94 protein-coding genes and 1 pseudogene are annotated in these 102110 nt (G+C 70.4%); 58 read left to right on the top strand and 37 right to left on the bottom strand.

Features of this window, described 5'->3' with window-relative positions:
* A partial coding sequence (locus ACZ404_RS12945) for a caspase family protein (protein ID WP_468439014.1) occupies positions 1–826 on the bottom strand: 826 nt, incomplete at its 3' end.
* A gap of 131 nt (positions 827–957) precedes the next feature.
* Between ACZ404_RS12945 and ACZ404_RS12950 the strand changes: the two genes are divergently transcribed.
* From ACZ404_RS12950 to ACZ404_RS12980, 7 genes and pseudogenes are all read left to right on the top strand, one after another.
* Positions 958–1482 (top strand): hypothetical protein, encoded by a 525-nt coding sequence (locus ACZ404_RS12950; protein WP_468439016.1) that lies wholly within the window; start codon positions 958–960, stop codon positions 1480–1482.
* Between the two features lie 63 nt (positions 1483–1545).
* Positions 1546–3630, top strand: coding sequence for a hypothetical protein (locus ACZ404_RS12955; protein WP_468439017.1), 2085 nt, complete (start codon positions 1546–1548; stop codon positions 3628–3630).
* Positions 3627–4094, top strand: coding sequence for a hypothetical protein (locus ACZ404_RS12960; protein WP_468439020.1), 468 nt, complete (start codon positions 3627–3629; stop codon positions 4092–4094). The genes ACZ404_RS12955 and ACZ404_RS12960 overlap by 4 nt, the downstream gene beginning before the upstream one ends.
* Positions 4091–4648 carry a hypothetical protein gene (locus tag ACZ404_RS12965; RefSeq protein ID WP_468439022.1) on the top strand — a complete coding sequence of 186 codons (558 nt, stop codon included), beginning with the start codon at positions 4091–4093 and terminating at the stop codon, positions 4646–4648. The genes ACZ404_RS12960 and ACZ404_RS12965 overlap by 4 nt, the downstream gene beginning before the upstream one ends.
* 75 nt (positions 4649–4723) lie before the next feature.
* A complete protein-coding gene (locus ACZ404_RS12970) occupies positions 4724–6289 on the top strand; it encodes an AAA family ATPase (protein WP_468439024.1) in 1566 nt (521 codons plus the stop codon).
* Positions 6290–6357: 68 nt separating this feature from the next.
* Complete coding sequence (locus ACZ404_RS12975; protein ID WP_468439026.1) at positions 6358–6885, top strand: hypothetical protein; 528 nt, start codon at positions 6358–6360, stop codon at positions 6883–6885.
* A 161-nt stretch (positions 6886–7046) separates the two neighbouring features.
* Positions 7047–7242, top strand: a pseudogene (locus ACZ404_RS12980) (ATP-binding protein); the annotation flags it as partial.
* Positions 7243–7255: 13 nt separating this feature from the next.
* On the opposite strand, the gene ACZ404_RS12985 reads toward ACZ404_RS12980, so the two are convergent.
* The 6 genes from ACZ404_RS12985 to ACZ404_RS13010 all read right to left on the bottom strand — a co-directional run bounded on the left by ACZ404_RS12985 (position 7256) and on the right by ACZ404_RS13010 (position 17327).
* A complete protein-coding gene (locus tag ACZ404_RS12985) occupies positions 7256–8047 on the bottom strand; it encodes a DUF1266 domain-containing protein (RefSeq protein ID WP_468439028.1) in 792 nt (263 codons plus the stop codon).
* Positions 8048–8666: 619 nt separating this feature from the next.
* Positions 8667–8936, bottom strand: coding sequence for a hypothetical protein (locus ACZ404_RS12990; protein WP_468439030.1), 270 nt, complete (start codon positions 8934–8936; stop codon positions 8667–8669).
* Between the two features lie 630 nt (positions 8937–9566).
* Positions 9567–9887, bottom strand: coding sequence for a hypothetical protein (locus ACZ404_RS12995; protein ID WP_468439031.1), 321 nt, complete (start codon positions 9885–9887; stop codon positions 9567–9569).
* Between the two features lie 14 nt (positions 9888–9901).
* Positions 9902–14605, bottom strand: a complete 4704-nt coding sequence (locus tag ACZ404_RS13000) for a putative T7SS-secreted protein (protein ID WP_468439033.1) — start codon at positions 14603–14605, stop codon at positions 9902–9904.
* Positions 14605–15234 (bottom strand): hypothetical protein, encoded by a 630-nt coding sequence (locus ACZ404_RS13005; protein ID WP_468439034.1) that lies wholly within the window; start codon positions 15232–15234, stop codon positions 14605–14607. The genes ACZ404_RS13000 and ACZ404_RS13005 overlap by 1 nt, the downstream gene beginning before the upstream one ends.
* A 377-nt stretch (positions 15235–15611) precedes the next feature.
* Complete coding sequence (locus ACZ404_RS13010; RefSeq protein WP_468439036.1) at positions 15612–17327, bottom strand: chitinase; 1716 nt, start codon at positions 17325–17327, stop codon at positions 15612–15614.
* A gap of 327 nt (positions 17328–17654) precedes the next feature.
* Here ACZ404_RS13010 and ACZ404_RS13015 point away from each other — a divergent pair, with 327 nt between their 5' ends.
* The 14 genes from ACZ404_RS13015 to ACZ404_RS13080 all read left to right on the top strand — a co-directional run bounded on the left by ACZ404_RS13015 (position 17655) and on the right by ACZ404_RS13080 (position 29093).
* Positions 17655–18512, top strand: a complete 858-nt coding sequence (locus ACZ404_RS13015) for a hypothetical protein (RefSeq protein WP_468439037.1) — start codon at positions 17655–17657, stop codon at positions 18510–18512.
* 45 nt (positions 18513–18557) lie between these two features.
* Complete coding sequence (gene cpaB / locus ACZ404_RS13020) at positions 18558–19265, top strand: Flp pilus assembly protein CpaB (RefSeq protein ID WP_468439039.1); 708 nt, start codon at positions 18558–18560, stop codon at positions 19263–19265.
* Positions 19266–19277: 12 nt separating this feature from the next.
* Positions 19278–20513, top strand: coding sequence for an AAA family ATPase (locus ACZ404_RS13025; protein ID WP_468439041.1), 1236 nt, complete (start codon positions 19278–19280; stop codon positions 20511–20513).
* A 3-nt stretch (positions 20514–20516) separates the two neighbouring features.
* Positions 20517–20900: a TadE family protein gene (locus tag ACZ404_RS13030; protein WP_468439043.1), complete on the top strand. Its 384-nt coding sequence runs from the start codon at positions 20517–20519 to the stop codon at positions 20898–20900.
* 1 nt (position 20901) lies between these two features.
* Positions 20902–21252 (top strand): TadE/TadG family type IV pilus assembly protein, encoded by a 351-nt coding sequence (locus ACZ404_RS13035; RefSeq protein ID WP_468439045.1) that lies wholly within the window; start codon positions 20902–20904, stop codon positions 21250–21252.
* A gap of 18 nt (positions 21253–21270) precedes the next feature.
* Complete coding sequence (locus ACZ404_RS13040; protein ID WP_468439047.1) at positions 21271–22608, top strand: CpaF family protein; 1338 nt, start codon at positions 21271–21273, stop codon at positions 22606–22608.
* A gap of 8 nt (positions 22609–22616) precedes the next feature.
* Entirely contained in the window at positions 22617–23561 is a 945-nt protein-coding gene (locus ACZ404_RS13045; protein WP_468439049.1) for a type II secretion system F family protein, read from the top strand.
* Between the two features lie 13 nt (positions 23562–23574).
* Complete coding sequence (locus tag ACZ404_RS13050; RefSeq protein ID WP_468439051.1) at positions 23575–24462, top strand: DUF5936 domain-containing protein; 888 nt, start codon at positions 23575–23577, stop codon at positions 24460–24462.
* Between the two features lie 345 nt (positions 24463–24807).
* Complete coding sequence (locus ACZ404_RS13055; protein ID WP_468439819.1) at positions 24808–26175, top strand: sensor histidine kinase; 1368 nt, start codon at positions 24808–24810, stop codon at positions 26173–26175.
* A gap of 20 nt (positions 26176–26195) precedes the next feature.
* Entirely contained in the window at positions 26196–26948 is a 753-nt protein-coding gene (locus ACZ404_RS13060; protein WP_468439821.1) for a response regulator, read from the top strand.
* Between the two features lie 113 nt (positions 26949–27061).
* A complete protein-coding gene (locus ACZ404_RS13065; RefSeq protein ID WP_468439053.1) occupies positions 27062–27259 on the top strand; it encodes a Flp family type IVb pilin in 198 nt (65 codons plus the stop codon).
* Positions 27256–27846 carry a pilus assembly protein TadG-related protein gene (locus ACZ404_RS13070; RefSeq protein ID WP_468439823.1) on the top strand — a complete coding sequence of 197 codons (591 nt, stop codon included), beginning with the start codon at positions 27256–27258 and terminating at the stop codon, positions 27844–27846. The genes ACZ404_RS13065 and ACZ404_RS13070 overlap by 4 nt, the downstream gene beginning before the upstream one ends.
* Before the next feature lie 34 nt (positions 27847–27880).
* Positions 27881–28462, top strand: a complete 582-nt coding sequence (locus ACZ404_RS13075; RefSeq protein WP_468439055.1) for a hypothetical protein — start codon at positions 27881–27883, stop codon at positions 28460–28462.
* A 7-nt stretch (positions 28463–28469) separates the two neighbouring features.
* Positions 28470–29093 (top strand): OmpA family protein, encoded by a 624-nt coding sequence (locus tag ACZ404_RS13080; protein ID WP_468439057.1) that lies wholly within the window; start codon positions 28470–28472, stop codon positions 29091–29093.
* A 23-nt stretch (positions 29094–29116) separates the two neighbouring features.
* On the opposite strand, the gene ACZ404_RS13085 is transcribed toward ACZ404_RS13080, so the two are convergent.
* The 4 genes from ACZ404_RS13085 to ACZ404_RS13100 all read right to left on the bottom strand — a co-directional run bounded on the left by ACZ404_RS13085 (position 29117) and on the right by ACZ404_RS13100 (position 32041).
* Positions 29117–29638 (bottom strand): hypothetical protein, encoded by a 522-nt coding sequence (locus ACZ404_RS13085; protein WP_468439059.1) that lies wholly within the window; start codon positions 29636–29638, stop codon positions 29117–29119.
* Positions 29635–31065, bottom strand: coding sequence for a hypothetical protein (locus ACZ404_RS13090; protein ID WP_468439061.1), 1431 nt, complete (start codon positions 31063–31065; stop codon positions 29635–29637). The genes ACZ404_RS13085 and ACZ404_RS13090 overlap by 4 nt, the downstream gene beginning before the upstream one ends.
* A gap of 13 nt (positions 31066–31078) precedes the next feature.
* On the bottom strand, positions 31079–31552 hold the full coding sequence (locus ACZ404_RS13095) for a hypothetical protein (RefSeq protein ID WP_468439063.1): 474 nt from the start codon (positions 31550–31552) through the stop codon (positions 31079–31081).
* Between the two features lie 123 nt (positions 31553–31675).
* Positions 31676–32041 (bottom strand): DUF192 domain-containing protein, encoded by a 366-nt coding sequence (locus tag ACZ404_RS13100; RefSeq protein WP_468439064.1) that lies wholly within the window; start codon positions 32039–32041, stop codon positions 31676–31678.
* A 127-nt stretch (positions 32042–32168) separates the two neighbouring features.
* Between ACZ404_RS13100 and ACZ404_RS13105 the strand changes: the two genes are divergently transcribed.
* The 7 genes from ACZ404_RS13105 (at position 32169) to ACZ404_RS13135 (ending at position 40157) form a co-directional block, all read left to right on the top strand.
* Positions 32169–33041, top strand: coding sequence for an LLM class flavin-dependent oxidoreductase (locus tag ACZ404_RS13105; protein WP_468439066.1), 873 nt, complete (start codon positions 32169–32171; stop codon positions 33039–33041).
* A 43-nt stretch (positions 33042–33084) separates the two neighbouring features.
* Positions 33085–33630, top strand: a complete 546-nt coding sequence (locus tag ACZ404_RS13110; RefSeq protein ID WP_468439068.1) for a GNAT family N-acetyltransferase — start codon at positions 33085–33087, stop codon at positions 33628–33630.
* Between the two features lie 24 nt (positions 33631–33654).
* Positions 33655–34455: a methyltransferase domain-containing protein gene (locus tag ACZ404_RS13115; protein ID WP_468439070.1), complete on the top strand. Its 801-nt coding sequence runs from the start codon at positions 33655–33657 to the stop codon at positions 34453–34455.
* Positions 34456–35107: 652 nt separating this feature from the next.
* A complete protein-coding gene (locus tag ACZ404_RS13120) occupies positions 35108–35881 on the top strand; it encodes an isoprenyl transferase (protein WP_468439072.1) in 774 nt (257 codons plus the stop codon).
* Between the two features lie 359 nt (positions 35882–36240).
* Positions 36241–37566: a PhoH family protein gene (locus ACZ404_RS13125; protein WP_468439074.1), complete on the top strand. Its 1326-nt coding sequence runs from the start codon at positions 36241–36243 to the stop codon at positions 37564–37566.
* Positions 37567–37963: 397 nt separating this feature from the next.
* Positions 37964–38659, top strand: coding sequence for an aggregation-promoting factor C-terminal-like domain-containing protein (locus ACZ404_RS13130; RefSeq protein ID WP_468439076.1), 696 nt, complete (start codon positions 37964–37966; stop codon positions 38657–38659).
* 151 nt (positions 38660–38810) lie between these two features.
* Complete coding sequence (locus ACZ404_RS13135; protein ID WP_468439078.1) at positions 38811–40157, top strand: AI-2E family transporter; 1347 nt, start codon at positions 38811–38813, stop codon at positions 40155–40157.
* 25 nt (positions 40158–40182) lie between these two features.
* Here ACZ404_RS13135 and ACZ404_RS13140 read toward each other — a convergent pair whose 3' ends face one another.
* Together ACZ404_RS13140 and ACZ404_RS13145 are read right to left on the bottom strand one after the other, a co-directional pair.
* Positions 40183–40716, bottom strand: a complete 534-nt coding sequence (locus ACZ404_RS13140; protein ID WP_468439080.1) for an alkyl hydroperoxide reductase — start codon at positions 40714–40716, stop codon at positions 40183–40185.
* A 3-nt stretch (positions 40717–40719) separates the two neighbouring features.
* A complete protein-coding gene (locus ACZ404_RS13145) occupies positions 40720–41274 on the bottom strand; it encodes a peroxiredoxin (protein WP_061924628.1) in 555 nt (184 codons plus the stop codon).
* A 134-nt stretch (positions 41275–41408) separates the two neighbouring features.
* On the opposite strand from ACZ404_RS13145, the gene ACZ404_RS13150 reads away from it, so the two are divergent.
* Positions 41409–42461: a LysR substrate-binding domain-containing protein gene (locus ACZ404_RS13150; protein WP_468439082.1), complete on the top strand. Its 1053-nt coding sequence runs from the start codon at positions 41409–41411 to the stop codon at positions 42459–42461.
* Here ACZ404_RS13150 and ACZ404_RS13155 read toward each other — a convergent pair.
* The 5 genes from ACZ404_RS13155 to ACZ404_RS13175 form a co-directional block, all read right to left on the bottom strand.
* Positions 42406–44748, bottom strand: coding sequence for an ABC transporter permease (locus ACZ404_RS13155; protein WP_468439084.1), 2343 nt, complete (start codon positions 44746–44748; stop codon positions 42406–42408). The genes ACZ404_RS13150 and ACZ404_RS13155 overlap by 56 nt on opposite strands.
* Positions 44745–45434, bottom strand: coding sequence for an ABC transporter ATP-binding protein (locus ACZ404_RS13160; protein WP_468439086.1), 690 nt, complete (start codon positions 45432–45434; stop codon positions 44745–44747). The genes ACZ404_RS13155 and ACZ404_RS13160 overlap by 4 nt, the downstream gene beginning before the upstream one ends.
* Positions 45431–45955 carry a PadR family transcriptional regulator gene (locus ACZ404_RS13165; RefSeq protein WP_468439088.1) on the bottom strand — a complete coding sequence of 175 codons (525 nt, stop codon included), beginning with the start codon at positions 45953–45955 and terminating at the stop codon, positions 45431–45433. Before ACZ404_RS13165 ends, ACZ404_RS13160 begins: the two co-directional genes overlap by 4 nt.
* 116 nt (positions 45956–46071) lie before the next feature.
* Entirely contained in the window at positions 46072–46377 is a 306-nt protein-coding gene (locus tag ACZ404_RS13170) for a type II toxin-antitoxin system antitoxin (RefSeq protein WP_468439090.1), read from the bottom strand.
* Positions 46323–47258, bottom strand: a complete 936-nt coding sequence (locus tag ACZ404_RS13175; RefSeq protein ID WP_468439092.1) for an SPFH domain-containing protein — start codon at positions 47256–47258, stop codon at positions 46323–46325. Before ACZ404_RS13175 ends, ACZ404_RS13170 begins: the two co-directional genes overlap by 55 nt.
* A 236-nt stretch (positions 47259–47494) precedes the next feature.
* Between ACZ404_RS13175 and ACZ404_RS13180 the strand changes: the two genes are divergently transcribed.
* Positions 47495–49885, top strand: coding sequence for a transglycosylase domain-containing protein (locus tag ACZ404_RS13180; protein ID WP_468439094.1), 2391 nt, complete (start codon positions 47495–47497; stop codon positions 49883–49885).
* 54 nt (positions 49886–49939) lie between these two features.
* Here the strand turns inward: ACZ404_RS13180 and ACZ404_RS13185 are convergent, their stop codons facing one another.
* The 3 genes from ACZ404_RS13185 to ACZ404_RS13195 form a co-directional block, all read right to left on the bottom strand.
* Positions 49940–52048 carry a SpoIIE family protein phosphatase gene (locus tag ACZ404_RS13185; RefSeq protein WP_468439096.1) on the bottom strand — a complete coding sequence of 703 codons (2109 nt, stop codon included), beginning with the start codon at positions 52046–52048 and terminating at the stop codon, positions 49940–49942.
* A gap of 298 nt (positions 52049–52346) precedes the next feature.
* A complete protein-coding gene (fomD, locus tag ACZ404_RS13190; protein WP_468439098.1) occupies positions 52347–53036 on the bottom strand; it encodes a cytidylyl-2-hydroxypropylphosphonate hydrolase in 690 nt (229 codons plus the stop codon).
* A gap of 72 nt (positions 53037–53108) precedes the next feature.
* Positions 53109–54494, bottom strand: coding sequence for a class II fumarate hydratase (locus tag ACZ404_RS13195; RefSeq protein WP_468439100.1), 1386 nt, complete (start codon positions 54492–54494; stop codon positions 53109–53111).
* Positions 54495–54585: 91 nt separating this feature from the next.
* Between ACZ404_RS13195 and ACZ404_RS13200 the strand changes: the two genes are divergently transcribed.
* Together ACZ404_RS13200 and ACZ404_RS13205 are read left to right on the top strand one after the other, a co-directional pair.
* Positions 54586–55386, top strand: a complete 801-nt coding sequence (locus ACZ404_RS13200; RefSeq protein WP_468439102.1) for a helix-turn-helix domain-containing protein — start codon at positions 54586–54588, stop codon at positions 55384–55386.
* Positions 55379–55609, top strand: coding sequence for a DUF397 domain-containing protein (locus ACZ404_RS13205; RefSeq protein WP_468439104.1), 231 nt, complete (start codon positions 55379–55381; stop codon positions 55607–55609). The genes ACZ404_RS13200 and ACZ404_RS13205 overlap by 8 nt, the downstream gene beginning before the upstream one ends.
* 50 nt (positions 55610–55659) lie before the next feature.
* Here ACZ404_RS13205 and ACZ404_RS13210 read toward each other — a convergent pair whose 3' ends face one another.
* The gene (locus ACZ404_RS13210; RefSeq protein ID WP_468439106.1) at positions 55660–57330 is read right to left on the bottom strand and encodes a fumarate hydratase; all 1671 of its coding nucleotides are present in this window, start codon (positions 57328–57330) and stop codon (positions 55660–55662) included.
* Positions 57331–57498: 168 nt separating this feature from the next.
* On the opposite strand from ACZ404_RS13210, the gene ACZ404_RS13215 reads away from it, so the two are divergent.
* On the top strand, positions 57499–58200 hold the full coding sequence (locus ACZ404_RS13215) for a DUF1707 SHOCT-like domain-containing protein (protein ID WP_468439108.1): 702 nt from the start codon (positions 57499–57501) through the stop codon (positions 58198–58200).
* A gap of 172 nt (positions 58201–58372) precedes the next feature.
* The gene (locus ACZ404_RS13220; protein WP_468439110.1) at positions 58373–58744 is read left to right on the top strand and encodes a WhiB family transcriptional regulator; all 372 of its coding nucleotides are present in this window, start codon (positions 58373–58375) and stop codon (positions 58742–58744) included.
* 82 nt (positions 58745–58826) lie between these two features.
* On the opposite strand, the gene glpX is transcribed toward ACZ404_RS13220, so the two are convergent.
* The gene (gene glpX, locus ACZ404_RS13225) at positions 58827–59861 is read right to left on the bottom strand and encodes a class II fructose-bisphosphatase (protein ID WP_468439112.1); all 1035 of its coding nucleotides are present in this window, start codon (positions 59859–59861) and stop codon (positions 58827–58829) included.
* A 128-nt stretch (positions 59862–59989) separates the two neighbouring features.
* Between glpX and ACZ404_RS13230 the strand changes: the two genes are divergently transcribed.
* Entirely contained in the window at positions 59990–60517 is a 528-nt protein-coding gene (locus ACZ404_RS13230; protein ID WP_468439114.1) for a DUF4245 domain-containing protein, read from the top strand.
* Positions 60518–60605: 88 nt separating this feature from the next.
* On the opposite strand, the gene ACZ404_RS13235 is transcribed toward ACZ404_RS13230, so the two are convergent.
* The 3 genes from ACZ404_RS13235 to xseA form a co-directional block, all read right to left on the bottom strand.
* Positions 60606–61196 carry a malonic semialdehyde reductase gene (locus ACZ404_RS13235; protein ID WP_468439116.1) on the bottom strand — a complete coding sequence of 197 codons (591 nt, stop codon included), beginning with the start codon at positions 61194–61196 and terminating at the stop codon, positions 60606–60608.
* 136 nt (positions 61197–61332) lie between these two features.
* A complete protein-coding gene (locus ACZ404_RS13240) occupies positions 61333–61554 on the bottom strand; it encodes an exodeoxyribonuclease VII small subunit (RefSeq protein ID WP_468439118.1) in 222 nt (73 codons plus the stop codon).
* 16 nt (positions 61555–61570) lie between these two features.
* Complete coding sequence (xseA, locus tag ACZ404_RS13245) at positions 61571–62779, bottom strand: exodeoxyribonuclease VII large subunit (protein WP_468439120.1); 1209 nt, start codon at positions 62777–62779, stop codon at positions 61571–61573.
* A 91-nt stretch (positions 62780–62870) separates the two neighbouring features.
* Between xseA and ACZ404_RS13250 the strand changes: the two genes are divergently transcribed.
* Both ACZ404_RS13250 and ppgK read left to right on the top strand, forming a co-directional pair.
* Complete coding sequence (locus tag ACZ404_RS13250) at positions 62871–63887, top strand: 4-hydroxy-3-methylbut-2-enyl diphosphate reductase (protein ID WP_468439122.1); 1017 nt, start codon at positions 62871–62873, stop codon at positions 63885–63887.
* A gap of 64 nt (positions 63888–63951) precedes the next feature.
* A complete protein-coding gene (gene ppgK / locus ACZ404_RS13255; protein WP_468439124.1) occupies positions 63952–64704 on the top strand; it encodes a polyphosphate--glucose phosphotransferase in 753 nt (250 codons plus the stop codon).
* Between the two features lie 35 nt (positions 64705–64739).
* On the opposite strand, the gene ACZ404_RS13260 is transcribed toward ppgK, so the two are convergent.
* The gene (locus ACZ404_RS13260; protein WP_468439126.1) at positions 64740–65165 is read right to left on the bottom strand and encodes a DUF6542 domain-containing protein; all 426 of its coding nucleotides are present in this window, start codon (positions 65163–65165) and stop codon (positions 64740–64742) included.
* A gap of 312 nt (positions 65166–65477) precedes the next feature.
* Here ACZ404_RS13260 and ychF point away from each other — a divergent pair, with 312 nt between their 5' ends.
* Positions 65478–66566 (top strand): redox-regulated ATPase YchF, encoded by a 1089-nt coding sequence (gene ychF, locus ACZ404_RS13265; RefSeq protein WP_468439128.1) that lies wholly within the window; start codon positions 65478–65480, stop codon positions 66564–66566.
* Between the two features lie 84 nt (positions 66567–66650).
* Here the strand turns inward: ychF and ACZ404_RS13270 are convergent, their stop codons facing one another.
* Together ACZ404_RS13270 and ACZ404_RS13275 are read right to left on the bottom strand one after the other, a co-directional pair.
* Positions 66651–66914, bottom strand: a complete 264-nt coding sequence (locus ACZ404_RS13270) for a type II toxin-antitoxin system RelE family toxin (protein WP_030207783.1) — start codon at positions 66912–66914, stop codon at positions 66651–66653.
* Positions 66907–67176, bottom strand: coding sequence for a type II toxin-antitoxin system Phd/YefM family antitoxin (locus ACZ404_RS13275; protein ID WP_359442567.1), 270 nt, complete (start codon positions 67174–67176; stop codon positions 66907–66909). Before ACZ404_RS13275 ends, ACZ404_RS13270 begins: the two co-directional genes overlap by 8 nt.
* A 111-nt stretch (positions 67177–67287) precedes the next feature.
* Here ACZ404_RS13275 and ACZ404_RS13280 point away from each other — a divergent pair, with 111 nt between their 5' ends.
* On the top strand, positions 67288–69471 hold the full coding sequence (locus ACZ404_RS13280) for a DEAD/DEAH box helicase (protein ID WP_468439131.1): 2184 nt from the start codon (positions 67288–67290) through the stop codon (positions 69469–69471).
* A 181-nt stretch (positions 69472–69652) separates the two neighbouring features.
* On the opposite strand, the gene ACZ404_RS13285 is transcribed toward ACZ404_RS13280, so the two are convergent.
* Positions 69653–70234, bottom strand: a complete 582-nt coding sequence (locus ACZ404_RS13285; protein ID WP_468439133.1) for a Uma2 family endonuclease — start codon at positions 70232–70234, stop codon at positions 69653–69655.
* Positions 70235–70575: 341 nt separating this feature from the next.
* Between ACZ404_RS13285 and ACZ404_RS13290 the strand changes: the two genes are divergently transcribed.
* Positions 70576–71211, top strand: coding sequence for an RraA family protein (locus ACZ404_RS13290; RefSeq protein WP_468439135.1), 636 nt, complete (start codon positions 70576–70578; stop codon positions 71209–71211).
* 28 nt (positions 71212–71239) lie between these two features.
* Here the strand turns inward: ACZ404_RS13290 and ACZ404_RS13295 are convergent, their stop codons facing one another.
* Positions 71240–72448 (bottom strand): serpin family protein, encoded by a 1209-nt coding sequence (locus ACZ404_RS13295; protein WP_468439137.1) that lies wholly within the window; start codon positions 72446–72448, stop codon positions 71240–71242.
* 108 nt (positions 72449–72556) lie between these two features.
* On the opposite strand from ACZ404_RS13295, the gene ACZ404_RS13300 reads away from it, so the two are divergent.
* From ACZ404_RS13300 to ACZ404_RS13325, 6 genes are all read left to right on the top strand, one after another.
* Entirely contained in the window at positions 72557–73813 is a 1257-nt protein-coding gene (locus tag ACZ404_RS13300; RefSeq protein ID WP_468439139.1) for a DUF4190 domain-containing protein, read from the top strand.
* A gap of 159 nt (positions 73814–73972) precedes the next feature.
* A complete protein-coding gene (locus tag ACZ404_RS13305; protein WP_468439141.1) occupies positions 73973–74725 on the top strand; it encodes a GntR family transcriptional regulator in 753 nt (250 codons plus the stop codon).
* Positions 74726–75122: 397 nt separating this feature from the next.
* Positions 75123–75314 carry an SPOR domain-containing protein gene (locus tag ACZ404_RS13310; RefSeq protein ID WP_228625954.1) on the top strand — a complete coding sequence of 64 codons (192 nt, stop codon included), beginning with the start codon at positions 75123–75125 and terminating at the stop codon, positions 75312–75314.
* A gap of 30 nt (positions 75315–75344) precedes the next feature.
* On the top strand, positions 75345–75767 hold the full coding sequence (locus ACZ404_RS13315; RefSeq protein WP_468439144.1) for a (deoxy)nucleoside triphosphate pyrophosphohydrolase: 423 nt from the start codon (positions 75345–75347) through the stop codon (positions 75765–75767).
* A 127-nt stretch (positions 75768–75894) separates the two neighbouring features.
* On the top strand, positions 75895–76302 hold the full coding sequence (locus tag ACZ404_RS13320; RefSeq protein WP_468439146.1) for an ATP-binding protein: 408 nt from the start codon (positions 75895–75897) through the stop codon (positions 76300–76302).
* A gap of 251 nt (positions 76303–76553) precedes the next feature.
* The gene (locus tag ACZ404_RS13325) at positions 76554–79136 is read left to right on the top strand and encodes a SpoIIE family protein phosphatase (RefSeq protein ID WP_468439148.1); all 2583 of its coding nucleotides are present in this window, start codon (positions 76554–76556) and stop codon (positions 79134–79136) included.
* 205 nt (positions 79137–79341) lie between these two features.
* On the opposite strand, the gene ACZ404_RS13330 is transcribed toward ACZ404_RS13325, so the two are convergent.
* Positions 79342–80910, bottom strand: a complete 1569-nt coding sequence (locus ACZ404_RS13330; protein ID WP_468439150.1) for a hypothetical protein — start codon at positions 80908–80910, stop codon at positions 79342–79344.
* 80 nt (positions 80911–80990) lie between these two features.
* On the opposite strand from ACZ404_RS13330, the gene ACZ404_RS13335 reads away from it, so the two are divergent.
* Together ACZ404_RS13335 and ACZ404_RS13340 are read left to right on the top strand one after the other, a co-directional pair.
* The gene (locus ACZ404_RS13335; protein WP_468439152.1) at positions 80991–82220 is read left to right on the top strand and encodes a hypothetical protein; all 1230 of its coding nucleotides are present in this window, start codon (positions 80991–80993) and stop codon (positions 82218–82220) included.
* 41 nt (positions 82221–82261) lie between these two features.
* A complete protein-coding gene (locus ACZ404_RS13340) occupies positions 82262–82570 on the top strand; it encodes a hypothetical protein (RefSeq protein ID WP_468439154.1) in 309 nt (102 codons plus the stop codon).
* Here the strand turns inward: ACZ404_RS13340 and ACZ404_RS13345 are convergent.
* Genes ACZ404_RS13345 through ACZ404_RS13360 form a run of 4 tightly spaced genes read right to left on the bottom strand, consistent with a single transcriptional unit; the run spans position 82551 to position 86457 of the window.
* The gene (locus ACZ404_RS13345; RefSeq protein WP_468439156.1) at positions 82551–83321 is read right to left on the bottom strand and encodes a succinate dehydrogenase/fumarate reductase iron-sulfur subunit; all 771 of its coding nucleotides are present in this window, start codon (positions 83319–83321) and stop codon (positions 82551–82553) included. The two genes, ACZ404_RS13340 and ACZ404_RS13345, sit on opposite strands and share 20 nt — an antisense overlap.
* Entirely contained in the window at positions 83318–85273 is a 1956-nt protein-coding gene (locus ACZ404_RS13350) for a fumarate reductase/succinate dehydrogenase flavoprotein subunit (protein WP_468439158.1), read from the bottom strand. Before ACZ404_RS13350 ends, ACZ404_RS13345 begins: the two co-directional genes overlap by 4 nt.
* Positions 85274–85297: 24 nt before the next feature.
* Positions 85298–86119, bottom strand: a complete 822-nt coding sequence (locus ACZ404_RS13355; RefSeq protein WP_468439160.1) for a hypothetical protein — start codon at positions 86117–86119, stop codon at positions 85298–85300.
* 47 nt (positions 86120–86166) lie between these two features.
* Positions 86167–86457, bottom strand: a complete 291-nt coding sequence (locus ACZ404_RS13360; RefSeq protein WP_468439162.1) for a hypothetical protein — start codon at positions 86455–86457, stop codon at positions 86167–86169.
* Between the two features lie 314 nt (positions 86458–86771).
* Between ACZ404_RS13360 and ACZ404_RS13365 the strand changes: the two genes are divergently transcribed.
* The 7 genes from ACZ404_RS13365 (at position 86772) to ACZ404_RS13395 (ending at position 97667) form a co-directional block, all read left to right on the top strand.
* Complete coding sequence (locus ACZ404_RS13365; protein WP_468439164.1) at positions 86772–88976, top strand: ABC transporter family substrate-binding protein; 2205 nt, start codon at positions 86772–86774, stop codon at positions 88974–88976.
* A 141-nt stretch (positions 88977–89117) separates the two neighbouring features.
* Positions 89118–91025, top strand: coding sequence for a translational GTPase TypA (typA, locus tag ACZ404_RS13370; RefSeq protein ID WP_468439166.1), 1908 nt, complete (start codon positions 89118–89120; stop codon positions 91023–91025).
* 418 nt (positions 91026–91443) lie between these two features.
* Entirely contained in the window at positions 91444–92490 is a 1047-nt protein-coding gene (locus ACZ404_RS13375; protein WP_468439168.1) for an ABC transporter permease, read from the top strand.
* 100 nt (positions 92491–92590) lie between these two features.
* Complete coding sequence (locus ACZ404_RS13380) at positions 92591–94387, top strand: ABC transporter substrate-binding protein (RefSeq protein ID WP_468439170.1); 1797 nt, start codon at positions 92591–92593, stop codon at positions 94385–94387.
* 100 nt (positions 94388–94487) lie between these two features.
* The gene (locus ACZ404_RS13385) at positions 94488–95465 is read left to right on the top strand and encodes an ABC transporter permease (protein ID WP_468439172.1); all 978 of its coding nucleotides are present in this window, start codon (positions 94488–94490) and stop codon (positions 95463–95465) included.
* A 14-nt stretch (positions 95466–95479) separates the two neighbouring features.
* On the top strand, positions 95480–96541 hold the full coding sequence (locus ACZ404_RS13390) for an ABC transporter ATP-binding protein (RefSeq protein ID WP_468439174.1): 1062 nt from the start codon (positions 95480–95482) through the stop codon (positions 96539–96541).
* A 13-nt stretch (positions 96542–96554) separates the two neighbouring features.
* On the top strand, positions 96555–97667 hold the full coding sequence (locus ACZ404_RS13395) for an ABC transporter ATP-binding protein (protein WP_468439176.1): 1113 nt from the start codon (positions 96555–96557) through the stop codon (positions 97665–97667).
* Here ACZ404_RS13395 and ACZ404_RS13400 read toward each other — a convergent pair.
* A complete protein-coding gene (locus tag ACZ404_RS13400) occupies positions 97598–98404 on the bottom strand; it encodes a class I SAM-dependent methyltransferase (protein ID WP_468439178.1) in 807 nt (268 codons plus the stop codon). The two genes, ACZ404_RS13395 and ACZ404_RS13400, sit on opposite strands and share 70 nt — an antisense overlap.
* Positions 98405–98558: 154 nt before the next feature.
* Between ACZ404_RS13400 and ACZ404_RS13405 the strand changes: the two genes are divergently transcribed.
* Genes ACZ404_RS13405 through ACZ404_RS13415 form a run of 3 tightly spaced genes read left to right on the top strand, consistent with a single transcriptional unit; the run spans position 98559 to position 102054 of the window.
* Entirely contained in the window at positions 98559–100181 is a 1623-nt protein-coding gene (locus ACZ404_RS13405; protein WP_468439180.1) for a peptide ABC transporter substrate-binding protein, read from the top strand.
* A gap of 6 nt (positions 100182–100187) precedes the next feature.
* Positions 100188–101111, top strand: coding sequence for an ABC transporter permease (locus tag ACZ404_RS13410; RefSeq protein ID WP_468439182.1), 924 nt, complete (start codon positions 100188–100190; stop codon positions 101109–101111).
* Positions 101104–102054, top strand: a complete 951-nt coding sequence (locus ACZ404_RS13415; protein ID WP_468439184.1) for an ABC transporter permease — start codon at positions 101104–101106, stop codon at positions 102052–102054. The genes ACZ404_RS13410 and ACZ404_RS13415 overlap by 8 nt, the downstream gene beginning before the upstream one ends.
* The last annotated feature ends 56 nt before the right edge of the window (positions 102055–102110 follow it).

The raw sequence follows: 102110 nt of genomic DNA on the forward strand, positions 1-102110 counted from the left end.
CCCCCCCCCCCCCCCCCCCCCCCCCCCCCCCCCCCCCCCCCCCCCCCCCCCCCCCCCCCCCCCCCCCCCCCCCCCCCCCCCCCCCCCCCCCGCCGCCCGGCAGGTCCGGCCACAGCACCGGATGCTGGGTGCTGCCCGCCCGCTGCACCCGTGCCGCCGCCCCCGCCAGCAGCTCCCGGCAGGTGGCACCGGACCCGGCCGCGCGCACCGCGCCGACCAGCGCATGCGTGAACGCCCCGTGCCGGCGCCCGTCGAACCAGCCCTCGTACGACGGCTCGTCCAGCCGGCTCGCCGCCAGCAGCACATGCCGGGCAGGTCCGCCCGGCGCCCGCGCACCGCCCAGCTCCCAGTCCGGCCGGGGCGGCGCATACCGCGGCGTCAGCTCCCCCTCCCGCGTCGCACCCCCGGAATGGCAGCAGTCCAGCACCGCCGTGACCTCGGCGCCGCCCGCCGCCACCCGGTCCAGCAGGGCACCCAGCCGCTTGTCCAGCAGCGGCCCGTCCACGCACACCAGCGCCTGGTTCAGCCCCGTCGCCTCGATCAGCAGATCCCCGCCGGTGGCCACCTCCTGCGTGCCGTGCCCGGAGAACCACAGCAGCGCCACATCCCCGGGCCCCGCCGCGCCCAGATGCCCCAGCACCGCGTCCGTCACCGCGTCCACCGTCGCCTCGGCGTCCACCAGCACCCGCACATCGGCACGCTCACCGGCGAGGTCGGTCAGCAGCCGGTGCGCCTCGGCCACATCGTTGCGGCACCCGCCGAGCGGCTGGGCCACGGAGGCCGGATAGTCGTCGATGCCCACCAGAAGCGCCTTGATCCTCGCCATGCGCGGCAGTCTGCCAAAGCCAAACCTGATGACGAATCGGCGGTAGGAGTCGCACTCTTGACGTGACGTCACTAACCTTCCTTTTCCGTGCATCGCACAACCGCTCACCACCCATGACTCTCGGGGGACACATGGGGTACACCGAACGGCCGCGCCGCATCGTGCGGCCGGCACCGTCCGGCCTGGGCGCCCAGCCGGCGCCCGCGCCGCACCAGGGCCCGGCCGCCCGCCCGGGCACGGCACCGGCGAATCCGGCACCCGCCTCGGCCGCGCGCCCGCCCTCCGCCGCCGTCGGCCCGGAGCGGTACACACCCCGCTCCCGCGAGCTGCTCGACGCGGTGGGCCGGCTCGACGCCGGCCTCGACCAGCAGGCCTGCCGCTCGCTCGCCGAGTGGGTCCGGGAGCAGTACACGACGTCGTACGGCACCGTCCCGCTCGGCTTCGTCGCCCGCTGCTTCCTCGGCCCGCCCTACGTCGACCACCACCTGAACCTCTTCCACGTCGTCGTCCGGCACTTCTCTCCCGCCGAGCCGATGCCCGAGCCGTTCTCGGCCGCCCGCATGCTCGCCCGCTCCGGCGGCTACGCCTACATCGAGGTCTACGACGACGGCCTCCTGCTCCCCGTCCTGGACGACGGCACGGTCGTCCGCCCCTGATCGACCCTCCCGACCCACCCCCGCCCCGCCCGCTCATCCCGCAGCACGCGAACGGAGTTCCGCATGTCCGAGGTCGACTACACACTGCGCCGCCAGGTGCAGGAGGTCAGCAACCTCGTCATCAGACTCAGCGAACAGGTCGGCTCCGTCTCCGGCCAGGTCTCCACCGTGGAGGCCAACCAGCAGCAGACCCGCACCGAACTCCAGCAACTGCGCGACGAGTTCCTCGCCTTCGTCCAGCAGGCGCAGGCCACGGCCAACGTGCAGCGCGCCGAGACCCGCATCGGTGCCATCGAGGACAAGATCGACCACGAGTTCGGCCACCACAAGACGGTCCGCCGCACCGCCGTCGGCATGCTCCAGGCCTTCGACATCGGCCTGGTCTCCGAGGACAACGTCCGGATGGTCGGCGACCAGCTCATGCTCCAGACCCCCCGCTACTGGCTCGCCCCCGCCCTGGTCGCCCTCGCCTCCTGGTCCGCCGACGACCGCGGCCTGTGCGAGCGCGCCGTCGACGAGGCCTTCCGCCGCTCGCCCGACCGCACCTCGCTGTTCTTCGCCCTCGTCCTGCGCCGCCAGGGCCGCTCCGAGGCCGCCGTGCGCTGGCTGCGCCACTACCTCCTCGCCCAGGACCCGGCCGCCCTCGGCCGCGAGTTCGCGGTCATCCTGGAGGCCATCGCCCAGGGCGCCTTCGGCCCGGTCGGCCGCGAACTGCTGGACCGCACCCTCGCCGACTGGCGCTCCCAGCTGATGGACAGCGCCGACGCCCAGGCCAAGCAGGTCCGGCGCTGGCGCGAGGAACTGGAGTCCCTGCGCGCGCCGTCGCAGTCGGCCGAGTTCCCGCGGCTCGCCGCCGTCTCCCCGCAATGGGTCACCCTCGACGGCGTCCTGTCCTCCGCGCGCGGCCAGCAGGCCGTCCTGGACAAGTACCGGGCCATCATGGACCGCGAGTTCCAGCCGTCCGAGCGCATCGAGGACGCCGTCGACGACATCCTCGACCGGCTGGTCTCCGAGTACGACAACGAGGAGCTGCCGCTGCGCCGCGACCTCGCCTTCAACCAGGCGGTGGTCGACCACGACGGCGACCTCGTCGCCGCCCGCCGGACCGCCGACGCGGACGCGGCCTCGTACGAGGAGACGCTGGACTACCTCACCGTGCAGACCACGGCCGCGCTGAACCCCGGCGCCATCGGCACCTCACCGGCCACCCAGCGGCTGTCCGTCGCCGCCTGCCACGAGTGGTTCCAGCAGGCGCACGCCGCCCACACCCGCGACTACCGGGCCGCCGTACCTCAGGACGTGCAGGCGCAGTTCGCCACCTCGCACTCCGTGGGCTCGGCCCTGTTCCAGCTCCCCGCCTGGGTCGGCTCCTTCACCCAGCCGCTCGCCACCCTCGAGAAGTCGCTGAGCGACCACTGGGACCACTACACCGGTCCCTTCATCGACGCACTTGCCTTCCCCTGGCTGAAGAAGGTGGCCCCGCTCGTCGGCGTCGTCGCCGCCATCCTCCTCTTCCTGGCCGGCTCCTGGCCCCTCTTCGCGGTCGGCTCCGCCGCGATCGTCGGCCTCGTCTGGGGCCTCGTCCTGCGCAACCAGGCCCAGACCGCCAAGCGGGCCCAGGACGCGGCGCGCGAGCTGCTGGAACGCGCCAAGACGGAATCCCTGCACCAGCTGCGGGGCGCCTCGGCCGAACTGACGGACTGGTACGAGAAGTTCACGGCCGCCGACAAGGCGGAGGCGCAGGTGCGCGAACTGATCGCGGCCCTGCCGACGGCGGGCGGCGGCGCCTCACCGTTCGAGGGCCGGGTGGTCCGGAAGGAGGCCACCGCGCCCGAGACACCGGACGACGAGGCGGCCGAGCGGCGGGGCGGCTGGGAGCCGGTGGTCGAGCCGTCGGGTGGTCGGGAGCCGGTGGTCGAGCCGTCGCGCGGCTGGGAGCCGGGCGCCGAGCCGTCGGTCGTCGAGGCGGTCGCGTCCGAGGGGTATCCCGGGCAGGCGGCGCCCGCGCCCCAGGATGCTGCCCCGGCGGCGTACGCACCCACGGACGCCTCCCCGCAGCCGCCCGCCGGCCAGGAGCCCTCGCCCGGACCCCGGGACGCCCAGGAGACCGCGACCGCGCCCGAGACCCAGGAGGACAGCGCCCGATGAGCACGCCACCGCCGCCCGCTCAGCAGCCCGACCCCCACGCCACCTCGCCGGCACCCGGCACGGCACCGGGCCCGCGCTCGTGGGCGGCCACGGGCCCGCAGCAGCCCGGAGCCACGGTCCCGCCGCAGGGCACGGCCGGGCCGGCCGGGCCGGCCACGGGCCCGTCCTCCCCGTGGGCGTCCGCGCCCGCACCGGCCGCACCGGCCACCCCGCAGTCCCCGTGGGCCGCTGCCCCCCAGCCCCAGCAACCCGCCCCGCAACCCTCGGCCGCAGCCTCCCCCTGGGCCGCCTCCGCCGACGCGGCCCGGTCCCAGTCGTCCCCCTGGGCCGCGCAGCGCCGTCCGCAGCAGGAGCGGGTCACCAGCAGGCTCCGCAAGGTCGTGGAGGGACTGCCGGACTGGGAGCCCCTGCCGCCCGGCGAGACCGTCGTACGCCGGCCGGGCAGCACGGGCAGCACCGCATGACCGGCCTCTGGGGCGACGGCGGCCCCTACCAGGCCTGGGTCGGCTTCCTGCGCCGCTGGGCGGCCATGGAACCCGCCGACCCCGCCGGCCTCCCCGCGCTGCGGGAGGAGCAGTACGACACCGACACCTGGGTCCGCCTGACCGAGCACCTCACCGGCGCCCTGAACACCCGCCTGGTCACCTGGGCCGAGCACCTGGTCCGCGCCCTGAACGAGTCGCGGGACGAGTTCAGCTGGGGCCGTGAGCTGGCCCAGGCCCGCACCGGCCTGCACGCCATCCGTGCCCTCGCCGCCCACCCCGGCCTCCCGGAGTCCCTGCGCCCCCGGCTGACCGAGCTGGTCGACCACGAGATCACCGAGGTGCAGGCCCAGCTGGAGCGGAACCTGGACGGCGAGATCCGGCGCGGCACCGACCCCCGCCTGGTCGAGCGCCGCCGCCGCACCCTGCGGGACAACGCGCTGACCGCGACCCTCACGGTCGCCCCGCCCACCACCCGGGACGCGTGGGCCTACGACCCCGCCGCACCCCCGAGACGGCGCATCGTGCCCGGGTGAGGCCGAACAGGGCCCCGCCGCCCGCCCAGCGCCCCGCACCCACCGCCCCCGCAGCCCGAGAAGGCCCGTACCAGAATGTCGAACTACGCCGAGAGCCTCAGCCACCTCGACAGCTACATCTCCGCCCGCGTCCCGGTCATCGCGATGCGCACCATCGAACAGCAGCGCGCCCTGCGCCTGCTGCGCGAGGCGGCCACCCAGTCCCGGCGCAGCAGCATGCCGTTCTGGATCTACACCCGGGCCACCGGCCTGCGCGACCTGCGCACCAACGCACCGGTGCAGGACGACCGTTCCCTCGCCGGCGCGATGGACTTCGCGGCGGCGCAGTTCGGCAGCCGGGCCAACGCGACCGTCGTCTTCGTGGACCCCGACGAACTGGAATCCGACACCCCCGTCACCCGCCACTTCGCCGAACTGGCCCGCCTGGCGGACAGCAACATGGGCAGCATCGTCCTGATCACCGACACCCCCATCTGGAGCGGCCTGCAGCGCCTCGGCATGAGCCTGCGCCTGGACCTGCCCGACTCCGAGGAGATGTACGGCATCCTCAGCGGCTTCCTCGGCGACCACCACGGCCACATCCCCATCGAGTGGACCGAGGAGGACGCGCGCCGTGCCGCCGAGTTCCTGAACGGCGTCACCGAGGCCGAGTGCGTCAACCTGATGGCGACCATCGCCGCGAAGGGCGCCATCCGCCGCGAGGACGTCCTGGGCCTCGCCCAGGCCAAGGACCGCATCTTCAGCGACCTCACCGGCCTGGAGCGGGTCCACCTCAAGCAGAGCGACTACGCCATCGGCGGCCTGACCGGCCTGCGCACCTGGCTCGAACGCAAGCACGACATGATCTCCAGGGACCTCAGGAACACCGCGCTGCGCCCTCCGCGCGGCGTACTCCTGGTCGGCGTCCCCGGCTGCGGCAAGTCCCTCTCGGCCAAGGCGATCGCCCACGACTGGCGGCTCCCGCTGTACCGCCTGGACATGGCCAGCATCCACGGCAAGTACCTGGGCGAGTCGGAGGGCCGCTTCCGCGAGGCCCTGGCGATGGCCGACCGAGTGGCGCCCTGCGTCCTCTGGATCGACGAGATCGAGAAGGGCCTGGCGGGCCGCGACGACATGTCCGGCGTCCCGCAGCGCATCATCGGCCAGTTCCTCTACTGGCTCCAGGAGTCCCAGTCCCGGGCGTTCGTCGTGGCGACGGCCAACGACATCCGCAGTTTGCCCCCGGAACTGCTCCGCAAGGGCCGCTTCGACGAGCTCTTCTTCGTCGACCTGCCCGACGCCCAGGACCGCAAGGACATCATCCACATCTACCACCGCCGCTACCTCCAGGCCGACCCGAACCCCGAGCAGCTCGACCGCCTGGTGGACCTCTCCGAGGGCTTCGCCGGCTCCGACATCGAGGCCGCGCTGCACGACGTCGGCGAGGAGGCGGTACGCCGCGGCGGCATCGCCCAGCTGAAGGACTCGTACGTCATGGACACCTTCGCCCAGGTGCGCCCGCTGAGCGTGAGCAACCCCGAGCAGATCGAGGAGATCCGCGCCTGGGGCCGCGAACGCGCGGTACCGGCGGGCCGCGCGGCGGTCACCCCCGTACCGGGCGACGGCGGCCGGACCCGCCGCATCGTCTTCATGGACGAGTGACCGGTGTGAATTGCCGTGTCGCGTGATCCGACTGGTTCCGACACAGGAATGTCGTCCATACTTCCCGCGTGGAGCAGCGCATAGGATCGAGCAGCCAGCCCCTGAAGGCCGAGCCCGTCAAGGGCGCCGGTTTCGACCCGGCCTACATCCCCGGCCTGACGCCCCCGGCGCCGGAACCGGAGGACGCCGAGCAGGCGTCGACGCCGGAGGCGGAAGGGGCGACACGGGCTGCCCCGGAGGCCGAGGCGACGGAAGCCCAGGCGGCGCCCGAGGACCCGTCCTCCGAAGAGGCGGCCCCCGCAGAGGCGGAAGGCCCGACCTTCGAGGCGGCCGACCGCCGCGCGAAGTTCACCGCCGACCACCGCGGCGTCCGTCTCACCCTCGACCAGGAGGACTGCGAGTTCCGCTGGGACGAGATCGCCGCGATCGAAACGGAGTCCGCCCGCTTCGGCAAGCGCTTCACGATCACGGTCCACACCCCGGAACGCCGCTGGTACCCGATCGAGATCGAGGCTCCGGCCAGGTCCGCCTTCAAGCAGTGGGAATCAGAACTGGACGCAGTCCTGGACGCCTACTTCGAGGAAGGCTCCGCCTGAGGCCAGGGACGACCGTGCCGACCTGAAGTGGCCGCCACGGTCGTCCCTCCCAGCACCGAGCCGGTCACCTTCCGGTCGACACGGACACCGGGCGCCGGCGAAATCACCTCCATCAGGGCGCAGGTCCACTGGTCGGAGGCCCGCGATCACCAACCCCCCAACGTCTGATCCTCACGCTGCACGGACTGATCGGCCTGGTCGACACAGCGGAGCTGCTCGCGGCGGAGCTGGTCTCCAACGCCGTACGCCACATCAAGGGACCGGCCGCGCTGACCCCTCCGGGGAGCGGCGCACCCGTCGTCCCGTTTCGGCAACCGGGGCACGTACGTATGGTGCGAGCTGGCGCCGGCGAGCTGACGACCCTCGACGGCTACTGGAACGAAACGGTGAGCCAGGGACTCTCAGGATCGGACATCAGGACCTGATGCACCTCGACCATGTCGGTGTACCAGCTCCCGAACTCCTCGTCGTCGAAGTGCAGGCAGCGCCCGAGGATGTACCCGGCGGCGAAGTCCTGCCAGGACTTGTACGACCGGGCGGCGGCCCGGCCGGCCTCGATGACGGCGGACTCGGCTTCGTTCAGTGAGCAGTACCGGGAGCCCAGGCCCCAGCGGGCCATGCCGGAGGCCCGTCCGAAGTTCCAGGCGTCCACGGAGGTGACGAACCGGTTGCCGTCGAGGATGCCGTCGGCGCGGAAGCGGGCCTCGTACCGGGTGATGCGCCCGACAAGATGCTGGACGCCCTTGATCCGGGCCTCGGTCTCGGCCTCGGGGACGGTGGGAGTGGTGGTGACGCCGTCCGGGGTGATGACGGTCTCGCCCTCTGAACGGGCTCGCAGCACCCGGGCGACGGTCTCGCGCCAGTAGGCGGTGTCGACATGACCGCCGAAGTCCCGGGCGATGGCCCGACGGACGTTGAGGGCGAACTCCCAGACGGGATTGGCGCCGTCGGGGTCGAGCAGGGCGCGCTGCTGCTCCTGCCATTCCTCGCGGCTGCTGACACCCCACCACTCGCGCAACATCTCGCGTTCTGCTGTGTAGCCGTCGCCGTGATAGGCCATGGCGTTCCACGGCAGCCCGTAGCGCACGAACAGCGGTGCGCCGCAGGCGAGGCCCCGAGCGACGGGTCCCTCCAGGGGGCCGCCGAGCCGAAGCGCGCGCACTCTGGTCCGGTTCAGCGGAGCAGTAGCCCGCTCGCTGTGCTGAGCCCACACGGCGGAGTGCGGCGGCGCAGAAGGAAGGAACGCCTCGCAGGGCGTACCAGGGTTGATCACGATGAAGGCGGGATCATGCGGTGCCCACACTCGAGCGAACCATCCGAGCTGTTGCCAACTGAACACTCGGTGTGGCTCCGGCGCGGGCAGCATCCCCTCCGTGTACACGGCCCAGATCCGCCCACCGGCCACCCGCGGATCGTGCCCGAAGAGGGGAACGGTCTTGCTCGGCCGGGCATCCGCCGCGTCACGCCGTATCTCGAAGTACAGCCGACTGTCGGCGAGAACGTCGAAGTACCCCGCCCAGTCCTCACGCGACTTGGCCTCCAACAGCGCCTCCTCGACGCTCGTCGGCGGAGTCCAGGCAGGCGGAGCCGAGGGCGGGGGCGCCGAGGGCGGGGGCGCCGAGGGCTGGGGCGTCGACGCCGGCGGCCCGGAGGGCAGCGGAGCCGCAGGCCCGAACCCTGCGGGCGGAGGACCGAACGACATTGTTTGCCCTTTTCAACTGATGGCCGTCAGCGGCAACTTGACTCGCCTGATCATGCTATGCGACGCCTCTACGTCCACTTCAGCGGGGCACGGCGCTCACAACGGCGGTGATGACGGCACCCTTCCGCAACAGGTCGATCGCATCTCCCGACAGCCGGACCTTGGCGCTGTGGGGCGGAGGCACGAAGTCGACTGGCCGCTCGTACTTGAGAATTGCCTGGAGAGTCACCAGCGGCGCGCCGTCACCCGTGCCGCCGTCCGGCCCGACCTCGAACTGCTGCCCAACGCGCACAACACCACTCAGGCACCGGACGACGCACGTGGCACTCGACTTGTGCCGCTCCTCCACAGATTGATCTGAAGTCTCGCATCGGCCCGCGTGAGGAAGAACCGCTCCTCGTGATCTAGGACGAGGACGCGCTCGTCGCCGTCGATCATCACCAGGTCGTCCGCGCTCGGATACCCTGGTCCGAGCCAAGCTCCGAGACATCGACGGCAACCTCAGCGCACCGCAACAATACGGAGAGCCTGGCAAGCGATCTGCCAAGCGCCTCCATAAACGCGTCGTAGGAGCCGGGGCCTTCGTGCGCCCCTATGGTGGTCAGAATCTCGCTCAGGCGGGTAGGCATGTTCGGCTCACAGTGATGTCATCCGAGGTCACAGCGCGATCGGTTGATGATCCTGCCTCCGGCAGCCTAGCGTCGATGAGTTGCGAATGATATGGATGAGTTCCATGCGTAATTTACGTGGCATTGCTTTGTGTCGTCTTCATCAGCCGCTCGGTGTTAATGGCTTGCGGAAACTCTGGCAACGGTAGCCCTCGTGTCAACGGCAAGAGTTTGATCGGTCGGGGCGGAGTGCTGCTGGGGAAGGGGGCAATTGTACTCGGTGCGGCGAACACCCACCTCGACACCTGGAATCCAGCAATTCTTGACGCGAAATGGAAGACTCATGGCCGGAACCTCAATCGGACATCTCATCAGCCACCAAGCAAGTCTGCCACATACTCACGGATTTGTACCGGTAGGCCACTCAGTCTGATATCATGCAGTTGCGAAATGTGATCGAGGTCCACGTGACCGGTCGATGCCAGTTCGAGGATGGCGTGAAGTTGAGACTCTAGTGCCGAGTTTTCGCTCTCGGAGACTGCAGCGGCCGAAAGTAGCGTAGCCAAGGCTGCGGCCTGGGCGGGCGAGTAGGCGCTCAATCGGTCAGTGATCTCGTCGGCCCCACGTTCCCGCGTGGACGGCTGGACATCGACGATTTTCCGGATCATGTCGACAAATTCGCGAGAATCCACTTCATCTCCTGCCTTTACGAATAAGGAAGCGGGAATTGACTCGGCCAAGGAATGTGAGTCTTGTTGGCCGCATCCGGATCATAGTTCGGGCTCCTGTCATTGCTGACCTGCCTGTGATACAGGTTCCCTTCCTCGTCCTGATACCTTCCCCCGATCGATATGCGATAGACGTCACCCTCAGACGCATTCGAGCCCGCCGGCGCCCTTCCATCAATGTCGTGAATCCGGAGGCGGACTACGTTTCCCGTCTCAGAGTCTGTCCACTTGTACTCGACCCCCTTCTGTGCTCCGCCATTCGGGTCAGGTTTCAATATCCGCATTTCAGCATCGTCGGGAACGATGCTGAGGGGATTATGGCCTCTTAGGTCCCAGCCGCCTCCCTCGACGCGAGAAGGATAGGGAGCCAGCCCGAGGGGATCGATCCACGCATATGGGTTGGTCACGTATGCGGCAGGATTCGGTGCGGGATCCAGGCCCAGCGGGTCCGAGGTTACATACCGGGCAGTCTCCGAATCGTAGTGGCGGAAGTAGTTGTAGTGGAGGCCGGTTTCCGGGTCGTAGTACTGGCCTGGGAAGCGTAAGGGTGTGTAGGTGGTGCTGTTGGCTGCCCAGGCTGTTGTTCCCCAGAGGGTGCTGCGGGTGTGCCAGGCGATGTTGCCGTGTTCGTCGATCAGTTCGTTGGGGGTGCCGACGAGGTCGGTGACTATGGCGAAGAAGCGGGAGTCGATTTCCTCCTGAGAGGCTTCGGCTGCCGTTATGCGTTCCGTCTGGGCCAGGGGACGTATGCCTTGGTGGTCCCAGGTGAGGGTGATCGGGTTGGGGAGGTCGCGGGACGTTGTGGTTTGTTCGCAGAGGGTGGTGCCGTCCCAGGTGAAGTCGACGCGTTCCACTACTGTTTCGCCGTCGTCTGCCAGGCGGAGTTTGGCTGTGCGGCGGCCCAGGGGGTCGTAGGTGTAGCGCCAGCGGGTGCCGTCGGGTGTGGTGACTGAGGTGAGGCGGTCCTCGGTGTCCCATTCGTAGCGCCAGTTGTCCGGTTTGCGGGACAGGCGGGTTTTCTGGCGGAGGGTGATGCGGCCGAGTGCGTCGTGTTCGTAGCGGACGTTGCCGGCGCGGGTGATGCGGGTGCCCGCGTATGTGCGTGCTCCTGTCGCCTCCGCGCCCGGGTGGTTGGAGGGCCAGGAGGCCTGGGTCTGGTTGCCTGCCTCGTCGTAGGCGTATCGCTCCGTCCAGCCGGCCGCGTGGACCGCCGTCACTCGGCCTGCCGCGTCCAGGTCGAAGCCGCGGGTGCCGGAGAGGTGGTCGTCGATGCCGATGAGGTTGCCGTCGGCGCGGTAGGTGTACGCCCGGTGCTGCACCGTCCGGTCGCCGGGGCCGGTCACGGACTGGGTGGTCAGGCGGCCCAGGGCGTCGAAGGTGTGCTCCAGGGTGATCGTCTCGCCGATTCGGCGGGACAGCTCGCGGCCCGATGCGTCGTAGGTGAAGTCGATGGGCCGGCCTGAGGCCACCATGCCGGTGCGGCGCCCCGCCGCGTCGTAGGACCAGGTCGTCGTGGCCCCGGTCGGGGTCGTCCGGCCCGTGCGGCGGCCCAGTTCGTCGTACGTGTACGTCAGCGTGCGGCCGTCCACCGATTCCGAGAGCAGGCGGCCGTAGCGGTCGCGGAGGAGGGTGAGGGTGGTGCCGTCCGGGGCGGTTGCCTGGGCGAGTTGGTCGGTGAAGTCGTAGGCGTATGTCGTCACCTGGCCCGCCGCGTCCTTGCGCAGCACCTGGCCCAGTTCGTTGCGGTCGAAGGACACCTCCTCGCCGAGGACGTTTCTGCGGGAGATGAGGCGGCCGGCGGGGTCGTAGGTGTAGGTCAGTGTGCGGTCGTCGAAGTCCGTCTCCGTGACCAGGCGGCCGGCCGGGTCGTACTCGTACGTCCAGGTCAAACCCTGCGGGTTGGTGACCTTGGTCAGGCGTAGTTCGCTGTCGTGGTCGAACTCGTAGCGCACCCCGTCCGGGCCGGTGCGGGCGGTCAGTAGGTCGAAGTGGGTGTATTCGAAGCGGGAGACGCCGCCGAGCGGGTCGGTGTGGCTGGTGCAGTTGCCTTCGCCGTCGTAGGTCCAGGTCTCGCTGGTGCCGTCGGGGGCCGTGCGGCGGGTCAGGTGCCCCTCGATCGACCACTCCAGCCGTGTCGTCGCGCCGGTGGGGTCGGTGATGGCGACCGGGCGGCCCAGCGCGTCGCGTTCGTAGCGGGTCGTCGCGCCCAGAGGGTTTGTTGTCTGCACCGGGAGGCCGGCGCGGTCGCAGACGATGCGGGTGGTGTTGCCGAGCGGGTCGGTCACGGCTGTCAGGTGGCCGGCGTCGGTGTAGGTGAAGTGCGTGGTCTGCCCAGCCGGGTCCGTCACCGAGGTGCGGTTGCCGCGCTCGTCATAGGTCTGGCGGATCACCGTGCCGTCCGGGTTGACCACCTTCACCGGCAGGCCGAGAGCGTTGTACTCCGCTCTCGCCTCGCGGCCGTCCGGGCGGACGACCGAGGTGAGGTTGCCCGCGTCGTCGTAGCCGAATGTCGTCGTGTGGCCCAGCGGGTCCGTCTGGGAGAGCAGGCGGTGGTAGCGGTCGCGGCGGAAGCGGGTCGTCGCGCCCAGGGCGTCGGTTGCCGCGATCACCTGCCAGGCGTCGTTGACCAGGTAGCGGCGCGTATGGCCCTCACCGGTCGTCACGATCGTCGTCCGCAGACCGGTTTGCGGGTCCGGGTCCTCGTACGCCAGGCTCAGGGTCATGTGGCCTGCTGAGCCGCCCTCGGCCGTGCAGCGGTCCCTGTCGTCGTACTCGTACGTGTAGCTGCGGTCGTTCGTGTCCGTCCAGGACGTGATGCGGCCCGCTTCGTCGTAGGTGAAGCGCAGGGGGAGGCCGGAGGAGTTGATGACCTCGGTCAGGTTGCCGTCCGTGTAGCCGTAGCGCTTCAGCTCCTCGCCGGTGGCCGTGAGCTGGAGGGCCGTGATGCGGCCGAACTCCGTCGTGATGCGGACGCCCTGGCCGCTGCTGGACACCACGGCCAGCGGGGTGCCCTCCGCGTCGTACTCGAACGTGATCCAGTTGCCGTTGCGGTCGTCGATCTGCTCCAGCACCGCCAGGTCGCCCTCGCCCCGGTCGGCGAAGTGCCAAGTACGCAGGGTCTGCGGGTCCGTGACCGTGTAGCCGCCGTCCACCCGGTCCAGGGGCCAGCGTGGCCCGTGGCTGGGGAGGGTGGGCAGGCCGGGAGCCGGGTGGGGGTAGGCGAGGAGCAGGCCGTCCTCGGTGACGAAGACGACCCCCTGCGCGTCGATCTCCAGGCGCTGGTCCAAGGTCGAGGACCAGGACGGGCCGAACCAGCGGCCCAAGTGGTAGCCGGACTCCACACGCCGCTTCAGGACCAGCGGCAGCACCCCGGGCAAGGTCACGTCCGTCTGCGGCAGGTACATCTTGCCGGTGGCGAGATTGATCGGGTCGGTGCCGCTGCTCTCGGTGCTGTTCTGCCTGTGGGAGGGCGCCGGTGGGTCGTCGTCCACCGTCTCCCGGGCGGACTTCCCGCCCGAGCCGTCTGCGGCCGCGCGTTCGCCGGCCGCGGCTTCCTCGGCCCCCTGTACCCCGTCCTCGGCGAGGCGGGCGCCGTCGACGGCCGCCGACTCCGCCCCCGCCTCCGGCAGCAGGAACTGCGGGGCCAGTTCGCCGCCGACCCCGCCGGGGTCCTCGAGGAAGGACTTCCACAGCTTGTCGCCGGTCTCGGTGGGGTGGGTGACCATGTGGACGGCGCCGCTCAGCAGTTCCACCTTGGCCTGGAGCGCTTCATAGGGGTGGGTGATCGCGTACGGGTCGAGCGGGTTGGCGTTGCGGGCCAGGTTGTTCAAGTCACCGAGCCCGCGCATGGCACCGCCGAAGAACCGCATGTCCTCCGTCTTGGCGGCATCCCACACATCCGCACCATCGAGCTTGACCTGGTTCCAGGCCGACGGCTCCTGCGGGGCATGCTGCAACGCCACCTTGAAACGCGCGGCGGCCTCCCCGGCGAGCTGGGTGCGCTGACGGCGGGCCGCCTCCAGCATCGCCTGGGCCGCGTGCTTGGCCTCATCCCCCGGATCCTGCTCCGACGGCCTCGGCCCGGGATCGTCCTTGCCCGCCTCGACCGCCCGGTTGTACGCCTGCACCTTCTGCCGATGGGCGTCGGAGGCCGCGCTGCCCTCCCGGTACTTCGCTATCGCCTCCCGCGCCTGCGCCTGCGCCCACTCCACCGTGTGCGCGAAAGCCTCCAGCGCTCCAGCCGCCTCACCACACGCCTGGGCCGCCTGACGCCACTTGACCTGATGCGTGGCGAACTTCTTGCGGAAGGTGTCAGCGGCCTCACCCGTCCACTGCGCCGAGTCGACCTCACGCATCCCCTGCGCCACCACACCGAAGGACACCGCGAAGTGCTGCAGATGCGTCGCCGTCTCCCGCAACTTCCCCGCATCGCCGTGGATCAGCTCCTTCGGATCCTCGGTCTCACCCAGCTGCTGCTCATCGACGTGCGCACCCAGCTTGGAAGCGGTGTCATCCCCCCAGTCGTCGACCTTGTCGGCCGCCCCGTGCGCACCGGCCCAGTCCAGCGCGTCACCCACACCATGGGCGCCCTCGTCGATGACATGGCCCGTGGCCCGCTTGACGTGGTCGTAACCGGACTTCACCGACCCCACGACACTGTTGAACTTCCCCGTGATCGACATCAGCTGCCGTCCCCGCCCTCGGGCCGCGGACCCAGCACCTTCTCCAACGCCGCATCACGATCACCCGCCGCCCCGGTCAGATCCGGGACCGCGGACGCGATCGGGTCACCCGGAACCTCGGCCGTCGCCACGTCCCAGGCCATACCCCGCCCCGTCTCCTTCACCGTGTGGATCAGATTCTCACGGTCCTTCTCGCCGTAACCCGTCGTCGCCGCCGCGTGGTTGATCTGATCCAGACTCTCGCCAGCCACCTTCTCGTTGGAGGCGAACGGGTCACCGACCACCGAGTTGTAGGCGACCTTCAGCGAGCCCTTCACGTACTCGTCCGTCTGATGGAAGGTGCCCGCCGCCAGCCCCATCGCCTCCGCGAACGCATTTCCCTCCGCCATCAGGTCACGCACCCCCCACTGCCAGCGCTCGCAGAAGGTGTGCAGCATCGCCCCCAACTGGTCGTCACCGACCTCCATGCCGTCCATCTCCAGATTGGTGAAACCCCGGCCCGCGCCCGCCCAGCCCTTCATCGTCCCCAGCGAATCCAGCTCACCCAGCGCCTTGTTGATCCCCGCCGCGATCAACCCCAGCCCCTGCACCCGCAGATCCGGCCGACCGCCCCCACCAGGACTCGTCACGACCCCTCCTCCCCCGTCCGACGGAACCCACCCAGCGCGGAGATGAATCCACGGCGCCCACGAGCAGCAAGACCGGCAATGGCAAACGGATCCACACGCATTGGCAAAGAAGCGGTCTGCTGCTCACCCCGAGTCGGTGCTGACGTATCCCTCGACTCCGCCATCTCCGCGTACTCGGTCAGCCGTGACCTGCGTATTCGCCCCGCCAAGTCGGAGGCGCCCCCCTGGCCTGCCATGAGTCGGATCATCACATCAGCACATTGCGAGGTGCAACGCGAAACACGCGCCCGCGACGACGTCTGGCCGGAAACGCCCCACGGACACGGCAACGCCCGGGCCCCGCCGGGCCCGGGCGTCGTCATCGTGCGCAGCCGCCGCTACGGCAGCCCGTGCACATGCGCCCCCACCGAGTTCGACCACGCGTTCCCCGACGCCGCGTCCCAGTTGGTCGACCACGTCATCGCGCCCCGCAGGTCGGGATACGTCTTGGCCGGCTTGAAGGTGCCGCAGCCCGTGCCCTTGGTCAGGCAGTCGAGGGCGTTGTTCACCACGGACGGGGACACGTAGCCGCTGCCCGCCGCGCTCGTGGAGGCAGGGAGGCCGAGGCCGACCTGGGACGGCGACAGGCCGCCCTGCAGCTGGATGCAGGCGAGGGCGGTGAGGAAGTCCACCGAGCCCTGGCTGTAGACCTTGCCGTCGCAGCCCAGCATGGAACCGCTGTTGTAGTACTGCATGTTGACGACCGTGAGGATGTCCTTGATGTTCAGGGCCGTCTGGAAGTAGGAGTTCGACGTCGACTGCATGTCGATCGTCTGCGGCGCCATCGTGATGACCAGGGACGAGCCCGCCTTTGCCGACAGTGACCGCAGCGCCTGCGTCATGTACGTCGCGTTGAGGCCGTTCTCCAGGTCGATGTCCACGCCGTCGAAGCCGTACGTCTGCATCAGTCCGTACACCGAGTTCGCGAAGTTCGTCGCCGACGTCGAGTCACTCACCGACACCGTGCCGTTCTGGCCGCCGATGGAGACGATGACCTTCTTGCCGGCCGCCTGCTTGGCCCGGATGTCGGCCTTGAACTGGTCGACCGTGTAGCCGCCGAGCCCGGCCGAGTCGAGGTTGAAGGTCACCGCGCCCGGGGTCGAGGTCGCGTCCGCGAACGCCACCGCGATGATGTCGTAGGCCGACGGCACGTCCGACAGCTTCTGAACCGTGGCACCGTTGTTGAAGTTCTGCCAGTAGCCGGTCACCGCGTGCTTGGGCAGGGAGCCTCCGCCGCCACCGTTCGTCGAGGAGGTCGTCCCGGTCACCGCGGCCGACTTCCCCGACTCGCCCGCCGCGTTCGTCGCCGTCACCTGGAAGCTGTACGAGGTCGCCGCCGACAGGCCGGTCACCGTGGCCGAGGTGCCCGTCACCGCCGTCACCTTGGTGCCGCCCCGGTAGACGTTGTAGCCCGTCGCCCCCGACACCGGGGACCAGGACAGGGACACCGAGGAGGACGTCGTACCGGAGACCGACAGACCCGTCGGGGCGGAGGGCACGGTCGGGGCCGGGTCGGTGCCACCGCCGCCGTCGGGGCCGTAGACGGAGATGTCGTCGGCGTAGTAGGCCGCCTGGCCGTACCAGCCGTGGGTGTAGACCGTGACGGACGTCGTCGACGCGCCCGTCGTGAACGTCGTCGACAGTTGCTTCCAGGACGTCGTGTCCGGCGTCCACGTCGAGACGTCCGTGGTGCCCGTGCCCGTCACGCCGAGGTAGGAGTAGCCGCCCTGCACCCACGCGCTCAGCGTGTACGTGGAGTTGGGCTTCACCGCGACCGACTGGGTGCACTGGGCGTTGTCCAGGCCGGCCGGGGTCGCCTTCAGGGCCGAGGCGCCGGAGTGGACGGGGGAGGAGACCGTCGTACCGCTGCCCGCCGAGCACGTCCAGTTCGTCAGGCCCGACTCGAAGCCGGCGTTCCTGGCGTTGTTGACGTCCGCGGCGGACGCGGGGGTGGCGGCGGCGAGGCCCGCGACGGAGAGGGCGAGGGCGGTGGCGGCGGACCAGGTGGCTGTCCGTCGTCTGCGTGGTCTGGGCGTGCCTGAGGCGCGGTCCACTGGGACCTCCGGTGGGGGAGTCGGTGGGGAGGTGGGGTGAGTGAGGACGGTGGCCACCGTTGGCCTACAAGTTGGTCTAGGCCAATCCGGCTGTCAAGAGGTCCAGACCAAAATTGCCGACGCGCACACGATCAAACTGTCGGGATTTAGCGGACTTGTGCTCGAGGACTTCCACATGAGCTACACAAACGCTGTTCTCCGGTCATCGGGCCGTGGTTACAGTGCTCAGGTAGTCACGCAATGAAGTCGTCCTGGCGCATTGGAGTGACACCGGTGGGCCGAGGGGTGTGAAAGAGCGGGGAGCTGCGCGTGCCAACTGTCATTGCCGTGACCAGTGCCGACATGGCACTGCCGGCGCAGGACGAGCGGACCATGCCCGCCGTCGTGCTGCGGGACCTCGACCGGCGCCCGCTGGAGCAGACCCTCACCGAACTGCACGCGCTGACCGAGCAGTACGGATACGTGGTCGTCGTGTGCTCCGAGGCCACCCCCGAGCCCGTCGTACGACGGCTGTACACGCTGCGCGCGCTGCTGGAGAGCGACCGCATCGCCCTGTTCCGGCCCGAGCTGCCCCCGCTCGGCATCGCCGTGCTCGCCCGGCAGCTGCGCCAGCTCGCCTCCTGTGACCTCAGCCCCGGCGTGCTCGCCTCCGCCGGGCGGCTGCTCACCCACTACGTTCACGCCGGCGCCGTCCTCGGCTCGGTCGCCCGGCTGGACCGGGTGCCCGTCGGGCTGAGGGCGCACGCCAAGTCCTGGATCCCCGGGAGCCAGTTCGCCGTCGTCGCCCACCCCGAGCCGCAGCTCGTCAGGGTCGCGCCCGGCGCCACCCTCAAGGGCCCCGAGTTCGGCACCTGGATGCTCGTCGCCAAGGGCCAGCTGCAGAGCGACTGGATCTCCGGCCTGGCGAAGGAGTGGACGGCGCACGGACTGCGCGAGACCCCGCTGCCCGCCGAGTCCGCCGACTGGTGGGGGACCGGCCGCGTCATCGAGTTCTGCAGCTACCTCGCCGACCTCTCCGTCCTCTACCAACTGGTCACCTCCGTACGGCAGACCGCCTGTCACTGGTGCGGCCTCGACGTCATCGGCGACCGGTGCGTCTTCTGCTCCGCCACCCCGCCCCCGTACGAGCCTCCCGCGCCCCGCGCCCTGGAGCAGCGCACGCCCGCCCGACCCGCACGACCATGACTCACATCCCGCTCGACCGATTCCCCCAATGAGGTTGCACGGTTCATGAACTCCCGTCAGCGCCGCGGCGTGATACTGCTGATCCTGTCGGTCCTGTGCGCTCTCGGCGCGTTCGCCGGCGTGCTCTCCGTCGTCCACGACGCGAACTCCAAGGTCGGCCCCGAGGTCACCGCCTACCGGGTGCGGTCCGACGTCAAGCCGTACACCGCGCTGGACACGGGCCAGTTCGAGAAGATCAGGATGCCCAGGCGGTGGCTGTCCGCGAACGCCGTCACCGACCTGCGGCAGATCCAGGGCAAGATCGCCGTGACCACGCTGCGCGCCGGCTCCCTGCTGCAGACCGACATGATCGTCGACCAGCCCGCCCTCCAGCCGGGCCAGCAGGAGGTCGCCATCATGATCGACGCGGCGACCGGCGTCGCCGGAAAGATCACCCCGGGCGCGCGCGTCAACGTCTATGCCACCTTCGAGGGGAAGAAGGACGGCGACCCGGACCAGTCGAAGATCATCGTCACCAACGCCCGTGTCCTGGACGTCGGCAGGATCACCGCTCTCGATCCCGACACCGGCAAGAACCAGCAGCAGCCCACCGAGGCCGTCCCGATCACCTTCGCGCTGTCCACCCTCGACGCCCAGCGCATCACCTACGCCGAGTCCTTCGCCCAGCGGGTCCGTCTCGCACTGGTCGCCCCGGGCAGCGAGACCAGCGTCCCGGACAAGGACCGCACGTACGAACTCGCGACGGACAAGTGAGAGGCGGCCCGCATGCCCACCAGGATCCTCCCGGCCGGCGCGGACCCGGACGCCGTCCGTTCCCTCGTCACCCTGCTCAGCCAGCTCCCCGACGCCGAACCGCAGCCCCCGGTCGCCGACTCCACCCAGCTGGTCGACACCCTCGCCCGCCTCGCCGCCGAGTCCGTGGACGAACTGCCCGAGGTGGTCGTCGTCCACGAGCGCATCGGACCGGTCCCGGCGCTGGAGCTGATCCGCGACGTCGCCCTGCGCTTCCCGGCCGTCGGCGTCATCCTCGTCACCACCGACGCGAGCCCCGGCCTGTTCGCCGCCGCCATGGACGCCGGCGCCCGCGGCCTGGTCGCGCTCCCGCTGTCGTACGAGGAACTCGCCAGCCGCGTCCAGGCCGTCGCCCAGTGGTCCACCGGCGTCCGCCGCCACCTCGGACACGGCGGCACGGACGTCCTCGGCGGCGCCGGCGGTACGGTCGTCACGGTCAGCGGCGCCAAGGGCGGCGTCGGCGCCACCCTCGCCGCGATCCAGCTCGCCCTCGCCGCCCAGGCCTCCGGCCGCCCCACCGCGCTCGTCGACCTCGACCTGCAGACCGGCGACGTCGCCTCCTACCTCGACGTCCAGTTCCGCCGCTCGGTCGTCGACCTCGCCGCCATCACCGACATCTCCCCCCGCGTCCTCGCCGACGCCGTCTTCCGTCACGACACCGGCCTCGCACTCCTGCTCGCCCCGGCCGAGGGCGAACGCGGCGAGGAGGTCACCGACCGCGCCGCCCGCCAGATCATCGGCGCCCTGCGCTCGCGGTACGAGGTCGTCGTCGTGGACTGCGGGGCGCAGCTCGGCGGGGCGAGCGCGGTCGCCGTGGAGACGGCCGACACCGCTCTGCTGGTGACCACGCCCGACGTGGTCGCCGTACGCGCCGCCAAACGGACCGTACGGATGTGGGACCGGCTGCAGATCCGCAAGGCGGAGGAGACGACGGTCCTCGTCAACCGCCACTCCCGCGGCACGGAGATCCAGCCCGCGCTCGTCCAGCGCATCACCGGAACCGCCCTGGCCCGCACGGCCGTACCCGCGAACTTCAAGGAACTGCAGTCGGTCGTGGACGCGGGGCGGCTGCACGAACTCGACAGCAGGTCCACCGTGAAGCAGGCCCTGTGGGCCCTCGCCGGCGAACTGGGCCTGGCGAAGGCCCCCGAGGCGTCCCACCGGGGCGGCGGCCGCGGGGCGGTCGGCTTCCGGCGGCGGAAGGAGTGAGGGGTGAGGAGAGGACCGGGAGGCGACCGGGGGCAGGTCAGCATCGAGTTTCTGGGGATGGCACCGCTGATCGTCCTCACCCTGGTGCTGATGTGGCAGTGCGTGCTCGTGGGGTACGCCTACACGCTCGCGGGGAATGCTGCGGACGAGGGCGTGCGGGCCGGTACGGCGGCACCGCGGGGAGAGCGCTTCGGCGTGTGCGAACGGGCGGCGCTCCGGCATCTGTCGGGGGCGTGGCGAGGGGGTGCCCGGGTGGAGCGGTGCGACGGGACCGGCTATGTGACCGCGGACGTGGCCCTGAAGGTCCCCGTCCTGTTCCCCGGTTCCATCGACTTCCCCGTCACGGTGCACGGCCACGCCGGCGCCGTGGAGGAGGTGAAGCACTGAGATGCCGTACGACTCCTCGCGGCGCCGGCGCGATCGCGGCCAGGTCGCCATCGAGTACCTCGGGTTCATCCCGGTCCTGCTGATCGTCGGGTTGGCCGGGTTCCAGATCGGTGCGGTCGCCTACGCCGCCGAGCAGGCCGGCACGGCGGCCCGGGCGGGGGCGCGGGCGGCCTCCCTGGGCCAGTCCTACGCCCAGGCCTGCGCGGACGCGGTGAGCGGCGGCATCGAGGTGAGCTGCTCCTCCGCCGGCGGCGACGACTCCGTCACCGTCACCGCCAGGGTGCACATCCCCCGGATCGTCTGGGACCTCGGCGACGCCACCAAGTCCGCCACCATGCCGCTCGACCACTGACCGAGGAGACGCGAACCCATGAGCCTGCGGGCACGCATCAGCACTCCCGAGGAGCACGGCAGCCGGGGCGAGGACGGGCATCTGGTCGCGTCGTACCGGGCCAAGCTGCTGGAGGAGATCGACCTCGCGGAGATGAGCTCGCTCGCCGCCGCCGAGCGCCGGGCCAGGCTGGAGCGCGTGCTCGGGCACATCATCAGCCGCGAGGGCCCCGTCCTGTCGACGGTGGAGCGCTCCCAGCTCATCCGCCGCGTGGTGGACGAGGCGCTGGGCCTCGGCATCCTGGAGCCGCTCCTGGAAGACGCGTCCATCACCGAGATCATGGTGAACGGACCCGACGCGATCTTCGTCGAACGCGGCGGCCGCGTCGAGCAGTTGCCCCTCCGGTTCGTCTCCTCCGACCAGCTGATGCAGACCATCGAGCGCATCGTCTCGACGGTCAACCGCCGGGTGGACGAGTCCAACCCCATGGTGGACGCCCGCCTCCCCTCCGGCGAACGCGTCAACGTGATCATCCCGCCGCTGTCCCTGACCGGCCCCATTCTCACCATCCGCCGCTTCCCGCGCTCCTTCACCCTGCAGGAACTCGTCGGCTTCGGCTCGCTCGACGAGCCCATGGTGTTCCTGCTGGCCGGACTGGTGCAGGCGAAGTTCAACATCATCGTCTCCGGCGCCACCGGCACCGGAAAGACCACCCTCCTCAACGCCCTGTCCGGACTCATCCCGGCCCACGAGCGCATCATCACCATCGAGGACTCCGCCGAACTCCAGCTCCAGCAGACCCACGTGGTCCGCCTGGAGTCACGCCCGCCCAACGTCGAGGGCAAGGGCCAGGTCACCATCCGCGACCTGGTCCGCAACTCGCTGCGCATGCGCCCCGACCGCATCGTGGTCGGCGAGGTCCGCGGCGGCGAGTCCCTCGACATGCTCCAGGCCATGTCGACCGGCCACGACGGCTCCCTCGCCACCGTCCACGCCAACAGCGCCGAGGACGCCCTCACCCGCCTGCAGACCCTCGCCTCCATGTCCGACGTCGAGGTGCCCTTCGTAGCGCTGCACGACCAGATCAACAGCGCCGTCGACGTCATCGTCCAGCTCACCCGGTTCGCCGACGGCGCCCGCCGCATCACCGAGATCGCGCTGCTGGACAGCCACGGCGGCGAACCGTACCGGCTGGCCACCGCGGCCCGCTTCCACGCCCGGCCCATGACCCCCGACGGCCGGGTCTACGGCACCTTCGAGTACCACCCCCTCCCACGCCGCACCGCCGACCGCCTCTACATGGCGGGCCAGCCCCTCCCGCAGGCGTTCGGCGTCGCCCACTCCGCGGACCAGCTCGCCACCCGAGAAGCCAGGTAGGCCGCCCCATGGAACTGACCACCCTCGTCCGGCTCACCACCGGCGTCGCCCTGCTCACCTGCCTCCTCGCGGTCATCGGGGTGCACACCTACGCCTCCGGCCGGGCCCAGCGCGCCGCCCTCGTCGACCGGCTCTCCCAGACCGGCCAGGAGCTGCCCACGGGCCGCCGGCGCCGCTTCCGCACCCTGGACCGCCGACTGCGCCGTACGGCACTGGGCCGCCGCCTGGAACTGCGGCTGGCGGCGACGGGCCTGGACGTGACGCCCGGCGAGTTCTTCGCCTACATGCTCGCCGCGGTGGCCGCCCTCTGGCTGATCGGCCAGGCCACCCTCGCCCCCTTCTTCGGCCCCCTGGCGGGCCTGCTGGGCGTCTGGGCAGCGCTCCAGTTCCTCAACTGGCAACGCCACAAACGCATCGAGCGCTTCATCAACCAGCTCCCGGAACTGGCCCGCATCCTCGCCAACGCCACCCAGGCCGGCCTCGCCCTGCGCACCGCCATCGGCATGGCGGCCGAGGAGCTCGAGGCCCCGGCCGGCGAGGAACTGGCCAAGGTCTCCGACCAGTTGGCGATCGGTCAGTCCCTGGACGAGGCACTGCAGGAACTCGCCGACCGACTCCCCTCCCGCGAACTGGTCGTCCTCGTCACCACCCTCGTCCTCTCCAACCGGGCCGGCGGCCAGGTCGTGTCGGCGCTGCGCAACCTGACCGAGACGCTGGAGGAACGCAAGGAGACCCGGCGCGAGATCCGCACCCAGCTCTCCCAGGTCACGATGACCTCGTACGCCGTCCCCGTCCTCGGCATCGGCGCCCTGTTCCTGATGAACGGGGTGAAGGACGGCGCCCTGGACCGCATGACCGGCTCACCGGTCGGCCAGGCCTGCGTGCTGATCGCCTTCGCCATGTACGCGGTCGGATTCGTCCTCATCCGCCGTATGAGCCGGATCGACGTGTGAGGGGGCCGGCCTGATGGAACTCCTGCTCGCCCTGCTGATGGGTCTCGCCGTCTGGGGCGCCTTCGCCGGCATCCGCATGTACCGCGCCGACGTCAGGCTCCCCGGCGACCTCGCCCTCGCCCTCGAGGTCGGCGCCACGCGCACCGGCGCCGTGGACTCCGTCATCGACCGCATGGGCATGCGCTACGCCCCCGCCGTCCTGCGCCTGATGGGCCCGCGGCTGGTCGCCAAGTACCGCCGCAAGATCGACCTCGCGGGCAACCCCGGCGGCCTGACCATCGACCGCTACGCGGCCCGCCGAGCGGTCTACGGCGCGCTGGGCACCGTGGGCTTCCTGGTCTTCCTGCTGCGCGGCCAGTGGTTCATCGCCCTGCTCCTGCTGCTCTTCGGCGCCTTCTGGACGGAGGTCGGCATCTGGTCGGCGATCCGCGTCCGCAAGGACGTCATCGAGCGGACCCTGCCGGACTTCCTGGACGTCCTGGCGGTCGTCGTGAGCGCCGGCCTCGGCTTCCGCCAGGCCCTCGACCGCGTGGCCTCCCGCTACGAGGGCCCCTGGGCCGACGAACTGCGCATCACCCTGCGCCAGATGGACCTCGGCATGAGCCGCCGCGAGGCCTTCGCGGAACTGAGGCGCCGCAACGACTCCGAACAGGTGGCGATGTTCGTGACGGCACTCCAGCAGGGCGAGGAACTGGGCGCCCCGATCGTCGACACACTCGTCTCCCTGGCCAAGGACATGCGCCGCACCGACGCCCAGAACGCCCGCCGCAAGGCCGCCCGCGCGGTCCCCAAGGCCACCCTGATGATCACCACGTTCATGGTTCCGGCGACGATGCTCCTGCTCGGCGCCGGCCTCCTGCTGGGCTCGGGCGTGGACTTCGGCTCGCTCACGGGGAGGTGAGCGGGGATGACAGTGCTGGACGCGGCGGGGCGGGGGCGCTCCGGGGGTGTGGGCCGAGGGTCGCGCAGGGGTGCGGTCCGGGGGTGGCTGGGGCTGTTGGGGCGCCGGCTGGCGGTGCTGGGTGCGGCGGGGCGGTGGTCCCTCGGGGGAGCGGGCCTCGGCCGGCTGGGGTCGTGGGGGCGGTGGCCGGCCGTGCTGGACGCGGCGGGGCGGGGGCGCTCCGGGGGTGTGGGCCGGGGGTCGCGCAGGGGTGCGGTCCGGGGGTGGCTGGGGTCGTGGGGGCGGTGGCCGGCCGTGCTGGACGCGGCGGGGCGGGGGCGCTCCGGGGGTGTGGGACCGGGGTGGCTGGGGCGGTGGTGGCTCACGGCGACGGCGCGGGTGCCGCTCCGGGGAGACCGGTCCGGGCGGGCGCCTCGGGCCTCCACGAGGTCTCCGGGGAGTGCCCGGGCGGCCTCCGGGGACCTGCCCTCGGAGAAGATCCAGGTGCGGGCGCTGCAGGCGATGTGCCGCCAGGTGTTCGGCTTCCGGCTGGCGATGATCGTGCTGGCGGCCCCCTCGGCCCTGCTCAACGCGGCGCCCGGCCTGGGCGTCCGCCTGGTCGGGGCGGCGGTCGTCGTCACCTTCATGGTGTCCTACGTCCTCTTCCGCGACTGGGAACGCTTCGGCCCCCTCCTCCTGCGCCACCCCAGCCTGCTGGCCGCCGACACCCTCGTCGGCTCCCTCCCGCTGGTCTCGGCGGGCCCCGACACCACCCTCGCCTACGTCAGCGTCTGCACCCCCCTCCTCGCCGGCCTGGTCTACAGCTGGCGCGGCGCGGCCTGCTTCGCCTCCCTGCAGTCCCTGATCCTGCTCCTGGTCCACGCCACCCTCAGACCGGACCCCCAGGCCGGTGGCCCCGCCGAGTCACTCCTCCTCCCCGGCCTGTGCGTGATCGCCGGCGCGATGGGCTCGACCCTGCGCAACCTGATGCTCCGCTTCGGCGCGGCCACCCAGGCCCTCACCGCGGCCCAGGCCCGCCTGGCGGCGACGGAGGCGGTCCACGCGGAACGGGCCCGGCTGGCCCGGGAGATGCACGACTCGGTGGCCAAGACGCTGTACGGCGTGGCCCTGGCCGCCGAGGGACTGGCGGTGACGGCCTCGGCCGACACCCCGGAGCCCGACCGGCTCCGCCGCCAAGCGGAACTGGTCTCCCGCTCGGCGCGCAGGGCGGCGGCGGAGTCGAGGGAACTGCTGGAGGACCTGCGCAGTGAGGACGCCGGCGCGAAGCCGAGAGACATCTGGACGGAACTGGAGGCACGGGTGAACGCCTTCGAGGCACAGACGGGCATCCGAGCCGCCTGCCACCGCACGGGCGAGACCCCGCTCCCGCCGCTCCCCGCCCCCCTGGCCCGCCACCTCCTGGCCATCACCTCGGAGGCCCTGGAGAACGCCCACCGGCACGCGTCCGCGACGGGGGTGGAGGTGACGGCCGGGATCCAGGGGGACCAACTCCGCCTGACGGTGTACGACAACGGCCGGGGCCTGCCCCCCTCCACCACCCTCGACGACCTCCGCACCTCCGGCCACTTCGGCCTGCTGGGCATGGTCGAGCGGGCCGCCTCGGCGGGGGCCCGCATCAGGATCGGACGCGGGGAGCACGCTCGGGGGACGGAGGTGCGGGTGGACGTACCGGTACGGTCCCTCGACGTCGCCCTGTCGTCCGAGCCCGCCTGAGAGGAGGACCGATGAACCCGATGCAGCACCGAAACACGCCCTTCCCCCCACCCTCCACCGCCGCGGCCCCCCTGCGTCTCCTGGTGGCCGACGACAACCCGGTGATCCGGGCCGGCCTCACCGCTCTCCTCTCCGACCGCGAGGACACCACCGTGGTCGCGGAGGCGGCGGACGGCCGCGAGGCATACGAGGCGGCACTGCGCCACCGCCCCGACGTCGTCCTCCTCGACGTCCGGATGCCCGGCGTCGACGGAATCTCGGCGTTGCCGCACCTGCTCCGGCTCGCCCCGGTCATGATGCTGACGTACAGCCACGAGACGGAGACGGTGCGGGAGGCGCTGCGGCTGGGGGCGGGGGGCTATCTGGTGCACGGGGAGTTCGGCGCCGAGCAGCTGGTGCGGGCGGTACGCGATGTCAGCGAGGGGCGCCCGCATGTGACGCCGGGGGCGGCGCAGGCGTTACTGAGCTACCTCCATCCAGATGCAGCTGCACATGAGGGTGCTGAAAATCCGCCCGCTATGGCCAGATTCCCGACCCAAAACCTTTCGCAACTGCAATCAGATGTGGGACAGTCGTTCCGGTCGCGGTTCCAACTGAGCACGAGGGAGGCGGAGATCATGGACCTCATCGCGTCCGGCATGACCAACCAGCAGATCGCCGCCGCCTGCTTCATCAGCGAAAAGACCGTCAAGAACCACATCAACCGCATCTTCGCCAAGCTCCACACCTCCACCAGGTCCCAGGCAACCGCCAAGTGGCTGGGGGTGGCCTGAGATGGCGGCCCGCGGGAGGCGATGGGTCCGGGGTTGGGTCCTGGGACCCTGTGGCACCGGGAGCGCCGAGCCGTACGTTGCCCGGATCGGAGGCGAACCCGGAGGGGACCACCATGAGCAACTGGTTCAACACCACCGTCGCGTACCTGCAGTCCCGAGTCGCTCGCAGCGACAAGGGGCAGACCGCGGTGGAGTACCTGGGCATCATCGCGGTGGTGGTGGCGATTGTGTTGGCGATTACGGGCACGGACATCGGGCAGACGATCTACAACGCCATTACGGACAAGATCAACGAAGTTATCGGTGGCTGACGCGGCCCCGAGGACACGTCGACGCAGGGCAGGCTTTCCCCATCTACATGACGGTGGTGGCAGGCCTGCTCTTCCTTGCCTTGGCGTACTTGGCAGTCGGCCAAGCGGCAGTGAATCGAAGCAGCGCCCAGACGGCGGCTGATGCGGCGGCGCTCGCGGCAGCCCAGAAGACGCGCGATCAGCTCGCGGCCACATGGAGCGCGGACTTGCTCGACCCCACCAAGTGGCAGGACATCTTCGATGGCAAAGGGGCGGACAACACTTGTTGGCGCGCAGAACAGTTGGCCGCCCGGAACGATGCCCAGCTGACATCCTGCGCGCCCGCGCTGCTGAGGTACAGCGTCGATGTCCGGGCCAAGGAATCAGTCGGAGACTCGATCGTCCCCGGAACGGAAGACAAGCATGCGAAAGCTTCCGCCACGGCGGTGATAGAGCCGCTCTGCACGTTCAGGCTTCCGGGGGAGGAAGTCGGGCGCGACACGCTGCCACAGCTGACCTGCAAGGACCGCAACTGGGACCTGAACCCGGACGAACCCGCGGAACTTCCCAAGCCTGAGGACCTCTTCGACGTCCATCTGGCCGGCTGACAAGCGAACGACGAGTCAAGAAGGAAGCAGAGCGATGAGCATTCGGTTCACTGCGAAGGCCCGCAGGGGGACGGTCGCGCTGACTCTCGCGGCCGGTCTGGCCCTCGGTGTTGCCGGTTGCAGCGGTGGCGGTGGCGACGACAACAAGCCAGGGACTTCGGCGTCTGCCTCGAAAAAGGGCGGCTCCGGGCCGAGTGCTCAGGAAGGGAAGTCAGACGAACCCCTGGCTGAGTTGAAGGGTCCCAACGGCCTGTTGCTGGACATCACCTCGGCTGTTCGGGACACCGGTGGGTTCGTGACGGTGAACGGCATCTTGAAGAACGACAGTGCCAAGCTGCTCACGATCCCTGCACAGCTGAGTGGCAACGAGACCGAGATCATCCGGAACGGCCGGTCCTTCGGCGGTGCCACGCTGGTGGACTCCAAGGGGAAGAAGCGCTACTACGTCCTTCGCGACACCGACGGTCGCCCCCTCACCACTACAGGGGTCTCGAGTATCAAGTCCGGCGAAACTGTGCCCGTGTTCATGCAGTTCCCGGAACCGCCCGCCGATACGGACCAGGTTTCCTTCCAACTGCCCATGTTCGCCCCGGCCGACATCACTATCTCCGGGTGAGGCGAAAGTGACCACCAACCCCCGCCTCACCCTCACCCTCACCACCGCAGCCCTCCTCGCGGCCGCCAACCTCTCCCTGGCCCGCGCCGACGACACGGGCCCCAGTGAGCCGCCGGGCACGGAACCCTCGGCCGGCGCCCCCGTCAAGATCGACGCCACCGACCCTGATCTGAAGCTCCCCGAAGGCGCCACCCTCGCCGCGCCGAAGGTGCTGGACATCAAGTCGGTCGTGGAGGACCAGAGCGGTGACGAGCGCCGCGAGGACACCAACGCGGACGTCACCTTCGCCCTCCAGGCCGAAGTCCTCTTCAGCAAGGACAGCGCCAGACTCAGCGACGAGGCCAAGTCCCGCATCGCGACGATCGCGGAGGAGATCAAGAAGCAGAACGCGACCCAGGTCCGCGTCTTCGGCTTCACCGACAACCTGGGTTCATCGGCCCACGGCGACGTCCTCTCCAAGCAGCGCGCGAACGCCGTACAGACCGTCCTCGACCAGGACCTGAACAACCCCGGCATCACCTTCGAGGTGCGCGGCTACGGCGAGCAGTACCCCATCGCCGACAACTCCACGGAGGAGGGCAGGAAGAAGAACCGCCGCGTCGAGGTGTCCTTCCCGCGGACCAAGGAGTGACCGGCGAGTGAGCGTTCCGGTCGCTAAACGGCGCCGCTGAGATACACCTGGCTGACGCGTGCGTCGATGGGATGCACGGCGACGTTCAGCCAGTTCAGCTCGCCGTCGCAGACGGTGCACACCGGACCTTCGGTGACGTCGGCAAGCGTCTCCGGCTCCTTGAGCCCGAGGTGGGCGAAGGGGGTGGTGGGAGGCTGCACCTCCTTCCCCGAGACGAGGGGCTGCGCACGGTGCGACAAGGGGCTGTCGGGATCCAGTTCCCGGATGAACGCATCGACGCCGGCTTTGGGCAACCGGAAGGCGAGCAGTACTCCGTCGTCCTGGAACCCCTTCTGGTAGGCGGCCCTGACATCGGTGGCCCCGGAGGGAATCGTCAGCTTCATGTCGTGGGCGACCTGCGCCGGGGTGGCCCCCCGAACCCAGTACGGAACCCGCTTGCCGCTCTGCGGTTCGCGCACCGACGACCCGGGGGACGTGGACGAACAGCCCGCCAGCGAGCAGACCAGGGCAGCGCACAGGGCGGCGCTCAGGCGCTTGTACCTCACCGGGCGTCTCCGTTGCGCCCGATGTCCGTACGGGTGCCGTCCCGCCCGGGGTCGGCCGGTGCGGGTACCGGGCCCGAGCCGGTGCCGAGGTCGTAGTGGCGCACGGTCCCGCTGCCTCTCATGTCGTACTCCTTGGCCAGTCCCGTCCTGTGCAGACGGGCCATGTCCGCGTCGGTCACGGTCGTCGGGCCGATCGGGGTGGCCTTTCCGGGGTCCCAGTTGTAGCGGTCCCAGACGTTGACCTGGTAATCGAGGCTGACCTTCGGCTTGCCGTCGGCTCCCGGTTCCACGGTGACCACACCGGTGGTGTTCGTTTGCGCGCTGCCGACCGCCAGATACCAATTGCGATCACTGTGCGTGTATCCGACGCCGGGGGTCTCCACCGGAATCGCCACAGGCCTACCGCCGGACTTCCGATAGGCGTCCAGGGCTTCCTGGCGCCAGCGGTCCTGGTTGTGTGTGAGGGAGGCGTCGGCCACGGTACGAAGACGGGCGTCGTCGTGCATCATCCTGTCCACGTCGAGGTCGAGGGGCGTTCCGGTGCCCCTGAGGTAGTGGTCCATGTTCCGGGCGGCGTCCGTGTAGCTGATGAAGTCGCCCATGTTCGACATGCCTTTGGCTTCGGCCAGGACCCAGTAGTCGTGCGCACCCGGGTCTTCGACGTCGTACGGACCGGAGCCGTCGTCGGGAGCTATCTGCTTGACCGTTACGCCGAAGATTCCCGCGGACATCAGGTCATCCTTGTGCTGAGTCCACAACTCGGCTCGCGCTGTGGGGCTCAGGGACTCCCACAGCCGTCGCAGTTCCGCTCTCTGCCGCGGGTTGGCGTCGTCACCGAGTCGGGCGAGCTTCTCGGCCCGCGGCAGCATGTCCTCGTCGAGGGAGGTGTACGTGGCGTGGCCCGCGTTGTAGGGGTCGTTGCCGTGGCTGCGGCTGAGCGCGCGTACGACAGCGGCGTCGATCTCTGCGGCATGACGCACCAGATCGGTGAGCGTGTCGGCGTACCACTGCATCAACTCCTTGGCCTTCTCGCCTTCCTCCTTTCCCTCGACGGTGCACATGGCGGGCATGACCTTGACCGTGCCGTTCTCGCCGCCGACGATCAGAAAGCCGTGTTCGCGCGCCTCCCCCTCCAAGCTCTTCGCGCGGCGCTGGAGGCCTACGAGTTCCTGGTGGGCGTCGTCCAGAACGCTCCGGATACTCATGGCCTCGCTGTGCAGGTCGGCGCACTCCTTGGCCGTCCTGTCCACGAACTCACGGGTGACCGTCGCGTTGACGCCGGCCCAACGGGCGTTGTCGGCTTTCGCCTTCAGCCCGTCGTGGGCATCCTTGGACAGCCCCTCGAGATGTTTGACCGCCTGGTCCCAAGTGCCGACGGCAGCGCCGAGCTTGCCCAGATCCACGTCCAGCAGATCGTGGTAGTTCATGCCACAACCCCCGTCACTTGAAGTAGCTGTTCAGCACGGACACCGAGACCGCCGATCCGTCCCGACCGCGCAACTCGGCGGCGATCGTGTCGTCGTCGCGCGCGTGCAGCTTCTTCGAGTAGTCCAGGTGATTCGAGATGTGGGCGAAGGCCTGGAGCACCGACGTGACCTGAGAGGTCCACACGGAGACGGTCGTCTCGAGACTCGACCCCATCGCGAAATGGTGGCTCTTCAGTGCGGCCGCGGCCTGCATCGTCGTGCCCGCTCCATGGGCGTCGGCCCCCGCACCTGCGATGTCGACCTGGTCGTGAAGGCGGGCGTGGAGCTGGAACGCCTCGTGGCCGACGGCACCCAGGTCGTCCTGATGGACGACGAGGTCTGCGTCGCCGGCACCGGAGGCGGTGTCCGCAGCGTGGTTCAGTTGCAGATGAGCGACTTCGCCCTCAGCGGCCCGGCTCTTCAGTTGTTCCCATTCCTGCCATGCCATGAGTCAGCAACCCCCGTTGTAACGACTTGGCGATCTCCAGTGTTGACCGGCGGGCTGCGTGGTGGCAACTGAGCGCGGTTGCCGAGTGGTTGACTCGAGGGCCCGGGCCACGGCCCGCGGCCGCTACGTCTCGACGCTCACCCCGGTGCCCGGCGTGAGCCCCCATCGGGCCATGGCGCCGGCCTCGGCCTCCAGTACGTGCCGGGCACGGAGGCGGGGCAGGCCCAGGCGGCCGGGCTTCATGGTGCGTACGGCGGTGACGGTGAGGTTGCGGTCGAGGTAGGCCACGTCGATGGGGATGCGCATGCGGAAGGTGTGCACGCTGTTGGCAGGGGTGAGCAACATGGCCCCGTCGACCGAGTCACGCCCCAGCAGTCCCTTCGTACGGGACCGGTAGGAGGCCGCGATCTCCAACGGAACGGTGACGGCGTCCCCGCCACTGCTCCGGTGGATCACCAACCTGCCCCGTCCGTCCCGCCAGCGTGCCATCCCTGGGCCACCTCCGAAGTGTGACGGTACCTGCCTTTCGGGTGTCCCAGTGGACGCCTGTCCACGGGAAGGTGCCCCGGGAGTAAAGGAGTTGTCCCGGCGTCGTACCGCGGACTAGGAAAGTCGCATGACTGGACTCGGTGCCGTATTCCGTCCCCAGCTTCCCCCTGAGCGTCTGCGGGGCATCGCCCGGCTCGCGGATGCCGCGCAGCTCGAGGAGCTGTGGTTGTGGGAGGACTGTTTCCTGGAGGGCGGGGTCTCCACCGCCGCCGCCGCTCTCGCCTGGACCGAACGGGTCCGGGTCGGGATCGGACTGCTGCCCGTACCGCTCAGGAACGTGGCCGTCACCGCCATGGAGGCCGCCTCCCTCGAGCGCATGTTCCCCGGTCGGGCCGTCCTGACCGTCGGACACGGCGTCCAGGACTGGATGGGGCAGGTCGGCGCGCGGGCCGCCTCGCCGCTCACCCTCCTCGGCGAGCATCTCGACGCCCTGCGCGCCCTCTTGCGCGGTGAGCGGCTCACCGTGAGCGGGCGGTACGTCACGCTGGACGACGTCGGCCTCGACTGGCCCCCCGCCCAGTCGGTGCCGGTCCTCGCCGGCGCCACCGGGCCCCGCACCCTCGGCCTTTCCGGAGCCAAGGCCGACGGCACCCTCCTCACCGCCGCCACCTCACCGGACGGCGTACGACAGGCTCGCCGGATCATCGAGGAGGCGAGGAGGGAAACGGGGCGCACCGAGCCCCACCGGCTGGTTGTCTACCTCCTCGCCGCCACCGGCCCCGACGCCGCCGCCCGGCTCCGGGCCGAACTCGTCGCCGAGGGACTGGAGTCGAAGCCGGATGTCGGGATCGCCGGGGACGCCGGTGCCGTCGCCGAGGCGGTGCGGCGGATCGCCGAGGCCGGGGCCGACACGGTCGTCCTGCAGCCGACGGCGGACGAACCGGACCCCGAGGGCTTCGTACGGTTCGTCGCCGAGGAGGTCCGGCCCCTGGTGCCGTAGAGACGGGGGCCGCGTTGTCAGTGGGGGCCGGCACACTCCACGCATGACCGAGCAGCGAGATGAGCACAGCGAAGTGCTTCTGCGGGAGGTGGTGGACGACGATCTGCTCGTCCTCCTCGCCTACGAGCACGACCCGGAAGCCGTCCGGCGCTCCAGGTTCACCCCCCGGCCGCGCGAGGCCTTCCTCACGCACTGGCGGGAGCGGGTGCTCGGGGACCCCGACTCCCTGGTGCGGGCGGTCACGGTCGACGGCGAGGTCGCCGGGAGCGTCGTCTCCTGGACGGCGGAGGACGGACGGCGGTTCGTCGGGTACTGGTTCGGGCGGCCGTACTGGGGCAGAGGCGTCGGCACCCGGGCCCTCGGGCTGTTCCTGGAACTGGAACAGGTGCGGCCGCTCCACGCCGACCCCTTCTCCGGCAACACCGCCTCCGTCCGCCTGCTGCGCAGACACGGCTTCGAGCCCGTCGGCACCGTAGGGCACGGGGACGACGGGCATGTGCTGCTCGTGCTCGATCCGGCGGGCGGGGGGCGTGACCGTGATGACGGCGGCAGCGCCGGCCAGGGCACAGAAATTCGCGGGACCCGGTAGCGACTCCCTGGGATCATGAGACGCATGGCATCCGTGGCAGAGAGCCGGTCCAGGTCCTTCGAAGCGCTGGTGGCGGAGGGGGCCGCCGTGCCGACAGAGGGGTGGGACTTCTCCTGGTTCGAGGGACGGGCCGTCGAGGCGCGGCCCTCGTGGGGGTACGCCGTGTCGGCGGGGGAGCGGCTGGCGCGGGCCGGTGCCGTGCTGGACATCCAGACCGGGGGCGGGGAGGTGCTGGACTTCGCCCTGGGCCGGGCCGAGCCGGGTCGGCCGTTGCTGGTCGCCGCCACGGAGGGGTGGCCGCCGAATGTCGCGAAGGCGACCGCTCTGCTCCGGCCGCGCGGCGCGGTCGTGGTCGCCGCGCCGGACGACGCACCGCTGCCGTTCGCCGAAGGCGCCTTCGACCTGGTGCTCAGCCGGCACCCGGTGTCCCCGCACTGGACGGAGATCGCGCGGGTGCTGCGGCCGGGCGGGACGTACTTCGCCCAGCATGTCGGGCCGGCCAGTGCCTTCGAGCTGGTCGAGCACTTTCTCGGGCCGCAGCCGGACGCCGTGCGCAGTGGCCGGCACCCCGACCGGGAGCGCGCCGACGCCGAGGCGGCCGGGCTCGAGGTCGTGAGGCTGCGGGCGGAGCGGCTGCGGATGGAGTTCCACGACATCGGCGCCGTCGTGCACTTCCTGCGCAAGGTGGTCTGGATGGTTCCGGGCTTCACCGTGGAGGCGTACGAGCCGGAGCTGCGTGCCCTGCACGAGCGGATGGAGAAGGAGGGGCCGTTCGTGGCGCACAGCACCCGGCATCTCTTCGACGTCCGGAAACCGAGCGCCTGAACGAAAGAGACAGTGGGGGATATAGGGGGCGTCGCGGCACCGCTGTTCCTTCGCAGTTCACCCACGGTTTCCACATCGTTATCGGCGGCGGTTCACATCCGTCCCACTGGTCACGTAGGTTCAGACCAAGGTGATTCGCGTGAGCAAATCCGCGCGCGTGGCACCGTGCAGCGGAGGGGGCTGCGCGGTGCTGCGATGCCCTCGGGTGTCGGAGCGGAAGCGTCAAGTCACCGTTCGCTGACGGGGTAGCCCGTCGGGGGGACCCCGGGGTGACCGGGCGGCGATTCATCAAGACGGCCCAAACCCTCTTGATCTCGCCCCATCCGGGTCGATTCGCCTAAGAATCTGCTGTGAATCGGCCGGCAGGCACCCCTGAATCCAGCATTCCATGACCACCGGGGCGTCGCCGGGCGACTCCGGAGCGTAGTTGTGTCGCGCTGATGCACCCACCATCCCTTACGAAGGGTTATGGTGGAAACCCCCCCTCGGGCCGGTCCGTCTCCCCCCCACGGACCGGCCCGTTCTCTTTTGTCCGGCGGACCGCCCCGAGCTCCGTGCGACAGGCCGCGCCCGCCGCCCGTCTTGGAGAGGCGGCTCGGGGCGGGGGTACTCTTCGGGTTCCGGGGACCGCCGTACGGAGGGCAGACAACTCGTGAACCTGCGCGACAAGCTGCGCGGCCTGCTCGTCAGGCTCTACGCACGCCGGGTGGAAGGCCACCTGGACCACGCTCAGGTGCCCAAGCACATCGGCGTCATCATGGACGGCAACCGCCGCTGGGCGAAGGCGGCCGGCTCGAGCACGGTCCACGGCCACCGGGCCGGCGCCGACAAGATCGAGGAGTTCCTCGGCTGGTGCAGCGAGACCGACGTCGAGGTCGTCACCCTGTGGCTGCTCTCCACGGACAACTTCGACCGGCCCCAGGAGGAACTGGTCCCGCTGCTCGGCATCATCGAGGACGTCGTCCGCAGCCTCGCCGCCGACGGCCGCTGGCGGGTGCACCACGTCGGCACCCTCGACCTGCTGCCGGCCGGGATGCAACGCACCCTCAAGGACGCCGAGGAGACCACCGCGCACGTCGACGGGATAGTGGTCAACGTGGCCATCGGCTACGGCGGCCGGCAGGAGATCGCCGACGCCGTGCGCTCCATGCTCCTCGACGCCCAGGACAAGGGCGTGGCGCTGGAGGAGCTCGCCGAGTCCGTCGACATCGACATGATCGGGCGTCATCTGTACACCGGTGCCCAGCCCGACCCGGACCTGGTGATCCGCACCAGCGGTGAGCAGCGGCTGTCCGGATTCATGCTCTGGCAGACCGCCCACTCGGAGTACTACTTCTGCGAGGTCTTCTGGCCGGCCTTCCGCAAGGTGGACTTCCTGCGCGCCCTGCGCGACTACGCCGCACGTCACCGCCGTTACGGCGGCTGAGAGGCCGTCCGCGCACGCCGGCGGCCCGTCGAACGGCCGCAACGCGGGGCGTTCCGTATACCCCGGTTGGTACGCATGTAACAAGGACTTCACCGGCGCGCTGTTGGCCGCTTCTGCATGGCCGCGCATTTTCGAGGGCATAAGCCAGTCAGGTCGACACCCGAACCACGGGCGTCGGATCTCAGCGGGCGGCACGGGGTCGTCCGCCCGGGAGGCCCTTTGCACCAGCCCGACCGTGCGCGCACAGCACGGAAGCAGCCGCGGAGGGCCGGTGTCCGGCCCGCCGACTGCGGGGGCCGTTCACCGGTCCAGCTCCACTTCGTCGCTCCCCGACCTCATCCGAGGGGGTACGTCCTTCCGTGGTGACCAGCACAAAGCGCCACAAGCCAGACCGGCGCACCTATGTTCTCGACACCAGCGTCCTGCTGGCCGACCCGAACGCCCTGACCCGCTTCGACGAGCACGAGGTCGTGCTCCCCATCGTCGTGGTCACGGAGCTGGAGGCCAAGCGGCACCATCCCGAACTCGGCTACTTCGCCCGTCAGGCCCTGCGCCTGCTGGACGACTACCGGGTGAAGAACGGCCGTCTCGACGCCCCCATCCCCATCGGGGAGCTGGGCGGGACCGTCCGTGTCGAGCTCAACCACTCGGATCCCAGCGTGCTGCCCACCGGCTACCGCCTGGGGGACAACGACTCACGCATCCTCGCGGTGGCCCGCAATCTGCAGGCCGAGGGGTTCGACGTCACCGTCGTCTCGAAGGATCTGCCGCTCCGCATCAAGGCCTCCTCCGTCGGCCTGCTGGCCGAGGAGTACCGCGCCGAACTCGCCATCACGGAGAACTCCGGCTGGACCGGTATGTCCGAACTGACCCTTCCGGGGGAGCAGGTGGACATCCTGTTCGAGGAGGGGCACGTGTACGTCCCGGAGGTCGCCGGCCTCCCCGTGCACACCGGTCTGACCATCCAGTCCGAGCGCGGCAAGGCGCTCGGCCGGGTCACCTCGGAGGGCAACGTCCGGCTGGTGCGCGGCGACCGGGAGGCGTTCGGCATCAAGGGCCGCAGTGCCGAGCAGCGCATCGCGCTCGATCTGCTGCTCGACCCGGACGTCGGCATCGTCTCGATGGGCGGCCGGGCCGGCACCGGCAAGTCGGCGCTCGCGCTGTGCGCGGGTCTTGAGGCGGTCCTGGAGCGCCGCCAGCACCAGAAGGTGATGGTCTTCCGGCCGCTGTACGCGGTGGGCGGGCAGGAGCTGGGCTATCTGCCGGGCAGCGAGGCGGAGAAGATGAGCCCGTGGGCGCAGGCCGTCTTCGACACGCTGTCGGCGGTCACGTCCCGCGAGGTCATCGAGGAGGTCACCGCGCGCGGCATGCTGGAGGTCCTGCCGCTCACCCACATCCGGGGCCGGTCCCTGCACGACGCATTCGTGATCGTGGACGAGGCGCAGTCGCTGGAACGGAATGTCCTGCTGACCGTTCTGTCCCGAATCGGCGCCAACTCACGGGTCGTTCTGACCCATGATGTGGCGCAAAGGGACAATCTGCGTGTCGGGCGTTACGACGGTGTCGTCGCCGTGGTCGAGAAGCTGAAGGGGCATCCGCTCTTCGCTCACGTCACCCTCACCCGGTCCGAGAGGTCCCAGATCGCGGCCCTTGTGACCGAAATGCTCGAAGAGGGTCATATCTGAGAAACGCACGCAGTTGGCGCCGTCCGGCAAAGGCGAAGAGCCTAGCCGGGCGGCGCCGGCGTGTGGGGCGCTTTCCTGAAATCTCCTGGGACAAACGAGGTGTGAGCTTTCACACTCAACTCGGAATTGCCACCCGGCGTCGGGTTACGGCAGAGTCTCACTCCTGTCAGGCCCCGCATACGGCACACCTGTACCCCCAGCGGTACGGCACCACAGCAGTAACACCCCAACTCCATAGCGTTGCCGTATGCCGCCCGAGCACCACGCGGCGCTCCCCGCAAGGGAGTTGCCCACCGGGCCCGTGCCTCCCGTGACCCCGCAGTTGGGAGGCCAGTGCCAGGGGCACGATTGCGTCCGCCAGGGTCACCGAAGCGGGCGATGCTGGAAGGAAACCCGTGTGAGCCGGATTTCGGTCCGGGGATTCGCAGTGGCCTCGGCCACCGCGGTCACCGCTGTCGGAAGCGTCGTCGGTGTTGCCTCGGGCAGCACCGCGCAGAACAACGACGCCGAGGCGACGGCAGCCGACACCACGCTCCTCGCGGACATACCCGCGGGTCAGCAGGCCCAGGTGCAGACCGCGTCCCTGACGCAGCAGGCCGACGCTCAGGCCATCGCCGCGGACGCGAGCGCCAAGAAGGACGCCGAGGCAGCGGCCCGCAAGGCTGCCGCCGAGACGGCGGTCGCCAAGAAGGCCGCCGCGGAGAAGGCCGCCAAGGAAGCCAAGGCGCGCGCCGAGGCGAAGTCCGCGGCCAGTCGCGACGACGTCCGCGACCCCTCCAGCTTCCCGGTCCAGAGCAGCTACACCGTCGCGCAGATCCAGGCGATGGCGCGTCAGATGGTGGCGAGCGGCCAGTTCCAGTGCTTCAGCAACATCGTGGACCACGAGTCCAGCTGGAACTACCGGGCGGTCAACGCCTCCTCCGGTGCCTACGGCCTCTTCCAGGCCCTGCCCGGCTCCAAGATGTCGTCCGTCGGCGCCGACTGGCAGACGAATCCGGCCACCCAGATCAAGTGGGGCCTCAACTACATGAACAGCCGGTACGGCAGCCCCTGTGAGGCCTGGTCGTTCTGGCAGGCCAACCACTGGTACTAGGCCCGTACCCACACCGGTCACAGCCCGGCTCAACCCTGCGCAGCCCCTCCCCGTCCATGGAGAGGGGCTTTCGCCCTGTACGGTCGTACGCGGACGACTCCACGGGCACGTGGTGGCCAGCACCCGGGGACGCGGGGGAAGAGGACGGATGATGTCGCGAGTGCCAGGGTGGCTCGGCCGGCTCGGCGCCGGGCTCACCGAGATGAGTGAGCGCCTGGACGAGCGCCGTACGGAGGTGGAGCGGGAGACCGCGCCCGAACCGGCCGCCAAGGACCGCATCGCCGACGAGGTGCTGCCCGCTCCCCGGCGGACCGTACCGGCCGGGCCCCGCCCCGACCCCGCCCAGGCCGTGCCCTGGGGTGTGCGGGTCGCCGCCGAGGCGGGCTGGCGCCTGCTGGTGCTGGCCGGCACCGTGTGGGTGCTGATGCGGGTCATCAGCGCCGTGCAGCTGGTGGTGTTCGCCTTCGTCATCGCCCTGCTGATCACCGCCCTGCTGCAGCCGACGGTCGCCCGGCTCAGGCGCCGTGGGGTGCCGCGGGGGCCGGCGACCGCGCTGACCGCCATCCTCGGGTTCGTCGTCATGGGCCTGATGGGCTGGTTCGTGACCTGGCAGGTCATGGAGAACATCGACACACTCTCCACCCAGATCCAGTCCGGCATCGACGACCTGCGCAACTGGCTGCTGAAGAGCCCGTTCCACGTCACCGACAAGCAGATCAACCAGATCGCCAAGAACCTGCGCGAGGCCATCGGCGCCAACGCCGACCAGATAACGTCCGCGGGGCTGGAGGGCGTTCAGGTCATCGTCGAGGCCCTGACCGGCATCCTGCTGGTGTTCTTCTCGACGCTGTTCCTGCTCTACGACGGCGAGCGCATCTGGCAGTGGTTCCTGAAGCTGGTGCCGTCCGCCGCCCGCCCGGGCGTCGCCGGCGCCGGCCCGCGCGCCTGGCGCACCCTGACCGCCTATGTGCGCGGCACGGTCCTGGTCGCCCTCATCGACGCCATCTTCATCGGCATCGGCATCTACTTCCTGAACGTGCCGATGGCCGTCCCGCTGGCCGTCTTCATCTTCCTGTTCTCCTTCATCCCGCTGGTCGGCGCCGTCGCCTCCGGCGCGCTCGCGGTGATCGTGGCGCTGGTCACGCAGGGCGTCTTCGCGGCGTTCATGACCCTCCTGGTGGTCCTCGCCGTGCAGCAGATCGAGGGCCATGTGCTGCAGCCGTTCATCCTGGGCCGCGCGGTCCGCGTCCACCCGCTCGCCGTCGTCCTCACGGTGGCGGCCGGCGGCATGGTGGCGGGCATCGGCGGCGCGGTGGTGGCCGTCCCGCTGGTGGCGGTGACGAACACGGTGGTGGGGTACCTGCGGCAGTACTCCGAGGAGGTCCAGCAGCAATCGGCCCGTCCGGCGCCCGAGGACGAGGCCGTTCAGGCCGACGGGGAATCCGCGGACCCCGGTGACGCCCCCGAAAACACGGAGGGCCTCGCCCACCAGGAGTGAGCGAGGCCCCGGCGCGGTGGCCGGCCTACTCGGCCAGGACCGCCTCCGCGTCCAGCGTGACGCCGACCGCCTGGATCACCGAGGCGATCTTGAACGCCTCCTGGACCACCTCACGGTCGACGCCGGCCTTGCGCAGCACCTGCTCGTGCGAGTCCAGGCACAGCCCGCAGCCGTTGATCGCGGACACCGCGAACGACCACAGCTCGAAGTCGGCCTTCTCGACACCGGGGTTGCCGATGACGTTCATCCGCAGACCCGCCCGCAGGTTGCCGTACTCGTGGTCGGACAGCAGGTGCCGGGTGCGGTAGAAGACGTTGTTCATCGCCATGACGGCGGCGGCCGCCTTGGCGGCCTGGTACGCCTCCGGCGTCAGGTTCGCCTTCGCCTCCGGCTCCAGCTCGCGCAGCACGATCGGGGACCGGGAGGCGATCGCGGTCGCCAGCACCGTGCCCCACAGAGCCTGGGCGGGCAGCTCGGAGTTGCCGATGACCGAGCCCAGGTTGAGCTTCAGGTCCTTGGCGTAGTCCGGGACGCGGGACTTCAGCGAGTCGAGCGACATGGGTCACTCACCAGCCAGCAGCGCGACCGGGTCGAGCGTCTCGTCGCCCTTGCTCCAGTTGCAGGGGCACAGCTCGTCGGTCTGCAGGGCGTCCAGGACCCGCAGGACCTCCTTGGGGTTACGGCCGACGGAGCCCGCGGTGACCATGGTGAACTGGATCTCGCGGTTCGGGTCGACGACGAACACGGCGCGCTGCGCGAAGCCGTCCTCGCCCTCGATGCCGAGCTCGCGCATCAGCTCGTGCTTGGAGTCCGCCATCATCGGGAACGGCAGGTCGGTCAGGTCCGGGTGGTCCTTGCGCCAGGCGTGGTGGACGAACTCGGAGTCACCGGAGAAGCCGAGGATCTGGGCGTCGCGGTCGGCGAACTCGTCGTTCAGCTTCCCGAACGCGGCGATCTCGGTCGGGCAGACGAACGTGAAGTCCTTGGGCCACGCGAAGACCACCAGCCACTTGCCCTCGTAGGACTTGTGGTGGATCTGCTCGAACTCCTTGCCCTTCTCCAGCGAGACGCAGGCGGTCAGTTCGAACTCGGGGAACTTGTCACCGACAGTGAGCACACGCTCTCCTTGCAACAAAGAATCGCCCCTTTTGGGGGCTTTTCTCTTGGGGTTGGACGTTGTCGATGTTGGCACAGGGTGCATTGATTAGGGAAATAGCTACACTCGGTCGAGTTGATCGGAGGTAGCTATCAGTGACCATCAGTAACGGCAAGCGGAGGCAGCCGACCCTCGCACAGCTCCGCGCCTTCGCCGCCGTGGCCGAGCATCTGCACTTCCGGGACGCGGCGGCGGCCATCGGCATGAGCCAGCCCGCGCTGTCCGGAGCGGTCTCGGCGCTGGAGGAGACACTGGGCGTGACCCTCCTCGAGCGTACGACCCGCAAGGTGCTGCTCTCGCCCGCGGGCGAGCGTCTGGCCGTACGGGCGAAGGCGGTGCTGGACGAGGTCGGGGCGCTGCTGGAGGAGGCCGAGGCGGTCCGGGCGCCCTTCACGGGCGCGCTGCGGCTCGGGGTCATCCCGACCGTGGCGCCGTACCTGCTGCCCACCGTGCTGCGGCTGGTGCACGAGCGGTACCCCCAACTGGACCTGCAGGTGCACGAGGAGCAGACCGCCAGCCTCCTCGACGGACTCAATTCCGGGCGCCTCGACCTGCTGTTGCTGGCCGTCCCGCTCGGAGTGCCCGGGGTCGTCGAACTCCCGCTCTTCGACGAGGACTTCGTACTGGTCACCCCGCTGGACCACTGGCTCGGCGGCCGCGAGGGCATACCGCGCGAGGCGCTGCGCGAGCTCAACCTGCTGCTGCTGGACGAGGGTCACTGCCTGCGCGACCAGGCTCTCGACATCTGCCGGGAGGCCGGCCGCGAGGACGCCCCCGTGACGACGACCGCGGCCGGCCTGTCCACGCTGGTCCAGCTCGTCGCGGGCGGCCTCGGCTGCACGCTGCTGCCGCGCACCGCGCAGAAGCTGGAGACCGCCCGCAGCAGTCAGTTGCTCACCGGGTACTTCGCGGAGCCCGCGCCGAGCCGCCGTATCGCCCTCGCGATGCGGGCGGGCGCGGCGCGGGGTGCGGAGTACGAGGAGCTGGCGGGGGCTCTGCGGGAGGCGCTGCGTCCGTTGCCGGTGCGGGTGCTGGACGCAGCCGCACAAGGCACGGACCCAGCCCCCGCCCCCGTCGTGGCGGCCGCGCCGCCTACTCCGTCCGCAGCCCGTCCGGGCGTGCCATCCGCAGCAGCGGGGGCAGGCTGAACAGGGTCACCGTGAGGACCACCGCTGCTCCGGCGCCGGTCATCGACAGCACGCTCGGCCAGTCCACGGACACGGTCGCGCCCACCATCTTCAGCAGCACCGTGCCGAGCGTCAGCCCCACGGCCGCGGCGACCAGCAGGCCCAGGGCGACCGGGACCGCCGTCTGCCACAGCACCGACAGGCCCAACGTGCGCCGCCGGGTGCCGAAGGCGACGAGCGACGACAGCAGCTTCCTGCGCTCGCGCAGCTGTTCCAGCTGGGACACCAGCAGGCTCGTGCCGATCAGCAGCAGTACGCAGATGGCACCGACGAACGTTCCGGTGCGGATGGAGGTGAACTTGTGCGACTGCTCGGTGGACGACCACACCATCGTGTCCGCCAGCGGGTCCAGCTTCGCGGCCGTGTTCCGGACGTACTCGGACACGTCCCGCACGGAGTCGTCGACGGAGACGTACACCGTCGGCCTGACCACGGAAACCATCGCCGGGGGAACGGTGGACGGTGTCATCAGCAGGCCGCCGCGCGGGTTCCCGTCGGGGTCGGTGATCGCGCGGGCCTGCTTCAGGCCGTCCGGTACGGTCCACAGGATGTCCGGGCGCTGGTGGGAGCCGTTGCTGTTCTCGAAGTGCAGCCTGCGGCCCGGCCGGGCGAGCTTGGTCGTGTCGGCGTCGCGGTCGCCGCCCTTGGCCACGAAGATGTCCCCGTCGTGGCAGGACGGCAGCTTCGCCACCTCGCGCAGGGAGGCGCAGTCGCCGACGGTGACGCTCATCGTGGCCCCGGGACCCTTCTCCCTGTTCCAGTCGTGCTCGGCGAGGTCGGCGCTGCCCAGCGCGGTGGCCTTGCGCACGCCCTCGGTGGCGGAGAACCGGGCCCCGGCCTGGCCGAGCCGGACGCCCTGCGACAGGTTGACCTGCATCTGCACCCGGTCGGTGTCCTTGCCCGTGGCCTTGCTGTAGTCGCCCTGGATGCCCGCGAACAGCATCTGCATCGCGATGGCCCCGGCCACCGCGACCGCGATGCCGTTCACCATGCGGGCCGCCGTACCACTGCTCAGCTGGAGCCGCCGCACGGCCAGTTGCCAGGCCACGCCGCCGTGGCCGAGCCGGGCCACCACCGCCTCGACGATCCAGGGCAGGAGCGCGGTCACGCCGACGAGCAGCAGCAGGACACCGCCGATCACCAGGTACTGGTTGAAGTTGCCGTTCGTCCGGCCCTGCCCGATCATCGGGGCGAGCATGGCGATGCCGCCCAGCGGCATCAGCAGCCGCCACCACAGCCGGCGGCGCCGGGGCCTGGCGGTACGGACCACGCCCAGCGGCTCGATCACCACCCCGCGCAGTGCGAGCAGCGTGACGAACACCGCCGCCGCCGGAACGGCCACCGCGACCAGGGCGGCCAGCGCGGGCGTCGGGTTGAGATAGCTCGGGAACACGCTGACGTCCAGGATCTCCACCGACCCCGCGAGCTGACGGCCGAGCAGGAAGAAGACGGTGCCGAAGACCAGTCCGACCAGCGAGCCGGCGAGGGCCTCGCCCGCCGCGATCCGCCGGGTCATCCGGCTGTCGGAGCCCACCAGCCGCAGCGCGGCCAGCCTGCGGTCGCGCCGCTCCCCGCCGAACCGTACGGCGGCGGCGATGAACACGGCGACCGGCATCAGCAGCACCACGAAGGCGACCAGCACCAGCAGCAGCAGGACCGGGTCCAGCCCGTCGGCCTTCGTCTTCTTCGGGGGGCCGAACTCGGTGATCCGGGCCGTCTGCCAGCCGTTGATCCGGGGGGCCAGGTTCGTGGCGCCGGCGTAGTAGGCGAGTTCGTGCGAGCCGACGAGGCCGCTCTCGCCGATCGTCCCGACGATCCGGTACGGCAGCCGTGCGCGCAGCAGCTTTCCGGCGTCGGAGCCGAGCAGGTCCTTCAGAGCGGGGGAGACGACCATGTCGCCCGGCGCCGGGTACGCCCTCAGCCCGGGTGCGATCGGTGCCCGCGGCCCCTCGGGCTCCACCAGCCGGCCGCGCACGTCCGTGCCGCGGTAGGTCGTGTCGGCGTCGGAGATGACGAGGGTGTCGGCGGCCTTCGGCCGGTGCGGGCCGTAGGTGTAGTCCAGGCGCGCCTGGTCGCGGCTGTGCCGTACCGCCAGCGCGTTCGGGATCGCCGTCGTCAGCAGCAGCAGCGCCACCCCGAGCCCGACGCCGACCGCGGTCAGCAGCACCCGTGTCCAGCCCTCACGACCACCGGTGAAGGCGAACTTGGCTCCCATGCCCAGGTCACGCGCCCAATGTCGGGCGTTCATACGATGCGCTCCATGTCCCGGGACCTGCCGTCGCGTACGACGATCTCGCGGTCGGAGTAGGCGGCCACCCGGGCCTCGTGCGTGACCAGGACGACGGCCGCGTTGGTCGAGCGGGCCGCGTCGGTGAGCAGCTCCATCACGCGTTCGCCGTTGAGGGAGTCCAGCGCGCCGGTCGGCTCGTCGGCGAACAGCACGCGCGGGCCCGTGACCAGGGCGCGGGCGACGGCGACGCGCTGCCCCTGACCGCCGGACACCTCGCCGGGCCGCTTCTTCGCGAGGTCGTCGACCTCCAGGCGCTCCATCCAGGTGCGCGCGACCCGCTCGGCCTCCTTGCGGGAGGTGCCGTTCAGCCGCAGCGGCAGCGCCACGTTCTCCACGCAGGTCAGCTCCGGTACGAGCTGCCCGAACTGGAAGACGAACCCGAACTCGCTGCGCCTGAGGGCGCTGCGCTCGGTGTCGTTCAGCTTGGCCAGCTCGCGGCCGGCGTAGGTGATCGAGCCGGAGTCGGGCGGCACGATCCCGGCGAGGCAGTGCAGCAGCGTGGACTTGCCGGAGCCGGAGGGGCCCATCACGGCGACGACCTCGCCGGCGTGTATGGAGAACTCGGCGCCGTCGAGGGCGATGGTCGGGCCGTAGGCCTTGCGCAGATCCTCGGCGGCCAGCAGGGAGCCGGCGGGAGCGGTCATCGGGTCACCGCCTCACGGAGCTTGTCGAGCCGCGCGGCGGTCAGTTCCAGCCAGCGCAGGTCGGCCTCCAGGTGGAAGAGGGCGTGGTCGCAGATCAGCTGGTCCGCCAGTTCGCCCTTGCGCTTGCGGTCGGTCAGGATCCGCATGCTGCGCAGGTGCTCGGCGCGCTGGGTGTCGAGGATGTCGGAGGCTTCGCGGTGGGTGAGCAGCGCCAGGACGACCTTGGTGTAGAGGGTCGACTGGAGGTACTCCTCCGGCTTCTCCGGGGTCGCGAGCCAGCGCTCGACGTCGGTGACGCCGGCGTCGGTGATGGCGTACCGCTTGCGCTCGGGGCCGCCGCCGGCCTCGATCCCGTCGACTTCCACGAGCCCGTTCTTCAGCAGCCGGGACATCGTCGAGTAGACCTGGCCGTAGTGCAGCGGCCGGTCGTGACCGAACTTCTCGTCAAAGGCCCGCTTCAGGTCGTAGCCGTGTCGGGGGCCGGACTCCAGGAGCCCAAGGAGGGTGTGACCGATGGACATGGGACCACTGTACACACGGTGTATACGTCGTGTGTATACGCGGAGTGTCAAGATCATGGCGGGCCGTGCTGCCGTGCAGGTGGGGGCCGATTGTCCGCGTTCGGTAACAACGAGCGTCAGGCTGACGGGGGTTCGGGGGCGGAGCCCCCGGGTGGCCGTCCACGGCGCGGCAGCGGCCCCGTCTCCTTCGGCAGCCGCCCCGCCTCCGCCAGCGCCCTGCGCAGCAGGAACTCGATCTGCGCGTTGGCGGACCGCAGCTCGTCCCCGGCCCACCGCGCCAGCGCCTCGTACACCGACGGGTCCAGCCTCAGCAGCACCTGCTTGCGCTGCTGAGGCCGGCGCCGCGGAGTCTCTTCGGGGGAGTCCGTCACTGGTACAGCGTCCCGGTGTTCAGGACCGGCTGCGGGGCCCGGTCCCCGCACAGCACCACCATCAGGTTGGACACCATCGCCGCCTTCCGCTCCTCGTCCAGTTGCACGATGTCCGCCTCCGCGATGCGGCCGAGGGCCGCCTCCACCATGCCGACCGCACCGTCGACGATCTGCCGCCGGGCGGCGACGACCGCGCCGGCCTGCTGCCGCTGGAGCATCGCCGAGGCGATCTCGGGAGCGTACGCGAGGTGCGTGAAGCGCGACTCGATGATCCGCACCCCGGCCGCCTCGACCCGGGCCTGCAGCTCGACGGCCAGCTTCTCGGTGATCTCCTCGGCGTTGCCGCGCAGCGACAGGCCGTCCTCCTCGTGGGCGTCGTAGGGGTACTCGATGGCGATGTGCCGTACCGCCGTCTCGGTCTGCGTGGCGACGAACTCGGCGTAGTCGTCGACCTCGAAGACGGCCTGGGCGGTGTCCTGGACCTTCCAGACCACGACCGCGGCCAGTTCGATCGGGTTGCCGTAGGCGTCGTTGACCTTCAGGACGGCCGTCTCGTGGTTGCGCACCCGGGTGGAGATGCGGGTCCGGGCGGTGAAGGGGTTCACCCAGCGCAGGCCGTCCTGCCGGATCGTGCCCCGGTAGCGGCCGAAGAGCTGCACGACCCGCGCCTCGCCGGGGGCGACCGTGTTCAGGCCGCGCATCGCGATGACGGCGGCCAGCAGGACGAGGACGCCGGCGACTATGAGGCCGCCCTTGGCGCCGGGGGCGGAGACCGCGGCGGCGCCGGCGAGCAGGGTGGCGGCCGCGCCGAGTCCCAGCAGGCCGAGCAGCAGCGCGAGTCCACCGCCGATGCTGTGCGCCGCGAACTCCCGTACGCGCGGGGCGGGCATCTCGGGTACGTCGGCGGTCGCGGACGCGTCGTGTACGGACATGGGTGGATTCCCCCGTTCTCGAGGCGCTCACTTTCGGTCGAGCGCCTAGCTTGCTTCTAGCTAAGTGATATCACTTTTCCTTGTCAAGCAACCGTTCGGTGGCCAGATCCGTCGGTTCCCTTGGGGCGGGTGCTGATTGTCACGTCCGTAAAAGAACGGATCGGACGTCCTTTGTCATATAGACGGGTGTTAGCTTTCGGAGCTGACCCCGAGACGGAAGCGGAGTGTAGGGACTCATGGGACGAGCGGAAGAGAGACGAGCGCGACAGCGCGGTGGCCGCCGCGCGGCGCCCAAGCGCCGCCGCTCGCCGTCCACGGCCGACACCTCGACGGCGACCGGAACCCCGAGCGCACCCGGCACCCCGGCGCCCGGCGGCCGGGCCGCCGCCCGTGGCAGGTCCGCGCCCGGCGCCAAGCCCGCCAAGGGCCGAATACGCCGGCTGTTCACCTGGAAGAAGATCCTCGGCACGTTCTTCGGCTTCTGCCTGCTGGGCATCGGCGCCTTCGTCGTGCTGTACATGACCGTGCCGGTCCCCGACGAGGGCAACGTGGCCGCCCGCCGCCAGAGCAACGTCTACAAGTTCAGCGACGGCTCGGTCCTGACCCGCAAGGGTGACGTCAACCGCGAGATCGTGGACCTGTCGAAGGTGCCCCGGAGGGTGCAGCTGACCTTCGTCGCGGCCGAGAACAAGTCCTTCTACACCGACCACGGCGTCGACCTCAAGGGCACCGCTCGCGGTCTGCTCAACACCCTGTCCGGCAAGGGCAAGCAGGGTGGCTCGACCATCACCCAGCAGTACGTCAAGAACTACTACCTGAACCAGGACCAGACCGTCACCCGCAAGCTGAAGGAACTGGTCATCTCGCTCAAGGTCGAGCGCGAGAAGTCCAAGGACGACATCCTCGCGGGCTACATCAACACCAGCTACTACGGCCGCGGCGCCTACGGCATCCAGGCCGCCGCCCAGGCCTACTACGGCGTCGACGCCCAGAAGCTCTCCGTCGCCCAGGGCGCCTACCTGGCCGCCCTGCTCCAGGCCCCGAGCCAGTACGACTGGCAGGCCGCGACCCCCACCGGCAAGAAGCTCGTGACGGCCCGCTGGAACTACGTCCTGAACAACATGGTGGAGGAGGGCTGGCTGCCCAAGTCCGACCGCGACGAGATGCGCTTCCCCTATCCCAAGGCACCCAAGGGCGCCCCGGGCCTCGGCGGGCAGAAGGGCTACCTGGTCGACCTGGCCAACCAGCAGCTCGAACAGCAGCTGATGGAGAAGGACGGCCTCACCCAGGCCCAGGCCGAGAGCGCCGTGATCAACAACGGCTGGACCATCACCCTCAACATCCAGAAGAAGAAGCAGGCCGCGCTGGAGAAGGCGGTCAAGAGCCAGCTGACCGGCAAGCTGGACAAGAAGAAGCGCAAGGTGGACGGTTACATCCAGGCCGGCGCGGTGTCCGTCGACCCGAGCACGGGCCGGATCGTCGCCCTCTACGGCGGCGTGGACTACTACAAGCACTACCTCAGCAACGCCACCCGCAAGGACTTCCAGCCGGCCTCGACGTTCAAGCCGGTCATCCTGGCCGCCGCCCTGGAACAGGGCGCCACGACCCAGGACGGCAAGCAGATCGGCGCCAACACGATCTACGACGGCACCAGCCGCCGCCCGGTCGTCGACCACGGGACCAAGGTCGGCTTCGCCCCGCCCAACGAGGACAACGTCAACTACGGCCCCATCACCGTCCAGAAGGCGATGAACGCCTCCGTCAACTCCGTGTTCGCGCAGATGGGCGTCGACGTCGGCATGGAGACCGTGATGGGCACCGCGAAGAAGCTCGGCATGGACACCAGGGGCATGCAGGCCGTGCCGGCGCAGACCCTGGGCTCGATGAGCGCGAGCCCGCTGGAGATGGCCGGGATCTACGCCACCTTCGACAACCACGGCAAGAAGGTGACGCCCAGCATCATCAAGTCGGCGGAGAAGACCGGCCGCTCCTCGGTGACACCCGACCCGCTCGGCAGCCAGGTGCTGGGCCGCACGGCCGCCGACACGGTGACCTCCGTGCTGACCGGCGTGGTCGACGACGGTACGGCCAAGATCTCCGTGGCCGGCAACCCGCTGCGCAAGGGTCAGCAGGTGGCGGGCAAGACCGGTACCTCCGACGGCAACAAGTCCGCCTGGTTCACCGGCTACACCCCCGACCTGGTCACCTCGGTGGGCCTGTTCGGCGAGAACCCGAAGTCGGGCGCCCACGTCTCCATGACGGGCGCGACCGGTCTGATCCCGCCGCCCGGCCGGATCAACGGTGGTGGCTACCCGGCGCAGATCTGGGCGGCCTACACCTTCGGCGTCACGGACAAGGCCAAGTTCGACCTCGACACCACCCAGGGCGCGGCGGTCCAGCCGTCGGACACGCCGAGCTTCAGCCAGAGCCCGTCGAACACGCCGTCCAGCACGCCGTCGAACACCCCGTCGTCCCAGCCGCCGTCGTCGCAGCCGCCGTCGTCGCAGCCGCCGAGCCGGACGCCGAGCCAGTCCCCGTCCAGCCAGCCGCCATCGAACACGCCGTCCAGCCAGCCGCCGACGGGGGACATCAGCCCGGAGAACCCGCTCGACCCGGGCGGGCAGTGACAGCGGACGAGAAAAGGGCGCCCGGCGTACACCGGGCGCCCTTTCCGTGGGATCTCAGCCCCGGTTCAGTTCGAACCAGACCACCTTGCCGGTACTCAGCCGTGTCGCGCCCCAGCGCCGGGCGAGCCGGTTGACCAGGTACAGCCCGCGGCCGCCCTCGTCCGTGGCCCGCGCCTGGCGCAGCCGGGGGAGCTGGGGCACGTCGTCGCCGACCTCGCAGCGCAGCACGTCCGTGCGCAGCAGCCGCAGCGTCACGGGCCGCGAGGCGTACCGCACCGCGTTCGTCACGACCTCGCTGATCAGCAGCTCCACCGAGTCCGACAGCTCCTCCAGGTCCCAGCGGGCCAGCGTGCGCCGGGCCAGCCGGCGGGCCTCGCGCGGCGCGGAGTCCTCCGGATCCAGCGTCCAGTACGCCACATCGCTCGGCGCGATCCCGTCGAAACGGGCGGCGAGCAGCGCGATGTCGTCGTCCCGGTCGCCCGGGCCCAGCATGTCCAGCACCTCGTCGCACAGCGCCTCGAGCGGCGGCGGATGGTCCGGGCCGGTCAGCTGGGCGGTCGCCGCGAGCTTCTCGCGCAGTTGCTCTATGCCGGTCCACACGTCCCGCAGCCGGGACTCCACCAGACCGTCGGTGTACAGCAGCAGGGTCGCGCCGGCCGGCGCGTCCAGCTCCACCGCCTCGAAGTCCACCCCGCCCACGCCGATCGGCGCGCCCGGCGGTACCCGCAGCACCTCCGCCCGGCCGCCCAGGTGCAGCAGCACCGGTGGCGGATGGCCGGCGTTGGCGATGGTGATGCGGTGCGTGACCGGGTCGTAGACCGCGTACAGGCAGGTCGCCATGCGGTCGGTGCCCAGCCGCTGCGCCTGCTCGTCCAGGTGGTGCAGCACCTCCTGCGGCGGCAGGTCGAGCCCGGCCAGTGTCTGCGCGGTGGTGCGCAGCTGGCCCATGATCGCCGCCGAGGTCATGGAGTGGCCCATGACGTCACCGACCACCAGCGCCACCCGGCTGCCGGGCAGCGGGATCGCGTCGTACCAGTCGCCGCCCACCCGCGCGGTCTCCGCGGCCGGCAGATAGCGCGAGGCCAGCCGCACACCCGTCGGGCGGGGCAGGGTCTCGGGCAGCATCGTGCGCTGCAGCTCGTCGGCGATGTAGGCCTCCCGGCCGTACAGCACCGCCTTGTCGATGCCGAGCGCGCTGTGCGTGGCGAGCTGGGCGGCCACCAGCAGGTCGTCCGCCTCGAACGCCATGCGCTCCGGGCGGCGCAGGAACAGCGCCGCGCCGATCACCCGGCGCCGGCCCCGCAGCGGCGCGAGGATCGCGTGCTGCCCGTCCGGTACGACCGCCTCGCCGCTCTCGCCGAGCAGCTCGGGCAGCGCCGCCCGGGCGGCCGGGGCGTCCGCGAAGACCGGACGGACCCCGCGCAGCACCTCGTTCAGCGCACCGCCCGGGTGCACCTCGCACAACTCGGTCGTCAGTGCCGACAGCTCGGACAGCGCCGACGGATCGGGCTCCGGCTCGGGGAACGGCGGGAGCAGCAGGCCGCTCTCACTGTCCCGTTCGTCCGGTATCCGGTCCGTGCGGCGCAGCCGCAGCACCACGGGGCCGGTGGGCCGCTCGTCGCCGACCGGCAGCGGGTCGCGCAGATAGACCAGGATCGCGTCCGAGAACGTCGGCACCGTCGCCCGGCACAGCCCCATCACGATCTCGTCCAGGTCGATGCCGCGCGCGATCCGCCGGGTCGCCGCGCCCACGAACCTGAGCCGGTCCCCGTCGCGCCGCATCGGCATCGGCCGCCCCGGCGGCAGTCCCCGCCCGGTACGGCGCTCCTGGGCGCCCGGCGCCCGCTCCTGCTCGGCGCCCGGCTGCGGCGGAATGGCCTCCGGCGCGGGACGCGGACGGTGTGCGTCGGTCTCGGCGGTGGCCGGCTGGGAGTGCTCGGGGCCGTTGACTGAGGGCTCCTTCCCCTTGGTCCCCTGGCTGCGCCGGGGGCTCGCCGTGCAGGGCGTGGCCGTCCCCGGGCCGGAGGATGCTCCGTCGGCGCGGGCCTGCGCCGGTAAGGCCGAGTTCCCGAGCGGCTTCGGGGTACGCAGGAGCGCCCCGCGGGTCTCCGCGGGGTCGACGCCCGGCTGGGGGCGCTCGTAGGAGGTGGGCTGCTCCGTCACGCGTGTCGCATCCGTCCGTCCGGGGCTGCGTGCCGGGCACGCAGATGGTCCCGCCGAAATTCCGATACCCGGAATACGTGCCCCAGGAACGGGATTCCCGCGTGGTCAGAGGTTGTTCCTGTGCCGCCGGCGGACCCGTGCGGGCCCGCGGTGGTGTTGCCCTCGTACCCCTCGCTCACGTCCTGCCGCCCCTCGGTGACGTATGGTCAGGCCCGGCGCATGCTCCGGTGGTTGCTGCTCCTTGGCGCCCTTGCGGAGGACGATCCTACGTTTCTTGCCCGGGGGCGCATCAAGGGTCTCATGAGGACACGTGCGCAGGCGTACGGTCCCAGTCCTCGGGGAGTGACGGTACCGCCCAGGAGGGGTCCGGGCGCCAGTGCTGCCACCCGTCCGAGAACGGAGGGCCCCACGCTGCGATCACCTCCACCGCCGCCTGCCCCGCCGCGCGCACCCGCTCGGCGGTCACCTCGTCCAGCAGACCGTCCCGCTGGGCCTGCGCGAACTCGTCCTCGTCGCGCCAGTCCCAGGTGCGGTCCGGGTGCACCGAGATGTCCAGGAAGTGATCCTCGGAGTCCACCCCGCCCGCCCAACGGGCCAGCGGCTGCTCCAGATTGACGTACCAGTTCTTGAACCGCCAGCCCGGCTCCCAGAACAGCCACACCGACCACGGCTCACCCGGCCGGGCCAGCTTCAGCACGCCCGTGCCGAACCACCGGTCCCGCTGCACCGTGCGCGGCTTGGTGTAGCGGGTCTCCAGCGGCTCCAGGTGGACGGGCGTGCCGTCCGCCAGCACCGGCTTCACGCACTCGGTGCCGGGCGCCATCCACACCGCGAGCACCTCGGCGTCGTCCCGTACGACGGTGACGGGCCGCGCGATGTGGAAGTGCGCACCGGCGTTCTCCCGGTACCGCCACAGGATCTGCGTCCCCGGGGTCCAGTACGCCGCACGGCCCGCCGCCACTCGTCTCATCGCTCCGTCGTCCGCCATGCACAGATATTAGGTGCCGTAGGCATACGACGCTGCGGTGGGCGTCACGGTTCACCGTCGCCGGGCGTGTTGTTACGGCCGTGTCATCCGCAGGACATCCAGCGCCTCGTCCAGCTGCTCCAGGGTGAGATCGCCGCGCTCCACGTAACCGCTCTCCAGCACGACCTCCCTGATCGTCCTGCGCTCGGCCAGCGACTTCTTGGCGACCTTCGCGGCCTCCTCGTAACCGATGTACTTGTTCAGCGGGGTCACCACCGAGGGCGAGGACTCCGCGTACTCGCGGGCCCGCTCCCGGTCGGCGGTGATGCCGTCCACCGTGCGGTCGGCCAGCAGCCGCGCCGCGTTGCCGAGCAGCCGCACGGACTCCAGCACGTTCTTGGCGATGACCGGCAGCATGACATTCAGCTCGAAGTTCCCCGACGCGCCGGCCGTGGCGATGGTCGCGTCGTTGCCGATCACCTGGGCGGCCACCATCAACACGGCCTCGGGGACGACCGGGTTGACCTTCCCCGGCATGATCGACGAGCCGGGCTGCAGATCGGGCAGCCGGATCTCGGCCAGCCCCGTGCGCGGTCCGGACGACATCCACCGCAGATCGTTGGCGATCTTCGTCAGGCCGACCGCGATCGTCCGCAGCTGCCCGCTGGTCTCCACGATCCCGTCCCGGGCGCCCTGCGCCTCGAAGTGGTCCCGCGCCTCGGTCAGCGGCAGCCCGGTGACCCGCGCGACCTCCTTGATCACCGCCGCGGAGAACCCCGGCGGCGTGTTGATCCCGGTCCCGACCGCGGTCCCGCCCAGCGGCAGCTCGGCCAGCCGCGGCAGCGAGGCCCGCAGCCGCTCCACGCCGTACCGCACCTGCGCCGCGTACCCGCCGAACTCCTGCCCGAGCGTGACCGGCGTGGCGTCCATGAGATGAGTCCGCCCGGACTTCACGACGTCGGCGAACTCCTCGCCCTTGCGCGCGAGGGAGGCGGCCAGATGCTCCAGGGCCGGGATCAGGTCGTGCGTGACGGCGGCGGTGGCGGCGATGTGGATGGAGGACGGGAACACGTCGTTGGACGACTGCGAGGCGTTCACATGGTCGTTGGGATGCACGTCCCGGCCCAGCCGCTCCGTGGCGAGGGTGGCGATGACCTCGTTGGTGTTCATGTTGGACGAGGTGCCGGAGCCGGTCTGGAACACGTCCACCGGGAAGTGCTCGTCCCACGTGCCGTCCGCCACTTCGCCGGCCGCCTCCTGGATGGCCTCGGCGACGTCCTTGTCGACCACACCGAGCTGCGCGTTCACCTTGGCGGCGGCTCCCTTGATCCGGGCCAGCGCCTCGATGTGCGCGCGTTCGAGTCGCTGGCCGGAGATGGGGAAGTTCTCTACGGCGCGCTGCGTCTGGGCACGCCACTTGGCGCCGGCGGGGACGCGGACCTCGCCCATGGAGTCGTGCTCGATGCGGTAGTCGCTCATGGCAGTTATGACGATTCGCCGCCCGCCGTTGTTCCCGGCCACTACGCTGAGTAAGTGATCGACTGCAAGGCGGTGCGGCAGGGGGTACCTCGTGGGGACGGCGTACGGCGACTGGCTCAGGGAACAGCGGGAAACGGCGGGACTGACGCAACAGCAACTGGCGGAGCAGGCGATCATGTCGCGGACCCACATCGCCCACATCGAGGCGGGGCGCCGGGTGCCTTCGGAGGAGGATGCTCGGCGGTTGGATCGGGTGCTGAACACCGGGGGTGCCCTGAGCAACTTCCGGCCGGGAGGGGACCGCAGGCCGGTGGCCCCCTACTTCGAGTCGGCACGCGAGCTGGAACAGCAGGCCGCCGTCATCCGGGAGTTCGCGCTGTCTTTCGTGCCCGGGATTCTTCAGACGGAGGCGTACGCCGATGCCGTGTTGCGTGACGCCTCCTACCCGCCGCTGGTCAAGGAGGAGCGCGCGAAGGACGTTGCCGCACGGCTCGATCGGGCACGGATCCTCGAGGATCCCCGCACCCCGCTCGTCTGGGCACTGCTCGACGAGGCGGTGCTGCGACGGCCCATCGGGGGCCCGGAGGTGATGGCGAGCCAGATGCTGCGTCTCCTGCGGCTGGCGGAAACCGAGCGGATCAGACTGCACATCCTGCCGCTGGGACACGGGGGACATCCCCTCCTCAACAGCATGGTCAAGCTGATGTGGTTCGAGGACCAGCCTCCGGTGGCTTACGAGGAGGGGTCCTTCTCGGGCACCCTGCACGACGAACCCGCACTGGTTCAGCGGATCCAGGATGCCTACGCTCTCGTGCTGGGAGAAGCCCTGCCGCAGCGGGAGTCACTGGGCTTGCTGCGGTCGATCGCGAAGGAATACGGCCACCATGACTGAGCAGTACACGATTCTCGACGCGTCCATACTGAAGGGCTGGCGCAAGTCGTCCTACAGCGGCGGGAATGCGGGCGACTGCCTGGAAGTACTCGACCGCCACTACCCCCACGGCCTCCCGGTCCGCGACTCGAAGGTGCCGCACGGTCCGGCGGTGGTCTTCGGGAGGCCGGCATGGTCGGCGTTCGTCTCCGCGGTGGGGAAGGCGGAGGGCGCCTTCCGGTGACTGTGGGGCGGCCCCAACCGCTTGGAGCCGCCCAGTACCGTCACAGGGCCTTACGCCAGGCCAGGGCCCCGGACCGGGATCGACGTGAACGTCGGCTGCGGGGCGGGGTCGGTGAAGAAGTCGTTGCCCTTGTCGTCCACGACGACGAACGCCGGGAAGTCCTCGACCTCGATCTTCCAGACCGCCTCCATGCCCAGCTCCTCGTACTCCAGGACCTCCACCTTCTTGATGCAGTCCTGGGCGAGACGCGCGGCCGGACCGCCGATGGAGCCGAGGTAGAAGCCGCCGTGCGTGGCACACGCGTCGGTGACCTGCTTCGACCGGTTGCCCTTCGCCAGCATCACCTTGGAGCCGCCCGCCGCCTGGAACTGCTCGACGTAGGAGTCCATGCGGCCGGCCGTGGTCGGGCCGAAGGAGCCGGACGCATAGCCCTCGGGGGTCTTCGCCGGGCCGGCGTAGTACACCGGGTGGTCCTTGAGGTACTGCGGCATCTCCTCGCCGGCGTCGAGGCGCTCCTTGATCTTGGCGTGGGCGATGTCGCGGGCCACGACCAGCGGGCCGGTCAGGGACAGGCGGGTCTTCACCGGATACTTGGTCAGCTCGGCGAGGATCGTGTCCATCGGCTGGTTGAGGTCGATCCTGACGACGTCGCCGGCCTCGTCCAGGTGCTCGTCCGTGGTCTCCGGCAGGAAGCGCGCCGGGTCGGTCTCCAGCTGCTCCAGGAAGACGCCCTCGGCCGTGATCTTCGCGACGGCCTGGCGGTCGGCCGAGCAGGACACGGCGATGGCGACCGGGCAGGACGCGCCGTGGCGGGGGAGACGGACCACGCGGACGTCGTGGCAGAAGTACTTGCCGCCGAACTGGGCGCCGATGCCGATCTTCTGGGTCAGCTCGAAGACCTTCTGCTCCAGATCCTTGTCGCGGAAGCCGTGGCCGAGCTCCGAGCCCTCCGCCGGAATCTCGTCCAGGTAGTGCGCGGAGGCGTACTTCGCGGTCTTCAGGGCGTACTCGGCGCTGGTGCCGCCGACGACGATCGCCAGGTGGTACGGCGGGCAGGCGGCCGTACCGAGCGAACGGATCTTCTCCTCCAGGAACTTCATCATGGAGGCCTCGTTCAGGACGGCCTTGGTCTCCTGGTAGAGGAAGGACTTGTTGGCGCTGCCGCCGCCCTTCGCCATGAACAGGAACTTGTAGGCGCCGCCGTCCGTGGCGTACAGCTCGATCTGGGCCGGGAGGTTGGAGCCGGTGTTCTTCTCCTCCCACATGGTGAGCGGAGCCATCTGCGAGTAGCGCAGGTTCAGCTTCGTGTAGGCGTCGAAGATGCCACGGCTGAGGGCCTCCTCGTCACCGCCCTGCGTCAGCACGTTCTGCCCGCGCTTGCCCATGACGATCGCCGTGCCGGTGTCCTGGCACATCGGCAGCACGCCGGCCGCCGCGATGTTGGCGTTCTTCAGCAGGTCCAGGGCGACGAACTTGTCGTTGCCGGACGCCTCGGGGTCGTCGATGATGCGGCGCAGCTGGGCGAGGTGAGCCGGGCGCAGGTAGTGCTGGATGTCGTGGATGGCCTCCTCGGCCAGCTTGCGCAGCGCCTCCGGCTCCACCTTGAGGAACGTCCGCCCGTCCGGTCCCTCGACGGTGGACACGCCCTCCGAGGTCACCAGCCGGTACGGGGTGGTGTCCTCGCCCTGGGGGAGCAGATCGGTGTACGCGAACTCAGGCATCTCAGCCCATTCCTCACTCTGACGGACGGCTGCCCGCCGACGCTGGCGGGCAGGCCCAGCCTAGAACCTGCCGCCGACACGGAACCTGTGAGGTAAGGCTCAGTTCGACACGCCCGGCGTGGTCCACACCCCTAGTCGCGATCTATCGCGTTTCGGTACGCTGCTGCCGTGGACCTTCAGAAGCAGGCTCAAGCCCAGGGCACCGCACCGCGTCTCGCCGAGCTGCGCGCCTCGGACGCCGACCGTGACCGGGTCGCCGACATCCTCCGTGAGGCCCTGGCCGAGGGCCGGCTGACCGCCGACGAGCACGCCGAGCGCGTGGAGGGGGTGCTGCACGCGAAGACGGTCGGCGAGCTGGAGGCCTTCATCCGCGACCTCCCGGCCGCCCACCAGCAGCCCCCGGCGCCCGCGTACACGCCGGTGCCCCCACGCCCGAGCCCGGGCGCGATACCGGCCGAGGCCGACGCCAACGTGGTGGCCGTCTTCAGCAGCGCCATGCGCCGGGGCCGCTGGCGCGCCGGACGCCGGCTGCACGCGTACGCGATCTTCGGCTCGGTGGAGATCGACCTGAGCGAGGCGATCTTCGAGTACCAGCAGGTCGTGATCAAGGCCGTCTCCGTCTTCGGCGACGTCCAGATCCGCGTCCCGGAGAACATCTCGCTGCGCGGCACGGGCGGCGGCGTGCTCGGCAACTTCGAGGTGAACACGCTGGACTCGGTCGAGTCCGACGCCCCCGTGGTCTACGTCGACGGCTGGGCCGTGCTCGGCAACGTCGAGGCGCGGCCCAGGCGCGGCAAGCTGGTGGCGGACATCCTGGATCGTGTCCAGGACAAGGTCGACAGGAAACTGCGCAAGCACCTGGACCGCTGACGGCCGCGAAGGCGCCGGTGACCGAAGGGTGCCGCCCGGTGGCGCGGGGCGCACAGGGGCGTGAACAAGCCGTCGCACGCCCGCGGCCCGGAACGCAGTGCATAGGCGCGCGCACAGCGGGTAGGCCTTGCGCATCGTCGCTCACTCGCGAAGCCGTCGTCAGGAGTAGACCGTGCTGCAACCGCCGCATTCGTCCCTGCAGGTAGCTGCCGTTCCGGCCCAGCGGGTGCCGGCGCGAGAGAGGGACCAGGACGCGCCGTGGCACACCGAGGCGGTGTGCCGGCGCGACGAGGCGGGCCTGTTCTTCGCCCCGTCGAAGGAGCCGACGGCCGCCCGTCTCTCCCGCGAGGAGGCCGCCAAGCGCGTCTGCGCCCGCTGCCCCGTCATGGTCGAATGCCGCGAGCACGCCCTCCTCCAGCCCGAACCGTACGGCGTCTGGGGCGGCCTCACGGCGGCCGAGCGCCGGGTCGTCCTGGCCAGGCGCCGCCGCCGCGAACTCGAACTGAAGAAGGCGGCCACGGCGACGAACCGCATAGCGGGTTAGAACGGGCGATGGGCGGCGCCCTCTCCGCACAGAGGACGCCGCCCAACCCGAGGGGCGCGCGGCGCTGCCCCTCCCCTGGGTGCTACTTGGCCCGGTCGAAGTCGATCGCGCTGTAGGCCCGCAGTTTCCTGAGCCGGTGCTCGGAGTCGATCCGGCGCACCGTCCCCGACCTCGACCGCATCACGATCGACTCGGTCAGCGCGGTCTCCGACCGGTACCGCACGCCCCGCAGCAGCTCACCGTCGGTGATACCGGTCGCCACGAAGAACACGTTCTCCCCGGAGACCAGGTCGTCGGTCGTCAGCACCCGGTCCAGGTCGTGCCCGGCGTCGATGGCCCGCGCACGCTCCTCCTCGTCCTTGGGCCACAGCTTGCCCTGGATGGTGCCGCCGAGGCACTTCACCGCGCAGGCCGAGATGATGCCCTCGGGCGTGCCGCCGATGCCGAGCAGCAGGTCGACGCCCGTGCCCTCGCGCAGCGCGTAGACCGAGCCCGCGACATCGCCGTCGGAGATCAGCTTGATGCGCGCGCCGGCCTCCCGGACCTCGCGGATCAGGCCCTCGTGGCGCGGCCGGTCCAGGATGACGACGGTGACGTCCTCCGGCGTGGACCGCTTGGCCTTGGCGATGCGCTTGATGTTCACGGCGACGGGCGCGTCGATGTCGACGAAGTCGGCCGCCTCGGGGCCGGTGACCAGCTTGTCCATGTAGAACACCGCGGACGGGTCGAACATGGCTCCGCGCTCGGCGGCGGCGAGGACGGCGATCGCGTTGGGCATGCCCTTGGCGGTCAGTGTGGTGCCGTCGATGGGGTCGACCGCGATGTCGACCTCGGGACCGGTGCCGTCACCGACGTGCTCCCCGTTGAAGAGCATCGGGGCCTCGTCCTTCTCGCCCTCGCCGATGACGACGACGCCGTTCATCGACACGGTGGAGACGAGGGTCCGCATGGCCCGCACGGCGGCACCGTCGGCGCCGTTCTTGTCACCGCGCCCGACCCAGCGGCCGGCGGCCATGGCCGCGGCTTCGGTCACCCGGACGAGTTCGAGGGCGAGGTTGCGGTCGGGGGCCTCGGAGGGCACGTCCAGCTCGGACGGCAGGTGATGATTCTCGGTCATCGGAGCGCACCTTTCTGATACGACGACGGCCGGATGAGGGTTCTCAGCCCCGACTCTATCGTTAGGTAGACAAAATGAGCAGGGGACCCCACGGATGAGCGCTCCGGACACCTGCGACGATAGAGGGCGTGGCAGGTTCGAACGGCAAGCAGAAGACGGTCCGGGACATGATCCTCTCCCTGGGCCTCATCGGGATCGCGGCGGCGGTCGTCTACTTCCTCGGCATTCCTCACGACGATCACACTCCCGATCTCAAGCGGGTCGACTACCGGGTCGAGCTGCTCAGTGCACGCCGGGCGGCGAGCTACCCGGTGGCCGCGCCCGAGGGTCTCCCGAGTACCTGGAAGGCGACGTCCGTACGCTTCCAGGGCGAGAACAACGACCGCTGGCACCTCGGCTTCCAGGATCCCGACGGTCAGTACGTGCAGATCGAGCAGTCCACCGACAAGCGGCCCGACTTCATCGACCAGGCCAGCCAGGGCGCCTCGGCCACGAAGAAGACCGAGAAGATCGGCGATCGCACCTGGACCCGCTACACCGGCGGCCGCTACGACGCGCTCGTCCTCGAGGGCACGCCCGGCTCCACGACGGTGGTGGCCGGCACGGCGTCCTTCGCGAAGCTGACGCAGATGGCGCAGGCCCTGCAGATGAAGTAGGCGCCCGCGGTCCCCGTGCGCGCACGACAGAGGCCCCCGGCACGCCGCCGGGGGCCTCTGTCGTCGCAGCGGCTCGCTGCGCGGCTGCTCAGACGGTCGTCACGACGTCGTCGTACGCCAGCCGCGGCGAGCGCGGGTACCAGGCGTCCGGGCCCGGCTTGCCGAGGTTGACGACCATCAGCGGGGTGTGGTCGCCGTCCAGGAACTCCTTGCGGACGCCCTCGGCGTCGAAGCCGGTCATCGGGCCGGCGGCGAGACCGGCGGCGCGGACGCCGACGATGAAGTAGGCGGCCTGCAGGGCGGCGTTCATCGCGGCGGACCCCTCGCGGACCGGGCGCTCGGCGAAGAACAGGTCCTTGGCCTGCGGGAAGGCCGGGAACAGGGCCGGCAGCTCCTCGTGGAACTCGTTGTCCGCCGCGAGGATCGCGACCAGCGGGGCGGCGGCGGTCTTGGCCCGGTTGCCCTCGGACATGTGCTGCACCAGGCGCTCGCGGGCCTCGGGGGAGCGGACCAGGGTGATGCGCAGCGGGGTCTGGTTGAAGGCGGTCGGGCCGTACTTGACCAGGTCGTAGATCGCCTGGACCTGCTCGTCGGTCACCGGCTCGTCGGTGAAGGTGTTCGCGGTGCGGGCCTCGCGGAACAGCAGGTCCTGGGCGGCCGGGTCGAGAACGAGAGACATGCGTGACTTCCTCGGATGCGTGTCCCGGTCCGGGGTGCCGGATCGGCTGACGGCACGACCTTACGCGAGGGGAAGTTCAACCTTCAACAAATCCCGGGGTGCGGTGACCCCCTTCACACCTTCCCGCCGTCCACGGCTACTCGGCGTCCTCCTCGGCCTCCTCCGCCAGCGCGGCGTCCAGCCGGGCCCTGGCCCCCTCCAGCCAGCGCCGGCACACCGCGGCCAGTTCCTCGCCGCGCTCCCAGAGCGCCAGGGACTCCTCCAGCGTCGTACCGCCCGCCTCCAGGCGGCGTACCACCTCGATCAGCTCGTCCCGCGCCTGCTCGTACGAGAGCGCCTCGTCCACCTTGCCGGTCATGCGTCCACCTTGTCGATCATTCGGCCACCTTCACCGCGAACTCACCGTCGGCGACCCGCGCACGCAGCGCCTCGCCCGCCGACACCTCCTGCGGGCCGCGCACCACGTGCCCGTCGTCCTTCTGCAGCACGGCGTACCCCCGCTTGAGGGTGGCGGCGGGGGAGAGGGCCACCACGCGCGCGTGCGTGTGCGTCAGCTCCGAGTCGGCGCGGTCGAGGAGATGACCGAGGGTGCGCCGGCCGCGGTCCAGCAGTGCGGCCACATGGTCGGCGCGCTCGTCGATCATCCGGTGCGGATCCTCCACCGAGGGCCGCGCCAGCGCGTGCGCGAGCCCCCGCTCCTCCCGCTCCAGGAACGCGTTCATGCAGCGCCGCGCCCGGTCCCGCAGCATCCGCACCCGCTCGGACTCCTCGCCCACGTCCGGTACGACCTTCTTGGCCGCATCGGTCGGCGTGGAGGCACGCAGGTCGGCGACATGGTCCAGCAGCGGGTTGTCCGGCTCGTGCCCGATGGCGGAGACGACGGGCGTACGGCACTGCGCCACCGCGCGTACGAGCTGCTCGTCGGAGAACGGCAGCAGGTCCTCCACGCTGCCGCCGCCCCGGGCGACGATGATGACGTCCACGTCGTCCAGCGCGTCCAGCTCCTTCACCGCCTGCACGACCTGAGGGACCGCGTGCACGCCCTGCACCGCGACGTTGCGCACCTCGAAGCGGACGGCGGGCCAGCGGTGCCGGGCGTTCTCCAGCACGTCCCGCTCGGCGGCGGAGGCCCGCCCGCACACCAGCCCGATCAGCTGCGGCAGGAAGGGCAGCGGCTTCTTGCGCTCCGGTGCGAACAGCCCCTCGGCCGCCAGCGTCTTCTTCAGCCGCTCCAGCCGTGCCAGCAGCTCCCCGACGCCGACCGGCCGTATCTCGGCGGCCCGCAGCGAGAGCTGCCCACGCGGCGCGTACCACTCCGGCTTCGCCAGGACCACGACCCGGGCGCCCTCGCCGACCACGTCGGCGACCGCGTCGAACACCTGGCGGTAACAGGTCACGCCGACGGAGATGTCGTACGACGGATCGCGCAGCGTCAGGAACACGACCCCGGCACCCGGCCGCCGCGACAACTGCGTGATCTGCCCCTCGACCCACACCGCGCCCAGCCGGTCGATCCAGCCCCCGATCAGCCGGGACACCTCACCGACGGGCAGCGGAGCCTCCGCAGACGTGTTCACAGCCATGCCGCGAGCGTAACGGCCACCGCTGACATTCCCGCCCGTTGGCCGCCCGTGCGCGCTCGGCGCCCGCGGACGCACCCTTACGATGGGTGGCATGACCGCTTCGCCTGGCCGCCGTGTCCTGCTCGCCGCCCCCCGGGGCTACTGCGCCGGTGTGGACCGCGCCGTGATCGCCGTCGAGAAGGCCCTGGAGCAGTACGGGGCCCCGATCTACGTCCGGCACGAGATCGTCCACAACAAGTACGTCGTGCAGACCCTGGAGAAGAAGGGCGCCGTCTTCGTCGAGCGGACCGAGGAGGTGCCGCCGGGCAACATCGTGATGTTCTCCGCGCACGGCGTCGCCCCGGTCGTCCACGAGGAGGCCGCGCGCGGCCGGCTGGCCACCATCGACGCGACCTGCCCGCTGGTCACCAAGGTCCACAAGGAGGCCGTGCGGTACGCCAAGGAGGACTACGACATCCTCCTGATCGGGCACGAGGGCCACGAGGAGGTCATCGGCACCTCCGGCGAGGCTCCCGACCACATCCAGCTGGTCGACGGCCCCGAGGACGTCGCCAAGGTCGAGGTCCGCGACCCGTCCAAGGTCGTCTGGCTCTCCCAGACCACGCTCTCCGTGGACGAGACCATGGAGACCGTCGACGCCCTGAAGACCAAGTTCCCGGGGCTCGTCTCCCCGCCCAGCGACGACATCTGCTACGCCACGCAGAACCGTCAGCTCGCCGTGAAGCAGATGGGCGCCGAGGCCGAACTGGTCGTCGTCGTCGGCTCGCGCAACTCCTCCAACTCCAAGCGGCTCGTCGAGGTCGCCAAGCTCGCCGGCGCCCGCGAGGCCTACCTGGTCGACTTCGCCGACGAGATCGACGAGGCGTGGCTGGAGGGCGTGACCACGGTCGGCGTCACCTCCGGCGCGTCCGTGCCCGAGGTCCTGGTCGAGCAGGTGCTGGAGTGGCTCGCCGAGCGCGGGTACGGCGACGTGGAGATCGTGAAGGCCGCCGAGGAGTCCATCACCTTCTCGCTGCCGAAGGAACTCCGCCGCGACCTGCGCGAGGAGGCCGCCGCCCTGACCGCCGAGCGCGGTGGCTCGGGCGCCCAGGACACCACCGCGCCCTGACGGAGGTGCAAGCGCCGGGGGGTACGCCGTAGTGACGGTCAGTCGTCCGTCGTAACGTGGTGCCATGCAGATCTTCGGCGTGGACATCGGCGGATCCGGGATCAAGGGCGCCCCTGTCGACTTGGACAAGGGCGACCTGGCCCAGGAGCGCTGCAAGGTGCTCACCCCGCAACCGGCGACGCCCGACGGCGTCGCCGAGGGCGTGAAGCAGGTCGTGGACCACTTCGGCTGGACGGGGCCGGTGGGCCTGACCTTCCCCGGGGTGGTCACCGGCGGTGCCATGGTCCGTACGGCGGCCAATGTCGACAAGAGCTGGGTCGACGTCGACGCGCGCGCCCTGTTCAGCGGCCGGCTGGGCGGCCTGCCGGTGACCGTGGTCAACGACGGGGACGCGGCGGGCGTCGCCGAGATGCAGTTCGGCGCCGGACAGGGCCGCCGGGGCACGGTCGTCCTGCTCACCTTCGGCACCGGCATCGGCAGCGCCGTCTTCGTGGACGGCGTCCTGGTGCCCAACACCGAACTGGGGCATCTGGAGTTGAACGGCCGGGACGCGGAGAAGCGAGCGTCCAGCAAGGCCAAGGACGACCACGACCTGAGCTGGGAGCAGTGGGCGCGCCGCGTCCAGAAGTATCTCGCCCACGTCGAGATGCTGTTCTCCCCCGAGCTGTTCATCATCGGCGGCGGGGTGAGCCGCAAGGCCGACAAGTTCCTGCCCTTCATCGAGGGCATCACGGCGGACATCGTCCCGGCCCAGCTGCAGAACAACGCGGGGATCGTGGGGGCGGCGATGCGGGCGGCGCAGGAGCAGCACCGGTAACCGCGGGGCGCCGGCCGGCGCCCGGCGCCCCCCTCTCACGCACGGCGGCGGGCTCGTACGTCCAGTACCCGGCGGACGAGGACCAGCACCCCGGCGATCAGCGTCCCGCCGTACAGCCAGCCGGCCTGGGTGGCCAGGGCGGTGACCAGGCCCATCAGCCGGCCCAGCATCCCCCCGCCCCCGTCGGCGACGGGAAGCAGACCCACGGCGAACGCGATCGGCACGACCACGGGGGCCGTGAGGAGGTCGCCCCCGCGCAGCCACGACGCGGTCAGCACGCACACCGGCAGGAACAGCACGCCGTACACGGTCAGCGAGCCCCCGAACATCCACTGGTCCAGGCAGCCGAGCAGGAACATCAGCGCGGTGCAGAACAGCCCCCCGCCGAGCCCGGTGAGCCGGATCCCCGCCAGGCGGCCGCCCGCCGGGGCCGTACGGGCGCCGGATGAGGACCGCGCCACCGGCTGCGCCTCCCGCGCACTCCTGCCCTGGCCGCTGGGGCGTCGCCGGGCCTGCGGCGGCAGCGACCGGGGTGGCGGGCCGCCGCGCCGCCCGCCGTTCGGGGGTCGGGTCCTGCGTTGCTCCATTGGACCAACTTAGGTCTGCTTATGTGCTCGATCGGCCCTCAGACACGCCGGTGCGAAGAGCTTGGCCGGGCGTTCGGCGCTCCCGCGAGGCAGCACCGGGGGACGCCGTAAACTGGGGGATCGGCCAGTGTCGGTCTCTGGCCCCTGGCAGCCCCCCTGGCCCTCTCATCTACGGGAAGTCGCAACGTGTCGCTCACGATCGGAATCGTCGGCCTGCCGAATGTCGGCAAGTCGACCCTGTTCAACGCCCTGACCAAGAACGACGTGCTGGCGGCCAACTACCCGTTCGCCACGATCGAGCCCAACGTCGGCGTGGTCGGCGTCCCCGACGCCCGCCTCGCCCAGCTGGCCTCGATCTTCAAGTCGGAGCGCATCCTCCCGGCCACGGTCGACTTCGTCGACATCGCCGGCATCGTGCGCGGCGCCTCGGAGGGCGAGGGCCTGGGCAACAAGTTCCTGGCGAACATCCGCGAGTCCGACGCGATCTGCCAGGTCATCCGTGCCTTCAAGGACGAGAACGTCGTGCACGTCGACGGCAAGGTCTCGCCGAAGGACGACATCGAGACGATCAACACCGAGCTGATCCTGGCCGACCTGCAGACCATCGAGAAGGTCCTCCCGCGCCTCCAGAAGGAGTCCCGGATCAAGAAGGACGTGGCCCCGAAGGTCAAGGCGGTCGAGGAGGCCAAGGAGATCCTGGAGAAGGGCGACACGCTCTTCGCGCACGGCATCGTCCAGGGCACCGAGCGCAACGAACTCCTCCACGACCTCCACCTCCTCACCACCAAGCCGTTCCTCTACGTCTTCAACGTCGACGAGGACGAACTGGTCGACGAGGACTTCAAGAACGAGCAGCGCGCCCTGGTCGCCCCCGCCGAGGCGATCTTCCTCAACGCCAAGCTCGAGGCCGACCTCGCCGAGCTGGACGAGGAGGAGGCCCTGGAGCTGCTCCAGTCCGTGGGCCAGGACGAGCCCGGCCTGGCCACCCTGGCCCGCGTCGGCTTCGACACCCTCGGCCTGCAGACCTACCTGACGGCCGGCCCCAAGGAGTCGCGGGCCTGGACGATCAAGAAGGGCGCCACCGCCCCCGAGGCCGCCGGTGTCATCCACACCGACTTCCAGAAGGGCTTCATCAAGGCCGAGGTCATCTCCTTCACCGACCTGATCGAGACCGGCTCGGTCGCCGAGGCCCGAGCCAAGGGCAAGGCCCGCATGGAGGGCAAGGACTACGTCATGCAGGACGGGGACGTGGTGGAGTTCCGCTTCAACGTCTGATTGGACGTGGACAAGCGGCCTGACCTGCGAGAAAGCAGGTCAGGCCGTTGTGCGGTCCGCAGTTGTCCGCAAAACCTGGAGCAGCTACGTGTCGTAGACCGTGGAGCGGTGTCCGACGTGTACAACCCATACCACCAGCTCCCCGTTGTCGATCGTGTAGACGACACGGTAGTCGCCGACCCGAAGGCGGCGGCGCTCAGGCTGGGATACGAGTGCGGTGGTGTTGAAGCCGAAGGGGTCGCTCTCCAGCTCTGTAAGTTTGGCCAGGATGCGCAGCGCCATGTCCCGCGGAATCTTGCGCAGCTCAGCCTGGGCCTCGGGCCGGAACACCGTGCGGTAATCACTCACTGCGTGCCAGCGTCTCCCTCATCACGTCCTCGATCGGGACGCCGACGGCCGGGTTCGCCATGCGCTCGTCGATGATGCGGTTGATCTCGCGCTCCTCCCACTCCTGGTACTTGCGCAGCACGTCGATCGAGACCACGGCGGCGACCTGCTTGCCGCGACGGGTGATGACAGTGGGCACGTCGTCACGGTCGGCCCGTTCGACGACTTCGGCCAGGTGAGCGCGTACGTCGCGGATGGACTCTATGGGCAGCGGCTGAGTCATGCTTCAAGGGTACCGAGTGTGCCATGTGTACACAACAGCTTCGGGCCCCGGCCGGTGCCGGGGGTCAGCGGTGGCAGTATGCGGGGACACAGCGAGAGAGGTCGGGGTGGGGTGGGGCGCAGCGAGCGGGAGGCGGTTGCCGCGGGGGGGCGGCTGTACGAGGCGGCGCAGGCGGTGGTCGGCGACCACGGGCGGGCTGTCGAGGCGGTTCGGGCGGCACTGAAGCCGATCTTCGACACGGCGGCGGAACAAGCGCTGGACGCCATCCCAGTGGCCCGGTTGAAGGAGGTCACCGAGGGTCGGCTGAGGCTCGGGGAAGTCGAGAAGAGTGGCCTGCGATCGGTCCGGCAGGTACTCGATGCCGGTCCCTACCGGCTGCGACAGATTCCTGGCGTGGGGCAGCGGACCGCCGATCAGGTCATCGCGGCGGCACGTCAGATATCTGATGCCGTTCGGGAGACCATCGCCGTCCACATCGACGTGGACCGGCCAGAGCCGCGAACCACCTCACTCGTCATGGCTCTGCATGTGCTGGTGGAAGCGGGCCCCGATGCGCGGCGAGCCGTCGACACGGCCGTGGCACTTTCGGAGCGGCTCGGTCCGCTGCTGGCCGAGGCCAAGCCGGCCGCCAGGCGGCTGCGGATGCTGCTGGTGGGGCAGGCCAAACGAGCTCGGGCGCTGGAGGCCGTTGCAGAGGTCCGCAGGCTGGCCGAGGAAGCAGCGCAGGGCGGTGTGTCGGAGCTGCTTGCGCAGGCCTCGGTGGATCTGCTGCGCGGTACCTCGACCGAGGTGGCCGCCTGGGTCGACTTCGAGCTGCGTTCCGCCGAGTACTACAGCCTGCTCGCGGAGATCTCCGGCCGCAGCCCCGACACTGCCGCTGCCGAGGGGTTCCTGCCCGACGAAGTTGCCGAGCGGGTCCGCGACCAGATGCTTGATGACACTCACCGGCGGGTGTCGCTGCGCGGCTATCAAGCCTTCGGGGCGCGATTCGCCCTGGCGCAACGCAAGGTGATTCTTGGCGACGAGATGGGGCTCGGCAAGACCATCCAGGCCATCGCCGCTCTGGCTCATCTCGCTGCCGAGGGGCAGACTCACTTCATGGTCGTCTGCCCGGCCAGCGTCCTGATCAACTGGACACGCGAAATCGAGGCCCGCAGCAAGCTGCGCGTGATGCCTCTTCACGGCCCCGACAGGCACGAAGCGTTTGCCGACTGGAAGGGTCGGGGCGGCGTAGGGGTGACCACCTTCGACGCCTTGCGTGGTTTCCCGGCCCTCGGAGGCGGCGAGCTGGGGATGCTGGTCGTGGACGAGGCGCACTACGTGAAGAATGCGAAGACGCGTCGCTCCCAAGCCGTGACGGAATGGTCCGGGCGCTGCGAACGCGTTCTCTTCATGACCGGCACGCCCATGGAGAACCGAGTCGCCGAGTTTCGCAGCCTTGTGCAGATTCTCCAGCCACACCTGGCAGGGGTTGTTGGTGACCGTGACGGAGTGGCCGGTTCCAAGGCATTCCGGAAGGCCGTAGCCCCGGTCTATCTGCGCCGCAACCAGCAGGATGTTCTGACCGAACTGCCCGCGCTCCAGCAGACGGACGAGTGGGAGGAACTGAGTGCGTCGGACGAAGATGCCTACCGCGAGGCCGTGCGCGCCGGCAACTTCATGGCGATGCGCAGAGCGGCGTACGCGCGCCCCGAGAAGTCGGCCAAGCTGAACCGGCTGCGCGAGATCGTCGAGGACGCCGCCGAGAATGAGCTGAAGGTGGTGGTGTTCTCCAACTTCAGGGATGTCCTTGGAACGGTGAAGGACACGCTGGATGGGGCGCGAAGCAACGGTGGCGCTCAGGTGTTCGGTCCGATCTCGGGAAGCGTGCCACCCGCGCGTCGTCAGCAGCTGGTGGACGAGTTTGCCGCCGTGCCGGGTCATGCGGTGCTGGTGGCGCAGATCGAGGCGGCGGGGGTGGGGCTCAACATGCAGGCCGCGTCCGTCGTGATCATCTGTGAGCCCCAGATCAAACCGACCATCGAACACCAGGCGGTGGCGCGGGCCCATCGCTTGGGGCAGGTGCGTTCGGTCCAGGTGCACCGGCTGCTCACCACCCGCGGGGTGGACGAGCGGATGGTGGAGATGTTGAAGAACAAGACCCGCCTGTTCGACGCGTACGCGCGCCGCAGCGCGGTCGCCGAGTCGACGCCGGACGCGGTCGACGTTTCGGACACGGCGATGGCCCGCCAGATCGTCGAGGAGGAGCAGGTGCGGCTGGGAGTGGTCCGCAAAGAGTCCGCAGGACACCCGTAAGCGACTGTCGGGACGCAACGCACGCCAACGAGGAAATGCCTGGTCAGGGCGCTGCATGCGGCTCCGTCACAGGTCAGGGTTGGCGTGCAGGCATTCCGCTCCAACGTGTGACCGACAGAAGGGGCTGAGCTCTGGCGAGCTCAGCCCCTTCTGCGTTCCCGTGCTGACTCGGTGCTGACTCCTAGTTGCTCGTCGGCGGCGTGAGCCCCTCGAGATCCAGGCTGATCTCGAAAGGCACCGGGCGCTTCAGAGTGCCCCGGAAGATGCCGGCGGGTGCGTAGACGCCAGTCGGTTGGTCGAGTTCGTAGACGTGGACGACGGGAGCGCCGTCTTCGTCCTCGATGCGCCAGTAGTGCGGGATGCCGGCCTCGGCGTACTTGCGGAGCTTGACCGTGCGGTCCCGGTGCGCGGACTCGGGTGAGACGACCTCGACGACGAGTCGCACCTCGTCCGGCGCGAACCAGGTGCGGTCTCCGTCGTAGTCGGCCGTCGTCACCAGCAGATCGGGCTCGGGCCGGTTTCGCTCGTCGAGTTTTATGGTCATCTCGCGGCCGACCCTGACATCGCCGGGCGCCTGCTCCATGAGAGCGACGGTGAGCATGGTGACGAGGTGGCCGTGCCACCACCTCTGCGGCGACATCATGAAGACGAGCGCTCCATCGATCAGCTCGGTGTGGCGGGGCGCCTCGGGTAGGCGGTCCAGGTCCTCCGCGAACCAGCCTTCCTCGCGCGGCGGGCGCATCCAGTCGGGCAGTGCGGTCATGGCTCAACCGTAGCGACTCGACGAGACGCGGGCCACGAGATCGTCACCGGGGGATTGCCCTTCCCGCCGTCCCGTGTCCAGGCCCTGTCGCCGGTGCAGAGCCGGGGCGGTGTCGTCGGCCGTCTTCAGCAGTCGGAGCAGGAGGCCTGCCGGGCGAGGGGTTCCCGGGAGTCGGCGACCAGGTCGTAGAGATCGTCGGCCATCCACTCCAGGACGCGCCTTGGCGCCGTCACCCGGTGGCGCGACCGCCACTCGCGCAGGGCTCCGCCAGCGACCTGACAACGGGTGGGGCCGAGCCTTCCGGTTCAATGTCCGGTAAGCCAACGACCCATGGGGGAGACATGAGCCGATTCACCGCAGACGGCGTCGCGTTCGCGGACGTTCCGACGACCACCCTCGCCGATCTGCTCGGCCGTGGGCAGGTCATGGACATCGGTGTCCGGCCGCTGTGGCAGCCGGTGCCGCGTGTCGCCGGGCCCGCGTTCACCGTGCGCTGTCCGCCGGGGGACAACCTCATGCTGCACGCCGCGATTCACCGGGCCGAGCCGGGCGCGGTCGTCGTCGTCGAGTCCGGTGACCTCGACTACGCGCTGGCCGGCGGCAACGTCTGCGCGGTCGCGCAGCGCCGGGGCGTGGCCGGCTTCGTCCTGGACGGGCTGATCCGGGATCTCGCCGAGGTCCGTGACATGGGCTTTCCCGTCTTCGCCCGCGGGATCGTCCCCGTCCCCGGCGGCAAGAAGGTGGCCGGGCCGCTGAACGTCGAGGTGCGGTGCGGCGGGGTGGCGGTGCACGCCGGGGACGTCGTGGTCGCCGACGAGGAGGGCGTCGTGGTCGTCCCCCGCGCCCGCCGCGACGAGGTGCTGACCGCCGCCCGGGCCAAGCTGGCCAAGGAGGCCGGTGAGACCCTCGACGCCTGGGAGGAGGCCCACCGGGCGCGCATCGACGCGATCCTGCGCGATCAGGGCTTCCGGGACTGACCCGCCGGCCCCGCGGCGCCGCAGCCCCTCACCTTCCCGTCCGGTACGGCGCCGGGTCCGTCACCCACCCCGACGTCAGGATCAGCCGGGACTCCCGGTCGGCCGCCAGGAAGGCGAAGGGGCGGTCGAAGGTGGCACGGACGACGGTCGTCTCGTAGCGGGGCGGGCGCGGCGCGGCGCCGTACAGGCCCGTCACCGCCGTCACCGCGGCCGCGTGGAAGCCGAGGGCGCCGAAGCGGGCCAGCGCCGACTGCCGGGCCGCCCCGATGGCGAGCGGGGCGGTGGTGATGCCGGGGAAGTGGGACCGGCTCAGGTCCTGGGCCGTGGTGAGGCCGAACAGTGCGGGCAGGGCGAGCAGGTCGTGGTCGGCGCGGACCTCGTACGCCACCGTCCGCACGTCCAGCGTGATCGGCTCCGGCTCGGTGGCGGGTTCGCGGGCCACGTGCAGGCCCGGGCCGACGTGCCCGAACGGCAGGGCGCCGCCCCCGGTGACCGGCAGTGTGCGCTCCACGACGCCGACCCCGGCCGCGAGCACCTGGCCCGGCGTCATGCGCTCCTCCCCGAGGACGAGATGGACGTCGACGCCGTCGCCGCCGGGCACCGTGAGCGCGGTGACGAAGCCGTCCGGCGTGCCGGCGACCCCGACCCGGTCCGGGCGCACGCTCCTGCGGTGCAGCCCGAGCAGCGAACGGCCCTGCCAGGGACCGGACTCCGGGCGCAGCGCGGTCTCCGTGAACGGCTGCCGCCAGTGGGTGCGCAGGGTGAGCGCACCGGCCAGCACCAGGGCCGCGTCCCGTGCCAGGGCCACGGGCATCCGCTCCACGAGCCCGCCGGTGCGCTCGGCCGCCCACGCGTCCAGCCGCTCCTGCGCGGTGACGAGGTCGTCCCCGAACACCCCGTGCGTCCCGGCCGGCAGCCCGGCCCGCCACTCCTCCCGCAGCGGCAGCGCGTGGTGCGTCCACAGGCCGAGCGCCGCGTCCAGGCCCGGCAGCGACTGCAGGGTGGCCAGCAACTCCCGTGCAACGGCGGCCGCGTGGTCCGCCGGTACGCCGAGCGCCCCGGCCAGCTCCGCCCGTGCCGCGCTCGTCGCCCCGTCGGCCAGGAAGGCCAGCAGGGGCCACACGCCGGACGCCGAGAAGACCGTGCCGTCGGCGGGAGCGGCCGTCGCCGCCCACCGCGCGGTCAGCCCGTTCACCATGCGTACGGTGTCGCCGCCGACCTGGTTCGCCACCCTCATTCCGCCCCCGTTCGTGCCCCGCTTACCATGCGCAGTCGTACGTCAGTCCAGCCGCCGGCCCGTCGCCGGTCCTGCGCTGTCGCCGCCCGACCCAGGAGCACGGTACCGGTGTCCATACCTCCGCCCCCCGGCCCCCACCAGCCGCAAGGGCCTTATCAGCCACCCCAGCAGCCGTACCCGCAGGGGCCGTACGGGCCGCCGGCGTACCCGCAGGGCACGCAGGGACCGCCCGGCATGCAGGGACCGCCGGGACCGCAGAACCCGTACGGGGCGCCGGGGTACCAGCCGTGGGCGCAGGGCTACAGCCCCTACAACCGGCCCGCGCCCGTCAACGGCCTCGCCATCGCCTCCCTGGTGCTCGGCCTGCTGTGCTGTCTGCCGGGCGTGGGGCTGGTGCTCGGGCTGATCGCGCTGCCGCAGATCCGCCGGCGCGGTGAGCGCGGCACGGCGCTCGCGGTCACCGGTTCGGTGCTGTCGGGGCTCGGGCTCGCCCTGTGGGTCCTGATCCTCGCCACCGGCGGCGCGCACGACTTCTGGGAGGGCTTCAAGGAGGGCGCGCGCGACCGCTCGAGCCTCTCGCTCGTCAAGGGCGACTGCTTCGACGCGCCCGACGGGAAGCTCAGCGGCGAGACGTACGACGTCGACACGGTGCCCTGCTCCCGCGCGCACGACGGCGAGGTCTTCGCCTCCTTCCGGCTGCGCGAGGGCAGTTACCCCGGCGAGGACTCGGTGTCCGGCACCGCCGACGAGCGCTGCTACGGCCTCCAGGACACCTACGCCATGGACGGCTGGGCCGTACCGGACGACGTCGACGTGTACTACCTGACGCCCACCGAGGAGAGTTGGTCCGCCGGGGACCGGGAGGTCACCTGCGTGTTCGGCAGCGTGACCGAGGGCGGGAACCTCACCGGGTCGCTGCGCAACGACGAGACGGTCCTCGACAGCTACCAGGTCACGTATCTGAAGGCCGCTCATGTCCTGAACGCGGCGATGTACACCGCGCCGGACAGCGAGTACGTCGAGGACGACCTGCCGGGGCACAAGGCCTGGGCCGGGCGGGTGGCGAAGGCCCTGTCCGAGCAGGCGCGGATCCTGCGCGGGCGCACCTGGCCGGCCGGGGCGAAGAAGCTGGTCGCGGCCCTGGCCGCCGACCTGGACAAGGCGCGCGCGCAGTGGGCGAAGGCTGCGGAGGCCAAGGACGCCGACGGCTTCTACCGGCCCTACGACGCCGGCCTCCGGCTGCTCGCCCCGGAGAAGTCGGTGCCCGCGCGCAAGGCCCTCGGGCTGGAGACCACGCCGCCCAGCGACGACAGCGGGGACGCAGGCGACGACCGTGGCACGGGCAGCGGCGGCATGGAGGTGTGAGCGCGGGCCCGGCGGGGAGCTTCAAGGGAGGAAAGTGCCTGGGGTAAAGGCCTCCCCCGCACATGTCATCACATCGAGTGATTCTCTGGCCTTTGCTTGCACGGCGCAACCCACGGTTGCCACGCTGTTGCTGTCTGTACAACCTGATGGGAGTGGCCAGTGACTTTCGGTGAGCAGCCGGCGTACTTGCGTGTCGCGGGTGATCTCCGCAAGAAGATCGTCGACGGTTCACTGCCACCTCACACCCGGCTCCCCTCCCAGGCCCGCATCCGCGAGGAGTACGGCGTCTCGGACACGGTCGCGCTGGAGGCCCGCAAGGTACTCATGGCCGAGGGGCTCGTCGAGGGCCGCTCCGGATCGGGGACGTACGTGCGCGAGCGGCCCGTGCCCCGGCGGGTGGCCCGCTCCGGGTTCCGGCCGTCCGGGGGCGCCACGCCCTTCCGGCAGGAGCAGGCCGACGCCTCGATGCGCGGCACCTGGGAGTCCAGCAGCGAGCAGGCCGAGGCGGGGACGGCCATCGCCGAGCGGCTCGCCATCCGGCCGGGCGACCGGGTCATGCGGACGCGGTACCTGTTCCGGGACTCCGGGGAGCCGATGATGCTCTCCACCTCCTGGGAGCCCCTCGCCCTCACCGGGCGCACCCCCGTGATGCTGCCCGAGGAGGGGCCGCTCGGCGGCATGGGAGTGGCCGAGCGCATGCGGGCGATCGACGTCGTCGTCGACAACGTCACCGAGGAGGTGGGCGCCCGCCCCGGCCTCGCCGAGGAACTGCAGGCCCTGGGCGGCGTCCCCGGCCATGTCGTCCTCGTCATCCAGCGCACCTACTTCGCCTCCGGCCGCCCGGTGGAGACCGCCGACGTGGTGATCCCGGCCGACCGGTACCGGGTGGCGTATCACCTGCCCGTGAAGTGAGCGGTCGCCGCTGCGCGGCCGGCAGGCACGGGGCGTGGAGGTGGTTCGAAGCCCCGGACGCCGTGCGCCGCGTGAAGTAGCGCACACTCCGGCACGCCCTCGTCGCGGCACGCCTGCGCGCACCTGGCCGTCCGGCGCCGGTAAGGCCGTAGCGATCCGGCCGTTTTCCCAGGTGACCCACGGCGCGCCCGGCACCGCCCCGATGCACGGCAGCGGCGCGCGGGACGGCGCGTTCGCTGTCGTGCGCCCCCTGTGTTCTGGCTGGTTGCGTATCTCTTTGTGAAAAGGCGTATTCGCTCCGTGAAGGTTGGGCGTACGCTCGGGCATATGCGGATTGCGGTTTCCCTGGGCGCGGCACGGCGGGGGTGGGGCGGTGCGAGAAGGAACGGTGGGGGCGATGAGTGAGGGCACGGTCTCGCTGCCCTGGATCGTCATACGGCAGGACGACAACGGCAATCGCTACCGCGTGGGACGGTACGCGACCCGTGCCGAGGCCCAGAAGATCGCCGACAGCCTCGACGACCGCGGCCACAAACAGCTCTACTGGGTCGAGCGCATCGGCCAGAACGGGGACGGGACCCACAACTGACCCGCCGCGCACTCCCGTAGGCTCCGCCCCATGAGCGAACGGATCGTGGTGGTGGGAGCCGCCCTGCTCGACGCCGGCCGCCTCCTCGCCGCGCGCCGCAGCGCACCCCCGGAACTCGCCGGGCGCTGGGAGTTGCCCGGCGGCAAGGTCGAGCCCGGTGAGCGGCCCGAGGACGCCCTGGTGCGCGAACTGCACGAGGAACTCGGCGTCGACACCGAGGCGGTCGCGCGTGTCCCGGGGGAGTGGCCGCTGAGATCGCCGTACGTGCTGCACGTGTGGACCGCCCGGCTGCGCCCCGGCTCCCGCCCGCCCCGTCCCCTCGAGGACCACGACGAACTGCGCTGGCTCACCCCCGACCGGCTCTGGGAGGTGCCCTGGCTCGACCAGGACGTCCCGGCGGTCCGGGAGATCGAGGCACTGACCCTCTTCAAGGCGCCCGGCACTTCCGCTTGATGCGCGCGGCGGCTCGTACGCCGTTTGTGACATCGCGCGCTCCCCCGCGCGGTATGTGCCCCAGATACCGGGTATGTCCCCAGTACACCCATGAATCCGCACATGGGCGGGCTCGCTGGCCTGGGAAGTGATCGGCGTGATCGACACCGACGGCGACTGCGCCGAGTGGTCGTTTCCCGCGGAGCCGGGCGTCGTGCGCACCGCCCGTGCCGCGGTCCGGGGCCAGTTGCACGGCTGGGGCCTCGACTGCCTCGCCGACCTCGCCGCCCTGCTGGTCAGCGAGCTGGTCACCAACTCCCTGCGGCACGCCACCGGCCCGATCGGCGTACGGCTGGTACGCCCGGCCCGGCTCGGCGGCGCGCTGCTGGTCGAGGTCTCCGACCCGCTCCCCGACCTGCCCCGCGAGCGCAGGGCCCACCCCGAGGACGAGAACGGACGCGGGCTCCAACTGGTCGCCGACTCGTCCAGCCGCTGGGGCACCCGGCCCGCCGAAGCCGGAAAGACCGTCTGGTTCGAACTGGCGCTGCCCGGGTGAACCAGGTGTACGGCGCGCGGCGCGGCGTCCACTGCGCCACCGAGGGCGGGGACAGGGGGGAGGGCGCGTGATTCGAGGGCGTGTTCCCTGGTTAGAAGACTGGCAGTGGTGTCGCGGCCCGGTCCGAAAAGCGCCTGGACCGAGCTGTGATCGTGAACACCGTGTCGTGCGGCGCCGTAGTGCTGGATACTGCGGGCAGCCGCTTTTCGGTGACCGGTGCCGGGCGCGGTGAGCTGGAGGGGACGGTTCGCGTGAGCGAGATACCAGCGAGGGCCACGGAGTCCGAGGACCCGTCGGACGGCGCGAGGGGCCAGGGCGTACAGGCCGCACCCGTTGACGCCATGTGGCAGAGCAGTCCGCCCGGCTCCATCTACGACTACATCAAGGTCGCCTCCTTCTCCATCAGTCCCGGCGGGCTGGTCGACCAGTGGAGCCTGCGCGCCGAGCAGCTCTTCGGCATTCCGGCCGAACGGGCCGTCGGAATGGACCCGATCGAGGCCTTCATCGACCCCGATCTGCGTGAGCGCAGCCAGCGCAAGATGGCCGAGATCCTCGACGGGCGGGAGTGGACCGGTGTGGTCCCCTTCCGGATGCCGGACGGGCCCGACGGCCGGCGCGGCGAGGAGGGGCTCGCCGAGGTCTACGTCATGCCCACCCGCACCGCGGAGGGCGACAAGGCCGCCGTCTGCATCGTCGTGGACGTCCGCACCCTGCGCAGCATCGAGACCGACCTCGCCGCCTCGCAGTCGATATTCGGCCAATCCCCTTTTGGATTCCTGCTGATCGACCCGGATCTGAGGGTCCGTCGGGCCAACATGCGGTTCGCCTCCATCTTCGGCGGAACTCCGGACGACCACCGTGGCAAGGGGGTTCACGACTATCTGCCGCGCGGCGAGGCGGAGCGGGTTTCGGCCACCCTGCGCCGGGTGCTGCAGACCGGTGACTCCATCACCGACATGCATGTCACCGGCTTCGTCCCGGGGTCCGACGAGCGCCGGCACTGGTCCGTCAACCTCTACCGCGTGCACAGCGGCAGCGGCCGGCCCATCGGCATCGCCTGGCTCGGCATCGACATCACCTCCCGCCGCGCCGCCGCCCGCGAGGCCGCCGCCGCCCGGCGCAACCTCGCCCTGCTCAACGAGGCCGGGGCCCGTATAGGGAACTCCCTGGACCTGGAGACCACGGCCCGCGAACTCCTCGACGTCGTGGTCCCCGGCTTCTGCGACCTCGCCACCGTCGATCTCTACCAGGGCCTGCTCACCGGCGACGAGACCCCGCCCGGCCTCGTCGACGGCAGCGCCGAACTGCGCCGCGTCGCCTTCGCCAGTGCCGTCTCCGACGCGCCGTTCAGCGGCTCCGGCGAGCCCGTCGCGGTCGGCGCCGTGCACCACTTTCCGTTCAACTCGCCCTGCGCGGACGCCCTGCGCACCGCACGGCCGCGGAGCGTGCCCGCCGAGGAGGGCGGGCTCGTGCAGTCCACGCTGGCCGTGCCGATGGTCGCCCACGACACCGTCGTCGGCCTCGTGCAGTTCGCCCGGACCAAGGGCAGCGAGCCGTTCGGCGACCGCGACCGGGACCTCGCGGTGGAACTCGCCGCCCGCGCCGCCGTCTGCATCGACAACGCGCGCCTGTACCGCCGGGAGCACGAACGCGCGCTGATACTGCAGCGCTCCCTGCTCCCGCCCGGCGACCCCGAGGCCTCCGGCCTGGACATCGCCTGCCGCTACCTGCCCGGCAACGCCGCCACCGAGGTCGGCGGCGACTGGTTCGACGTGATCGAACTCCCCGGCCACCGCACGGCGCTGGTGGTCGGCGACGTCATGGGGCGCGGCCTGCGAGCGGCCGTCGCGATGGGCGAACTCCGCACGGCCGTACGGACGCTCGCGCTGCTGGACCTCGAACCGGCCGAGGTGCTCTCCGCGCTGGACGAGATCGCCCGCGGGCTCGGCACCCCCGGAGGGGTCCAGCAGGCCACGCGCACGGCACGCCAGCCGCGCGACGCCGACCTCTCCGAGGTGTACCTCGCGACCTGCGTGTACGCCGTCTACGACTCCGTCACCCGGCGCTGCACGTTCGCCAACGCCGGCCATCTGCCCCCGGTGCTGGTGGAGCCCGGCGAGGCGGCGCTGATGCTCGACGTGCCGCCGGGGATGCCGCTGGGCGTCGGCGGCGAGCCCTTCGAGGAGGTGGAGGTCGAACTCCCCGAGGGTGCGCTGCTCGCCCTCTACACGGACGGCCTGGTCGAGTCCCGCGACCATCCGCTGGACGAGGGCCTGCAGGCGTTCGTGGGCGCGCTGACCGACCCGAGCAGTCCGCTGGAGGACGTCTGCGACCACGTCCTCAACACCCTCGACACCCATCACGGCGAGGACGACATCGCGCTGCTGATGGCGCGCGTGCAGGGGTTGCCCGCCGAGTCGGTCGGCGACTGGACGCTGCCGCGCGAGCCGCGGAGTGTGGGGCGGGCCCGGGAGTACGCGCGTGCGCAGCTCGTCACCTGGGACCTGGAGCCGTTGGTCGACACCACCGAGCTGCTGGTCAGTGAGCTGGTGACGAACGCGTTGCGGTACGGCGAGGGCGACATCAGGCTACGGCTGCTGCTGGACCGGACGCTGGTGTGCGAGGTGTGGGACTCCGGGCTGGTGCAGCCGCGGCGGCGGCGGGCGCGGGACACGGACGAGGGGGGACGGGGGCTGCAGTTGGTCGGGCTGCTCAGTGCGGCCTGGGGGTCCCGGCGGACGCCTCGCGGCAAGACGGTGTGGTTCGAGTTGCCCTTGCCGGGTGGGGAGAACGGGTTGACCGATCCGGCGGAGGCACTGCTGAGCCTCTTCTGAGCGCGGGTGACCGGGTGACTTCGCGGGCGGCCGAGGCCCACAGGTGGAGGCCGCGACAGAGGCCCCTGCAGACGGCGGCTGCCCGGGTGACTCGGCTGGGTGACGGGTGCAGGCGACTCGGTCGGGCGGAGGGAGCCGGGTCCGGGCGCTCGGGCAGGCGGTGGCTGCCGATGCCGGGGGAGTGGCTGCCACCCGTGTGACGGGTCTACGGCAGGCGGCGGCGGGCCCGTGTCTGCGGGCCGCCGAAACTCACCGGCGGGCCTCCGTCCGGTTCCTCCGCGAGGAGGATGCCGCCGAGGACGGCGCCGGACAGGCCGGCGGCGTGGGCGTCGCTCTCCGCGAAGGGGTTGCCGTGCGCGCGGACGTCCCGCTCGGCCAGGTCCCGGGCCTCCCGGGCGGGCAGCTCCACCTCGGCACCCCGCGCACCCCCCGCCCCCAGGGCCCGTACCGCCTGTGCCAGCCGCGCACGCGCCTCCGCACCCACCGCCGCCCGGTGGACGGCGACGAAGTCCTCGGCCGCCGTGACGGTACTGCGCGCCACCAGCAGGGCGGCGGTGTCCGTCACCCCCGACCGCCCGACCTCCAGGCGCTCCACGGCCCGGGCGATGCGCCGCAGCGCGTCCAGCGGGTCGTACGGCCCCCCGGTCAGCTCCGCGCGTACGGCTGACAGGACGCCGTCGGCGTGGGCGAGGCGGGCGTGCAGTTCACCGCCGGCCAGCCGGCTGTGCCCGCCCTCCTTGCGTGCCTCGGCGATCTCCGCCTCCCCGCCGGTCAGCGCGGCCGGCACCAGAGCGGCTGCCTCCCGCACCTGTGCCACGAGCCGTTCCACCCCGCCCACCAGGACGCCGGCCTGGGCGACACCGCCCTCGGCGGCGCGCAGATGCCGGGCGGCGCGTGTCCCGTCACCGGAATCGGCCGCCTGCCGGGCCTCGTTGAGCTGGACGGTGGCGAACACCAGGCGGTCCTTGGCCTGTTCGACGTACCCGGTGACCGGCGCACCGGCCGAGGGCGCGTACCGCTCGTGGAGCAGCGCGGCCGTGGCCTGGGCCGCAGCCGTCCGCGCGGTCAGCTCCCGGAACCGGGTCTCGGCGACGCCCAGGGCCTCACCCACCCCTTGTTCCAGCCCCCGCAGCCGGTCCAGCTCCTCCGCCTGCGCGTCCAGCAGCCGCCCGGCCTCCGCGCACCGCCCGACCACGCCCACCAGCGCCTGCCGCCGGGTCCCCTCGTCCCCGGGGACCCCCTCCTCGTACCGCCGCCAGATCGCGAACGCGGCCGCGAGCTCGGTTTCCGCGGACCGCAGGGCGTGCACGAACGGTTCGACCGCTTCGTCGGGGAACAGGGCCCGCACGAAGGCGAGTTCCTCGCTGCTGCCGCGCACACAGTCGTCGGCGAGCACCAGCGCGGCTCGGGCCTGCCGCTCCGACTCGTACGAGGTCGGTACGGGCGGCGCCGCCGACACCACGCCCGGTGTCGTGCGGGTCCGGGCCCGCCGGGTGCGGCGCAGGTAGCTGTAACCGGCCAGCACGCCGGCCGCGCCGACGGCCACGAGGGGCAGCAGGAGATCGGCACCGGAGGTCTCGTCCTGGGGTGACGCGACGGCACCGGCGACCGGCTCGCTCCGGGCGGCGGGAACCGGATCACCACCACCGACCGTCATCACCGGCAACACCAGCCACCCTGCCCCGGCCAGTGCACCCACCACGGCATGCACCGCCCGCACCCGTATGTGCGCGGTGGCACGCCGGGGGCGGCCCCGGACCCGGAAGGACGTCACATTTCGGAGCGTATGGGCAGGTAGACGCCTTCGCGAGCGGGACGGATACAGGTGGGGGAAGAGAAGGACAGGGGGCAGAAATGCACAACCGACCCGAGGAACCACCCACACCCACCCACCCCGAACAGGCCCCACCCCCCACCCCGCCCGACACCGAGCGCACCCCACCGCCCCCACCCGCACTCGCCGACGGCGGGTCCGCCCCACCAGGGCCACTCGCACCCGGCGGTGAGAGCCGCACGGGTGGTGCGGATGGGGAGGGCCGGGGAGCCGACGGCGAAGCCGAGGCGAAACGGCGACGCCCCCGACGCCCCCGCCCCCGCACCCTCGTGCTCACCGCCGTCCTCCTCCTGCTCCTCCCCCTCCTCACCGCCGAAACCGCCCTCCGCCTCAACTACACCGGCACCCCCCTCCCCGGCACCCAGACCCGCCACAAGGACGCCCTCTGGCTCGGCCACGCCTGGCTGGACGGTCGTAAGACCGACCGGGACGTCGAAGCCCTCGCCCAGCGCCTGAAGGCAACCGGCATCCGCGACCTGTACGTCCACGCCGGCCCCCTGGAGCACGACGGGACCCTCCCCAAGTCGGCGTATCCAAGAGCGACCTGGCTGATATCGGCCCTGCACAGGGCCGCGCCGCGCCTCCGCGTCCAGGCCTGGCTCGGCGACAGACTGGCCACGGAGAGCCCCGACGGCCTGCGTCTGGACCGCACCGCCACCCGCGCCGCGATCCTCGCCTCCACCCGCCGGATCCTCGCCGCCGGCTTCCAGGGCGCCCACTTCGACCTGGAGCCCCTGCACTCCGGCGACCGGGACTACCTCGCCCTCCTCGACGACCTCCGCGCCCTCACCCACGCCCGCCACGCACTGCTCTCCGTCGCGGCCCACCAGATCGACCCGCTGCCGGCCTTCCACTCCTTCTGGGGCGCGACCACCGGGCATCCCAAGTGGTGGTCGCAGGCGTACTTCGGGCAGGTGGCCCGCCGAGTCGACCAGATCGCCGTGATGTCGTACGACACCATGCAGCCGCTGCAGAGCCTGTACGGCGGCTACGTCGCCCAGCAGACCAGCCTCGCGCTGGAGGTCACGCCGAAGAGCACGGACCTCCTCATGGGCCTGCCCTTCTACCACGAGAACCGGTTCGGCCACTGGGCGCACGCCGAGACCGTCCCGGCCGCCGTGCGCGGGGTGCGGCTCGGCCTGTCCCGTACCGACGCCGACCGCGCCCGCTTCGGCGTGGCCCTGTACGTGGACTTCGCGGCGACGGAGGACGACTGGAGCGCGTACCGGAAGGATTGGGCAAATCATTGACGTCACGGCCGCCGACAGCTGGGATGCTGATCGTCATGCACATGAGCCTGGTGGTCATCGGCGTCCTGGTCGTGACGTTGATGGCGGGGTTGGGGATCGCGGCCATCACGACGGGCTGGGTGCTGCCGATCCGCCGGAACCGGATCCTGCGTCCGAAGCTGCTGGGTTACGGTCAGCTCTTCGGCGCGGTCGGGGCATCCCTCTGGATGTTCCTCGGGGTGTTCCCCGCCAGGCTCGACGTGCTCCCGATTCTCGGCTGGTTCATGTTCATGGGGAGCCTGGGGATCAGCAAGCTCGCCGAGCGCCCCGGCCGCACCCCCACACTGCCCCCTACGGACTCCGCCTCCTGATCTTCGACCCCAGCCACACCAGCGGGTCGTACTTGCGGTCGACGGCGCGCTCCTTCAGGGGGATCAGCGCGTTGTCGGTGATCTTGATGCCCTCGGGGCAGACCTCCGTACAGCACTTGGTGATGTTGCAGTAGCCGAGCCCGTGCTCGTCCTGGGCCGTGGTCTTGCGGTCCAGGCCGGTCTCGGCGGCCGCGTCCAGCGGGTGCATGTCCAGCTCGGCCACCCGCATCAGGAAGCGCGGACCCGCGAAAGCCCGCTTGTTCTCCTCGTGGTCACGGACCACATGGCAGGTGTCCTGGCACAGGAAGCACTCGATGCACTTGCGGAACTCCTGCGGCCGGTCCACGTCCTCCTGCATCATCCGGTACTCGCCCGGGGCGAGCCCGGCCGGCGGCACGAACGCGGGAACCTCCCTGGCCTTCTGGTAGTTGAAGCCGACGTCCGTCACCAGATCGCGGATCACCGGGAAGGCGCGCAGCGGCGTCACGGTGATCATCTCCTCGCGGTCGAACACCGACATCCGCGTCATGCACATCAGCCGGGGCCGCCCGTTGATCTCCGCCGAGCACGAACCGCACTTGCCCGCCTTGCAGTTCCAGCGCACGGCCAGGTCCGGGGCCTGGGTGGCCTGGAGGCGGTGGATGATGTCGAGGACGACCTCGCCTTCGTTGACCTCGATCGTGAAGTCCTGCAGGCCGCCGCCCTCCGCGTCGCCCCGCCACACCTTGAAGCGGGCCTCGTAGCTGCTCATTCGTACAGCTCCTCTTCGGCGAGGTACTTGACCAGCTCCTCCTTCTCGAAGAGGGCGAGCAGGTCCGGGCGGATGGGGTCGGTGGTCTCGCGGGCGAGGCGGATCTGGCCGCGGGCCGGGTCGGTGGCCGCCAGGCCCCCGGTGGGGTCCGCCAGCGTGCACAGCAGGTTCACGTTGCGCCACCTGCGGTCCATCGTGGGATGGTCCTCGCGGGTGTGGCCGCCGCGCGACTCGGTGCGTTCGAGCGCGGCCCGGGCCACGCACTCACTGACCAGCAGCATGTTCCTGAGGTCCAGGGCGAGGTGCCAGCCCGGGTTGAACTGGCGGTGGCCCTCGACGCCGGCCCGGCGGGCGCGTACCCGCAGCTCGGCGAGCTTGTGCAGGGCCTGCTCCATCTCGCCCTCGCGGCGGATGATGCCGACCAGGTCGTTCATGGTCTGCTGGAGTTCCTGGTGCAGGCTGTAGGGGTTCTCCGGCGGTCCGGCCTCGCCCTCCGCCTCCACCGAGAACGGCCGCAGGGCCTCCGCGGCGGCCGCGTTGACCTGGGTGTCGTCCACCGGCGGGCGCTCGTGCGCCAGCCCTTGGGCGTACTCCGCCGCGTGCCAGCCCGCCCGGCGTCCGAACACCAGCAGGTCGGAGAGGGAGTTGCCGCCGAGGCGGTTGGAGCCGTGCATGCCGCCGGCCACCTCACCGGCGGCGTACAGCCCGGGCACCCCGCGCGCCGCCGCGGTGTCGGACTCGACCGCGATGCCGCCCATCACGTAGTGGCAGGTCGGCCCGACCTCCATCGCCTCGGCCGTGATGTCGACGTCGGCCAGCTCCTTGAACTGGTGGTACATCGACGGCAGCCGGCGCCGGATGACCTCCGCCGGCATGCGGGTCGACACGTCCAGGAAGACACCGCCGTGCGGGGAGCCGCGGCCGGCCTTCACCTCGGAGTTGATCGCCCGGGCCACCTCGTCGCGGGGGAGCAGTTCGGGCGGGCGCCGGTTGTGGTCCGGGTCGTCGTACCACCGGTCGGCCTCCTCCTCCGACTCGGCGTACTTCTCCTTGAAGACGTCCGGGATGTAGTCGAACATGAACCGCTTGCCCTCGGAGTTGCGCAGCACCCCGCCGTCGCCGCGCACGGACTCGGTGACGAGGATGCCCTTCACCGACGGCGGCCAGACCATGCCCGTCGGGTGGAACTGCACGAACTCCATGTTCACCAGGGGCGCGCCCGCGAGCAGGGCCAGCGCGTGACCGTCGCCGGTGTACTCCCAGGAGTTGGAGGTGACCTTGAAGGACTTGCCGATGCCGCCGGTGGCGAGGACCACCGCCGGTGCCTCCAGGACGAAGAAGCGGCCGGCTTCGCGCACGTAGGCGAAGACCCCGCAGACGCGTTCGCCCGCGGCGGAGCCGCTGTCGGACCCTGTCTTGAGGACGCGGGTGACCGTGCACTCCTGGAAGACCTTCAGCCGGGACTCGTAGTCCCCGGTCTCCTCGAAGTCCTCCTGCTGCAGCGCGACGATCTTCTGCTGCAGGGTGCGGATCAGCTCCAGGCCGGTGCGGTCACCGACGTGGGCGAGGCGCGGGTACTCGTGGCCGCCGAAGTTGCGCTGCGAGATCCGGCCGTCCTTCGTACGGTCGAACAGCGCGCCCCAGGTCTCCAGTTCCCACACCCGGTCCGGAGCCTCCTGGGCGTGCAGCTCGGCCATCCGCCACTGGTTGAGGAACTTGCCGCCGCGCATGGTGTCGCGGAAGTGCACCTGCCAGGTGTCGTGCTCGTTGGCGTTGGCCATGGCGGCCGCGATGCCGCCCTCGGCCATCACGGTGTGCGCCTTGCCGAACAGCGACTTGCAGATCACCGCCGTACGGGCGCCCCGCTCGCGCGCCTCGATCGCGGCCCGCAGCCCGGCGCCCCCGGCACCGACCACGACGACGTCCCACTCCTGCCGGTCGACCACGGACATCAGTTGGGTTCCTCACTGGGATCTCTAGAAGAAGCGCGGATCGTCGAAGACGCCGGACGCCACCAGGTAGACGTAGAAGTCGGCGAGCGCCACGCTCAGCAGCGACGCCCAGGCGAGCTGCATGTGCCGGGCGTTGAGCCTGCCGACGAACTGCCACGCCTTGTAGCGCACGGGGTGCTTGGAGAAGTGCTTGAGCTTGCCGCCGACGATGTGCCGGCAGGAGTGGCAGGAGATCGTGTACGCCCAGATCAGCACGATGTTGACCAGGAAGACGAGGGTGCCGAGGCCCATGTGGCCCCAGCGGTAGTGCTGGTCGCGGAAGGACAGCACGGTGTCGTAGGTCAGCACGCCGGCGACCAGGATCGCGGCGTAGAAGAAGTACCGGTGGACGTTCTGCAGGATGAGCGGGAAGCGGGTCTCGCCGGTGTAGCGGCGGTGCGGCTCGGCGACGGCGCAGGCGGGCGGCGACGCCCAGAAGCTGCGGTAGTACGCCTTGCGGTAGTAGTAGCAGGTCAGCCGGAAGCCGAGCGGGAAGATCAGGATGATGATCGCGGGGGAGATGCCCCACCAGCCGCCGAAGAGGTCGGCGTTCGGGCCGGCGTGCATGGTGCGGCAGTTCTCCGCCAGGCACGGCGAGTAGAACGGGGAGACGTAGGGCGCCGCGTAGTAGTACGCGTCGGCGAACGCCCGCCAGGTCGAGTAGACGACGAAGGCGAACAGACCGGCCGCGGTGACGGCGGGCGCCAGCCACCAGCGGTCGGTCCGCAGATGCGGTGCGGCGATCGCGGCGCGCGTACGGGTGTGTACGCCGCCGCTGTTTCGTTGTGGCTCCGTACCAGTGGCCAAGGCAGGACTCCGGTCGGTTCGGGGGGTCGGTGGCGGGCCGGTCGCGCTCAGGGCGCGTGCCGGTCGCGGGCGCCCAGTCCCTCGTCGTCCGAGTCCGTCCACAGGCTGATGTCGTACGGGGTGTCGGAGATGGTGACGAGTTCGGGGCGGGCGGCGGCGGCCGGACTGCTGGCCGCTTCCCGCAGCAGCGCGAGGCTCTCGCGCAGATGGTCGGCGTCCATCCGGACCCGGCGCATCTCCAGGCCACCGCTGCCGAGCTGCTTCTCCAGGCGTCCCAGCGACCGGTAGAGGTCGTCGAGACAGCGCTGGACCGATGTCAGGTCGTCGTGCACGGACATGACTTGCCCTCACTTCCACGGGTCCCGCGGGCCCTGGACGGCGATGTCAGGCGCCTTGGAGTGTTGCGCCTCACACCTGGTGCTGTGAAGAGATGTGCACCGATTGGCTGAGGCGTGCGGATGCACATTCGGGTGTGTTGCGCCACACGGGTGGCCTTACGCTCCGTCGCCGTCGTGTCGCCCGCTGTTGCTGGATCCTTTCCTCTTCAGTGGGGTGCATAGATCTGATCAGCTCCATATACCGCCAAAAGTGATCAGCTACACATTTCGAACAAAGTGAGCGTAACGCCCGCGGCATTCCGGAGGTAGCAGAGATGTCCTACGACGGCGTCGGCCTGCGCGCGGTCCTGCGCTCGGCCGCCTTCCTCACGGCGGGCGCTCTCACGGTGCCCCTGCTCGCCGGGTGCGGCTCCGACGAGAAGCCGAGCAAGCCTCTGGCCGGGCAGGACATCGCCGCCGTGAGCCGGGACAAGGTCGCCTCGGGCGGCACCCTGAAGTGGGCCGTGGACGCCGTACCGGAGACCCTGAACACCTTCCAGGCCGACGCCGACGCGGGTACCACCCGGGTCGCCCAGGCCGTGCTGCCGTCGATGTTCCGCCTCGACGCCGCCGGCCGGCCGGTCGCCAACCCGGCCTATCTGGAATCGGCCAAGGTCATCGAGACCGAGCCGCGCCAGGTCGTGCTGTACAAGCTGAACCAGCAGGCCGTCTGGAGCGACGGCCGGGAGATCGGCGCCGCCGACTTCGTCGCCCAGTGGCGCGCCCTGTCCGGCAGGGACAGCGCCTACTGGACCGCCCGCAACGCCGGCTACGACCGCATCGCCAAGATCGAGCGCGGCGCCAACGACCTCCAGGTCCGGGTCACCTTCTCCCGCCCCTACGCCGACTGGCGGTCGCTGTTCTCCCCGCTGTACCCGAAGGACGTCATGGGCACCCCGGACGCCTTCAACGACGGCGCCCGCCGCAAGCTGCAGGTCACCGCCGGCCCCTTCAAGGTGGACAAGGTCGACACCGCCAAGAAGGACATCGTCCTCACCCGCAACCCCCGCTGGTGGGGCAGCCCCGCCAAGCTCGACCAGATCGTGCTGCACGCCGTCGACCGCGACAAGCGGGTCGCGGCGCTCGCCGACGGCACGGTGGACCTCGCCGACATCGACGCCTCCGACGCCGAGCGGATCGGCCTCGCCAGCCGCCAGAAGGGCATGGGCAGCCCGCTCACGGGCGGCGGCAGAACCTCCGCCAGGAAGCTGCGCACCTGGGCGCTCGCGCACGGCTTCGACGCCGACCAGGTGAAGGCCGGCCGGAAGAAGCTGGGCAGGGCCATCGGCCGGTACCTCGAGCAGCAGCAGGAACTGCGCGCCTTCGAGGTTCGCAAGTCGCTGGAGCCCGCTTACACCCAGCTCGCCCTCAACGGCGCCCAGGGCCCCCTCGCCGACGAACGGGTCCGCCGGGCCCTGGCCCGCGCCCTCGACCGCGCGGAGCTGGCCAAGCTCGTGCTGACCCCGCTGGGCCTGCCCGCCGTGCCGGTCGGCAGCCACCTCGCCCTGTCCGGCCAGGCCGCCTACGCCGACGGGAGCGACGCGCTCGGCGGCCAGGACACCGCGGAGGCCGAGGCGCTGCTCGCCGACGCCGGCTGGGTGCGGGGCGGGCCGGTGAAGGAGAAGAAGGGGGAGAAGGCGGCCGGACCGCAGCAGGAGAAGGGCGAGAAGGGCGAGAAGAAGTCCGACGGCGGCAAGGACGGCGAGTACATCGTCGGCGAGGACGACAAGGGTCCGCGCCAGGACAGGGACGCCTCGGACGACGACCGCGACAGGGGCGACCGCGGCGAGGGGCACCTCGCGCCGGGCGACGGCAAGCAGTACTCCGGCAAGGAGCCCGGGCACGGCGGCGCGCCGGGCGCGTACGCCCCGCAGGGCACCGCGGCCCCGGCCGGTGTCGTCAGCAGGCCGCTCGCCAAGGACGGCACGGCGCTCACCCTCCGCTTCGTCCTGCCCTCGGGACCCGGCTCGGACACGCTGAACACCGTCGCCCAGCGGATCTCCCTCATGCTGGAGAAGGTCGGCATCGGCACGATCGTCACCAAGGTCTCCGACGAGAGCTATTTCAAGGACCACATCGCCGCCGGGGACTACGACCTCGCCCTGTACTCCTGGCCCTCCTCCGCCTTCCCCGCGACCGACGCCCGGCCGATCTACGCCAAGCCGGTGCCCGCCGCCGACGGCTCGGTGAACGTCGAGCAGAACTTCACCCGGGTCGGCACCGACCAGGTGGACCAGCTCTTCGACCAGGCCGCGGCCACACTGGACGAGGACGAGGAGCGCTCCCTGATCCGCAAGGCCGACTCGCGCATCTGGGCCGCGGCGGGCTCCATCCCCCTCTACCAGCGGCCTCAGCTGGTCGGCGTGCGCAAGAACCTGGTCAACGCAGGCGCCTTCGGGTTCCAGACGCCCATCTACGAGGACATGGGATTCCTGAAGAAGGGAGCGAAGATCCCGGCACCGGCTCCGGAGGCCAAGTGACCGCCCGTTCGATCCCGGCGCGCCCCCGGTGCGGCGGCCACGTACCATGGGGTGAGGCCGTGGCGTGTCAAGCCCGGCAGGCCCGCGTCACACGGACGTACGCAGCAGGGCCTTTCTCACACCCCGGGAGTACGCCGCAATATGGCCACGCGCCACGACATCCGCAACGTAGCCATCGTCGCCCACGTCGACCACGGCAAGACGACCATCGTCGACGGCATGCTGAAGCAGGCCGGTGCCTTCGCCGCCCACCAGCTCGACTCGGTCGACGACCGCATGATGGACTCGAACGACCTGGAGCGTGAGAAGGGCATCACGATCCTCGCCAAGAACACGGCGGTGAAGTACCACCCCAAGGACGGCGGGGAGCCCATCACCATCAACATCATCGACACCCCCGGCCACGCCGACTTCGGTGGCGAGGTCGAGCGCGGTCTGTCGATGGTCGACGGCGTCGTCCTGCTGGTGGACGCCTCCGAGGGCCCGCTGCCGCAGACCCGCTTCGTGCTGCGCAAGGCCCTTCAGCAGCGCCTGCCCGTCATCCTGTGCATCAACAAGACGGACCGCCCGGACTCCCGCATCGACGAGGTCGTCAACGAGACCTACGACCTCTTCCTCGACCTGGACGCGGACGAGGAGCAGATCGAGTTCCCGATCGTCTACGCCTGCGGCCGTGACGGCGTCGCCTCGCTGACCAAGCCGGAGGACGGCACCGTCCCGGCCGACTCCACCAGCCTGGAGCCGTTCTTCTCCACGATCCTGGAGCACATCCCGGCCCCGACCTACGACGAGGACGCCCCGCTCCAGGCCCACGTCACCAACCTCGACGCCGACAACTTCCTCGGCCGCATCGCGCTGCTCCGCGTCGAGCAGGGCGAGCTGCGCAAGGGCCAGACGGTCGCGTGGATCAAGCGGGACGGGTCGATCAGCAATGTCCGCATCAGTGAACTGATGATGACCGAGGCGCTGACCCGCAAGCCCGCCGAGAAGGCCGGCCCGGGCGACATCTGCGCCGTGGCCGGTATCCCGGACATCATGATCGGCGAGACCCTCGCGGACCCCGAGAACCCCGTCCCGCTGCCGCTCATCACGGTGGACGAGCCCGCGATCTCCATGACCATCGGCACGAACACCTCGCCGCTGGTCGGCCGGGGCGGCACCGGCAAGGGCGCCGACGCCAAGTCCGCCGTCAAGGACCGCAAGGTCACCGCCCGTCAGGTCAAGGACCGCCTGGACCGCGAGCTGATCGGCAACGTCTCGCTGCGCGTGCTGGAGACCGAGCGCCCGGATGCCTGGGAGGTCCAGGGCCGCGGTGAGCTGGCGCTCGCCATCCTGGTCGAGACCATGCGCCGGGAGGGCTACGAGCTGACCGTCGGCAAGCCCCAGGTCGTCACCAAGGAGGTCGACGGCAAGGTCTACGAGCCGGTCGAGCGCATGACGATCGACGTGCCCGAGGAGCACATGGGCGCCGTCACGCAGCTCATGGGCGTGCGCAAGGGCCGCATGGACAACATGTCCAACCACGGCTCCGGCTGGGTGCGCATGGAGTTCGTCGTCCCCTCGCGAGGCCTGATCGGCTTCCGGACCGAGTTCCTGACCCAGACCCGCGGCACGGGTATCGGCCACTCCATCCACGAGGGCTTCGAGCCCTGGTTCGGCACCCTGCAGACCCGCAACAACGGCTCGCTGGTCGCGGACCGTGCCGGTGCCGTCACCGCCTTCGCGATGACGAACCTTCAGGAGCGCGGCGTGCTCTTCGTGGAGCCGGGCACCGAGGTGTACGAGGGTATGATCGTCGGTGAGAACTCCCGCTCCGACGACATGGACGTCAACATCACCAAGGAGAAGAAGCTCACCAACATGCGCTCCTCCACGGCCGATGTGGCGGAGTCCATCGTTCCGCCGCGCAAGCTGTCGCTGGAGCAGTCCCTGGAGTTCTGCCGCGACGACGAGTGCGTCGAGGTGACCCCGGAGGCGGTTCGCATCCGCAAGGTGAACCTGGACGCCCGCGAGCGCGCCCGCGCCGCGAGCCGCGCCAAGCACGGCTGACGCGCCCCACGAGCCCGTCCGGCCCGGCCCTCCGACGACAGGGGGCCGGGCCTTCGGCGTGCCCTCACAGGGGCCAGCATGGCCGCGCTACGGGTGGGTAGCCATGGGCTGACTGTGTGTTCAGGGCACCGGGGATGGATCGACTGTTCGGATACCGGAGTCGCGCACGCCACGTTTCGGACATGTAAACAGAAAAATATAGCCGCGTGTCCGTTTTGCCGGTTTTCCACTGTGCATGTCAAGCGCGCACAGGTGTCGATCGTTGCAATTTTTGCTCAAAATAATGAACGTAGGGAGATCCCTATGTCTTCCGCCCTTGACGCGCGTTGAACACATTGGCGAAAGTTCCCCCAAACCGCAGAACTCTCCGGTATCTGCGCTGCGCTCAGCTCTCCAACCCCCCGGGGGAAGAACACACATGACCAGTCCAGCCAAGGCTGAAGGCTCCGGGCCGTCGGTTGCCTTGGAGCCCGAACTCGAGCCGAAGACCGAGCCCGTCCAGGTCGAGAAGAAGCTCGAGGGTCGCTCTCCCGGCCAGTTGATGTGGCAGCGCTTCAAGCGTGACCGTACCGGCGTCATCTGCGCCTGGATAGTGATTTTCTACTTCGTCGTCGCGCTGGCCGCGCCACTGCTGACGAAGCTCAGCGGGACGGACCCGTACACCCTGTACGGCCAGGACCCCACCTACCAGGACAAGCCCGTCCTGGACGAATTCGGTCTTCCCCTGGGGTACTTCGGCGGTCTGTCCGGATCGCACTGGTTCGGTGTCGAGCCGCAGTACGGCCGTGACATCTTCGCCATGCTCGTGTACGGCATGCGCACGTCGCTGTACATGGCACTGGGCGTCACGGTCCTGATGATGGGCACGGGCATCATCCTCGGTCTGATCGGCGGCTACTTCGGCGGCAGGACCGACTACTGGATCGGCCGGGTCACCGACTTCTTCCTCGCCTTCCCGCAGCAGCTGTTCTTCATCGCCTTCATGCCCGTGGTGACCGCGTTCTTCGTGGACCCGCGCGAGGAGACGCCCACGTACTTCCGCGCGGTGGCGATGCTGATCGTGCTCTGGGTGCTCGGCTGGATGGGCATGGCCCGCCTGATCCGCTCGACCGTGCTGACCCTGCGCGAGCGGGAGTTCGTGGAGGCCGCCAAAGTCTCCGGGGCCTCGCCCTGGCGGATCGTCCGCAAGGAGATCCTGCCGAACGTGGTGACGCCGATCCTGGTGCAGTTCACATACCAGCTGCCCAGCACCATCCTCACCATCGCCTTCCTCTCGTTCGCCGGCGTCGGCTTCGTCGAACCGACCCCGGACTGGGGAAAGCTGTTCGCGGCCGGTGCCCGGTACACCGAGCAGGACCCGGCGTTCATCTTCTTCCCGGGCATCGCGTTGGTGATCTTCGTCCTCGCCTTCAACCTCCTCGGAGACTCGGTGCGGGACGCCTTCGACCCCAAGTCCGGGCGGTAGATCGTCCACTGGCGGGGGTGACTGCCGCCCCCGAGTCGGCCTACCAGCCGCGTCAGGCAGTACTCATGGATAACAACCGACAGGTAGGTGCATTCGCCTCATGAAGTCGTTCAGCTCGCGCAGAGCGCAGGCCATCGTCGTCGCCATCGCGGCCGGCTCGCTCGCGCTCACCGGGTGCTCCGAGAACAAGGGCGCCAACACCGGGGACAACGCCAAGAAGGACCAGGAGCAGGCCTCGGTCCAGTCGAAGGCGGTCACCTACGCCGACGCGGCCGGCTCCACCGGTCCGGCGAAGGAGATCCCCGGTGCCCAGAGCGGCGGCACCATCACGGTCTACCAGGAGGCGGGCCTCTCGCACCTGGACCCGGGCCAGACCTACGTCTCCGACGCCGGCCAGGTCGCCAACCTGCTCTTCCGTCGCCTGACGCAGTTCCAGGAGGACGACAAGGGCAACGTCTCGGTCGTGGGTGACATGGCGACCGACTCCGGCAAGATGTCGGACGGCGGCAAGACCTGGACGTTCACCCTCAAGGACGGCATCAAGGACGCCAAGGGCAACGTGATCACGTCCGCCGACGTCCGCCACACCGTCGAGCGTCTGTACGCGAAGTTCATCTTCGACGGCCCGACCTACCTGCAGACCTGGCTGAGCGGCGCCCAGTACCGCAAGGCGCTGCCGGGCGGCGGCTTCGACGGCAAGCACCTGCCGAAGTCGGTCCTGGACACCCCGGACGACAAGACGGTCGTCTTCCACTTCGACCAGCCGCGCCCCGACCTGCCGCAGACGCTGGCCATGGCCGGTTACGCCATCGTCCCGACCAAGGACGACACGAAGGAGAAGTACGACAAGGCGCCGGTCGCCACCGGTCCGTACAAGATCGCCTCCTACAAGCTGGGCAAGTCCCTCGTTCTCACCAAGAACAGCAACTGGGACCCGAAGACCGACTCCGTGCGCCACCAGTACGTGGACGGCTTCAACTTCGACTTCGGCGTCACCGAGTCGACCCAGACCAAGCGTCTGATCGCGGACCGGGGCAACGACAAGAACGCCATCCAGCTCACCGGCGGCGTCGAGGCCACGCAGATCCAGGACGTCATCAAGAACCCGTCCGTCAACAAGCGCACGGTCAAGGGCTACCAGCCCTACGTGATGCAGCTGACGTTCAACATGGACCGCGTGAAGAACCTGAAGGTCCGTCAGGCGATCACCTACGCCGTCAACTCCAAGTCGCTCATCGCCGGCGAGGGCGGTGTCTACGGCGGCGACGTGGCGCCGAACTACTTCGCGCCGACGCTGCCGGGCTACGAGGCGAAGTACGACCCGTACGGCCGTCTGAAGACGCCGCAGGGCAACATCGCCAAGGCCAAGGAGCTCCTGAAGGGCGTCCCGGCGTCCGAGAAGAAGCTCGTCTTCGCCTACGGCAACACCGAGAACGGCCAGAAGCGCAAGGTCGCCATCGAGGACGCGCTGACCAAGGTCGGCTTCAACGTGGTCTCCAAGGAGGTCGACTCCGCGAGCTACTACGAGCAGATCGGCAAGCTCGACAACCCGTACGACATGTACGTCACGGGCTGGGGCCAGGACTGGCCGTCCCCGTCCACGGTCGTCACCCCGATCTACGACGGTGACCAGGTCGCCGACGGTGCGCCGAACTACTCGCACGTCAAGGACCCGAAGGTCGACGCCCTGATCAAGAAGGCGCTGAACCAGAAGCCGGAAGACGCCGCGAAGACCTGGAAGGAAGCCGAGCACTACCTGCTCGAGAAGGTCGTGCCGGCCGCTCCGCTGTGGTACACGAAGCAGTTCCAGCTCTCCGGCTCGAACGTCGGTGGCACCCGCTACGGGTCGGTGTCGAGCCTCCTCGACATCAACCACCTGTACCTGAAGAAGTCGTAACTCTCTACGGCTGAAAGCGGGGACGCGCACCAGGCGGAGCGCGTCCCCGCACCTCCGTGAAACCTCCCACTCGTCTGTCGCAGAGAGCAGCCCTCCCGCCATGCTTCAGTTCATCCTCCGGCGCACGGTCGGTGCCCTGGTCACCCTGTTCCTCATCGCCGCCGCGACGTTCTTCCTGTTCGTCGCCGCGCCCTCCGATTACGCCTCCCTGGCCTGCGGCAAGGACTGCTCTCCTCAGCGACTGGAGGACATCCGCCAGGCTCTGGGTCTCAACCTGCCGATCGCCCAGCAGTTCTGGGACTTCATGTCCGGCATCGTCATGGGCCGGGACTTCCCGACCGGCCACTGCAGCGCTCCGTGCCTCGGCCAGTCGTTCTACTCCGGTGACATGGTCTGGAACACGATCATGGACAGCTTCCCGACGACGCTGACGCTCACCGCCGGCGGTGCGGTCGTCTTCCTCGTGGTCGGTGTGGGCGCGGGCATGATCTCCGCCTACAAGCGCGGATCGATGCTCGACAAGGTCGCCACCGGCACCTCGATGGTGCTCAGCTCGTTCCAGATCTACTTCCTCGGCCCGATCGTCCTGTGGATCTTCGTCTACAGCACGGGCTGGATGGACAACCCGCAGTACAACCCCATCACCAAGGACCCGTGGGCCTGGTTCACCGGCATGCTGCTGCCCACGCTGGTGATGGCCTCCATCTTCACCGCGCAGTACACCCGTATGGCGCGCTCCTCGATGATCGAGCAGCTCGCCGAGGAGCACGTGCGCACCGCCCGCGCGAAGGGCATGTCGCGCAAGTACGTCTTCTACCGCTACGCCTGGCGCGGCGCCCTCATCCCGATCATCACCGTCCTGGGCATCGACCTCAGCAGTATGCTCGGCGGTGCCGTCGTCACCGAGCTGACCTTCTCCCTGCAGGGCATCGGCCGTCTGGCCGTGGACGGCGCGGTCCACAAAGACCTCCCCCTGACCATGGGCGTCATGTTGTTCGGTGCCTTCTTCATCCTGATCTTCAACATCTTCACCGACATCGCGTACGCCTGGATCGACCCGCGCGTCCGGCTCTCCTAGGAAGAACCACCACCGTGACCACACTGACCAAGACCGAGGACGCGTCGGCCCCGACCGGCCCGGAGAGCTTCCTCTCGGTGCGCGATCTGAAGGTGCAGTTCTCCACCGAGGACGGCATCGTCAAAGCGGTCGACGGCCTCTCCTTCGACGTCGAGCGCGGCAAGACCCTGGGCATCGTCGGCGAGTCCGGCTCCGGGAAGTCCGTCACCAACCTGACGATCCTGGGCCTGCACAACCCCCGCACCTCCACCATCGACGGCGAGATCGTCCTCGACGGCAAGGAACTCGTCACCGCCAAGGAGAAGGAGCTGGAGCAGCTCCGCGGCAACAAGATGGCGATGATCTTCCAGGACCCGCTGACCGCCCTCTCGCCGTTCTACACGGTGGGCCGCCAGCTGTCCGAGCCGTTCATGAAGCACCGGGGCGCCTCCAAGAAGGAGGCGAAGGACCGCGCGATCCAGATGCTGGAGAAGGTCGGCATCCCGCAGCCCCAGGTCCGCTTCGACGACTACCCGCACCAGTTCTCCGGCGGTATGCGCCAGCGCGCGATGATCGCCATGGCGCTGATGTGCGACCCCGACCTGCTGATCGCCGACGAGCCGACCACCGCGCTCGACGTGACCGTGCAGGCGCAGATCCTGGACCTGCTCAAGGACCTGCAGCAGGAGTTCGGCTCCGCGATCATCTTCATCACCCACGACCTCGGCGTCATCTCCCACATGGCCGACGACCTGCTGGTGATGTACGCGGGCCGGGCCGTGGAGCGCGGCAGCGTCCGCGAGGTGCTGCACGAGCCGAAGCACCCCTACACCTGGGGCCTGCTCAGCTCGATGCCGCGTCTGGACAGCGACATCGACCAGGCGCTGACGCCGATCCCGGGCAGCCCGCCCTCGCTGCTCAACCCGCCCTCCGGGTGCCCCTTCCACCCGCGCTGCGCGTTCCGGGACCAGGTGCCGGGCAGCCTCTGCACGGACGCGCGGCCGGCGCTCGGCGAGGGCCGTGCCACGGCGTGCCACCTGACGGCCGAGCAGAAGCAGACCATCTTCATCGACCAGATCCAGCCCCGGCTGCGCTAGGGAGAACCGAGACATGAGCGAGAACCTCACCCTCCCCGCACCGCAGGGCACCAACGGCAGCGCCCCCGAGGCCCTCCTCGAGGTCAAGGGCCTGGCCAAGCACTTCCCGATCTACGGCGGCTTTCCGATCAAGCGGAAGGTCGGCGCGGTGCAGGCCGTCGACGGCGTCGACCTGACCGTCGGTGTCGCCGAGAGCGTCGGCCTGGTCGGTGAGTCCGGCTGCGGCAAGTCGACCACGGGCCGGCTCATCACCCGGCTGCTGGAGCCGACCGGCGGCAGCATCACCTACGCCGGGCAGGACATCACCCACGCCTCCCGCAAGCAGCTTGCGCCCGTGCGGTCCGAGATCCAGATGATCTTCCAGGACCCGTACTCCTCGCTGAACCCGCGGCAGACCGTCGGCTCCATCATCAAGTCGCCGATGGAGGTCAACGGCATCGAGCCGGAGGGCGGCCGGGAGAAGAAGGTCCGGGAGCTGCTGGAGCTCGTGGGTCTGAACCCGGAGCACTACAACCGCTTCCCGCACGAGTTCTCCGGCGGTCAGCGCCAGCGCATCGGCGTCGCCCGTGCCCTCGCGCTGAACCCGAAGCTGATCGTGGCGGACGAGCCGGTCTCCGCGCTGGACGTGTCCATCCAGGCGCAGGTGGTGAACCTGCTCCAGGAGGTCCAGAAGGAACTGGGCATCGCCTTCCTGTTCATCGCCCACGACCTGGCCGTCGTCCGGCACTTCTCGCAGCGCGTCGCGGTCATGTACCTCGGCAAGGTGGTCGAGGTCGGTGACCGGGACTCGATCTACAACCGGCCCCGCCACCCCTACACCCACGCCCTGCTCTCGGCCGTACCCGAGGTCCTGGCGGACGAGGACGAGGGCCGCGAGCGGATCCGGCTCTCCGGTGACGTGCCCTCGCCGATCCACCCGCCGTCCGGCTGCCGCTTCCGCACCCGGTGCTGGAAGGCGCAGGACAAGTGCGCCACCGAGGAGCCGCCGCTGCTGCAGCTCTCCGGCAACCGCGACGGCCACCTGACGGCGTGCCACTTCCCGGAGGAGCCGACCACTCAGCGCGACGAGGACGTCGTGCTCGACCCGGCGCTGAAGTCGCTGGAGGCGAACGCCTCCAACGACTGAGCCGTGGCCGTGGCCACGGTGATGATCTCGGGGCAGGCGGGGGTCAGCGGCCCCCGCCCCCAGTCCCCGTACCGCTCGGCGACGCCCAGACGGGCCTCGCCGAGGAAGCCGTCGAGGGCGTCGGCGTCCAGGAACCGCAGGGTGCTCCGGCACACCTGCGGCCCGGACCACCGCGCTCCGGCGTAGGTCTCGGTGAACGTCAGCCGGTCCCCGACGGGGGCCGGCTCGGCGTCGTGCCAGACCCGGACCGGACGGCCGTCCCCGTCGGTGATCTCGTACACCCGGTCCGGGGTCCAGCGCTCCCAGGGCCGGGCGGCCGGGTTGCGGGTCTCGAAGACGAAGCGGCCGCCGTCGGCCAGCGCCCGCCGCACCCCGTGCAGACAGCCGCGCACCGCCTCGTCGGTGAGGAGTTCCTGGAAGGCGTGGCCGGTCATCACGACCAGGTCGAACGCCCCGTCCCAGCGGTGTGTCGTGAGGTCCCCGAGCACCCATTCGACGTCCGGCTCCGCGCGCCGCGCCTGGACGAGCATGGCGGCCGCGGGATCCATGCCGGTGAGCCGGCCCCGGTGCCCGGCCGCCCGGGCGGCGCCCAGCAGCCGGCCGGTGCCGCACCCGAGATCCAGGACCGCCCCGGCGGCCATCACCAGCCCCAGGTAGAAGTCGTCGCCGGGCCCCCACGGGTTCAACCGGTCGTACAGCGCGGCGAGTTCCACGTCGGCGAAAGAACGATCCACCATGCGGCGAGTCTGCCTGCTGAACGGCCGATCAGTAGGGGAAATCCCGGATTCTGTCGCGAAGCGTTCCACCAGCCGGAGCAACGCGAGTGTGGTGCACCTTTTCATGTGATATCAGCCGATAAGGTGTCGATATCCGTGACGAGGAGGTGCCCCCATGCGCGGAGCCACCCACCCCCGGTGGGCCGCCGCCGCGGCGGTGCTGGTGTGCCTCGCCACCGCGTGCGGGGGAAGCGCCGGAGGCGTGAGCGGCGGAGCGGTGCTCAGTTCCTCCTGGGGCGACCCGCAGAACCCGCTGGAGCCGGCCAACACCAACGAGGTGCAGGGCGGCAAGGTGCTCGACATGGTCTTCCGGGGCCTGAAGCGGTACGACCCGAGGACCGGCAAGGCACAGAACATGGTCGCCGAGTCCATCGACACCGCGGACTCGCGGAACTTCACCGTGCGGCTCAGGAAGGGCTGGACCTTCTCCAACGGCGAGAAGGTGACCGCCCGCTCCTTCGTGGACGCCTGGAACTACGGGGCGAGCCTTCGCAACAACCAGAAGAACGCCTACTTCTTCGGGTACATCGACGGCTACGACAAGGTGCATCCCGACACCGGCCGGCAGAGCGCCGACACCCTGTCCGGCCTGAAGGTGGTGGACGAGCGCACCTTCACCGTCCGGCTGGGCCAGAAGTTCTCCGGCTTCCCCGACACCCTCGGCTACGCGGCCTTCGCCCCGCTGCCCCGGACGTTCTTCACCGACCACGCGGGCTGGCTGAGGAAGCCGGTCGGGAACGGGCCGTACACCATCGCCTCGTACACCAGGGGCTCGGCGATGTACCTGCGCAGGTGGGACGCCTACCCCGGCCCCGACAAGGCCCGCAACGACGGCGTGACGCTCCAGGTCTACACCGACAACAACACCGCCTACACGGACGTCCTGGCCGGCAACCTCGACCTGGTCGACGACGTGCCCGCCAACCAACTCAAGAACGTCGAGACCGACCTCGACGGCCGCTACATCAACACCCCGGCCGGCATCCTGCAGACCCTGGCCTTCCCGTTCTACGACAAGAAGTGGAACACGAGCGGGGCGCGCAAGGTCCGCACCGGCCTGTCCATGGCCATCAACCGCCGGCAGATCACCCACACCCTCTTCCGCGACACCCGCACCCCGGCCACCGACTGGACCTCCCCGGTCCTCGGCGCCGACGGCGGGTACAAGGCGGGCCTGTGCGGCCACGCCTGCGCGTACGACCCCGTGGGGGCGAAGAAGCTGATCCAGGAGGGCGGTGGCATCCCCGGTGGCCGGCTCAGGATCAGCTACAACGCGGACACCGGCTCCCACAAGGAATGGGTGGACGCCGTGTGCAACTCCATCAACAACGCGCTGGGCAACGACAAGGCCTGCGTCGGCAACCCGATCGGCACCTTCGCCGACTTCCGCAACCAGATCGGCCGGCACCGGATGCCGGGGCCCTTCCGGGCCGGCTGGCAGATGGACTACCCGCTCATCCAGAACTTCCTCCAGCCGCTCTACTACACCGGCGCCTCCTCCAACGACGGCAAGTGGTCCAACAGGCGGTTCGACGCCCTCGTCGACCGGGCCAACGCCGAGACCGACACCGCCAGGTCCGTCCGGCTCTTCCAGCAGGCCGAGACCGTCGTGCGGGACAACATGGCCGCCATCCCGCTCTGGTACCAGAACGGCAGCGCCGGCTACACCGACCGGCTGTCCCACGTGACGCTCAACCCCTTCAGCGTGCCCGTCTACGACCAGATCAAGGTCGGCTGAGCGGCCATGGGGCGCTACGTCGTCAGGCGGCTGCTCCAGATGGTCCCGGTGTTCTTCGGGGCGACGCTGCTGATCTTCCTGATGGTGAACGTGATGGGCGACCCCGTCGCCGGCCTGTGCGGCGAACGCGCCTGCGATCCGGCGACCGCCGCCCAGCTCAAGCGCGAGTTCGGCCTCGACCAGCCCCTCTGGCGGCAGTACGCGACCTACATGGGCAACGTCTTCACCGGCGACTTCGGCACCGCCTTCAACGGCCAGAAGGTCACCGAGCTGATGGCGACGGCGTTCCCCGTCACCGTCCGGCTCACGATCGTCGCGATCCTCTTCGAGGTCGTCGTCGGCATCACCCTGGGCGTGCTGGCCGGGCTGCGGCGCGGCCGGCCCGTCGACACCACCGTCCTCGTCCTGACCCTGGTCGTCATCTCCGTCCCGATCTTCGTCACCGGCCTGCTGCTGCAGCTGCTGCTCGGGGTCAAGTGGGGCTGGATCCGGCCGTCGGTCCCGCCGGAGGCGACCTTCGCCGAGCTGATCGTGCCGGGCCTGGTCCTCGCCTCCGTCTCCCTTGCCTACGTCACCCGGCTGACCCGCACCTCGATCGCGGAGAACGGGCGCTCCGACTACGTCCGCACCGCCGTGGCCAAGGGCCTGCCCCGGCGCCGGGTCATCACCCGGCACCTGCTGCGCAACTCCCTGATCCCCGTGGTCACGTTCATCGGCACCGACATCGGCGCCCTGATGGGCGGGGCCATCCTGACCGAGCGCATCTTCAACATCCACGGCGTCGGCTACCAGCTCTACCAGGGCATCCTCCGGCAGAACACCCAGACCGTGGTCGGCTTCGTCACCGTCCTCGTCCTGGTCTTCCTGGTCGCCAACCTGCTCGTGGACCTGCTGTACGCCGTACTCGACCCGAGGATCCGCTATGCCTGAGCAGCAGCCCTACGAGCGCGACGGCGCGGTCGCGGGCACCGGCATGGGCGGCGCCATGGACCTGGCGGCGAGCGAGGCGACGGCCGCGTCCGCCGGGCGGGCGCGCAGCCTGTGGTCCGACGCCTGGCGGGACCTGCGCCGCAACCCGGTCTTCCTGCTCTCCGCGCTGGTGATCCTCTTCCTGGTCGTCATCTCCGTCCGGCCCTCGCTCATCGCCCCCGGCAACCCGCTGCAGTGCGACCTCGCCCGGGCCCAGGACGGCCCGGCCCCCGGCCATCCCTTCGGCTACGACGGCCAGGGCTGCGACGTCTACACCCGCACCGTCCACGGCGCCCGGGCGTCCGTCACCGTCGGCGTGTGCGCGACGCTCGGGGTGGCGGTCCTGGGGTCGGTGCTGGGCGGGCTCGCCGGGTTCTTCGGCGGCGCCTGGGACGCGGTCCTGTCCCGGACGACCGACATCTTCTTCGCGATCCCCGTCGTCCTCGGCGGGCTCGTCCTGCTGTCGGTCGTCACCAGCAACACCGTCTGGCCGGTCGTCGGGTTCATCGTGCTGCTGGGCTGGCCGCAGATCTCCCGGATCGCGCGCGGCGCGGTCATCAGCGCCAGGCAGCACGACTACGTCCAGGCCGCTCGCGCCCTCGGCGCCTCCAACGCCCGCATCCTGCTCCGGCACATCGCGCCCAACGCCGTGGCCCCCGTGATCGTCGTCGCCACCATCGCCCTCGGCACCTACATCGCGCTGGAGGCGACCCTGTCGTACCTCGGCGTCGGCCTGAAGCCGCCCAGCGTCTCCTGGGGCATCGACATCTCCGCCGCCTCCCCCTACATCCGCAACGCCCCCCACGCCCTCCTGTGGCCGGCCGGCGCCCTCGCGATCACCGTCCTGGCCTTCATCCTGCTGGGCGACGCCGTGCGCGACGCCCTCGATCCGAAGCTGAGGTGAGGCGCCATGAGGCTTGCGTCGCGCGACCGGCGGACGGATGCGGCGCCCGGCAGGGG

It is taken from the genome of Streptomyces sp. NPDC030798 (assembly GCF_055572275.1).

Excerpts from the sequence above, each read along its gene's own strand:
- ACZ404_RS13335 (WP_468439152.1), top strand. The coding sequence starts at position 80,991 with ATGCACAACCGACCCGAGGAACCACCCACACCCACCCACCCCGAACAG.
- ACZ404_RS12960 (WP_468439020.1), top strand. The coding sequence starts at position 3,627 with ATGAGCACGCCACCGCCGCCCGCTCAGCAGCCCGACCCCCACGCCACC.
- ACZ404_RS13115 (WP_468439070.1), top strand. The coding sequence starts at position 33,655 with ATGGCATCCGTGGCAGAGAGCCGGTCCAGGTCCTTCGAAGCGCTGGTG.
- fomD (WP_468439098.1), bottom strand. The coding sequence starts at position 53,036 with ATGGCGGACGACGGAGCGATGAGACGAGTGGCGGCGGGCCGTGCGGCG.
- ACZ404_RS13090 (WP_468439061.1), bottom strand. The coding sequence starts at position 31,065 with ATGAACTACCACGATCTGCTGGACGTGGATCTGGGCAAGCTCGGCGCT.
- ppgK (WP_468439124.1), top strand. The coding sequence starts at position 63,952 with ATGCAGATCTTCGGCGTGGACATCGGCGGATCCGGGATCAAGGGCGCC.
- ACZ404_RS13110 (WP_468439068.1), top strand. The coding sequence starts at position 33,085 with ATGACCGAGCAGCGAGATGAGCACAGCGAAGTGCTTCTGCGGGAGGTG.
- ACZ404_RS13400 (WP_468439178.1), bottom strand. The coding sequence starts at position 98,404 with ATGGTGGATCGTTCTTTCGCCGACGTGGAACTCGCCGCGCTGTACGAC.
- ACZ404_RS13060 (WP_468439821.1), top strand. The coding sequence starts at position 26,196 with ATGCAGCACCGAAACACGCCCTTCCCCCCACCCTCCACCGCCGCGGCC.
- ACZ404_RS13395 (WP_468439176.1), top strand. The coding sequence starts at position 96,555 with ATGAGCGAGAACCTCACCCTCCCCGCACCGCAGGGCACCAACGGCAGC.
- ACZ404_RS13160 (WP_468439086.1), bottom strand. The coding sequence starts at position 45,434 with ATGACCGCTCCCGCCGGCTCCCTGCTGGCCGCCGAGGATCTGCGCAAG.
- ACZ404_RS13180 (WP_468439094.1), top strand. The coding sequence starts at position 47,495 with ATGGGACGAGCGGAAGAGAGACGAGCGCGACAGCGCGGTGGCCGCCGC.
- ACZ404_RS13195 (WP_468439100.1), bottom strand. The coding sequence starts at position 54,494 with ATGAGCGACTACCGCATCGAGCACGACTCCATGGGCGAGGTCCGCGTC.
- ACZ404_RS13415 (WP_468439184.1), top strand. The coding sequence starts at position 101,104 with ATGCCTGAGCAGCAGCCCTACGAGCGCGACGGCGCGGTCGCGGGCACC.
- ACZ404_RS13165 (WP_468439088.1), bottom strand. The coding sequence starts at position 45,955 with ATGTCCATCGGTCACACCCTCCTTGGGCTCCTGGAGTCCGGCCCCCGA.
- ACZ404_RS13105 (WP_468439066.1), top strand. The coding sequence starts at position 32,169 with ATGACTGGACTCGGTGCCGTATTCCGTCCCCAGCTTCCCCCTGAGCGT.
- typA (WP_468439166.1), top strand. The coding sequence starts at position 89,118 with ATGGCCACGCGCCACGACATCCGCAACGTAGCCATCGTCGCCCACGTC.
- ACZ404_RS13295 (WP_468439137.1), bottom strand. The coding sequence starts at position 72,448 with ATGAGGGTGGCGAACCAGGTCGGCGGCGACACCGTACGCATGGTGAAC.
- ACZ404_RS13075 (WP_468439055.1), top strand. The coding sequence starts at position 27,881 with ATGAGCATTCGGTTCACTGCGAAGGCCCGCAGGGGGACGGTCGCGCTG.
- ACZ404_RS13140 (WP_468439080.1), bottom strand. The coding sequence starts at position 40,716 with ATGTCGCTCGACTCGCTGAAGTCCCGCGTCCCGGACTACGCCAAGGAC.
- ACZ404_RS13315 (WP_468439144.1), top strand. The coding sequence starts at position 75,345 with ATGAGCGAACGGATCGTGGTGGTGGGAGCCGCCCTGCTCGACGCCGGC.
- ACZ404_RS13385 (WP_468439172.1), top strand. The coding sequence starts at position 94,488 with ATGCTTCAGTTCATCCTCCGGCGCACGGTCGGTGCCCTGGTCACCCTG.
- ACZ404_RS13285 (WP_468439133.1), bottom strand. The coding sequence starts at position 70,234 with ATGACCGCACTGCCCGACTGGATGCGCCCGCCGCGCGAGGAAGGCTGG.
- ACZ404_RS13000 (WP_468439033.1), bottom strand. The coding sequence starts at position 14,605 with ATGTCGATCACGGGGAAGTTCAACAGTGTCGTGGGGTCGGTGAAGTCC.
- ACZ404_RS13240 (WP_468439118.1), bottom strand. The coding sequence starts at position 61,554 with ATGACCGGCAAGGTGGACGAGGCGCTCTCGTACGAGCAGGCGCGGGAC.
- ACZ404_RS13350 (WP_468439158.1), bottom strand. The coding sequence starts at position 85,273 with ATGTCCGTGGTCGACCGGCAGGAGTGGGACGTCGTCGTGGTCGGTGCC.
- ACZ404_RS13275 (WP_359442567.1), bottom strand. The coding sequence starts at position 67,176 with ATGACTCAGCCGCTGCCCATAGAGTCCATCCGCGACGTACGCGCTCAC.
- ACZ404_RS13380 (WP_468439170.1), top strand. The coding sequence starts at position 92,591 with ATGAAGTCGTTCAGCTCGCGCAGAGCGCAGGCCATCGTCGTCGCCATC.
- ACZ404_RS13345 (WP_468439156.1), bottom strand. The coding sequence starts at position 83,321 with ATGAGCAGCTACGAGGCCCGCTTCAAGGTGTGGCGGGGCGACGCGGAG.
- ACZ404_RS13405 (WP_468439180.1), top strand. The coding sequence starts at position 98,559 with ATGCGCGGAGCCACCCACCCCCGGTGGGCCGCCGCCGCGGCGGTGCTG.
- ACZ404_RS13410 (WP_468439182.1), top strand. The coding sequence starts at position 100,188 with ATGGGGCGCTACGTCGTCAGGCGGCTGCTCCAGATGGTCCCGGTGTTC.
- ACZ404_RS13235 (WP_468439116.1), bottom strand. The coding sequence starts at position 61,196 with ATGTCTCTCGTTCTCGACCCGGCCGCCCAGGACCTGCTGTTCCGCGAG.
- ACZ404_RS13310 (WP_228625954.1), top strand. The coding sequence starts at position 75,123 with ATGAGTGAGGGCACGGTCTCGCTGCCCTGGATCGTCATACGGCAGGAC.
- ACZ404_RS13100 (WP_468439064.1), bottom strand. The coding sequence starts at position 32,041 with ATGGCACGCTGGCGGGACGGACGGGGCAGGTTGGTGATCCACCGGAGC.
- ACZ404_RS13210 (WP_468439106.1), bottom strand. The coding sequence starts at position 57,330 with ATGCCTGAGTTCGCGTACACCGATCTGCTCCCCCAGGGCGAGGACACC.
- ACZ404_RS13050 (WP_468439051.1), top strand. The coding sequence starts at position 23,575 with ATGGAACTCCTGCTCGCCCTGCTGATGGGTCTCGCCGTCTGGGGCGCC.
- ACZ404_RS13025 (WP_468439041.1), top strand. The coding sequence starts at position 19,278 with ATGCCCACCAGGATCCTCCCGGCCGGCGCGGACCCGGACGCCGTCCGT.
- ACZ404_RS13035 (WP_468439045.1), top strand. The coding sequence starts at position 20,902 with ATGCCGTACGACTCCTCGCGGCGCCGGCGCGATCGCGGCCAGGTCGCC.
- ACZ404_RS12965 (WP_468439022.1), top strand. The coding sequence starts at position 4,091 with ATGACCGGCCTCTGGGGCGACGGCGGCCCCTACCAGGCCTGGGTCGGC.
- ACZ404_RS12955 (WP_468439017.1), top strand. The coding sequence starts at position 1,546 with ATGTCCGAGGTCGACTACACACTGCGCCGCCAGGTGCAGGAGGTCAGC.
- ACZ404_RS13375 (WP_468439168.1), top strand. The coding sequence starts at position 91,444 with ATGACCAGTCCAGCCAAGGCTGAAGGCTCCGGGCCGTCGGTTGCCTTG.
- ACZ404_RS13095 (WP_468439063.1), bottom strand. The coding sequence starts at position 31,552 with ATGGCATGGCAGGAATGGGAACAACTGAAGAGCCGGGCCGCTGAGGGC.
- ACZ404_RS13065 (WP_468439053.1), top strand. The coding sequence starts at position 27,062 with ATGAGCAACTGGTTCAACACCACCGTCGCGTACCTGCAGTCCCGAGTC.
- ACZ404_RS12970 (WP_468439024.1), top strand. The coding sequence starts at position 4,724 with ATGTCGAACTACGCCGAGAGCCTCAGCCACCTCGACAGCTACATCTCC.
- ACZ404_RS13135 (WP_468439078.1), top strand. The coding sequence starts at position 38,811 with ATGTCGCGAGTGCCAGGGTGGCTCGGCCGGCTCGGCGCCGGGCTCACC.
- ACZ404_RS13175 (WP_468439092.1), bottom strand. The coding sequence starts at position 47,258 with ATGTCCGTACACGACGCGTCCGCGACCGCCGACGTACCCGAGATGCCC.
- ACZ404_RS13360 (WP_468439162.1), bottom strand. The coding sequence starts at position 86,457 with ATGTCCGTGCACGACGACCTGACATCGGTCCAGCGCTGTCTCGACGAC.
- ACZ404_RS13045 (WP_468439049.1), top strand. The coding sequence starts at position 22,617 with ATGGAACTGACCACCCTCGTCCGGCTCACCACCGGCGTCGCCCTGCTC.
- ACZ404_RS13365 (WP_468439164.1), top strand. The coding sequence starts at position 86,772 with ATGTCCTACGACGGCGTCGGCCTGCGCGCGGTCCTGCGCTCGGCCGCC.
- cpaB (WP_468439039.1), top strand. The coding sequence starts at position 18,558 with ATGAACTCCCGTCAGCGCCGCGGCGTGATACTGCTGATCCTGTCGGTC.
- xseA (WP_468439120.1), bottom strand. The coding sequence starts at position 62,779 with ATGGCTGTGAACACGTCTGCGGAGGCTCCGCTGCCCGTCGGTGAGGTG.
- ACZ404_RS13155 (WP_468439084.1), bottom strand. The coding sequence starts at position 44,748 with ATGAACGCCCGACATTGGGCGCGTGACCTGGGCATGGGAGCCAAGTTC.
- glpX (WP_468439112.1), bottom strand. The coding sequence starts at position 59,861 with ATGACCGAGAATCATCACCTGCCGTCCGAGCTGGACGTGCCCTCCGAG.
- ACZ404_RS13340 (WP_468439154.1), top strand. The coding sequence starts at position 82,262 with ATGAGCCTGGTGGTCATCGGCGTCCTGGTCGTGACGTTGATGGCGGGG.
- ACZ404_RS13205 (WP_468439104.1), top strand. The coding sequence starts at position 55,379 with ATGACTGAGCAGTACACGATTCTCGACGCGTCCATACTGAAGGGCTGG.
- ACZ404_RS13250 (WP_468439122.1), top strand. The coding sequence starts at position 62,871 with ATGACCGCTTCGCCTGGCCGCCGTGTCCTGCTCGCCGCCCCCCGGGGC.
- ACZ404_RS12950 (WP_468439016.1), top strand. The coding sequence starts at position 958 with ATGGGGTACACCGAACGGCCGCGCCGCATCGTGCGGCCGGCACCGTCC.
- ACZ404_RS13040 (WP_468439047.1), top strand. The coding sequence starts at position 21,271 with ATGAGCCTGCGGGCACGCATCAGCACTCCCGAGGAGCACGGCAGCCGG.
- ACZ404_RS13290 (WP_468439135.1), top strand. The coding sequence starts at position 70,576 with ATGAGCCGATTCACCGCAGACGGCGTCGCGTTCGCGGACGTTCCGACG.